General features: G+C 54.9%; 112 protein-coding genes (1 of these 112 cut by a window edge). 68 read left to right on the top strand and 44 right to left on the bottom strand.

Annotated features, from left to right (window positions below; translation table 11 throughout):
• Positions 1-382: 382 nt before the first annotated feature.
• Positions 383-832, bottom strand: a complete 450-nt coding sequence (locus tag H8K03_20495) for an Hsp20/alpha crystallin family protein (GenBank protein UVT20122.1) — start codon at positions 830-832, stop codon at positions 383-385.
• A 311-nt stretch (positions 833-1,143) separates the two neighbouring features.
• On the opposite strand from H8K03_20495, the gene H8K03_20500 reads away from it, so the two are divergent.
• The 5 genes from H8K03_20500 to H8K03_20520 all read left to right on the top strand — a co-directional run bounded on the left by H8K03_20500 (position 1,144) and on the right by H8K03_20520 (position 6,202).
• Positions 1,144-1,311 carry a hypothetical protein gene (locus H8K03_20500; GenBank protein UVT20123.1) on the top strand — a complete coding sequence of 56 codons (168 nt, stop codon included), beginning with the start codon at positions 1,144-1,146 and terminating at the stop codon, positions 1,309-1,311.
• Between the two features lie 497 nt (positions 1,312-1,808).
• Positions 1,809-2,267: a thermonuclease family protein gene (locus H8K03_20505; protein ID UVT20124.1), complete on the top strand. Its 459-nt coding sequence runs from the start codon at positions 1,809-1,811 to the stop codon at positions 2,265-2,267.
• 229 nt (positions 2,268-2,496) lie between these two features.
• A complete protein-coding gene (locus tag H8K03_20510; protein UVT20125.1) occupies positions 2,497-2,997 on the top strand; it encodes a DoxX family protein in 501 nt (166 codons plus the stop codon).
• 605 nt (positions 2,998-3,602) lie between these two features.
• The gene (locus H8K03_20515) at positions 3,603-4,061 is read left to right on the top strand and encodes a hypothetical protein (GenBank protein ID UVT20126.1); all 459 of its coding nucleotides are present in this window, start codon (positions 3,603-3,605) and stop codon (positions 4,059-4,061) included.
• A gap of 1,688 nt (positions 4,062-5,749) precedes the next feature.
• Positions 5,750-6,202: a response regulator transcription factor gene (locus tag H8K03_20520; protein UVT20127.1), complete on the top strand. Its 453-nt coding sequence runs from the start codon at positions 5,750-5,752 to the stop codon at positions 6,200-6,202.
• A gap of 1,827 nt (positions 6,203-8,029) precedes the next feature.
• Here H8K03_20520 and H8K03_20525 read toward each other — a convergent pair.
• The 5 genes from H8K03_20525 to serS form a co-directional block, all read right to left on the bottom strand.
• Entirely contained in the window at positions 8,030-10,555 is a 2,526-nt protein-coding gene (locus tag H8K03_20525) for a DEAD/DEAH box helicase (protein UVT20128.1), read from the bottom strand.
• A 908-nt stretch (positions 10,556-11,463) separates the two neighbouring features.
• Positions 11,464-12,507 (bottom strand): hypothetical protein, encoded by a 1,044-nt coding sequence (locus H8K03_20530; GenBank protein UVT20129.1) that lies wholly within the window; start codon positions 12,505-12,507, stop codon positions 11,464-11,466.
• A gap of 380 nt (positions 12,508-12,887) precedes the next feature.
• A complete protein-coding gene (locus H8K03_20535; GenBank protein UVT20130.1) occupies positions 12,888-13,214 on the bottom strand; it encodes a YceK/YidQ family lipoprotein in 327 nt (108 codons plus the stop codon).
• 759 nt (positions 13,215-13,973) lie between these two features.
• Complete coding sequence (locus tag H8K03_20540; GenBank protein UVT20131.1) at positions 13,974-14,474, bottom strand: hypothetical protein; 501 nt, start codon at positions 14,472-14,474, stop codon at positions 13,974-13,976.
• Between the two features lie 298 nt (positions 14,475-14,772).
• The gene (gene serS / locus H8K03_20545) at positions 14,773-16,065 is read right to left on the bottom strand and encodes a serine--tRNA ligase (protein UVT20132.1); all 1,293 of its coding nucleotides are present in this window, start codon (positions 16,063-16,065) and stop codon (positions 14,773-14,775) included.
• Between the two features lie 74 nt (positions 16,066-16,139).
• On the opposite strand from serS, the gene H8K03_20550 reads away from it, so the two are divergent.
• Positions 16,140-17,219: a PA0069 family radical SAM protein gene (locus H8K03_20550; protein UVT22557.1), complete on the top strand. Its 1,080-nt coding sequence runs from the start codon at positions 16,140-16,142 to the stop codon at positions 17,217-17,219.
• A gap of 10 nt (positions 17,220-17,229) precedes the next feature.
• Positions 17,230-17,595 (top strand): sulfurtransferase, encoded by a 366-nt coding sequence (locus tag H8K03_20555; GenBank protein UVT20133.1) that lies wholly within the window; start codon positions 17,230-17,232, stop codon positions 17,593-17,595.
• 21 nt (positions 17,596-17,616) lie between these two features.
• On the opposite strand, the gene H8K03_20560 is transcribed toward H8K03_20555, so the two are convergent.
• The 4 genes from H8K03_20560 to H8K03_20575 form a co-directional block, all read right to left on the bottom strand.
• Positions 17,617-18,165: an OmpH family outer membrane protein gene (locus H8K03_20560; GenBank protein ID UVT20134.1), complete on the bottom strand. Its 549-nt coding sequence runs from the start codon at positions 18,163-18,165 to the stop codon at positions 17,617-17,619.
• An 82-nt stretch (positions 18,166-18,247) separates the two neighbouring features.
• On the bottom strand, positions 18,248-18,658 hold the full coding sequence (locus tag H8K03_20565) for a hypothetical protein (protein UVT20135.1): 411 nt from the start codon (positions 18,656-18,658) through the stop codon (positions 18,248-18,250).
• A gap of 153 nt (positions 18,659-18,811) precedes the next feature.
• On the bottom strand, positions 18,812-19,549 hold the full coding sequence (locus H8K03_20570) for a hypothetical protein (GenBank protein ID UVT20136.1): 738 nt from the start codon (positions 19,547-19,549) through the stop codon (positions 18,812-18,814).
• Positions 19,550-19,741: 192 nt separating this feature from the next.
• Positions 19,742-21,244: a cadherin-like beta sandwich domain-containing protein gene (locus tag H8K03_20575; protein UVT20137.1), complete on the bottom strand. Its 1,503-nt coding sequence runs from the start codon at positions 21,242-21,244 to the stop codon at positions 19,742-19,744.
• A 477-nt stretch (positions 21,245-21,721) separates the two neighbouring features.
• Here H8K03_20575 and moaC point away from each other — a divergent pair, with 477 nt between their 5' ends.
• From moaC to recN, 9 genes are all read left to right on the top strand, one after another.
• Positions 21,722-22,216 (top strand): cyclic pyranopterin monophosphate synthase MoaC, encoded by a 495-nt coding sequence (gene moaC / locus H8K03_20580; protein UVT20138.1) that lies wholly within the window; start codon positions 21,722-21,724, stop codon positions 22,214-22,216.
• Between the two features lie 12 nt (positions 22,217-22,228).
• On the top strand, positions 22,229-22,927 hold the full coding sequence (locus H8K03_20585) for a molybdenum cofactor biosynthesis protein MoaE (protein ID UVT20139.1): 699 nt from the start codon (positions 22,229-22,231) through the stop codon (positions 22,925-22,927).
• Positions 22,928-22,979: 52 nt separating this feature from the next.
• Positions 22,980-24,032, top strand: a complete 1,053-nt coding sequence (gene moaA, locus H8K03_20590) for a GTP 3',8-cyclase MoaA (GenBank protein ID UVT20140.1) — start codon at positions 22,980-22,982, stop codon at positions 24,030-24,032.
• Between the two features lie 112 nt (positions 24,033-24,144).
• Positions 24,145-24,849: a sulfite exporter TauE/SafE family protein gene (locus tag H8K03_20595; GenBank protein ID UVT20141.1), complete on the top strand. Its 705-nt coding sequence runs from the start codon at positions 24,145-24,147 to the stop codon at positions 24,847-24,849.
• 125 nt (positions 24,850-24,974) lie between these two features.
• Positions 24,975-25,811 (top strand): acetyl-CoA carboxylase carboxyltransferase subunit beta, encoded by an 837-nt coding sequence (locus tag H8K03_20600; GenBank protein ID UVT20142.1) that lies wholly within the window; start codon positions 24,975-24,977, stop codon positions 25,809-25,811.
• A 25-nt stretch (positions 25,812-25,836) separates the two neighbouring features.
• Complete coding sequence (locus H8K03_20605; GenBank protein ID UVT20143.1) at positions 25,837-27,135, top strand: bifunctional folylpolyglutamate synthase/dihydrofolate synthase; 1,299 nt, start codon at positions 25,837-25,839, stop codon at positions 27,133-27,135.
• Position 27,136: 1 nt separating this feature from the next.
• On the top strand, positions 27,137-29,605 hold the full coding sequence (locus H8K03_20610) for an LPS-assembly protein LptD (GenBank protein ID UVT20144.1): 2,469 nt from the start codon (positions 27,137-27,139) through the stop codon (positions 29,603-29,605).
• A gap of 55 nt (positions 29,606-29,660) precedes the next feature.
• On the top strand, positions 29,661-30,038 hold the full coding sequence (trxA, locus tag H8K03_20615; GenBank protein UVT20145.1) for a thioredoxin: 378 nt from the start codon (positions 29,661-29,663) through the stop codon (positions 30,036-30,038).
• Positions 30,039-30,203: 165 nt separating this feature from the next.
• A complete protein-coding gene (gene recN / locus H8K03_20620) occupies positions 30,204-31,874 on the top strand; it encodes a DNA repair protein RecN (protein UVT20146.1) in 1,671 nt (556 codons plus the stop codon).
• Here recN and H8K03_20625 read toward each other — a convergent pair whose 3' ends face one another.
• From H8K03_20625 to H8K03_20650, 6 genes are all read right to left on the bottom strand, one after another.
• Complete coding sequence (locus tag H8K03_20625) at positions 31,875-33,005, bottom strand: response regulator (GenBank protein UVT20147.1); 1,131 nt, start codon at positions 33,003-33,005, stop codon at positions 31,875-31,877.
• 193 nt (positions 33,006-33,198) lie between these two features.
• The gene (locus H8K03_20630; protein ID UVT20148.1) at positions 33,199-34,725 is read right to left on the bottom strand and encodes a sigma-54-dependent Fis family transcriptional regulator; all 1,527 of its coding nucleotides are present in this window, start codon (positions 34,723-34,725) and stop codon (positions 33,199-33,201) included.
• Entirely contained in the window at positions 34,646-35,923 is a 1,278-nt protein-coding gene (locus tag H8K03_20635; protein UVT20149.1) for a GAF domain-containing protein, read from the bottom strand. Before H8K03_20635 ends, H8K03_20630 begins: the two co-directional genes overlap by 80 nt.
• A gap of 293 nt (positions 35,924-36,216) precedes the next feature.
• Positions 36,217-37,224, bottom strand: a complete 1,008-nt coding sequence (locus tag H8K03_20640; protein ID UVT20150.1) for a hypothetical protein — start codon at positions 37,222-37,224, stop codon at positions 36,217-36,219.
• An 80-nt stretch (positions 37,225-37,304) separates the two neighbouring features.
• The gene (locus H8K03_20645; GenBank protein ID UVT20151.1) at positions 37,305-38,180 is read right to left on the bottom strand and encodes a nuclear transport factor 2 family protein; all 876 of its coding nucleotides are present in this window, start codon (positions 38,178-38,180) and stop codon (positions 37,305-37,307) included.
• Positions 38,181-38,268: 88 nt separating this feature from the next.
• Positions 38,269-39,018: a Stp1/IreP family PP2C-type Ser/Thr phosphatase gene (locus H8K03_20650; protein UVT20152.1), complete on the bottom strand. Its 750-nt coding sequence runs from the start codon at positions 39,016-39,018 to the stop codon at positions 38,269-38,271.
• A 213-nt stretch (positions 39,019-39,231) separates the two neighbouring features.
• Between H8K03_20650 and H8K03_20655 the strand changes: the two genes are divergently transcribed.
• From H8K03_20655 to H8K03_20680, 6 genes are all read left to right on the top strand, one after another.
• Positions 39,232-39,615, top strand: coding sequence for a hypothetical protein (locus tag H8K03_20655; protein UVT20153.1), 384 nt, complete (start codon positions 39,232-39,234; stop codon positions 39,613-39,615).
• Between the two features lie 5 nt (positions 39,616-39,620).
• Positions 39,621-39,902 (top strand): DUF507 family protein, encoded by a 282-nt coding sequence (locus tag H8K03_20660; protein UVT20154.1) that lies wholly within the window; start codon positions 39,621-39,623, stop codon positions 39,900-39,902.
• A 74-nt stretch (positions 39,903-39,976) separates the two neighbouring features.
• The gene (locus tag H8K03_20665) at positions 39,977-40,252 is read left to right on the top strand and encodes a DUF507 family protein (GenBank protein UVT20155.1); all 276 of its coding nucleotides are present in this window, start codon (positions 39,977-39,979) and stop codon (positions 40,250-40,252) included.
• A 30-nt stretch (positions 40,253-40,282) separates the two neighbouring features.
• A complete protein-coding gene (locus tag H8K03_20670; protein UVT20156.1) occupies positions 40,283-40,717 on the top strand; it encodes a tetratricopeptide repeat protein in 435 nt (144 codons plus the stop codon).
• 14 nt (positions 40,718-40,731) lie between these two features.
• Entirely contained in the window at positions 40,732-41,199 is a 468-nt protein-coding gene (bcp, locus tag H8K03_20675) for a thioredoxin-dependent thiol peroxidase (protein ID UVT20157.1), read from the top strand.
• Between the two features lie 17 nt (positions 41,200-41,216).
• Entirely contained in the window at positions 41,217-42,089 is an 873-nt protein-coding gene (locus tag H8K03_20680; GenBank protein ID UVT20158.1) for a hypothetical protein, read from the top strand.
• On the opposite strand, the gene H8K03_20685 is transcribed toward H8K03_20680, so the two are convergent.
• The 6 genes from H8K03_20685 to queG all read right to left on the bottom strand — a co-directional run bounded on the left by H8K03_20685 (position 42,086) and on the right by queG (position 47,656).
• Positions 42,086-42,493 (bottom strand): tetratricopeptide repeat protein, encoded by a 408-nt coding sequence (locus H8K03_20685; protein ID UVT20159.1) that lies wholly within the window; start codon positions 42,491-42,493, stop codon positions 42,086-42,088. The genes H8K03_20680 and H8K03_20685 overlap by 4 nt on opposite strands.
• 132 nt (positions 42,494-42,625) lie before the next feature.
• The gene (locus H8K03_20690) at positions 42,626-43,963 is read right to left on the bottom strand and encodes a sigma-54-dependent Fis family transcriptional regulator (GenBank protein UVT20160.1); all 1,338 of its coding nucleotides are present in this window, start codon (positions 43,961-43,963) and stop codon (positions 42,626-42,628) included.
• A gap of 272 nt (positions 43,964-44,235) precedes the next feature.
• The gene (locus tag H8K03_20695; GenBank protein UVT20161.1) at positions 44,236-44,694 is read right to left on the bottom strand and encodes a cytochrome c; all 459 of its coding nucleotides are present in this window, start codon (positions 44,692-44,694) and stop codon (positions 44,236-44,238) included.
• A 268-nt stretch (positions 44,695-44,962) separates the two neighbouring features.
• Positions 44,963-45,406: a group 1 truncated hemoglobin gene (locus H8K03_20700; protein UVT20162.1), complete on the bottom strand. Its 444-nt coding sequence runs from the start codon at positions 45,404-45,406 to the stop codon at positions 44,963-44,965.
• Between the two features lie 61 nt (positions 45,407-45,467).
• Positions 45,468-46,370 carry a multicopper oxidase domain-containing protein gene (locus tag H8K03_20705; protein UVT22558.1) on the bottom strand — a complete coding sequence of 301 codons (903 nt, stop codon included), beginning with the start codon at positions 46,368-46,370 and terminating at the stop codon, positions 45,468-45,470.
• A gap of 251 nt (positions 46,371-46,621) precedes the next feature.
• Complete coding sequence (gene queG / locus H8K03_20710) at positions 46,622-47,656, bottom strand: tRNA epoxyqueuosine(34) reductase QueG (GenBank protein UVT20163.1); 1,035 nt, start codon at positions 47,654-47,656, stop codon at positions 46,622-46,624.
• 484 nt (positions 47,657-48,140) lie between these two features.
• Between queG and H8K03_20715 the strand changes: the two genes are divergently transcribed.
• Genes H8K03_20715 through thiE form a run of 3 tightly spaced genes read left to right on the top strand, consistent with a single transcriptional unit; the run spans position 48,141 to position 50,510 of the window.
• Complete coding sequence (locus H8K03_20715) at positions 48,141-49,253, top strand: DGQHR domain-containing protein (GenBank protein UVT20164.1); 1,113 nt, start codon at positions 48,141-48,143, stop codon at positions 49,251-49,253.
• Positions 49,246-49,839, top strand: a complete 594-nt coding sequence (locus H8K03_20720; protein ID UVT20165.1) for an SRPBCC family protein — start codon at positions 49,246-49,248, stop codon at positions 49,837-49,839. Before H8K03_20715 ends, H8K03_20720 begins: the two co-directional genes overlap by 8 nt.
• Positions 49,840-49,895: 56 nt before the next feature.
• Positions 49,896-50,510, top strand: coding sequence for a thiamine phosphate synthase (gene thiE, locus H8K03_20725; protein ID UVT22559.1), 615 nt, complete (start codon positions 49,896-49,898; stop codon positions 50,508-50,510).
• Here thiE and bioD read toward each other — a convergent pair.
• Positions 50,461-51,198 (bottom strand): dethiobiotin synthase, encoded by a 738-nt coding sequence (gene bioD / locus H8K03_20730; GenBank protein ID UVT20166.1) that lies wholly within the window; start codon positions 51,196-51,198, stop codon positions 50,461-50,463. The two genes, thiE and bioD, sit on opposite strands and share 50 nt — an antisense overlap.
• A 43-nt stretch (positions 51,199-51,241) precedes the next feature.
• Complete coding sequence (locus tag H8K03_20735) at positions 51,242-52,018, bottom strand: SDR family oxidoreductase (GenBank protein ID UVT20167.1); 777 nt, start codon at positions 52,016-52,018, stop codon at positions 51,242-51,244.
• 136 nt (positions 52,019-52,154) lie between these two features.
• Here H8K03_20735 and H8K03_20740 point away from each other — a divergent pair, with 136 nt between their 5' ends.
• Positions 52,155-53,051 carry a hypothetical protein gene (locus tag H8K03_20740; GenBank protein UVT20168.1) on the top strand — a complete coding sequence of 299 codons (897 nt, stop codon included), beginning with the start codon at positions 52,155-52,157 and terminating at the stop codon, positions 53,049-53,051.
• On the opposite strand, the gene H8K03_20745 is transcribed toward H8K03_20740, so the two are convergent.
• Entirely contained in the window at positions 52,944-55,892 is a 2,949-nt protein-coding gene (locus H8K03_20745) for a bifunctional proline dehydrogenase/L-glutamate gamma-semialdehyde dehydrogenase (GenBank protein ID UVT20169.1), read from the bottom strand. The two genes, H8K03_20740 and H8K03_20745, sit on opposite strands and share 108 nt — an antisense overlap.
• A 222-nt stretch (positions 55,893-56,114) precedes the next feature.
• On the opposite strand from H8K03_20745, the gene H8K03_20750 reads away from it, so the two are divergent.
• From H8K03_20750 to H8K03_20775, 6 genes are all read left to right on the top strand, one after another.
• Entirely contained in the window at positions 56,115-56,990 is an 876-nt protein-coding gene (locus tag H8K03_20750) for an Mrp/NBP35 family ATP-binding protein (protein UVT20170.1), read from the top strand.
• A gap of 24 nt (positions 56,991-57,014) precedes the next feature.
• Positions 57,015-57,320 carry a Rieske 2Fe-2S domain-containing protein gene (locus H8K03_20755; GenBank protein ID UVT20171.1) on the top strand — a complete coding sequence of 102 codons (306 nt, stop codon included), beginning with the start codon at positions 57,015-57,017 and terminating at the stop codon, positions 57,318-57,320.
• A 45-nt stretch (positions 57,321-57,365) separates the two neighbouring features.
• Entirely contained in the window at positions 57,366-57,731 is a 366-nt protein-coding gene (locus H8K03_20760; GenBank protein UVT20172.1) for a hypothetical protein, read from the top strand.
• Between the two features lie 3 nt (positions 57,732-57,734).
• The gene (locus H8K03_20765; GenBank protein ID UVT20173.1) at positions 57,735-58,100 is read left to right on the top strand and encodes a hypothetical protein; all 366 of its coding nucleotides are present in this window, start codon (positions 57,735-57,737) and stop codon (positions 58,098-58,100) included.
• 4 nt (positions 58,101-58,104) lie between these two features.
• Positions 58,105-59,022: a lipoyl synthase gene (gene lipA / locus H8K03_20770; GenBank protein UVT20174.1), complete on the top strand. Its 918-nt coding sequence runs from the start codon at positions 58,105-58,107 to the stop codon at positions 59,020-59,022.
• Positions 59,023-59,234: 212 nt separating this feature from the next.
• Positions 59,235-59,477, top strand: a complete 243-nt coding sequence (locus H8K03_20775) for a hypothetical protein (GenBank protein ID UVT20175.1) — start codon at positions 59,235-59,237, stop codon at positions 59,475-59,477.
• A gap of 83 nt (positions 59,478-59,560) precedes the next feature.
• On the opposite strand, the gene H8K03_20780 is transcribed toward H8K03_20775, so the two are convergent.
• Together H8K03_20780 and H8K03_20785 are read right to left on the bottom strand one after the other, a co-directional pair.
• On the bottom strand, positions 59,561-60,355 hold the full coding sequence (locus tag H8K03_20780; GenBank protein UVT20176.1) for a class I SAM-dependent methyltransferase: 795 nt from the start codon (positions 60,353-60,355) through the stop codon (positions 59,561-59,563).
• Positions 60,356-60,461: 106 nt separating this feature from the next.
• Positions 60,462-62,105, bottom strand: a complete 1,644-nt coding sequence (locus H8K03_20785; protein ID UVT20177.1) for an alpha-D-glucose phosphate-specific phosphoglucomutase — start codon at positions 62,103-62,105, stop codon at positions 60,462-60,464.
• 231 nt (positions 62,106-62,336) lie between these two features.
• Between H8K03_20785 and H8K03_20790 the strand changes: the two genes are divergently transcribed.
• The 5 genes from H8K03_20790 to H8K03_20810 all read left to right on the top strand — a co-directional run bounded on the left by H8K03_20790 (position 62,337) and on the right by H8K03_20810 (position 69,363).
• Positions 62,337-65,696, top strand: a complete 3,360-nt coding sequence (locus H8K03_20790; GenBank protein UVT20178.1) for an AsmA-like C-terminal domain-containing protein — start codon at positions 62,337-62,339, stop codon at positions 65,694-65,696.
• A gap of 122 nt (positions 65,697-65,818) precedes the next feature.
• A complete protein-coding gene (locus tag H8K03_20795; protein UVT20179.1) occupies positions 65,819-66,952 on the top strand; it encodes an aminopeptidase P family protein in 1,134 nt (377 codons plus the stop codon).
• A gap of 68 nt (positions 66,953-67,020) precedes the next feature.
• Positions 67,021-67,458, top strand: coding sequence for an archease (locus tag H8K03_20800; GenBank protein UVT20180.1), 438 nt, complete (start codon positions 67,021-67,023; stop codon positions 67,456-67,458).
• A gap of 94 nt (positions 67,459-67,552) precedes the next feature.
• Positions 67,553-68,986: an RtcB family protein gene (locus tag H8K03_20805; protein UVT22560.1), complete on the top strand. Its 1,434-nt coding sequence runs from the start codon at positions 67,553-67,555 to the stop codon at positions 68,984-68,986.
• 26 nt (positions 68,987-69,012) lie between these two features.
• A complete protein-coding gene (locus H8K03_20810) occupies positions 69,013-69,363 on the top strand; it encodes a PilZ domain-containing protein (GenBank protein UVT20181.1) in 351 nt (116 codons plus the stop codon).
• A gap of 92 nt (positions 69,364-69,455) precedes the next feature.
• Here the strand turns inward: H8K03_20810 and sthA are convergent, their stop codons facing one another.
• Both sthA and H8K03_20820 read right to left on the bottom strand, forming a co-directional pair.
• The gene (sthA, locus tag H8K03_20815) at positions 69,456-70,871 is read right to left on the bottom strand and encodes a Si-specific NAD(P)(+) transhydrogenase (GenBank protein UVT20182.1); all 1,416 of its coding nucleotides are present in this window, start codon (positions 70,869-70,871) and stop codon (positions 69,456-69,458) included.
• On the bottom strand, positions 70,868-71,731 hold the full coding sequence (locus H8K03_20820) for an HDOD domain-containing protein (protein UVT20183.1): 864 nt from the start codon (positions 71,729-71,731) through the stop codon (positions 70,868-70,870). The genes sthA and H8K03_20820 overlap by 4 nt, the downstream gene beginning before the upstream one ends.
• Positions 71,732-71,859: 128 nt before the next feature.
• Here H8K03_20820 and H8K03_20825 point away from each other — a divergent pair, with 128 nt between their 5' ends.
• Positions 71,860-72,294, top strand: a complete 435-nt coding sequence (locus H8K03_20825) for a hypothetical protein (GenBank protein ID UVT20184.1) — start codon at positions 71,860-71,862, stop codon at positions 72,292-72,294.
• A 39-nt stretch (positions 72,295-72,333) separates the two neighbouring features.
• Positions 72,334-72,654, top strand: coding sequence for a cupin domain-containing protein (locus tag H8K03_20830; protein ID UVT20185.1), 321 nt, complete (start codon positions 72,334-72,336; stop codon positions 72,652-72,654).
• A 166-nt stretch (positions 72,655-72,820) separates the two neighbouring features.
• Here the strand turns inward: H8K03_20830 and H8K03_20835 are convergent, their stop codons facing one another.
• The 5 genes from H8K03_20835 to H8K03_20855 form a co-directional block, all read right to left on the bottom strand.
• Positions 72,821-73,282 carry a cytochrome c gene (locus tag H8K03_20835; protein UVT20186.1) on the bottom strand — a complete coding sequence of 154 codons (462 nt, stop codon included), beginning with the start codon at positions 73,280-73,282 and terminating at the stop codon, positions 72,821-72,823.
• Positions 73,283-73,461: 179 nt separating this feature from the next.
• A complete protein-coding gene (locus H8K03_20840) occupies positions 73,462-75,327 on the bottom strand; it encodes a transketolase (GenBank protein ID UVT20187.1) in 1,866 nt (621 codons plus the stop codon).
• Between the two features lie 177 nt (positions 75,328-75,504).
• A complete protein-coding gene (locus tag H8K03_20845; GenBank protein ID UVT20188.1) occupies positions 75,505-76,110 on the bottom strand; it encodes a fibronectin type III domain-containing protein in 606 nt (201 codons plus the stop codon).
• A gap of 278 nt (positions 76,111-76,388) precedes the next feature.
• Positions 76,389-77,237 (bottom strand): sulfite exporter TauE/SafE family protein, encoded by an 849-nt coding sequence (locus H8K03_20850; protein UVT20189.1) that lies wholly within the window; start codon positions 77,235-77,237, stop codon positions 76,389-76,391.
• A gap of 6 nt (positions 77,238-77,243) precedes the next feature.
• Positions 77,244-77,678: an Rrf2 family transcriptional regulator gene (locus H8K03_20855; GenBank protein UVT20190.1), complete on the bottom strand. Its 435-nt coding sequence runs from the start codon at positions 77,676-77,678 to the stop codon at positions 77,244-77,246.
• A 320-nt stretch (positions 77,679-77,998) separates the two neighbouring features.
• Here H8K03_20855 and radA point away from each other — a divergent pair, with 320 nt between their 5' ends.
• From radA to H8K03_20900, 9 genes are all read left to right on the top strand, one after another.
• Positions 77,999-79,360 carry a DNA repair protein RadA gene (gene radA, locus H8K03_20860; GenBank protein ID UVT20191.1) on the top strand — a complete coding sequence of 454 codons (1,362 nt, stop codon included), beginning with the start codon at positions 77,999-78,001 and terminating at the stop codon, positions 79,358-79,360.
• 106 nt (positions 79,361-79,466) lie between these two features.
• Positions 79,467-80,231, top strand: coding sequence for a hypothetical protein (locus H8K03_20865; GenBank protein ID UVT20192.1), 765 nt, complete (start codon positions 79,467-79,469; stop codon positions 80,229-80,231).
• 6 nt (positions 80,232-80,237) lie between these two features.
• On the top strand, positions 80,238-81,011 hold the full coding sequence (gene tsaB, locus H8K03_20870; GenBank protein UVT20193.1) for a tRNA (adenosine(37)-N6)-threonylcarbamoyltransferase complex dimerization subunit type 1 TsaB: 774 nt from the start codon (positions 80,238-80,240) through the stop codon (positions 81,009-81,011).
• Between the two features lie 14 nt (positions 81,012-81,025).
• Positions 81,026-81,571 carry a ribosomal protein S18-alanine N-acetyltransferase gene (gene rimI / locus H8K03_20875; protein ID UVT20194.1) on the top strand — a complete coding sequence of 182 codons (546 nt, stop codon included), beginning with the start codon at positions 81,026-81,028 and terminating at the stop codon, positions 81,569-81,571.
• 29 nt (positions 81,572-81,600) lie between these two features.
• Positions 81,601-81,840 (top strand): YdcH family protein, encoded by a 240-nt coding sequence (locus H8K03_20880; GenBank protein UVT20195.1) that lies wholly within the window; start codon positions 81,601-81,603, stop codon positions 81,838-81,840.
• Positions 81,841-81,885: 45 nt separating this feature from the next.
• Positions 81,886-82,662 carry a twin-arginine translocase subunit TatC gene (gene tatC / locus H8K03_20885; GenBank protein ID UVT20196.1) on the top strand — a complete coding sequence of 259 codons (777 nt, stop codon included), beginning with the start codon at positions 81,886-81,888 and terminating at the stop codon, positions 82,660-82,662.
• Complete coding sequence (locus tag H8K03_20890; GenBank protein ID UVT20197.1) at positions 82,659-83,756, top strand: hypothetical protein; 1,098 nt, start codon at positions 82,659-82,661, stop codon at positions 83,754-83,756. Before tatC ends, H8K03_20890 begins: the two co-directional genes overlap by 4 nt.
• Before the next feature lie 80 nt (positions 83,757-83,836).
• Positions 83,837-84,289, top strand: a complete 453-nt coding sequence (locus H8K03_20895; GenBank protein ID UVT22561.1) for a peptidylprolyl isomerase — start codon at positions 83,837-83,839, stop codon at positions 84,287-84,289.
• A gap of 6 nt (positions 84,290-84,295) precedes the next feature.
• Positions 84,296-85,021, top strand: a complete 726-nt coding sequence (locus tag H8K03_20900) for a hypothetical protein (GenBank protein ID UVT20198.1) — start codon at positions 84,296-84,298, stop codon at positions 85,019-85,021.
• Between the two features lie 91 nt (positions 85,022-85,112).
• On the opposite strand, the gene H8K03_20905 is transcribed toward H8K03_20900, so the two are convergent.
• Positions 85,113-85,802, bottom strand: a complete 690-nt coding sequence (locus H8K03_20905; GenBank protein ID UVT22562.1) for a polyprenol monophosphomannose synthase — start codon at positions 85,800-85,802, stop codon at positions 85,113-85,115.
• A gap of 515 nt (positions 85,803-86,317) precedes the next feature.
• Here H8K03_20905 and H8K03_20910 point away from each other — a divergent pair.
• Positions 86,318-87,679: an FAD-dependent oxidoreductase gene (locus tag H8K03_20910; GenBank protein UVT20199.1), complete on the top strand. Its 1,362-nt coding sequence runs from the start codon at positions 86,318-86,320 to the stop codon at positions 87,677-87,679.
• Positions 87,680-87,691: 12 nt separating this feature from the next.
• Here H8K03_20910 and H8K03_20915 read toward each other — a convergent pair whose 3' ends face one another.
• Positions 87,692-88,552: an NAD(+)/NADH kinase gene (locus H8K03_20915; protein ID UVT20200.1), complete on the bottom strand. Its 861-nt coding sequence runs from the start codon at positions 88,550-88,552 to the stop codon at positions 87,692-87,694.
• A 274-nt stretch (positions 88,553-88,826) separates the two neighbouring features.
• Between H8K03_20915 and H8K03_20920 the strand changes: the two genes are divergently transcribed.
• The 16 genes from H8K03_20920 to H8K03_20995 all read left to right on the top strand — a co-directional run bounded on the left by H8K03_20920 (position 88,827) and on the right by H8K03_20995 (position 105,504).
• Positions 88,827-91,253, top strand: a complete 2,427-nt coding sequence (locus H8K03_20920) for an ATP-dependent Clp protease ATP-binding subunit (protein UVT20201.1) — start codon at positions 88,827-88,829, stop codon at positions 91,251-91,253.
• 109 nt (positions 91,254-91,362) lie between these two features.
• Positions 91,363-92,478, top strand: coding sequence for a tRNA (adenosine(37)-N6)-threonylcarbamoyltransferase complex transferase subunit TsaD (gene tsaD / locus H8K03_20925; protein UVT22563.1), 1,116 nt, complete (start codon positions 91,363-91,365; stop codon positions 92,476-92,478).
• Positions 92,426-94,165 carry a GTPase HflX gene (gene hflX / locus H8K03_20930; GenBank protein ID UVT20202.1) on the top strand — a complete coding sequence of 580 codons (1,740 nt, stop codon included), beginning with the start codon at positions 92,426-92,428 and terminating at the stop codon, positions 94,163-94,165. The genes tsaD and hflX overlap by 53 nt, the downstream gene beginning before the upstream one ends.
• A gap of 99 nt (positions 94,166-94,264) precedes the next feature.
• A complete protein-coding gene (nth, locus tag H8K03_20935) occupies positions 94,265-94,852 on the top strand; it encodes an endonuclease III (protein ID UVT22564.1) in 588 nt (195 codons plus the stop codon).
• Between the two features lie 8 nt (positions 94,853-94,860).
• Positions 94,861-95,727, top strand: coding sequence for a YicC family protein (locus tag H8K03_20940; protein UVT20203.1), 867 nt, complete (start codon positions 94,861-94,863; stop codon positions 95,725-95,727).
• Positions 95,728-95,735: 8 nt separating this feature from the next.
• The gene (gmk, locus tag H8K03_20945) at positions 95,736-96,440 is read left to right on the top strand and encodes a guanylate kinase (GenBank protein ID UVT20204.1); all 705 of its coding nucleotides are present in this window, start codon (positions 95,736-95,738) and stop codon (positions 96,438-96,440) included.
• Between the two features lie 19 nt (positions 96,441-96,459).
• On the top strand, positions 96,460-96,819 hold the full coding sequence (locus H8K03_20950; GenBank protein UVT20205.1) for a DNA-directed RNA polymerase subunit omega: 360 nt from the start codon (positions 96,460-96,462) through the stop codon (positions 96,817-96,819).
• Positions 96,820-96,849: 30 nt separating this feature from the next.
• Complete coding sequence (coaBC, locus tag H8K03_20955; GenBank protein ID UVT22565.1) at positions 96,850-98,067, top strand: bifunctional phosphopantothenoylcysteine decarboxylase/phosphopantothenate--cysteine ligase CoaBC; 1,218 nt, start codon at positions 96,850-96,852, stop codon at positions 98,065-98,067.
• 7 nt (positions 98,068-98,074) lie between these two features.
• Positions 98,075-98,827, top strand: a complete 753-nt coding sequence (locus H8K03_20960; GenBank protein UVT20206.1) for a tetratricopeptide repeat protein — start codon at positions 98,075-98,077, stop codon at positions 98,825-98,827.
• A 100-nt stretch (positions 98,828-98,927) separates the two neighbouring features.
• Entirely contained in the window at positions 98,928-99,389 is a 462-nt protein-coding gene (gene aroQ / locus H8K03_20965) for a type II 3-dehydroquinate dehydratase (GenBank protein UVT20207.1), read from the top strand.
• Positions 99,390-99,474: 85 nt separating this feature from the next.
• The gene (gene efp / locus H8K03_20970; protein ID UVT20208.1) at positions 99,475-100,035 is read left to right on the top strand and encodes an elongation factor P; all 561 of its coding nucleotides are present in this window, start codon (positions 99,475-99,477) and stop codon (positions 100,033-100,035) included.
• A gap of 101 nt (positions 100,036-100,136) precedes the next feature.
• Positions 100,137-100,586, top strand: a complete 450-nt coding sequence (gene accB, locus H8K03_20975) for an acetyl-CoA carboxylase biotin carboxyl carrier protein (protein ID UVT22566.1) — start codon at positions 100,137-100,139, stop codon at positions 100,584-100,586.
• A gap of 43 nt (positions 100,587-100,629) precedes the next feature.
• Positions 100,630-101,967 (top strand): acetyl-CoA carboxylase biotin carboxylase subunit, encoded by a 1,338-nt coding sequence (accC, locus tag H8K03_20980; GenBank protein ID UVT20209.1) that lies wholly within the window; start codon positions 100,630-100,632, stop codon positions 101,965-101,967.
• Positions 101,968-102,174: 207 nt separating this feature from the next.
• On the top strand, positions 102,175-103,440 hold the full coding sequence (locus H8K03_20985) for an efflux RND transporter periplasmic adaptor subunit (protein UVT20210.1): 1,266 nt from the start codon (positions 102,175-102,177) through the stop codon (positions 103,438-103,440).
• A 117-nt stretch (positions 103,441-103,557) separates the two neighbouring features.
• Positions 103,558-104,268: an ABC transporter ATP-binding protein gene (locus H8K03_20990; protein UVT20211.1), complete on the top strand. Its 711-nt coding sequence runs from the start codon at positions 103,558-103,560 to the stop codon at positions 104,266-104,268.
• Complete coding sequence (locus H8K03_20995; protein ID UVT20212.1) at positions 104,269-105,504, top strand: ABC transporter permease; 1,236 nt, start codon at positions 104,269-104,271, stop codon at positions 105,502-105,504.
• Between the two features lie 31 nt (positions 105,505-105,535).
• Here H8K03_20995 and H8K03_21000 read toward each other — a convergent pair whose 3' ends face one another.
• The 5 genes from H8K03_21000 to H8K03_21020 form a co-directional block, all read right to left on the bottom strand.
• The gene (locus tag H8K03_21000; protein UVT20213.1) at positions 105,536-106,735 is read right to left on the bottom strand and encodes a DUF3391 domain-containing protein; all 1,200 of its coding nucleotides are present in this window, start codon (positions 106,733-106,735) and stop codon (positions 105,536-105,538) included.
• A gap of 87 nt (positions 106,736-106,822) precedes the next feature.
• The gene (locus tag H8K03_21005) at positions 106,823-107,218 is read right to left on the bottom strand and encodes a RusA family crossover junction endodeoxyribonuclease (protein ID UVT20214.1); all 396 of its coding nucleotides are present in this window, start codon (positions 107,216-107,218) and stop codon (positions 106,823-106,825) included.
• A gap of 216 nt (positions 107,219-107,434) precedes the next feature.
• Positions 107,435-107,875 (bottom strand): hypothetical protein, encoded by a 441-nt coding sequence (locus H8K03_21010; GenBank protein UVT20215.1) that lies wholly within the window; start codon positions 107,873-107,875, stop codon positions 107,435-107,437.
• Positions 107,876-107,889: 14 nt separating this feature from the next.
• Positions 107,890-108,087, bottom strand: coding sequence for a helix-turn-helix domain-containing protein (locus H8K03_21015; protein UVT20216.1), 198 nt, complete (start codon positions 108,085-108,087; stop codon positions 107,890-107,892).
• Between the two features lie 191 nt (positions 108,088-108,278).
• Positions 108,279-108,929, bottom strand: a complete 651-nt coding sequence (locus H8K03_21020) for a ComF family protein (protein UVT20217.1) — start codon at positions 108,927-108,929, stop codon at positions 108,279-108,281.
• 291 nt (positions 108,930-109,220) lie between these two features.
• On the opposite strand from H8K03_21020, the gene H8K03_21025 reads away from it, so the two are divergent.
• Both H8K03_21025 and H8K03_21030 read left to right on the top strand, forming a co-directional pair.
• Positions 109,221-109,919 carry an ABC transporter ATP-binding protein gene (locus tag H8K03_21025; protein UVT20218.1) on the top strand — a complete coding sequence of 233 codons (699 nt, stop codon included), beginning with the start codon at positions 109,221-109,223 and terminating at the stop codon, positions 109,917-109,919.
• Positions 109,919-110,845, top strand: a complete 927-nt coding sequence (locus tag H8K03_21030) for a dihydroorotate oxidase (protein UVT20219.1) — start codon at positions 109,919-109,921, stop codon at positions 110,843-110,845. The genes H8K03_21025 and H8K03_21030 overlap by 1 nt, the downstream gene beginning before the upstream one ends.
• A 2-nt stretch (positions 110,846-110,847) precedes the next feature.
• Here the strand turns inward: H8K03_21030 and H8K03_21035 are convergent, their stop codons facing one another.
• Positions 110,848-111,126 carry a response regulator transcription factor gene (locus tag H8K03_21035; GenBank protein ID UVT20220.1) on the bottom strand — a complete coding sequence of 93 codons (279 nt, stop codon included), beginning with the start codon at positions 111,124-111,126 and terminating at the stop codon, positions 110,848-110,850.
• A 154-nt stretch (positions 111,127-111,280) separates the two neighbouring features.
• On the opposite strand from H8K03_21035, the gene H8K03_21040 reads away from it, so the two are divergent.
• Positions 111,281-113,896 carry an ABC transporter permease gene (locus H8K03_21040; protein ID UVT20221.1) on the top strand — a complete coding sequence of 872 codons (2,616 nt, stop codon included), beginning with the start codon at positions 111,281-111,283 and terminating at the stop codon, positions 113,894-113,896.
• A 76-nt stretch (positions 113,897-113,972) separates the two neighbouring features.
• Here the strand turns inward: H8K03_21040 and H8K03_21045 are convergent, their stop codons facing one another.
• Together H8K03_21045 and H8K03_21050 are read right to left on the bottom strand one after the other, a co-directional pair.
• Positions 113,973-114,332, bottom strand: coding sequence for a DUF3703 domain-containing protein (locus H8K03_21045; GenBank protein ID UVT20222.1), 360 nt, complete (start codon positions 114,330-114,332; stop codon positions 113,973-113,975).
• 301 nt (positions 114,333-114,633) lie between these two features.
• Positions 114,634-114,836 carry the 3' portion of a hypothetical protein gene (locus tag H8K03_21050; protein ID UVT20223.1) on the bottom strand. 205 nt of this gene lie beyond the right edge of the window, so 203 of the gene's 408 nt are visible here — the last part of the coding sequence; its start codon lies off the right edge, out of view; the stop codon is at positions 114,634-114,636.

Raw genomic sequence — 114,836 nt, forward strand, 5'->3', positions numbered from 1 at the left:
AGAGCGGTTTTGAATGGTGACAATTCTCTAACGCAATAGCATCACAACTAGTAAAGCAACAATGACCCAGATGGGTATGCGCAGCCATTTGAGTGTCGATTGAAGCTCCTGTATGAGTGGAAGTAACGCTACATTGACATCGGCTGGTGAAGCTGGCGGCACGGAGTCGTCTTTTGCTGCATCATCTTTTTGAACAGGGGAGGCGCATAACGGGGTGCGCCGGGTAAAGTGCAGGGTAAATTTTGCTACTTCGCCTAATCGAGGCGGTTCGTTGACCGCCTCCTTGTCGATATCGCGACTCCACTGAATGCGAGCACCCCTCCTCTTGACAAGAAGGACACCTTCCCACAAGCCTTCAGCCCTACATGCATTCCTCAGCGAGTTACGCTACCTTGACCTCGATCGCCTTCGGCTTCGCCTTCTCTGACTTCGGTAGATGGAGATTCAACACGCCATCCTTGAACTCGGCTTTTACCTGGTCCACTTCAATCACATCGGGTAAGGCGAAGGTCCGGGCAAAGCTGCCGTACGATCGTTCAATGCGATGGAACTTCTTCCCCTTCTCTTCCTGTTCGTGCTTGCGCTGGCCCTGAATGGTGAGCACACCATCTTCGAGCGTGATTTTCACGTCCTCCTTCTTCACATCTGGAATCTCCACCTTGATCTGATATTCCCCTTCGGTCTCACTGATATCAACAGGCGGCGTCCAATCGGCTACGATCATGTTCTCCTTGCCATTCATGGTTCGCGCCGCCGGACGTGCGAACATCCGATTCAACCGGTCTGACACTTCTTCCAATTCCCGAAATGGATCCCATCGTACGAGTGCCATAGTAACCTCCTCTTTAGGTCATGCTGGACGAACGGTCAGGTTATCTGCGTTGGCGCTGCGCCGATTCAGCAATGGTTGATAGATAAAGCGACCGAGGAGGGAGTCAAGGACCTCTTCAGCCTGCAAATAGGAGGATTATCCATGCTCACTAGGACGGGAGCCGGTTATGTTCGACGGAGAAAAACCGTATCTATGACCGCTTTTCGCTATAGGTATAAAACTGTGGGCGAATAGAGGTCTTGACTAGATAGGTTGAGAGATTATCTGCGCCATCCATAGGACCACTTTTCACGTTTCATGAGTCTGCTGGTATGGAGACGTACACCAACGGTTTCAGGAAAGAGATCAGAGACTTTATTTCGGTGAGCGAACGGATACAAAGTATTGTGGCACAGGGCGAAGCCTTGACCACAGACGAAGCGGGAGTGGTGCGGCTCTGCGCGGCTGAGTTACTCGCAAAGGTGCCTGAACCGATCTAAGCTGAGTTTCTTTTCTCCCGGTGCTTCAAAATAATGATGGATCCCAAACAGATGCCGGATGAGGGGTGCCGATTCCTTGACTACAAACAGTTCTTTGCAGGAGAACCGAGGATAAGTTGATAGCTAGGTGTCTGGGCCGTTCTTGGGCATGGTAGAAAACCATGGTATGTGGCTGGTGACTGGCAGGTTCTTGAGTTTGGGGTTTGCATAGAAAATGCTAATACTTAGCTTCTTTTGACTCTTAGTTTTGGGAATCACCTTGGAGTTGGACTTGGAGTGATTGTAAGTAGGCATCGTCCCCTCTATCACGCAGCCGTAGCTAAGCTCTTCCTAAAACAGCACGCAATGATCTCCTCGTAAAGCCCAGCAATTCCGCTTGAAAAGGCAAATTGCACGCCTTAGATGGAAACTTAGTATAGCTGCGGAGTTCTAATCCTGTGCGGACGAAGTACTGAACCAGAAATGATTCGAAGTGTATCGAATTGATTCATGTACTGATGAGGTTTACGCGCTGTTTAGACACCGTCGAGTCTCATACAACAAGCAAGCCGAACGTATCCCGCCTCACTTGTATCGATTGCCCTGAGAAGAAGCAGGCTCTTGGTCAGCGGGCGAAACAAGCCACTTCCACATTGAGCTTTGGCCAGAACGTCACGATTCAGACAAACGGCAAGGATCGGTATGGGCGAACTCTTGGTATTGTGGTTCTCCAGAATAGTCGCAACTTAAACCACGAATTAGTCAAAGAGGGCTGGTGTTGGTGGTACAGAAAGTACGCCCCAGGGGATACGGTCCTTGAAGGGTTGGAGAGCGAGGCACGACAAGCGAAGAAAGGGCTATGGATTGATCCTCACCCTATCGCACCATGGGAGTGGAGAGCCTCAAAAAAGATGAAGATGAAGCCCCAGTTAGATTTTCAAATATCGTCGCCTGAGCGCCCAACGACAGCCCATTAGCATACTTCGGGAGTGGCACTTTTGAGTCTCTGGACAGAGATCTCGTACCGCTATTTCTGTGAACGGCTGGCTTCCCCTGTGGCCCGACCTCCCAATATGCCCTTATCAGGTCAGGAAGGCCGAGGTCTTTATAAATACGCTGTAAGAAACGGATGACATGATCGACCATACTGAGAAGACATCGATGTTCGTCAGGCGAAAGAAGGAGCACATCTAGGTGTTGCTCAACATGGCCAAACTGAATCATGCATTCCAAAAGAGGTTGCGCCCTTGGACACCGCTTCTCCTGCGCGTAATTGTGGGCTATGGCTTCATGGCTCACGGATACGCCAAGTTGAGCAGAGGACCGGAGCAGTTCATCAGTATAGTGACTGCTATCGGTATTCCCATGCCTCATCTCATGGGGTGGGCCACGATCATTGTCCAATTATTAGGCGGTCTGTGCGTGCTACTAGGGGCGTGGGTAATCCTCTGGAGCATACCAATGGCGGCTATTCTGATCGTGGCGGCGGTCACGGTGCATTGGCCTAATGGATTCAGCTCTATCAAACTTCAATCCGTTATCGACGGCAGAGCGCAGTTCGGGCAACCAGGTTATGAGACCGATTTGTTGTATCTCATATGTATCGCCGTACTTGTGGCTGGGGGCGCTGGCCCTTACGCGGTAGATAATATGATAGCTCGCAAAATGGATCATCGGGGCTCGGCAGACCTTCTTAAAACCTCTTGATCTCCTTGCGGTTCCGTATGAGTTGCAGCCTATCGGCGAATGACACATCCGTAGGAAAGTTCTGTCTATGCAGAGATGATCTCTATTCCGAGGAGCCTTCACTTTCGCATTCTATCCAGCCCACCTTTTGTCCTGGTGCTGCAAAAATCCAATATAGGACCCCAAACACATGCCAGGTGGGGGCTGCGCCCGTGAAGATATAGGGACATTTTGAATTAATCCACACAAAGAAACTTCTCTTTTTCCGAAGCACTCGCTTGACCTAAGCTTCTGCAAGGAGGAAACTATATGTAGGAGTGGGTCTAGCCCATGCCTCTTCTTGTCCTACCGTGGTTCGTCACTAAGCGAAGCGTTGCGTTGGCGATCGGTTTTCTCATCATCCCAGATTCCAACGCCATTCTGGTGCGTGTCGCTATTCTGCTCTTGTGCAGAGTCTTCAAGGCAGTATGCAGGAATATCGTGATTTCCAGCCGGAGCATGTATCCAGGCCAAAGCGACATGATCATGTGTGTTCCTTGAGCAAAGGAGGTTGTTCGTCCGACTGAATAATGCGCATTTCAATAGGCTGGACGTATCGTGGGCTGTCTAACCGAAGGAGGCACGTTATGAGGGTTGGAAGATGTGTCACAAAATCTCAGGTGATGTGCGTGGCACTGGCGGTCGGCACATTCCTTGGCGTGGGGATCAGCGCTGTGGAGGTTCGAGGAGCGCAGGTTCAGAAAGTTGAGATCGTGATCCAATCCGGAGAAGCGAAGTTGGTTCGCGGCACGATGTACACCGGCTTTCCGACCGAGATCAGCATCCGCAATGAGGACTCCGTTACACACGGGTTCAATTCCTCGGCATTCGGGAGGGCCGACAAAGTCGAGATGGTTGGAGGTGCTGTTGCAGAAGGAAAAGGGGCGAATGTCTATCGGGTCGAGCCAGGCCGGACGATGGTGATTAAATTTACTCCAACGAGTGATGGCAAGGACGAAAACCGGACGCACGCATTCTGGTGTGATATGCACAAAACTGTAAAAGGTGAAATGCTGCTCATCGACCAAGTTCGGGAGGGCGGATGAGACCGAGATGGCGATCATCTCGAAGTTGGGCTTGTCTGCGGGGTGCAGAGTCCACGTAAGAATGTGTGGCTTCGGATGCGTGACGGCCGGTCGGCGCTTTTCACCGGCATGCGCCGACCGGTTGCTGTTTGCCCTGTCAAGGGAGCGGGAAACTGATCACCAGTCCTCCCATGACATCACCGACGTTGAAATCTGATCGAGGACTATTGGAGTGGGTGTTGTGGCAATCGTGCTCCCTTTCCTCCTGTATTGCAAAACAAATATGGGTCCCAGACCTAAGCCGGGTGCGGGGTCTGCCGATCATGGTGGGGTATGGCAGGTGTTTAGCCGGTGTTACTGGGACCGGCAATCGGGCTAAAGTGAAATGAATTGGTATGAAGTCAAACTACTATGAAATGCGGTTTGTGATTGGATGAAGGCGGGATTGCCTAGATCTCAGGACATGAGCAATCCCCGGCTTTCCAGGGCGGAGGTCTGCATAGATCCAGCACGCCTACTCAATCATGCTTTCGCATGCGCCATCTGATGGCAAGATTCGGCACACCGGCGGCACATCTCTGCACATCTCTTCATCATGCTGTCCTCCTTTCCCACTTGCTCACACGCCTCGGCACACGCCGTACATATTTCGGCACAGATGCCACAGGTGCGTGTATGCAGCGGAGAACCGCGCAGCATGAAATCTGAACTGGTTTGGCATATCTGCGCACAGTCGAGCAGGAGGCGAATGTGATCCGCTTCCCCATGTTTATCGCCCCTCTGTAAACAATGCTGAGCCGTCTCTGTACAGATGGCATGACATTGTTGGCAATTCTGTAAACATCCTTGCATCTGTGGATGAATCATAATGCCTCCATCGGTTATTTCTCACTCCTGTTCAGGGTTCCCTCTCTCCCGCGAGCTTTACCCCAATGTTATTGAACCCGAGATAGTTAAAGCATAATAGAGATCATGGATGGATGACTTAACTGGACATTCCCCTTGACGGTGTATTGGACTGCTTTTCTCTACCCCAATTGCCACAGCCTGAACCATGACCTAGGCAAAGGTGGCTGGTGTTGGTAGTACAGAAAGTACGCCACGTGATACGGGTCTTGAAAGGGTGGAGTTGACAAGAGCTCAATGGAGCCTGGTACGAGGAAAAACCATAGGGCCACCAAGGGCCATCCCACTCCGATTGGCCTCAGTTCACAAATGGGTCTGGATTCGGGGTGACTTTAGGCATGACGTTCGGCATCAGTTATGTCGCAGCTAGCCTCTGGACGAAAATTTTGCCTCAAACATCGACTATAGGGACACTCCCTTTTCTCCTGGTGGTGCAAACGCAATATGAAATTCCAGATAGTGCCACGCCTTGTGTGTGCGAAGGACTTCCCACCTGTCTAGGCGCAGATGACACCCGTGATTCCGGTTCCCTCCGCTCGTCAGCTCGTGACACGGGCAGTAGCTTTAGACTCGGCGTCGTCTTAATCTAGGTCTTTCCCTAGTCCCCATACAAATTAAGTTTGTTCTAGATTTTAGCTGTGTGTCCTTGCAAGGGGGGAAACTATGGCACTGGTACGCGTTGCAAATCTTTTGGCGTACCATCTCCATGAAGCGTATCTGCACTCCACGCCAGCCAGGACTCTGTTCACGCGTCGGCCTAAACTCAACTCATGGTGGGCTCCCTGGTCGTTGAGGTCACGTCGATGAATATGGAGCGTATACCCGTAGCCGTCTGCAGACAGACACAGCGATCAGAGATTATTCACGTCTTAGTCGTCGATGACCATCCGCTGATGCGTCAAGGGCTGCGGAGTCTTATCAGTTGCTTTAGTGAATTTGAAATCCTCGGCGAAGCGGCAGACGGAGAGGAGGCCTGCGACTGTGCTCAGCGCTTACAGCCGGATGTCATCCTGATGGATATCCATATGCCAAAGATGAACGGAATTACCGCCACGCGCTGGATCAAAGAGGCCTTCCCTCATGTCGTCATTATTGGGCTCTCGGTCGATCAAAATAGTGCGGTCGCGACGCAATTCAAAGCGGCGGGTGCCTCCGCCTATCTCACCAAAGAAACGCAGCCTGATGAGCTCTATCGGGCCATCCATGCCGCGCTCACCAGTGGGAGAGCTAGCTCGGGGAAAGCATTTCCAGCATAGTAAGTATGACCAGGTCAGCGGCTAGTCGCTCGCAATGAGGCACTCCTCGTCTGATGCAACGCCAGAGATCCCGGAGTCATTGTCAGCTTTCCTAGTCGCTGCACGGCATAAGCAGCTTAGAGAAGGGATGTCGCTGAATCACGGTAGGGAGGACGAGCACATAGAACCAGATTCACGTAGCATTGCCTATGCGAACAACTAACTTTGGTGCTCAATTCTGCTACGACGCTGTTACAGGACAGGACGAACCCGGCTCATGCGATCTCAAACAATATCGCGTTGCATTTTGTCCTAGGGGTGCATTCCTTAAAAGCGTCTCAGTCCCAAGAATAGATGGCAAGGTGCGCCGGTTATGTAGGTATTTGCTCGAGGGAAGGAGGGTGGTATCGTGCTAAGGAGACAGAATCGTGACTCAAGCACAAGTGCCCTGCTGATTGTTTCATCGTGCCCACCCGCGCCTTCGGCCTGCTTGATTCCGCCGTTCAGCACCCGCAAGCTGCGCGTCCCAAGCCCCTCCAACAACTGTGGCGGTTGTATCGGCGGGCTTTAAAAACGTCTCTCAGAACCGGTGTAACTACCGGGTGGTGCAAACCCACCCCCATCCATGCCACTCAATTCCTTGACGCTCGGATCGCCCGACGATCTACGGTCCCACCAAGGACCGGACGAAGAAGTATCACCCTTAGCGCCAGGATGAATATCGAATGATGGCCCCAGAGAATCGCTATAGGATCTCATGCCCGTGCCACTGGACTTGTCCCCAGAAGATCCTTTGAATGCCTCACCGTCGTAACTGGAAACATGGCTTTTAGCTGAGAAATCCTCAATTTTCTGCACTTTGTGAATGAAGGAATTGTGTGCCCCCGAGCTTTCTCTAGAATATGGCAGTCCCTTGGCTGACACTAAGACCGGCGCGGCTAACCAGACACTTGTCAAAAGCAGACATATAGTTAGATTCTTGTTTTTCATCGCATCACTCCTCAGAATTTGTCGAACCACAGCACCTGGACTTGAAGGCCCGAGTTTTCTTCAGATTTCCAGGGCAATCACTTGCCCATTGACATTGTGCTCTGAACAGACAAGCTTGAGTACTCAGAATTTCCCTGGCCGGACTGGGTCATGAGGCCCTTCCCCCCCGAAGGGCCCCTGACGGTACATAGCCTTCATTTTGTTTTGGTGTTGCAAAGCCAATAGGGTACCTAAACCCATGGCAGGGCAGGGTGCGCCGATTCGGGGGAGTGGATGACTATATGTAGATCTTGATGCCTGAAAGTACGTCGTTGGATAGATCGTAATTGGGGGCGCGTTTGGGGCGCGGAAATACAAGCAGGATGGGTCGTAGTTGACCCATCCTGTCCAATCAAAGGCCTCTAATTATGGAGTTTTCGAAGGTTGCTGAGGGTCTGAATCCGTTTTCAAGACCGGCACGTTCGGCCGCTCCGTCACCCCTCCAAACCAACCTTCGGTTAACCCGGCGACTATGCATCGTTTTTTCGCTACGGAGTCGACGGATGAACCCCTTTTGCGTCTTCGGCGCGCGCAGCCATTCTTCGCATAACAGACTTGGTCGGTCAAGAGATCGTGTCGTAGCTCAACCGACGGCAGGGGTGGCAGGCATTTCCTAACTGCGCTCCGCTCGCAACTTTCGCCTGGTGCTGTCGACATACTCCTGGCGGGATCCATTAATCGCCGTCGGACTAATCCGCACCAAACAGCCATATCCAGAGTCTGGGCCAATGTACACACTTCCAAGCAGCGGTGTCCGGAGGAAAATGAAGTTGGCAATCTCCAGTTCAAAATGCTTCGTTCGTAACAGCATACTGAAGCTTAACTTTCTAGCCTGACAAGATCCAGCAACTCTTCCCGCGTGACTTCTTTCCGCAAATACTCGTCCGGTCTAATCGTCAGATCAAAAAGATCCTTTTTCTTGAGAAGCTCGGCTTCGATCTTGTCTTCCAATGTTCCACGAGTAAGAATGTGGAACGCAACGACGGTCCGCCTCTGGCCAATCCGATGGACTCGATCAACAGCTTCAGAATGAACTGCTGGGTTCCACCACTGATCGTATGATGCGACATAGTTGGCACTTTGTAAGTCCAAGCCCACCCCGCCTGAGAAAAGAGTGGACACAAGTCCGAACTGAGATGGCTGAGAATTGAACCACCTGCAGCGGGCAGGTCTTTCCGCGGGAGGAACAGCTTCATCAATTCTTTCACAGGAACGACCCTTGGAAATAATAAAGTTCTGTAGGAACGTCGTCATGTGGACAAATTGACTGAAGACAACCAACTTATTTGGCTCCACCTCAGTCGCTCGACTGTCCAAGATCCCCTCAAGTATTTCCATAAAGGCATCGAACTTTCCCGATACCCCTGGCCTGAATTCCTCGAAGTCTCCTGTTACTAAGCCTGGATGGCAACAAATCTGCTTGAGTTTCAAGAGCACACTGAAGATGTGGGGGTTGCCAAGGGTCAATTTCTCACCGCCTGTGGCTGTGATCGCCTCTTCAAGATCCCTTGTGACAACAGCCGTATACAGTGCACGCTGTTTCTCCGTGAGTTCACACCGTATTGTCTTCTCGATCTTATCCGGCAGTTCCTTTGCCACCTCTGTTTTTAGCCGCCGAAGGACAAATGGGCGTGTCTTCCTTCGAAGAAGATCCCGCGCATTCTTATCACCACGAGTCTCAATGGGATCCTTGATCCTTTTTTCAAACTCACTCTTAGAGAACAGGAGTCCTGGTGCAAGAAAGTCGAAGACCGACCACAAATCTTGTAATTTGTTCTCAACCGGTAGGCCGGTAATCGCGAAGCGTGCCTCTGCCGGAATTGTGCGAACTACTTTGGCTCCTGGTGTGTCAGGAGTTTTGATTCTTTGTGCCTCATCGAGAATAAGGAATCGCCATGGGATGCGTCGGAGATCTTGAGCATCGCGGACCATGGTTTCATAGGATGTCACCACGAGATCCACATGCGGCCCTTGAACCCTGAGTGCTTCATTGCGATTGTCCCCGGAGTGGGTGAGTACCAAAAACTCTGAGAGAAATTTATCGGCCTCGTCGGCCCACTTCTCTACGAGACCTGCCGGGCAAACAACGAGGGAGGGACAGCGGCCATGCTGCTGGCGAACATGTGCAATTGTTAGGAGCGTTTGCAGTGTCTTCCCAAGACCCATTTCATCCGCCAAAATACCTGGAAGCCCATATCGCTTGAGAAATGCCAACCACTCATATCCATGATGCTGATAATCCCGTACCGATATGCCTGGTCGGAGATCGTCTGGAAGCTTCAGGGAGCCAGTCGACGAAAAATCGAGAAGCCGCTGCCTAAATCTTGCGAAGGCCGCGCTTTCGGAAAGTATGCCAAGCTTCGAAAAGATATCGATGATTTCGTCGTAGCTAAAGCTTGGCCCACGGTATGACCCGTCCGGTTGTTCCTCAAAGCCGCTGTCTTTAAGCGCGGTCTTCACCCGATGGACCTGAGTCCAATCAACTCTGTAGTAGGCGTTCTGTTTTCTATAATACTTTCTGGACTCATCGGCCCGTTGTAGCTCGGCATGATCAAGGGATTCACTCTCATATTTATACAGCGGACGTGCGACAACTTTTGATGTGCCTTCGTCAAAATCGATTGAAGTGTGTATTTTGGGAATGGTAGCAACGACACGAAGCTCGCCGGCTTCTTTGCCGATGAGGACTCGGCTAGACTTCTTGATCGCAGACAGTTCCTTCTCAAGGAATTCAGGAATCTCATCCATCGCAAGCCGGTATGTGCCCGATGACACTTCAGTGCCCTGGGTCGGCAATTGCGCCCATTCTTTCGGCAACTTGAAAAATTGGTCGGAGACCCGTATCCAACTGGGATGTTCCTCACGACCAGATGTGGGAAGCGGGATCAACGACTCGTCGGCAGTCGTGAGTGTTTGTCTGACAGTTAACGTTTCAGGGTCGTCTAGGTCGAGGTAAGTACGATGTTCGAGCGGGGTCGGATGAATCTTGACAGCGCTGGCAGCAGCTGTTTGCTCAACTCTGAACCATTTTCGCAAAGAGGCCAAGCAGTCCGGGACAGTGTCTCCCTTGCAGCACAGCGTCAAATCATCGGTCCATTCACAGGAGGCACCGATGTGCTGGATGACGTCAAGGCCATAATTGTTGACGATGAAACGCCGTCCTTTGAATGTACCGCTCCCTTGCGCCAGAGAACGCCGGCTCAGACTAATGGGTTTTCCGTTGAGGTCGCCATGGAGGGCAATCTTTAAATTGCCCGATCGAGGATCAAAATCTATGAATGGTTGGAGTACTGCCTGGTCCGGCTTGAGAAACGTTTCGATGCTGTTCCAGATGAACGTCAGCATACCACCCTCTAGTGAATGGCCATGGCTGATTCGCTAAGCGGGGGCGTATTCTATGCCAGTTGCATGAAGAAATTCGAGTGACTTTCTTACTTTTTCTCCTATGTGGCCAATCGATTTTGGGTCCCAAGTTTAGGCCGGGTAGGGGCCTGCCGGATAGGGGATGAGGCGGAAGTTCACTGAGCTAAGACTTAGTGTTATGGTCTTCTGCGACCGAGGTCGGGCTCGATTTTCCGTACTGCTACAACATCTATGCGGATATTCTGTGTAAGTGTGGGTATACGTTCGATCAAAACCCGCGGTTTAGGAAAGCATTCTTAGCACCCTCTTCCAGCCTACTCCAACTCATTCAGACCAATCATATCCAACGGTTAGACAAGAACTCGATCTTGGCTGGAATAGGCCTGGGTGGGGTGGAGTGAGGTGGGCTTGAGCACAAAATGAGCACAACCGAGTCCTTGATATGACTCGGCTCGACCTGCGGTTCACAAACTCTGTCTGATCCCCCTTCGGACAATCTAACTCGGCAAGATTCAACAAACCCCGACGTCTCCGACATGGGGCGAGATGGGGTCAGCTTGTCCCTGTTCTGGTGGCAGCGTGGCAGCAAAGTCGGACGATATTGAGGAGTGAAGCCACTATTCCGATTGGCAATGGCTGATTGATTATAGCACGGGGACTCTCACCGGCTGCTACTTTCCAATGGTCCTCGCTCAATCAGACGTTGCGCGTGACCAGCCGTTGTGGAGCGTAGTGAGAAATGGAGCCGACGATCTAGCTGTTGCCGCTCTGATTGATGCGCTGGTTAGTACGCATGTTGTGACGGCTCGAGGCTACCATTTTAGTGACATCATCTTGATTTTTTAACCGCAACTAAGATCTGCTCTCGCGTCTTCGAGTCGAGCCGCGACCTATTCGAGGATCAACGAATTGATTGCCTGATTTGCTGTCAGTCCTGACAACGGCGTCAGCACTTCGACCTCGAGGTTGGGGCAGAACACGGCACTTCCGCGCTCCGAGAAGTCCACATCGATATTGTTCTCGAGGTCGAGGCCGTCCTCCGGGTCATAGGAGAGTTCGAGGGATACCTGGAACACCACGGAGGCACGGTTGGGAACGACCAGCTGGCGGTGACTGAGGGCGAACTGCTCGAACGAAAACGACTGCGACTTGAAGCTGGCTCCTTGGAAGATATGTCCACCTTCCGCGCGCAAGGAGGCGATGGTCTGCCGCTGCGTCGGTTGGAAGTCCGGGTGCGTGGTCTGATCGTTTGAAGTGCCGGTGACTGGATCCGTTCCCCACCCGAACCAACGGATGATCGCAAGAGACCCATTGACATTCAATGTCTCGACAGCGCCGGAGAAAATCCCAGACTTGGCCTGGACCGAACAGCCGCCGTTGACGATGAGCGATGACCGGACGTTCACCACCGCAAACGAATCCGTCTCGTTGGACCAGAGAAAGAAGAAGACGAAGCGCGTGGAATTGGACTCTGTCGGGTCACCAACGCGCACCCTGACGAAACTGTTCATCGATTCCACGTGGGAGTCGATAAAGATGTTGAGCTGCGGGTTCGGGAGTTGCCAGATGAGAAACGGCTTGTCCAGTGAGACGATCGCCGGAATGAAAGGAGCGCCAAGCAGCTTGGCCGCTTGGCGGCGCGCCGTCATGGCACTCCGAAACGTGGCAGTCGACGCTCGCATATTCTTCGCCGCGACAGCCCGCTCCTTCGCGAAATCCGCACGGAGCGCGCTCTGATCCTCGGCGACCAGCTTGCGAAACTTCGACCCGTTGAGCCCGGCTTTCTCGAGCACCGAATCGACCATGGCCGCGGCGGCGCGGCGCTTGGGGGAGGTTCCCTGGCGGCGAGAGTTGGCACTGCCCTGGTCGGTCGGAATCTTGCCGCTCTTCATGACCGCGATGATACGTTTCAGCTCTGATTTGACGTCGGCCATAGGAACCCTCGGTATGGATAGGATTTTTAAACGGCTTTTTCTATGACCGGAGCTATAGCGGAGAACCGACAGAATTGTCAAACCCTTTTTCTAGTTGATGAAAAACTCCACTCTTCTACCGTCTGCTCAGCCGGAGAGCGGTCGGTAAGCGCGCGAAAGGTTCTGAATCGCGCCGCTCGCTCGGACTCCGAGCGAGCGGCTGCGTCGGCTTGCGTTTGGCAGGCGATTCTTGACTGTCAGAATGTCCGGAATAGATCGACTCGACGAGCCGGGCCGCGCGGCGGAGCACTGGTCGGCAGACCCAGATGTGTGAGGATCTTGTCAATCACCGGCGACATCAGCAAAAGTGGGGTGCTTGTAATGGGCAAACCCCATCATGATCACGGTGTGTAAGAGAGTTGTTTCACTGGCTTGGCACCATGATCGGAGTCACGTAGGCACATCTCTTCGTTCCAGAAGGATGCTGATCGATGATGATAGTTCCAGATTGAGCGGGGGATGGTATAGGGGAGCACTAGAGTGTCGGCCACAAGGGAAAACGGGGTGTCCAAGATCTTCTGCAAACTCATAGGCCCGACGCGTGTCCCAGAATAGAACATATCCTCGTGGCACTCATATTTGGCATCCTTATGTAATGTTTTTATGGTTCCACAACCGGAAAGTAGCAAGCAAAAAGCTACGGCACCCAGAAATCTCAGAGCTCTCATGGCACATGAAGATTGATGATGACACAGACCATTGTAGATCATGGTCGGCGGAAAGGGGATTTCAAATCTGTCAGTGCGATGTCACTCAGTCGACGTAAGTCCGCCTTGGTGATTCGCTTTATGGATCGTTCTATGAAACGCATAAGTACTATTATAGCTGAGGTGCTGCCCAAACTTGTCTGGCACTTGGCCGAAATGCGACAGAAGACCGGTATACCGAAATAGAGAGATGGTGAATTGATCTGTATCTATGTACCGTCCCAAAAATCTTGATCGGTCAAATCAGAACGTAAGCCATCCGGTGACGATACAAAACCATCGGCAAACATAGAACCACTGCCTAGAAAGAAATGGCGATAACATTGGATTGCTATACGAATGCGACCATCTGGGAAGGTCTCTTTCATTATCGTAAATCTGTAGGAGGACAATTCTGATGGGACTTCAATAGGGAAGGCTGGTATTGCGGGTCAATTCGGCCATGGTCCGAGCTCGGTTCTAGGCAAGGCAGCGATTTATTCTTAATGTCTTCCAAGACAGATATAGCATTATGGTGATCCATCTTATTAGGCTATGACAAACAAAGGGTCGCAGAAGGATAACCTGCGATTTGTTAGACCGCAGGTATAGGCATAAGGGGTTCAAAATCCTTGTTCGGTCCCATGTTTCTAGTTGGTCGAGTATTCAAAGACTTAACCGCATCCTAGTGAAGAATCAGAAAGAACTGCTTTTGAACTGTTCTTGCGAGAAAAGCGAATTTCAATCAGAACACTTCTCATTGCTACTATCACCCTGCGCACCTCCGCGAGATTCAGCTCGAGTTTCCAGCCAGCGAAGCAAAGGCACAAGGTTTTGAGGACTAGCGACATTTTGCGTGTTGATGGCCACAGTGTGCTTCTTTTTTGCCACCACGACGGTGATTCTAAAATCAGGAAGGCCACGATCGCAGCATCCATCGACCTCGGGCGAGGAAATCACGCCGGGTAAGCTGAAGAATTGTGCTGTCTGAAGGAGCGCATCAAGGTCCAACGCCTCCTGGTTGGATAGCGTTTGGGGACCAAGCTTTACGATTTTTCTGACGCTTACATAGCCTTGGTAAACGATTTCGGAGCAGATCTGGAGGGGCTTCGAACTGGTCTCTGCTTGCACCCATCTTCCCGAAACAATCGCGTCCGCGAGTACAAATACTCCTAGTAGGAAGACAATACCTATAGTGTGCAACCGCTTCTTTCTTGCCATAGTGATGGCATCCGAAATCATTGCTTTGTGAATCCGAAAGAAGATGGTCGATAACTGCTGAAAAATCAAGCCGCACGGTTTGGAATAAATGGTGGGATTGTGAAAACATCGTTGTCCAGCTAACCATCAAATAACGAAGCGTGCCTTAGGCGAGAAACAGCGAGAGATATTCGGGGGGAGATCGTCAGGTAAACGGCCGTAAATCACGGTAACGACAGATGCGACGTGACCGCCAGTGTTTATGCTGGGCTTCGCGGTTTGTTGCGAAGTGGGCAGTTTTGCCTATCGGGACTTCAAGATAAGTAGAGGCCGTCATTATCTACGGCGTTTCCTTCGTGATCTTCTCCAGTCCACCCATATACGACCGTAACACCACGGGGATCTCAACCGAGCCGTCCGGCTGTTGGAAGTTTTCCAAGATGGCGACTAATGTTCGTCCTACAGCCAACCCGGAGCCATTCAGCGTGTGGACAAAGTCGCTCTTGGCGTCCTTCTTTCCCCCGGTCGGCCGATATTTGATGTTCGCTCGTCGGGCCTGAAACGCTTCGAAGTTGCTGCAGGACGAGATCTCCCGATACTGTTGCTGAGAGGGCAGCCAGACTTCGAGGTCATAGGTTTTGGCGGCGGAAAAACCCATATCGCCCGTGCACAGTGTGATGACGCGGTACGGGAGGTTCAGACCCTGTAGGATCGACTCCGCATTTCCCGTCAACCGCTCAAGTTCTTCATAGGAGCGATCGGGTGTGGTCAATGAGACCAACTCCACTTTGTTGAATTGGTGAAGCCGAATCAGGCCTCTCGTATCTTTTCCATACGATCCCGCCTCTCTCCGAAAGCATGGGGTATAGGCGGTATACCGGACGGGTAAACTGTCGCCGTTCAGAATTTCCTCTCTATGCAGGTTGGTCACCGGCACTTCCGCAGTCGGTATCAGGAAGTAGTCTTCGTCCCGCAAGCGAAAGAGATCCTCTTCAAACTTAGGAAGCTGGCCGGTCCCGGTCATGGCGAGACGATTCACCATGAGCGGTGGCAACACTTCTCGATATCCATGCTGGGTTGTATGCAGATCAAGCATATAGTTGATCAGGGCTCGTTCGAGCCTGGCGCCGGCGCCGGTCACGACAGAAAACCTGGCTCCCGCGATCTTCGCGGCTCGATCGAAATCCAAGATGCCGAGGTTCTCTCCGACTTCCCAATGGGGTTTGGGGGGACGGGTAAAAGACGGGATGGCACCCCATCGACGAACCTCGACATTCTCTGAGGCGTCAGACCCCACAGGGACCGAGGCGTGTGGAAGGTTGGGGATTCGAAGCGCCACATCGGTCAGCGCCTCCTCGACCTTTTGTTGATTTCCCTCGAGATCCTTAATGCGGCCCCCTAGCTGTTTCATGGCCGCCATCGCTGCTTCAGCCGGTTCTTTGGCTCGACGGAGACGAGCGACCTCTTCGGAGCCTTTGTTGAGTTCGTACCGGAGCTGCTCGACCTGCGTCGTCACGGCGCGGCGTTCTTCGCTCAACTTTTGGAGATCATCCCACGGAACGTCGTTCCCGCGTCGCCCGAGCGAGGTACGGATGTGGTCGAGGTTTTCGCGGAGTTGCTTAAGATCGTACACAGGTCGCTCGTCAAAAAAAAGCGGTTGGAATCTAGCATCTGAGTTCGGGAGAGTCAATGAAACGACGGGCCTGCATGTTATGGCTGGCCGACTTGGGGAGGGAATTGACATCGATTGGGTGCAAGGGACAGGATGGGCGCATGCGGTCAATCTCCAATCCCCCGAACCCGTTTGAATCGCAGCATCGGGAACTCCTCGAACCCGCCGGTGCGGCAAAACTGACAGTGTATTCAGACGACAGTCGAGAGATTTTGAGTCGCAACGACAGCCCGGACTTGCCGTTTCGATGGAGCGTCAATCCCTATCGAGGGTGTTTTCATGCCTGTGCCTACTGCTACGCTCGTCCGTCCCATGAATTTTGGGGATTCGGGGCAGGAACCGACTTCGAAAGCAAGATTATCGTGAAAGAGGAGGCGCCGCAATTGCTCCGGCGCGCCTTGGACAAACCCTCCTGGCGCGGAGAGCTGATCGTCTTTTCCGGCAACACGGATTGTTATCAGCCGCTCGAGGCCGAGTACGGATTGACTCGCGCCTGCTTGGAGGTCTGCGCGGAGTATCGGAATCCCGTGGGGATCATCACGAAGGGATCGTTGATTCTTCGTGATCTCGATGTGCTGACCCGACTGAGCCGGGAAGCTTGGGTATGTGTGTATTTCAGCATCCCATTTTCCTCAGACGATATCGCCCGGAAAGTGGAGCCTCATGTACCGTCGATCACCAAACGCTTCTCCGCCATGAAGACACTCTCTGAAGCCGGTATTCCAACGGGCATCTCCGTTGCGCCTGTCATCCCTGGTCTGAATGAAGATGACATCCCTGAATTGCTGGAGCGGGCGCGTCAAGCCGGCGCGCACATGGCGACCTACAGCTTGTTGAGACTATCCGGAAGTTTGGAGGCGGTGTTTCTGGAACGGATGCGGGAGTCATTCCCTGAGCGGATCGGAAAGATCACGAATCGACTGCGTGAGGTACGGGGCGGAGCTCTTACGGAAAGCCGATTTTTCAGGCGTCAAGCCGGGCAGGGGACTTATTGGGAGTTGATCGAGCAGTTGTTCGCCGTGGCCAAGCGCCGGACGGGATTCCATGATGACCATATCGGCAGTATTCCTGAGACGTTTCGTCGTCCAGGCGTCGAACAGACGTCATTATTCTAAAGGAGCAGACATGCAACATCATCCGGGCTTTTTGGAATTGGTCAACCGCGCCAAGCAACGAGTGAAAGAATGCAGTGCCGGCGACGTGAAGGCGCGCCTCGACCGGGGTGAGCAGTTTCATTTCATCGATGTTCGGGAAGACCACGAATTTGCCAAGGACCATGCGCGAGGGGCTCGACATCTCGGCAAGGGAATTATTGAGCGGGATATTGAGGCGATAGTCCCTGATAAGCAGGACCCGATTGTCCTGTATTGCGGAGGTGGGTTTCGGTCCGCGCTCTCCGCCGATGCGCTGCAACAGATGGGATACACTAATGTGATTTCGATGGATGGCGGGATACGAGCGTGGCGAGAGGCCGGCTACCCGTTGGAATAGGTTGGAACGCGGTTCAGCCGGCTACTTGTTCGTTCGGTCGAATTCCTTTATGACTTGGTCAGTCAGATCGATCGTATCCTTGCTGTAGATTACGATCTTGACGGTTTGCTCGCTGCCTTTGTCGACGACGAGCGCAATGCCTCCCTTTTCAGCGACGGATTGTGTCGCCAGGGAGATTTTCTTCATGTATTCGTCGACCAATTCTTTCTGTTTCTTCTGGAGTTCCTGATTGAATTCCTGGGCGCGCTTTTGAAAGTCCTGGACCTTCGTCCGGAACTGGCCCTCTTTTTCTTTCCGTTCGGTCTCATTCCACTTGGGAGCCTGCTCTTTCAGCTGCTTTTCGTAATTCCGAAGATCTTCTTCATCTCTCTGGAGGAGTTTCTGTCTGGTTGAGACATATTCTTTCAGCCCATCGAGCGCTCGCTTGCCGGCTTTTGACTTTTCCAATACGGACTGCGGATCTACCACAGCCATCTTGAATTCAGCGGCGTGGGCGGCGGATGGAATGAGCGGAAGAATTGAGAAGAGCAGCACTGCAAGGAACAGGGGTCGCGCAGCAGAAATCAGCATATCGTCTCTTATGCCTCCTGACCAAATGAGAGAACCGCGGAAGAATAACCGTGCCGCATAGGCCTGTCAAGCGAACAGATTGTTACCACGAATCAAAACTGATCGACTCCTCCGCGATCCAGACCTCGACGCCATAATGCCATTTGAGCCGTCGCGCGACCGCTCTCATGGCGTATTCGTCCGCGTGGGTTGGGTCAAAGGGATTCTGGATCTTCTGTAACTTTTCTTTTTTGAACGGAGGCGGATAGCCAAGGTCTTTCATCGCAAGGGCGACCATGATCAACTGAAAGATGCGCGGGGTTTGATTGAGTTCCATCAGCAGGACTTCCGTCGGCCCATCCGGAGCCCTGTGTGTTCGGAACAGTTCAACGACCCGGCCCTTCAACTGTGAACGTTGTGATTCTGTGAGCTCGGGCAGGGCTAACTCAACCAACAGCGCGTTGGTGGCGCCGTTGAATGACGGCATATTGAACAGTCTGCTCAGAAATCCCATGGCGTTCCCGACGATTGACGGTTGTCGTTGGATCGATCCGCTCTTCGCTTGGCAAGACGACGTTGTTCCGGAGAGTGTACTGAAACGCGAGGCGTTTTTCCACCGGTGGGTGAGAGGAAATGTGAAAAAATCGGACAGACGTGTGAGATCGAACTACTTGAAAAGTCGCTTAATTGTGTCGGTCGCCGTGTCCATCCCCTTCTGGATGACCTTGCCTGCGGTCCCGACGCCAAGCGAAGCCACGGACGTGCCGGTCTGTTGAACGATTGGGCCGAGAATTTGTTTCATGGCCTCTCCGGTGGTTGTGCCGTTCGATTTCTTGCCGATGTTCTGAAGATGCAGATCGGGTAACGTCATTGATACCGATTGACGGCCAAGAATTTCGGTCCTGACGCGAACTGTTCCGTTCATAATATAAAGATGCTCGATGACCAGCTTTTTGCCTGATTCTGAATCCCCGGAAGTGTTCCCCTCGCCGTGTTGACGAGAAATATAACGCTCAATGTTGCGTTGAAGCCTGTCGAGGTTGCTGCCGGCAGCGGTGTACTCATACGTGATCTCCGGTTCGACGAGTGTGATCTCTTTGATTCGGATCACATCTGTCGTGAGCGAGCCGATGTCGAGTGTCATACTGATTTCGCCAAGCGACAGCGCGTGTTCGGTCCTGAAGCCGTCAGGATTGCCGACTATGAGGCCTCGCAATCCGGCTCTACCGTCTACCAAGCTGATATTGGCGCCTGATAGGCTGATCGGTACGCCGGTAATTTCTGGTCCATAGCGACGGATGGCGGAGGCGATCTGAGCATCCAGGGAGTTGTATGCCCACCACCAGAGACTTCCGGTGATCGCGATCAGTGCAAGTGCTGCGATTCCAATCAGCCGTTTCTTCATGACGCTTGTCCCACTGCAGAGCAGTATAGCAAGGTCATTTTATGCGTCTATTGACAGGAGATTTTATTACGAGAGCCAGGGGGATGGTCTTGACGGAATCGGCGGTGCGCTGAGCAAGCGACGCCGGAGCATTGGCTCCCACGCATACCACCCGTTACACCGTGGAAGGAGGCGTGTTGCAATAACCTCAATCTAGGGGGCTGCTCGTTCGACGGTGATGCGATAGGTTCTGGAGCTGCCGTTCGGGGCGACCACGACAAGTTCTATGTCGGTGCGTGACCCCGGAGCTCCAAGGGTAATGTCCCGCGCCTGACCCGAGCTGATGCCCTGGCCATTCACCTCCATGTTAGCACTCGGCTCCTGAAGAGTCGCCGTCACCGTGACGCTGCTGACGGTGGTCGCCAGGTCCACCGTATACTTGGTGGTGTTCGGGTTGAACGCGGGGTCCAAGATGCCGGGTGTCACCGTCAAGGCCGAGAGTCTGTTGTTGCTCGCTGGGGCTGCGCGTTCGAGGGTGATGCGATAGGTTTTGGACCTGCCGTTCGGGGCGACCACGACAAGGTCGATGTTGGTGTGCGAGCCCGGAGCGCCAAGGGTGATGTCCCGCGCCTGACCCGAGCTGGTGCCCTGGCCATTCACCTCCATGCTGGCACTCGGGTCCTGAAGAGTCGCCGTCACCGTGACGCTGCTGACGGTGGTCGCCAGGTCCACCGTATATCTGGTGGTATCCGCGTTGAACGCGGGGTCCAAGATGCCGGGTGCCACCGTCAAGGCCGACAGTTTGTTGTTCCCGCTAAGTGCAGGACGAAATACGTCTACGGAATATGTTTTCCTGGTGCCATTTTGCGCGGTCACCACAATATTGAGAAAGGTGCTTAAACCCGGTCCGCGCAACGTAATGATACGGGCTTGCCCGGAGTTGATGGGCTGCCCATTCACCGTCAGGCTCGCCGTCGTATCTTGCAACGTCGGCGTTACTGTTACGCTGGTCACATTGCTCGCGACATCCATCGTGTAACCGACTGTGCCAGCGCTGAAAGGCGGATCTAAGGTTCCTGGTGAAATGGTTAGACTCTGCAAGAAGTTGTTGCCCGATATCCCACGATTCACCGTAATCAGGTAGGTTTTCTGAGTTCCGCTCTGAGCTGTCACGATAACCGTGATGGTAGTGCTTTGGCCGGAGTCATTGAGGGTAATTGAGTGTGCCTGACCTGAGGTAGCGGCTTGCCCGTCCACCGTCATTGTCGCAGCGGGGTCGTCCAGGGTGGGGCTTACCGCAATGCTTCCGACGTTATTGGCGACATTCACCGTATAGCTGAGCGTGTTGGCATTGAATGTGGGGGCCAGAGTTCCGGGCGAAACGGTCAAGTTTTGTAACGAATTGTTTCCAGCTAAGGTTGCTTTGTTGAGAAGCACTATGTAGGTTCTTGAATTGCTCGTTGATTCTGACACCACGATACTCACGGGAGTAACTGATCCCACCGGACCCAATGAAATATCTCTCCTCGTCGTGGTCTGGCCATTGATACTCACAGTGTCGCCGGCCACTCGCGGTTGCGCCGTGATGATCACGGTCTCAATGTCGCTGGTGAGGTCGACATTGTATTGGGTGGTGGCACTGTCAAAGGACGGTTGAAGTTCTCCAGGGGTAATGATCAGACTGGCAAGTTCGACCCCTTGGTTAACCGACGCCACGTCCTTACAACCATAGGAGCCAAAGCAGATTGCAACGAGCAGCGCGACGGATACTAGATACGAACCAGCGAGGAGGGGGCGTCTTATGTGGTACCGACCAATTTTCTCTTGGTGCATGAGCTGTGGGATCTACCTGCTCTTCAACCCGAACGGTCGAGCCGCATATTACGAGCGGGGTCAAAATCGATCTATCCTACCTATGTATGGGTAAGCAAGCAGGCAAGACCTCATGTTGGTCACCAGCGCTATCGGCGGAGGCCCTTCCAACAGGCACCCGGATCGACGATGGCGAGGGGAGCAAGATCTGCGGCTATCAAGAGGCCTTGATCTCCTGTGACCAGCAGGTGGGTTGGTCTAACCATAAAATTGCTGTCTCTTACAATAGGTGACCGTTCCCTTCCGGCTTGACCTTCATTTCAGGCGGCACCTATAATCCCGCTACTGGTTTCATCACAACATACTGATTCAACGGGTAAAATGGCCGAATTCACCCACTTTAATGAGTCTGGGCGCGCTCGTATGGTCGACGTCGGCGCCAAGGATTCAACCGAACGGCTTGCCACGGCTCAAGCCAGAGTATTCCTGCTTCCCGAAACCCTTGAAAAGATCCAGCGCGGCAAGATTCAGAAGGGTGATGTCTTGTCGGTAGCTCAGGTCGCCGGCGTGATGGGCGCGAAACAGACGCCGGACCTCATTCCCATGTGTCATCCGATTCTCCTCACCAGTGTCGATATTGCCTTCAAAGAAGAACTTCAGCCCGATCCACAAGGCCGCTGTTCCATCACGATTACGGCCACGGCCAAGACGACAGGGCCGACGGGCGTCGAAATGGAAGCGATGACGGCGGTCACGGTTGCGGCGTTGACCATTTACGATATGTGCAAGTCGGTGGACCGCGGCATGAGTTTCAGCGAGGTCTGTCTTCTTTCCAAATCCGGGGGGAAGTCCGGTGCCTATATCCGAGGGGAGTGAGGATCAGAGCCGATGGTGACGGTCAAGTTATTCGGTATGACGAAGATGATGGCCGGCAATCGGGGATCGTTGTCATTGGAATTGGCGAATGGTCGGCGGGTCAAGGATCTGGTCGGGGCCATCAATAGCGGCTATCCTGCAATCGGGGAACTACTTCACAAAAAGAAGGTGCTGGTATCGGTGAATCAGGAAATCGCGCACGAGGAGACAGAAATCAAAGATGGGGATGAGATCGCTCTGTTGCCGCCTTTCGCGGGCGGGACTGAAATGAACGATGAGACGGATAATGGCCAATTCGTTCGTATCCAGCGGGAAGATTTCTCCGTCGATGCGGAAATCAACCGCGTGCGTGGCCGGTCCAAACGAATCGGCGGCGTCTCGATCTTTTTAGGGACGGCGCGTGACCGGTCGAAAGGGCGGGAGGTGGATAGCCTCACCTTCGAGCACTATGAGGGAATGGCGCAAACAACGTTGCGCGAGATTCGAGAGCGGGCGCTGAAAGATTTCGATATCCTCGAACTGCTCATTATCCACCGGTATGGAGAGATTACGATCGGTGAGAACATTGTGCTGATCATTGCCGGCGCCGAACATCGTGCGGATGCGTTCCGTGCCTGCAAGTGGGCCATTGATGAATTAAAGCAGATCACGCCGATTTGGAAACTGGAACACACGCCTGAAGGAGAGGTGTGGGTCGAGGAGCACCCATAATCGACTGAGTGTCCCTCAGGGTGAGTCCAGAGAAGAGACAATGGATCAATCCATGCAGCAGCGTTCTATCCCCTCTACACGCGATGCATTCGGTCGCCCGCTCGGCAGTCTTCGCCTGTCTGTTACGGACCGATGCAATCTCCGCTGCAAGTATTGCATGCCGGAACCGGAGTATGTCTGGCTTCCACGCGAGGATCTTCTGAGCTTCGAGGAAATGGCGACGCTTGCGGGATATTTCGCCGATCTCGGAGTGGAGAAGGTCAGACTGACTGGGGGAGAACCGCTCTTGCGACGGGACCTTGCACGGTTTGTGCGGTTGCTGCGACAGGATCGGCGGATTCAGGAAGTGGCCTTGACGACGAACGGTATTCTGTTGGCCGAGTATGCGCAAGGGCTCTATGAAGCGGGTCTTGACCGGGTGACGGTCAGTTTGGATACGCTCCGACCGGAGCGGTTCCGTCAATTGGCCGGGCGTGATGAATTTTCACGAGTGTTAGAGGGCATCGAATCGGTCGGTAAGACGGGTTTTACGAATTTGAAACTGGACACGGTTGCGATCCGGGGATTCAACGAAGATGAACTGAGTGCGTTGATCGAATTTGCCAAACACTATCACGCTGAGGTTCGTTTCATTGAGTACATGGATGTTGGGGGGGCGAACGAGTGGAGCATGGACAAAGTTCTGTCGCAAGACATGATCCTGGCATCCTTGAGCCGACGGTATGGCCGGGTCACGCCGCTTCCGGAACGGGGGAGTGCTCCAGCCCAGCGATTCTTGTTGCCGGACGGCACAATCTTTGGGATTATTCCGTCAACGACGATGCCTTTTTGCGCCCAGTGCGACCGCAGTCGTGTCACGGCCGACGGATTTTGGTATCTGTGCCTGTACGCTACGTCCGGTATTGATTTGCGCAAGCCGCTCCGTATGGGAAGCAGTCCTGTGCAAATGCGGGAGATGATCGGGTCCGGATGGACGACCCGCCGTGATCGTGGAGCGGAAGAGCGTAAGGCCTTGGAGCGGGTTGGGCTTCGAGCCGGAGGGTTGATCGACATTGATCAGCTTCGGCAAGATCCGCATCTGGAGATGCATGCCCGTGGCGGATAAGTGCGTATAGTCCGGCGTGTCCTCCGATATAAAACGTGGTTCTGTGCACGGAATGCGGTATCGTTCTAGATTTGCCGAGTAGACTCGGTCTAGGTCCGCTGCCCGATTGATCATGCCGGACATGCAGGTTGCGACATTGCTAGGAGTCGGCTTTCTGCTTGGGCTGCGGCACGCCCTGGATACCGATCATCTTGCAGCGGTTTCCACGGTGCTTGCTGAGCGACCGTCGCTCTTGGCGTCCGGCGCCGTTGGGTTATGGTGGGGCATCGGGCATACCCTGACCTTATTGCTTGTAGGGGCGGTCGTTCTTGCTTGGGGAGTTCATATCCCCGCACAATTCGAAGTCATCGCTGAATCGTGTGTGGCCGTCTTGCTGATCCTGCTCGGCGTCACGTTGGCCCTTAGGCTCTACCGGGAGCGATGGCACGTGCATAGCCATCACCACGACGGCCGCCCGCACGTTCATTTTCACAGTCACCAACGACAGAAAGATCATCGTCATCGGCATTGGATGACCGAGTTGATTCGTCCACTCTGTATCGGTATGGCGCATGGGCTGGCTGGATCCGCCGCGCTGATGTTGATGATTCTTGCCACAACGACAGACGTGGTCGCCGGCCTCTTGTCGATTCTCGTCTTCGGGGTAGGGTCTATTATCGGTATGATGGTGATCGGCCTGACGATCAGTGTTCCGATCATCTATTCACGTTCGGTCAGCCGGCAACTTTTTGTCGGGGTACAGGGTTTTGCCAGTCTTGTCAGTGTCTCGGTCGGGGTGTGGATGCTGGTCGAGTTGACGTCGTCCGCGATCGGGTAGTGAGACGAATGGTTCCTCAGATGTCGGCACGGCAGAAAAGTGCATCGGAAATCAGGGTATGGTATTCTTTCCCGGCCGCATCGAGGTGAGGGTTGCCCACTTAGGTCTGGATAGGCGCAACGATCATGGCGTGGTTCAAGAAAGACAAGCCGGCAGAATCAGTCCCGCCGCCTCGTTCTAAAGGCAGTGAGGGGATGTGGCTCAAGTGCAATCACTGCCGGGAAATCGTCTATCGAAAAGAAGTCGACCGGAACAACAAGGTCTGCCCGAAGTGCGAGTATCATTTCCCTATTTCGGTCACGGAACGTATCGGCTTGCTCATCGATCTCGGGACGTTCAAGGAATGGGATGTCGGATTGGAGGCTCAAGATCCCTTAACCTTTCAGGACACCAAATCTTATCGAGAGCGAGTGAAGGCACACCAAGAAAAGACAGGTCGTAAAGATGCTCTCGTGATCGGTGAAGGCATGGTGAATGGCCGCCGCGTGGTGCTGTGTGTGTTCGATTTCAGCTTCATGGGCGGCAGTATGGGCTCGGTGGTCGGTGAAAAACTCTGCCGCGCGATCGATCGAGCCTTGGAGCTGAAATTGCCCGTCATTCTGGTCACCGCGTCCGGGGGAGCTCGTATGCAGGAAGGTATCTTCTCGCTGATGCAGATGGCCAAGACGTCGACGGCGGTGGCGAAGCTGGGGGAAGCCAAACTGCCCTTCATCTCAATCCTCTCCGATCCTACGTTCGGGGGTGTCACGGCCAGTGTGGCGATGTTGGGAGATGTGATCATTGCCGAACCGAAAGCCCTGATCGGTTTTGCCGGACCTCGAGTGATCGAACAGACGATCAAACAGCAATTGCCGGATCAGTTCCAGCGGTCTGAATTCCTTCTCGAGCACGGGATGATCGATATGATCGTCGAGCGCAAGCGTCTTAAGGAGACGGTCGGCACTCTCGTGAATCATTTTTAGCCTTCTGCGTCCCTCCGGCTTGTTGATGAGCTACTCCTCCGTTATCGAATTCCTCTACAGCCTTCAAAAACACGGCATCAAGCTGGGCTTGGAGACCATGCGGCTTCTCTTGGAGAGGGTTGGCAATCCTCACCGTGCGCTTCGTGTGCTTCATATCGGAGGTACCAACGGCAAAGGGTCGACCGCGGCGATGGCCGCGGCGGTGCTTCAACATTCAGGCCGGCGCGTCGGGCTCTATACATCTCCTCATCTGATCGAATTCCGTGAACGGATTCGTGTCAATGGTTGCGTGATCACGGAAGATCGCGTAGGAGAGTTGATCACGCGATTGAGGGCCGCTCAGAAACACGATCTGCAGCCGACTTTTTTTGAGATGACGACGGCCCTCGCGTTCCTGTACTTCGCAGAATCTGAAGTTGACGTCGCCGTACTAGAAGTCGGGTTGGGCGGACGGTTTGACGCGACCAACGTGATGGAGCGACCGCTCTGCAGCGCAATCACGACGATCGGTTTGGATCATCAGGAGTATTTGGGGCATACGGAGGGTGCGATCGCCTTCGAAAAAGGGGGCATCATCAAGCCGTCCGTACCGGTCGTGGTGGGACGTATTGGGTCGGAGGCTGAAACCGTGCTGCGCCGGATCGCTGACGATCGGACGGCACCGTTGTGGCAGCTCGGCCGCGAGTTTCATGTTGAAGGGAACGACTCCGAAGAGTTTGCCTATCGTGGGGTGACGCGTGTGATTGAGGGGCTGGCTTGCGGCCTGGCAGGGCGCCACCAGTGGGACAACGCCGCTTGTGCGTTGGCACTGCTTGAAGCTGCCGGTCAATTGGGGCTTGCAACGAATGACACGGCCGTACGTGAGGGCCTGCGGACTGTGTCATGGGACGGTCGCCTAGAGTCCATCGATGAGTCTCCGAAGGTTTTGCTCGATGGCGCACATAACCCTGCCGCGGCGCATGCGCTCGCACGATATCTGAACGAATATTCCACAAATCATCCAACTTCTCGGATTATTCTGGTGTGGGGCATGATGCGCGATAAAGATCATCGGGGATTCATCGCGCCGTTGCTGCCGATGGTGTCGGAGATCGTGTTGACACAGGCGGCTCTTGCACGATCTGCCACGATCCAAGATCTTCGCGCAGCCCTGCAAGAATGGCATGGCTCGCTGTCGGAGTCCGTTCTTCCTATGGATGCGCTGGCAGTTGCCAGAAGCCGGGCAATGCCTCACGATCTTATCTGTATAGCCGGATCACTCATGCTCCTGGGGGATATCAAAGCGGCAGTAAGCGGCTGTGGTCTGTCACCGATCCGTGGCTAACATGGTAGATCCTTTCTTGTGGATCTGCCGGTGGCTCCTGCTCGTCGTCACCGTGCTCTTCCTCTCTCCATATCCTGGATCAGCTGCGGAAAACCGGGTTGGCGCCGGAGCGTCGCCCGCCTCGTCCGCCCCTCTCGATATCACTGCGGAACGCATTGACTATCGGCAAGACACGGAAGTGTATGACGCGGACGGATCGGTCGTGATCCAACAGGGCACAATGAGGCTGACCGCCGATCATGTCACCATTCAGGTTCTTCCGGGGATTCTGACGGCTATTGGCCACGTGCATCTAACGGATCCGCAGGCGGATGTCACGGCCGAACGGATGGACATCAATATCAACACCGAGGCCGGTGTCGCCGCGCACGGGCAACTCTACGTTCCGTCTACCAACACGCTGGTTTCGGGTCGGCTGTTGCAGCGATTTTCAGAATACCATTACCGGGCGAAAGACGGCAGCTTTACAAACTGTGATGCGCAAGGGGGCGAAGTGCCGGCGTGGCGGTTCCGGTTTAAGGATCTTGATATGGGCATGGGTGATACATTGGCGTTCAAAAGCGGGTGGTTCTGTCTATTCGATGTCCCGACCATTCCCTTGCCTACCTTTTCCTATCCGCTGACCAAACGACAGACCGGATTTCTTATTCCAACCGTCGGGTATGACAGTCGCTTCGGAACCCACGTACGGGGAAGTTTTTTCTGGGCCATCAATCCGAGTCAGGATCTCACCATTTCACCGTCCTACTACAGTAACTTGGGATATGGGTCGGATGTCGAGTATCGGTATGTCCTGGACCGGCGATCCCGTGGAAAGTGGTATCTGAGTTATTTGCAACAGACACAGCTTTCCGGTGTCGCAGGCGTGACCGACACCGGAGCGAATGCCGAAAAATCACGGGCAACACTGACCGGTAGTCATACGCAATTCATTACCGATACGCTTTTGCTCCGAGCGAACGCGAATTTGGTCACCGACCCAAACTTTCTTCAACAGTTGAGCAATTCGGGGGTGCTGCGAGCCTTACCGAGCGCCGAATCAAACCTTATGGCGACCCAGCGGCTGCCCTACGGCAATCTCTATCTCTTGGGTCTCTATCTGCAGCCGTTACAAGCCGGTGGAAAGGACACGTTTCAACGTCTGCCGGAGGCCGGCTACAACCTTCCCTACGTTTCACTGTTCAATTCGCCTCTCTTGTTGGGCATGGAAGGCAATTACGTCAACTTCTACCGGGATCAAGGGTTTACGCTCAACAGGATCAATATGGTTCCTGGGATTGCGACTGAGGTGATTCAGCTTGGGCATATGATTGGGATCCGCCCGCAAGCAAAGTTCCGCGAGGTGTATTACACGCGGGGAGCGCAGTCAGAGGAAGGACAGCATCGGGAGACTTTTTGGTTGGGGGTGGACGCCACCTCCAAACTGGCGCGCCGGTTTTCGCTCGCTGATGGGGGTAGCCTGTTGCACACCGTCGAACCCTCTGTGACGTACGAGTATGTGCCGTCCACGAGGCAATCCGAACTGACTCAAATCGACCAGGTCGACGACCTGCCGAAAAAGAATCTGCTGACCTATATGATGCGTAGCCGTGTGCTTGAATCAGGTAAACAAACGGCATTCAACTGGTTGGACCTGACCGTGGCTCAGAGTTATCGTGTGGGCGATGTGCAGATGATGGCTCGGGATTTCACGCCGGGCGTCCTTCCCTTCTTGGGGTCCGTTACACAACCGCTCCAGCCGGCTACGGTATCCATTCAAGGGAAGAAATTTTCTGATATCTGGATGCGGGCCGTCATCGGCAACAACCTCCCGCCGTTTGCGGGGATCTCACAACTGGATGCCCCAATATTCGGGCGCGCCGCCCAGGCATGGGCGATGCGGCCCCCCATCAATCGATACCTGACGATTGACGCGTTCTTCGATCCCTATCAGCCAGGCGTAAGCCAGTTCAACACGGATCTTCGGTTTCAAGAAGGAACCAATTGGTATTTCGAAGTAGGCCAACGGTACACGAGAGAAGGCAATCGAGTGCGACGAGGCGATCTTTGGAATCCTATCTCGTTCAACGAGGTGTATGCCCCGACGCAGGAGATCCAGTTTGTCACGATGGGCGGCGCGGTGCGCACCCCTTGGGGATGGGCTTTCGGGGCGAAGGCGTACTATGACGTCAAGAATGGAAGAAGTCCTGAATTGGACGCGGTGGCGCTGTATCAGAACCCATGCAAGTGTTGGTCGGTCGGGTTTTATTATCTGAAATTCCCCGATCGTGAGCAGTACAGCTTCATGTTGAGTCTCACGGGGGTCGGTTGGACCGAGAGCACCGGAACCGTCGTGATGCGGACGCTACTGAGCCCGCTCCTGTGGGGCGAGCGTGGCCTTCCGTGGGCGGCTCCAGGCGGGCCCTATGGGCTCCCTCCTCAAGCCCCCGGGGCAGCCGATGGATCGACGGGAGCTCAAACAGGGCGATGATCCGTTTGACACTAAAATCAATGGTGGGGTACGATGCCGTGGTAGGTGTGTGTGCATGATTTTAACCCTGAAGGAGGGCGAAGACGTGGCTGGTGACGCCTTGAAAGTTGAAGATTCGACTTGGGATGCCGAAGTCATGAAGGCCTCGGAACTTGTCATGGTGGATTTTTGGGCCGTGTGGTGCGGCCCCTGTCAAATGGTGGCTCCCATCGTTGATGAATTGGCCAAAGAATACGACGGGAAGCTCAAAGTCCGAAAGCTGAACACCGACGAGAATCCGGAAGTGGCCGGTCGTTACCAGGTGATGAGCATTCCCACCATTCTCTTTTTTAAGAATGGTCAGCCGGTTGAAAAGCTGGTAGGAGCCAGGCCAAAACGCCAATTCAAGGAAGTCATCGATTCGCTCCTCGCGCAACATGCGGGGACTGCCTAGAGAGGTGCCGAACACAGCGGCCGGTGTTGTTGTCGCATCGTTCAGGCGCTCAACGTATCCAAGCATACGCTTCACGTTTGTGCTCGGTGTGATCTCGCGAGACCGTCGTTTTGAGTGTGCACATGTGTCTCCCGCATCCGGCTAAAATTCCTTGCCGCCGCAGCCATGCTCACTGAGCTGCGTATCACCAATTTTGCCGTCATTGAACAGCTGAGTCTGAACATCGACTCAGGGTTTACCGTGTTAACCGGCGAAACAGGGACCGGTAAGTCCCTGTTAATCGATGCGGTGGCCCTTCTGGTCGGTGGGCGCGCCTCAAACGACCAGATTCGGTTCGGCGCAGACGAAGCGCACCTTGAGGCATCATTCGAAATTCCTCCCGCGCATCCCATCCTCCAAGTCCTGCGAGCCCAAGAGATTCTTGGCCCACAGGACTCTGAGCTTATCATTCGGCGCATCATTGCCCGATCAGGAAGGAACAGAGTGTACCTGAACGGAGTATTGAGCCCGGTCCATCTGCTTGAAGAGTTTGCCGGTACGTTGATCGATATCCACGGTCAGCATGATCAGCAATCGTTATTGTCCAATCCCGCTCAGCTTGAAGTTCTCGATGCGTTCGGTCGTTTGCAGGAATTGCGGCTCACGTATCGAACGACGCATCAGGATTGGGTACGTTCCCGTCAAGAGCGCGCTGAGCTGGCTGTTGCCATGCAGCAGCGGGCACAACGGGAAGATCTTTTGAAGTTTCAACGGCAGGAATTGGATGAAGCCGTCTGCCGTATCGGAGAGGAAGAGATTTTGCAGGCCGAACGCCAACGCTTGGGTTCGTCACACCGTCTGGCTGAACTGGTGTCGGAGGCTCAGGAACGGATTCAAGGTGATGGTCATGGCATCTTGGCTGACTTGGCGTTGACGGAACGCGTGTTGGGTGAACTGACCCACATCGACCCTGAGATGGAAGGGACGAGTCGGCTCGCATCTGAGGCCAAAGTGCTGCTGAAGGAAGTCGCAGATAGTCTTCGTAGTTATACCGAACGTTTGGACGCAGACCCGATGCGGTTGATGGCGATCGAGGATCGTTTGGCTCTCATTCAGAACATGAAGAAGAAGTATGGTGGGACCATCGAGGCCGTTCTGGCGACGCACGAGCGGGTGAAGGACGAGCTGGAGCAGCTTTGGCGATCGGACAGTGAGATCGAGCGATATGATCGACTCATTCATGAACAACAGGTGAAGGTTTCGGACTTGGCACGGCAGCTTTCGGACAAACGAAAGGAAGCAGCCAAACGGTTGACGAAACTGGTGGGCAAGGAGCTCGATGCGTTGAGAATGGGATCCGTACGCTTCCTGGTCCAGGTCATGCTGAACGAGGCGTATGGCTCGGATGGAGTCGATCGTGTCGAGTTTCTGTTGTCCGCCAATGTCGGAGAACCTTTGAAGCCCATGTCTCGCGTGGCATCCGGGGGGGAACTCTCCCGAGTGATGCTGGCCCTGAAATCCGTCCTTGCCGACGTCGATCATGTGCCGGTTTTGATCTTCGACGAAATAGATACGGGAGTCGGAGGGGCGGTTGCGGCGACGATCGGGAAACGGTTACGGGCGCTGGGTCAGTATCATCAAGTGTTATGTATCACCCATCTGCCGCAGGTGGCTTCCCAAGCCCGACATCATTTCTGTGTAGAAAAATCGGAGGTGAAGGGACGGACAGTGGCTTCGGTGCGTGTGCTGGCCGGAATGAGCCGTGAGGGTGAAATTGCGCGTATGCTCGGCGGGGAACGGGTGACTCAAAAGACTCGGGCGACGGCGGCCGAATTGATCGCCGGAGCGCACGAATAATTATGCAGCAGGGGCGATGGTCGTGGCGGGAATAGAGGCAGTGGATTCTTTTACAACATCAATGAAGAGCTCCAGGAGGAGCGGGTCGAAATGCGTATGGGATTGAAGCGAGATCTGGTGGATCGCGGCATCGATGGAGAGGGAAGATCGGCCTGGCGTGTCCGCAGTCAGGTGATCAAACGCTTGGGCAATACAGACAATACGGGCCAGCAGCGGAATCTCCGCGCCTTGAAGTCCGCGAGGATAGCCTTGCCCATCCCATCGTTCGTGGTGGGATGCGATGATTTGCCCTACCTCGATTGGCAAGCCCAGCGGCTTAATCAGCCGCGCACCTCTGTCGCAATGCTCCTTACACACGGCCGGCTCACCTGACGGTAAGATCTGGTCTTCTGCAAATCTATAAGATGGAAGGCCAGCTTTCCCTATGTCATGCAGGAAGGCTCCCATGGCCAACGTCTTTTGTTCGGAGAGCGTAAGGCTCAGCCTGGCAGCCATCAACGTGGCATTGAAACTCACACGGCTCGAATGATTAAGCAATTGACGGTCCGTGGCTTCCAGGATATCCGAGAGGAGCGGCAGGAGGTTCATTCCCCCTTCTTGTTCCGAGACAAAATCACCCTCTGATTTCGTGCAGAGAGCAAAGTATCCTGCCTTAAGCCTATCCCAGGCCCCTACGCTTTCTCCCTCCGACCCCCAGAGCTCTGTTGATGTCTTCAGGCAATGACGAAGAAAGTCGAGTCGGCGTTTCTTTTCCATCGTCTGCTGGATGAGGGTAATAAGCTCGTTGATGTTGAACGGCTTAAGCAAGTAACCCGCGGCTCCGTGCCGAGTGCCTTCCATGGCAGCCCTCAGACTCCCATAGCCTGTGATAATCACGACCTCCACATTGGGATGATCGCGCTTGATCTCCTGAAGGAGGTCCAGCCCATGGCGGTCTGGAAGCTTCTGATCCAGTGTAATGAGATCGATAGGCTCGCTTCTTAGAACTTCCAACGCTGTCTTGGCATTTTCTGCAGCGTGGATGTCGAAGAAGGGACGAAGAATGACTTTAAGGGAATCTCGAGGGCCCGCCTCATCATCAACAACCAGTACAGTGGGCCTTGTTTCAAGCTGCTCAGAAGTTATGCTCATAACATCGAAAAGTCCGACATTTTACAAGCAATTCCTGTTCCTTTTCAGTCAGTTATAAGGCATTTCAATATACAGTAGTAGTGACAGAGAAATCAACCATAGGTAGGTTGCAATACTGCTAGGGTACCTATCTATTAAGATGGCGAATGTAGTGGTTTGTGCATAAATGTGACATTCTTGTGGATAATGTGTGTCATTCCTGCACTGATTGTTCATGATCTTGACCGGCAGGCTGGTCTGGGCGGCCGATGCCGAGGGTATCCATGCGGTATTTGAGCATGCGGCGGCTGATCCCGAGTAGATTGGCAGCGTGGGTTTGTACGTAGTTTGTTCGTTTTAATGCATCGAGAATGATTTCCCGCTCAAACTCCATCACCGCTTTTTCGAGAGACATGCGACCTGCGAGGGTATCGTCTCGAAGAGATGTTGAGCGAGAGTCGCTCTTGATCGATGCCGGTAGATGTTCCGGGGTGATTTCTGAAGCATGTTGAGACCAGATGAAAGCCTGTTCGACGAAGTTTTCCAGCTCGCGAACGTTGCCCGGCCAGGGATAACGAGTCAGGAGTTCTAACGCGTCTTTTCCAAATTCCGTGTGTGGCCGGCCCTCTTCTTCCAGCCGCTTTGCAAGGAAATGCTTGGCAAGGAGGGGGATATCCTCGCCCCGTTCGCGAAGCGGAGGGAGATAGAGCAAGATCACATTGATGCGATAGTAGAGATCTTCTCGGAATTGTCCTTTTCGAACCAGCTCGTCAAGATTCTTATTTGTCGCTGCCACAATGCGGACGTCGACTTTGATCGACTGAATGCCGCCGATTCGTGTAAATTCTCGCTCCTGAATGACACGGAGGAGTTTCGCCTGTGTGACGGGACTCAAATCGCCGATCTCGTCGAGGAACAAGGTTCCGGTGTTCGCCAACTCGAACTGCCCGACGCGTCGCGCCGTGGCATCGGTAAAGGACCCCTTTTCATGCCCGAAAAGTTCGCTTTCAATCAGCGTTTCCGGGAGAGCCGCGCAGTTCAGTGCGACGAAAGGACGCTCTCTCCGTGAACTGTTATAATGCAATGCTTTCGCGACCAATTCTTTGCCCGTCCCACTCTCTCCGGTGATGAGAACAGTGGTGCGACTGTCGGCCACCTGCTCGATCTTTGAGTAGATCTCCTGCATGCCCTGGCTCTTCCCGATCAGATTGTGAAAGGCATATCGCTGGACGACTTGAGCGCGCAGCTGCTTGACCTCACGCTCCAATTCGGAAGAGTTGAGGGCGCGATCGACGACAATGCGAAGTTCATCGACGTCGAACGGTTTCGAGAGATAGTCGGCTGCCCCGAGCTTCATGGCATCGACGGCCGTTTTCACGGATTTCGTGCCCGTGAGCATGATGACCGGGGTTATTTTCTTTTCCATGCGAAGCGTTTGGAGCACCGCCAGGCCGTCGGTTCCGGGAAGAATGACGTCGAGCAGGACAAGGTCGGGCTCTTCCTTCCGAAACATATCGAGTCCCTCATGCCCGTCGACTGCCTGGAGAATGTCGTAAATCGGCTCCAATACCATTTTGAGAGAGGCACGGACTCGCGCCTCGTCGTCGATCAACAGCACTCGTTTTTTCGTGACCGCGCTCTCCACATCGACTCCTTGCGTTCTATCCGTGATCGGAGGGAAGATTGATCCGGAACGTCGTTCCGATTCCTTCGGTGCTCTGAACCCGAATCTCTCCTCCATGTTCCAAAACGATCTGGTGCGCGATGGTCAGGCCCAATCCTGTCCCTTCGTTCACTGGGCTCGCATGCTTGGTGGTAAAGAATGGGTCGAAGATGTGATCGAGGTTCTCAATCGAGATGCCGTGTCCCGTATCCTCGATTTCGATTTGCGCCCACACTTCACCGTCTGGTTTCTGGAGTCGATGAGTTCGAACTCGGAGAGTGCCGGTGTTTTCGCCAATGGCATCCATTGCGTTCAGGAGCAAGTTCAAAAGGACCTGTTTGATTTGCTGCCGATCTAACATGCCACGAGGAAGCTCGGACGCCAACTCTTTTTCAATCTTGATCCCGCGTCTGTCCGCTTTCACTTGGATGAAGTACAGGCATGACAAGACGATCTCATTCAGGTCCTCATCGGTCAATTTAGGTTCCATGTAGCGAGCGTAGTCGAGGATTTCTTGAATAAGACGTTCAATTCGATGAACGTCATCGAGCACCATTCGGCTGAATTCTCCGATGAATTGTCGGTCATCTTTCCGTTCGGGTGCCAGCTGAATGAACGTCTTGATCGAGGTCAGGGGGTTTCGGACCTCATGCGCGAAACCACCGGCGATAATTTCCAATGAACGTAAGCGATCGGTTCGTCGCATCAGGGCCTGGGATTGGCGAAGATCTTCATGGATCAAGAGGGAATCCAGCGCATTGGCCGCACTCTGGGCCATGGCGGTCAGCAGTTCCGTAGCCCGAGGGGCGAGCGTAGAGTTTTCAGTCTGAGATTGGAGTAGCACGAACGCGATCAGCCTGCCTTGAGTCAATAGCGGGATTGCCAGATTCGCGGGGAGAGCACTGAGTACGGCGGCCATCCCGTTGTCGGAAGCGGTCGTATGGACAGAAGCGGACAAAATAGACGAGTCGAGGATGTGCTGGCGCCGAACGAGGTCTTGGACAAGAGGGTCGCTGAGGGCCACAACCGGAGGCATGGCTGCCGTATCTATCCGCCCATAGGAGAGCGCGTGACGAAAACGCTCGCGCTCACGTTCGAACAGATAAAGGGACCCGTTCGAGTACTGAGAGGTTTCTGATAGACCAAACAAGATTCGCTCGGCAAGAACGGAAAGATTCGTCGGGTGCCCCATGTCCCGCATGAATCGTGTGAGTTGCTGCAGCGACTCTGTCCCTGATAGTGGGGTATGCGTTTGGGGGGAGGTGCGAACGGTCATGGGCGTGGTGAGCGATACTTCATGCCACCCTACGGTGACGTGTGGTGAAAAGACTATTACGTATCATCACTAGGTGTGAAGTATACACGCCAGGTGCCGTTTCAGCCAGCGGATTTGGGTTTTTGACATGACCGGGAACGATCGGATGTCGACTGTCCGTGTAGAGCGAGGAGGAGGAACCAATCGCCGGGATCAGCGGAAAAACTCCAGAAGAGCGGGCAGACGAAGGAAACTGTAGGGGAGGTAGGAACACCTACCGGCCAATGCTCGGCCGGTAGGTGATGACATTGAGTTTAGGGAGTGACGGAGGCGCTCCGTGTCGGTACTGGACACGTACCCGGCGTCATATACAGCAAGTAATTGCCCATGCCGTGCTGGAGTTCAGTTTTATGCAGAGAATGGTGGTAGACCATCACCATCTCATAGTCATCCTCCTTCGAGATAGGGAATCCTTGGCCGTCTTTATACACTTGATGGGGTAAGAATTCGCGGAGAGTTCCGTCCGATTCAACGTCCGGGACAGTCCGGAGGAGGGTCTGTTTTTTGGTTTTATTCTCCAACGCGATCAGGAGCAACTCATCATGACCGTGCGGATAGGCGTATTTGACGCAACCGTCCATGCTGAATTTCAATGGTGCCGTACGGACTTGGACACCTGGTCCGATTTCGATCCCTTCATCGGTCTGATCCGCGGGCCGATCGCCGAATTTGGTGAAGCAGACGATGTTGACGCCGACCTGATAGATGTCCATCGCTTTGACCGGTTTGGCCTTCGGCGCAAAATACATGGTGAACGTTGCGATGACGTCCTTAGTGGGGGGGGCGCCATGATAGAACGCGACAACCGTCATGAGTTTGTCGGTTGCCGAAAGCTTCACGCCGTATCCGTCTGGGAATTGCGTCTCGGACATTTCGAGCCCTGCTCCACCGAAGAAGAGCGGCTCACCCGGGCACGACACGCTGGGCTTGGTGTTGTTGATCATCAGAATATGGTGCAGGTAATTCCTCGGCAATTCCTTCCCGTCGACTGTGGAAAGGGCCGACTTGAAGCCGATCAAATATTTGTCCTCAGGCAACTGGAAGTTGAACCGAGGCATGGAGTCACCCATATCGCCTTCGCCATGGCCGGTCGGAAGGTCGATGGGACCAAAGGTCAGGGTCGCCGTATTTTCTCCATACGTAATCTTTGAGCCCACCTGTTTTTTCAGGGTGGGGATGGCATGATGTTCATGCCCACCATCGGCGTAGGCTGATGAGATCATGAAGAAGGTAGAAATAAACAAAACGAGGGATCTGCGCATAAGACCTCCCAGAGGAAGTGAAGCAGTGATGTTAAACCGGACTCCGATTTCGTGGTATGGCTGAAAACAAACGAGCCAGCTCATTGAACGCTGGCAGGTAATGGTGTCACTTTCTTCCAGTGATAGGTGCCGCCGTGTTCCTTGGGCGGAATATTTTTTCTCGTATCGACTCGCGTGTACCACCAGATTCCCTTTGCTTGCGTGCCGTCTTCCGAGAGGAGAACCTCAAAGCCGCCTTCGCGGTCGTTGCCGGGCTGGTGCCAGGTCCCTTGCCACAGTCGGTTCTCAATTTTTGTTGTGACAAACCGTCCGCCGTGTTGCGTGTAAGGGCCGTTTCCATTCTTGTCCAGCGTCGCCTTGTAGCGTTTTTCGTCCTCGACTTCGAGAATATCCCATTCCCCACTCACATCCGGCATTGCGGCAGCCGCACCACTGACAAGCTTTTGCGATCCTGCCGCCATCGACGGTGAGGCCAGCGGACCTCCCAGTTGAGCGGACCGAAACGATTCGTGCCACGACAATAGTTGCCAACGGCCGGCACGACGTTCGAGCACGCCTGTTTCTCTTAAGGGAAGTACCGTCCGCTTCACTGCGGATCCTTCGCCGACATAGCGAGTATAGTCGAGCTCCATCGTAAACCAAGCCAGGTCGCCTTTCGACCAGACTTTCAGCTCAGTAATCGGGATCTCAATCTTCTGCGTGTTGATAAATTCTTCACGCATTTCTTGTTCAAACTCAGGCCAGCCGACGTATTTGCGACCACCGACCGAGTAACTGACGATATCAGCGTCATGCGCCATCAGGCGAGAAAGCGTCGAAAGATCTTTTTCGGCGTTGGCTCGCACCATCTGGCGAATGGCGGTTTCCGGATCTGGAGGTTCCGAGGCCCTCACGGTTGGAGCGAGACCGATGAGAAGGAGCAGGCTTCCACAAACAAACGATCCCGCACGAGGCATAGAGAACTCCATAGGCTTGCCAAGTTTCAAATGACCCAGGAACGTACACGGCCTGATGGGCCATGTCAACAACGAAGTACGACCTGAACTATCGACGGGCCACGACCACGACTGTCACGTTGTCTTCGCCTCCTCGATCGAGCGCCGCTGTAACGAGGCGATTACAGATCTGAGCGGGGTCGAGGTCGCCATCGGCAAGAACGTGCTGAATGTCCTCATCCTCCAACATCTTGGTCAGACCATCCGAGCAGAGCAGTACAAGATCCTCATCGAGTATGGGAAATGCTGCGATGGTGGGGTTTGCCGCCGCCGACACGCCCAAGGCACGGGTCAGGACGTGCCGTTCAGGATGGGTTTTCGCCGATTGCGGGGTTAAGATGCCGCGTTCCAGATATTTTTCGATCACACTATGATCTTTGGTCAGCGGGGTAAGCGTGCCCGATCGAAACCGGTAGGCCCGGCTGTCACCGACATGCGCGAGGTACGCAACCGGTGTTTGAGTCGGCACAATCGCGAGCAACACAATAGTTGTGCCCATCCCTTTCAGCTTCGGTTTCAATCTGGCCCGATCGAGGATCGCCTCATGTGCTCGGCTGATCAGGTCAGTCAACACATCCGTCGGCGGGACCTGGCCATTTCGAAGCAGGTCACTCGCCGAGATCGTTTGAGCTTGGATGGTCGCGATGGCCACCTGGGCCGCGATTTCGCCGCCCGCATGCCCCCCCATCCCATCCGCCACAGCCCAAATTCCCAAATGATCGATGATAGCGAACGCATCCTGGTTCATGGTACGAACCAGGCCGATCTCGCTCCGACCGATGCCGATCCAAGCGCTCATCGGGGATATGCCGGCTGAAGGGCGCTGGATAATGAGGAGGGACCAGACCGGTCAAGCCGGCCTTCCCGCAAGTGGCGCTCTCCGGCAGGCTCTGTGCCCGGTAGAAGGATGAAGTTGGAAGTAAGCATAGGGAGGGATTGTAACCTTGATTTCGCCTAGGAGACAAGCTAGAGTTCGTACCGCCACGAAGGTTGCAGTTGGTAGATTGATGACATGATTGTGCCGGCGAAGCGAATCCGCATTACGATAGCTGGAGTTCAGTTGGAGGCGGAACTGAGAAACACCAAGACAGCGGACCAAGTGTACGCGGCACTTCCGGTCAAGGCTGCCGTTAATACATGGGGAGAGGAGTTTTACTTTCCAATTCCAGGAGTTCGCGACCATCGGGAAACGGCGACGACTCAGGTGAAGATCGGAGACATCGCCTTCTGGGGAGCTGGGCAGGTTCTGGCCATCTTTTTTGGGCGAACACCGATGAGTTTGGGCGCTGATCCAGTCCCGGCGGATCGAGTGAATATTATCGGGAAGATTATAGGGGATGCGACGCAACTCCGACGAGTGATGGATGCATCGACGATCCTGCTTGAGCCGGGGTGAATACGATGCGGCTCTCGAAAGAACGTGTGCGACATATGGCCGAGAGCCTCGCGGGGCATCTCCAAGAGGAGAAACATATTGAGCTGGTTGGAGAACGCAAGGCATTCATTGATGCCCTCGATCAGGCGATTACGCACGAGTTATCGGCAGAGGATCGTGTGAACGCAGAAGTGCGGCACATGCTGAAGGCGTATGAACAGCAAATCGAGCAGGGACAGGTTGACTATCAAAAGATGTTTCAGATGGTGAAGCAAAAGTTGGTTCGTGAACGGGGCATCATTCTATAAGGCGTGAAACGTGAAGCGTATTTCGTGAAGGGCTTGCAAACGACGAGATAAGAGTGACCCACGACGGGTGTCGCATGTTGAGCGAGGATAAGGTCAGTCACCTGTCCCATGTGGTTCTCACAGCTATCAAGAAAAATACCGGCACCAAGGTCAAGAGCGGGGACGAGCGGGTCTTGAAAGAGATCAAACGGGTATTGGCTGCCGAGTTGGCCCAGGAACAGGAGATTGATCGAATAGTGAGAGCGAAGCTGTCGTCCTATTCGCGGGGCATTGTTGAAGGGAGTGCCGAGTGGGACGTGCTCTATCGGAAGACGTTCGAAGAGGAAACCCGCAAACACACGAAAGCCTGAGAGCGAGGTAGCGCCGTTATGGGAAGGACCATGCAGCGACTAGCAGTTCTGGGTGTCGTACTGATACTTGTGAGCGCAACCGCATGCTCACAGAAGCGCAAGCCCCTCGTGCCGCTTGCGCTCGACGGGGAAGTGAAGTCTCAGGCTACGGTTTTGACGGAACAGGGAACACAGGCATACCAGGCGAAACAGTTCGAAGAAGCCAAGCGGTACTTTGAGCAAGCGGTCGCCGCGGCCCCAGAGTCCGGCCCCGCCCATTACAACTATGCCTTGGCATTGAATGCGCTGGGCGATTCGGAAGTCGCCCGGCAACATTTTTTGGAAGCTGCAGATTTGTCTCCCGGAGACAAAACCATCTGGGATTCGCCGGCGCTCTCGCCGTACGGAAGTCCTGAAACCAAGAATCGGACAAAATCGCGTCCCTATGGGACGACCCGGCCGAACTTTGGCGCCCCTCGGTATTAATGAAGGATGGACCAATGACGAAAGAACTTGCAGTCGGAGACAACGCGCCGGAACTCGCAATCCCGGACCAGCATGGGAAAACCGTGACCTTGAAAAACTTCAAGGGCAAACAAGTCGTGTTGTACTTCTATCCGAAAGACGATACGCCGGGGTGTACGAAGGAGTCTTGTGACTTTCGTGACGTGGAGTCGCAGATTCTTCGGGCGGGCGGCAGCATCGTGGGTGTGAGTCTGGACGGCAAAGAGTCTCACCAGAAATTCATCAAGAAATTCGGACTCCCGTTTCCGCTGCTCAGCGATGAAGATGCCGCAATCTCGAAGGCGTACGGGGTCTACAAAGAGAAGAATATGTATGGGAAAAAGTATTGGGGCATTGAACGCAGCACCTTCGTCATCGATTCCGACGGCAAACTCAAGGCGATTTTTCGGAAGGTCAAAGTCGACGGACATGCAGACGAAGTGCTTAAAGCACTGAAAGCATAGCGGAAAGTCCGTCGGCTGTGCAGTTTCCGGCCACCATCTCCTGCAGAATCTGGTTCCTGCTCATTTCTTGCTTCGGTATGTCCGTCAATGCCGCCCTCCTCGAAGCGGCGGAAAAAGTCGCTGCAACGATCATCGTGAAAGATGCGCTGACGTCTCCCAATCAGCCGACCACCATTGAAGCGAAATTGATCACGAAGGGGTTTTTCACGAGTGCGATGCTCGGTGGAGAACCGCTCGAATTGGTGATCGATGGAAAAACGGTTGCCACCGCCATGACCGGCGGGGATGGGAAGGCATTCTTGACCTATACCCCCAAGGCGCAAGGCCAGGTACAGGTTCACGTCCGCGTCGGCAACAGCCCACGAGTGGCGTCTACGGAGGGCCAGGCGAATCTGGTGATATGGGAAAAAAGAAATCCCATCATTATGATCGAGCTGTCTTCGCTGATCGAGGAATCGCAACCCAGTCGAGTGCCTACCGTCGGATTGACGTTGGAACCAGCGCGAAAACCGATGCCGGAGGCGGCGAATGAGCTCGGGAAGCTCACACAGTTTTATTACCGAGTCATCTATCTTGTGTTCTTGCCGGGGGGGATGGATGGGTTTCAGGCGACCGAAGAAGCCAGAGACTGGCTCAAGGCACACAAGTTTCCCACGGGCTATGTGATGGCGTTACCGCCGGATGCGAATGCCTTGGGAACAAAAGTTGACGAGTTCCATGCCGCAGGTTGGAAAACGATCAAGACCGGGATCGGGCGCTCACAAATCTTCGTCGAGGCCTTCCTGCAACGCCGCCTCGATGCGATCATCGTCCCTGAACCAACGAAAGGTGAAATTCCGCGTAAAGCGAAAGTAGCTAAGGATTGGAAAGAGGTCAGGAAGAAGCTCTAGTACCCTCCCATTCCCCCATAACCGCCTGGGCCGTAACTGGATGGCGAAGGAGGAGCGGTATGACTTCTATAGGCACTCGAGTGAACGATTGCGGGGTTGGCTGGGGCGAGCTCAGCGGCTCTCTTAAAATGGGCCGTCGCCTCCGCATGAAGGCCCAGTTTGTCGAGCGTCAAAGCCAAATTGAAGTGATATTCGGCAAGGTTCGGATCAGCTTCGATGGCTGAGGTGAAGTGAGCTCGGGCATCCGGCCAATGCCCCATCTCATAGTGGGTAATTCCCTCCGCGTTGTGACGGACCGCGATGGCACTGCTTTCGGGAGGCGCGGGCAGGGGTGTGGGTGTGGACGTACAACCATATTGCAGGAGAACGAGGGTGATCGCGGCGGTACATCGGACGAGATTCATAGTTCACCCCCTAGGTCCTTCAGCCAAGGTCCGCGCTCATTCAGACGTTCTGTGTCGGCTGACTGAGTGCATGCTGAAAGGGAGAAGCGTGCATTCAAAACCTCGCAGTGTTGCTCTCAACGAGCAACCTCCTTACTGAAGTTGGTACTTCGCCATGCGGTAGCGAAGTGTATTGCGCGTCATCTTGAGGAGACGGCTGGCTTCCGATACGTTGCCCGAGGTTTTTTTCAACGCCTCTTCCAGCATCTTCTTCTCCATTTCCTGAAACGACAACCCAAAGGCCAGCAGCGATGGTCTGGGTTCTATACTCAGGGTATCTGTTGACGGACGGGCTTTCACAGAAGCCGGTAAATGGTGGGGCTCGATCCTCTCTTCTTTGCACGTAATCGTCAGCCATTCGACGACGTTGTGCAGTTCCCGGACGTTGCCGGGCCACTCGTGCTTCTGAAGAACGGCAAGAGTAGATGGCGCAACGGTTTTGATGCGGCACCCGCGTTCCTTTCTGGCCCGATCCAAAAAAATCAGTAGAATCGGCTCAATGTCTTCAAGCCGCTCACGCAAGGGGGGAATGCGTAACTGATACACATTCAGCCGATAGTAGAGATCGAGTCGGAATCGGCCGGCTTTGATCCGGGCGAGCAGGTCTTCATTCGTAGCGGCGACGATTCGGATGTCCACTTTGTGGCTTCGAGTATCGCCCAATGGATCGATCGTGTGGTTTTCCAGCACCCGCAGGAGTTTGGCTTGAGCCATTGGGCTCATTTCTCCGATTTCGTCGAGAAAGAGCGTGCCCCCCTCAGCCATTTGAAAGCGGCCCGGCTTGGCCCGCTTGGCGTCGGTGAAGGCGCCGGATTCATACCCGAATAGTTCGGCTTCCAAGAGATTTTCAGGAATGCCGGCGCAATTCAGCGCAACCAGCGGGCCGGCTGCTCGTGGACTCTCACGGTGAATGGCCTCTGCAAATAGTTCCTTGCCCGTTCCGCTTTCTCCGGAAATGAGAACGGTCGCATCGGACGATGCCACTTCTTTGGCCAGTTGCTTCATCAGATTCATTTGTGGCGAGACGCTGATGATCGAGGCGAACGGATCGTGCGGGGAGAAGGATGGAACAGGGCAAGCTTGGTGAAGTGCTCGAGCAACGGCCGTCTGCAAATCTTCGAGAAGAATCGGCTTGGTCAAGCAATCCGCAGCGCCGGCGCGCATGATCTCAACTGCCTCTTTGACGGAATCGCGATCCCCGATCGCAATCACAGGCGGGAAGCCCGGACCCTGGCGGGCATATTCAAGCAGAGGGGCCAGCGTATGTGGACTCCCTTCGCCGATAACCAGAGAAGGGGAAATTTTGGACCAGAGAATCAGTCCCTCTGATACCGTGCCCGCCGAGTGAATGCTTGATTGGGGAAATGCGGTTTGAAGGAGGCGCCTGAGACCGGGGTCTTTCGAGATCAAGAGGAACACAGGAAGGTTCATCGGAGTGCTCCTGGTTTGGGACTCCTAAAGAACCAGTGGAACACGTACTAGCCTACACCCATTTGGGTGAGGAAGAAAGGGGTATAGATGAGAGGGGCAAGAATCCCAGGTGGTACTAGGTGGTTAGAGCTAACAGCAGTTTAAGCCTGGCTGGTCAATCTGGTCAGCTTCTTCTGGATCTGGAGGATTGATGGGAAGGAAAACAAGCTGTAGGTCAAACGGATCGACCTACAGCTCGGTGCAAAATACACGATACTGGATGTCTTCAGCGGTTATTCAGCGTCATTACAGAAGGTCCGTTCGTAAGCAATGATTGTCCAGGCTTCCTCTTCGGTGAGCACGCCGCCCTTCACAAGGGCCGGCATGCCGGTGCCGGGACTCCCGTTCTTGACGACCCAGAAGAGTTCCCCGTCGTTCCGCTTCTTATGAAACTTGCAGTTCGTGAAGTTTCGGGGACCTGGCGACAACAACATTCCACCGGCGCCTTCTCCGTTTCCGTTCTGGTTGTGACAATTCGCACAGGTGCCCTTGCCTTCATAGAGTTCCTTACCTTTGGCGAGCACCTCTGGTGTGACGGTTATTGGGCTCTTCATTTTTCGTGCATCAGGACGTTCAGCCTCCGGAACACGCGGCTTTAGGGGATCGGCCTCGGGAGCGGCCCATCCGGCCGTACTCCACGAAGCAACGGCGACTATACTGCACACGGTCATGATCAAACGCTTCCCTCTCATGATTCCTCCTTGATGATTAAACCACTCATGTTAACGTCAGATGGTTACCGGCGCCGCGTGTTCAGAGGCGCAGATTTTGACAGTATGATAACACGGTATTGTCCTAAGTGGCAGCACCCCTGCCGAGTCGAAAGTGATCGGGGACGATGGAGAGTAGGAGGCTGGTTTAGGTGTGTGTCTAGGTGAAGACGTTGCGGACCAGAGTCTCAAGAGATTCTGGCCCGCAAGCGACTCACGTGAGACCTGCAGTGTTCACCACTGCGAGTCGTCAGGGAACTTCGACGATATCGCTCTTCATCGGTCCGAGGACGGAGAGCAACTCACCCTTTTCCTTCTCCGGCACGTTAAAGGTATCCAGTGCGCTGACCAGATCCTCCACGAGCGCATTGAAGGCTGCGGTGGTGACTTTCATGCCCTTGTGCGTCGTCTTCATATCTCGACCTGAATAGGTGCAGGGGCCGCCGCTCGCCGCACACACCTGCTCGACCAAAAGCTTATTGAGCTTCTTGAGATCGGTGGTCGCGAAGTAGCTATTAATCCGCTTGTCTCCGCCCACGTTGTTGATGAATTTGGTGACGACGGCCTGAATGGCGCCTTGCCCGCCCAGCCGCTCATAGAGCGATCGGTCCGCCGCAAAAGATGTTGCGCTGCTCAATGTCCACGTTGCCGCTACCGCAACGGCGACCGTTGCTATCTGCTTCGAGAATCTCATGTCGTCTGCTCCTTTTTGTAAGATGAAATGACTGTATGACCTCCGTACTCTGGCCTTGTGATTACGGGTTCCAGGGCGTGAGTGGCATCAAGCTGTCATACTTCTTGGGGTGCTGATTGGCGATCACCACCGCGATCGCACCGCGTAAGGCTCCCGTTAAGGAGTGAGTCACGATAGGATACGCGCCCGGTTCATCAACGATCATATCGAATGTGGCGGCGCTGCCAGGGCCGACCACATAGGTCTGGACCCCCGTGAATTTGTTGGCAGGATTGCCGCTCTCGTAGACATTGTCCCAGATTTCGGCGATTGTATGGAGAGAAGAGAACTCGTTCGGGCCGGCATTCACAAAATAGATTCGTACCCGCTCGCCCACCTTGACTTCCAACGGCTCCGATCCCGGGAAGAAGGGATGGTACTTGAAGATGCCGCCGTTGAAGATCGTATGGTCAAACTTCCGATCGAACATCGCCTGCACATTGTCCGGGTTCTTCCAAAGTTCTGATTGCACCAGGACAAATTCCCGATCGGCCTTGGGCCAGGCGTTCGCATCCTTAGGATCTACGATGATCGCACCGAACATGCCGCGGCCCACGTGTTGGATCATCGGCGGTGCACCGCAGTGATAGAAGAATACGCCGGGCTTCTTCGCGACGAAGGTATACTTGATCGTCTCGCCGGGCTTGATTTCTCGGTAGTTCTTCAGGAAGTCGATCTCCGCCGCGTGAAAGTCCATCGAATGGCCTTGAGCGTTCGTCGAGGGGTTGACGAGGGTGAAGTTGACGGTATCACCCTCGGTCACTCGCACAACCGGGCCGGGCATCTGACCATTAAAGGTCCAGGCTTTGTACTTCTCGCCGGTGCCGCCGATGACGATTTCCGACTCAGTCGCCGTGAACGTGACATCATGGACCTTCCCACCTGAAACCTTCTTAGGACTAGTTGCGTCTGTGGGCGTGGGCATGGTGTTACACCCGCTGGCCCCCAATAGGACGGCAAGTCCTAGGGTAGATGTGAGCACACGAAACCTCTGCATGGTCGCCTCCCTTTTAATATTAGTGGAAATAGAAACGCTGCATTGAGGAGCGCAGCGTATTGGCTCCCCTTACCCCCCCGTCCCCTTAACTCAAATGCGCCGGATATTAGCGTACGAAGGTCGATTAGTCAATTTTGGAGAAGAAGAATTATCTGGATCGGAATCAGCCGGAAGAAATCTTATTTCGGTGAGACGATCCGGGATGTTTGGGAAGATGTCAGATTGTGTTGCGCGATCGCGACATTCCTGCGAAGCCCCTGGTGTTTCGCACGACGGATCGGGCTGTGCTGAAACACCGTGGCAAAGGTCGATTCATCCATGCTCGAGAGCTCGTTCAACGTGGGTGCCAGCGTCACGCTCGAAGGTTGAAAGGCACTCTCCTGGGTCGGTTCTGCTCTAAGGTTGAACGGACAGACGTCGAGACAGTCATCGCAACCGAAGATCTTGTTCCCCATGCCCGCCTGGAGGTCATCGGAGATCGCGTCGGCATCGCCGCGTAGTTCGATCGTGAGGTAGGAAATGCAACGAGTGGCGTCCACGACATAGGGTTCGACGATGGCTTTGGTGGGACAAGCTTGAATGCAAAGTGTGCAGCTGCCGCAGAGGTCGGTTGCCGGTTCGTCAGGCTCTAGTTCCAAGGTAGTGAGAATTTCCCCCAGCAGCAACCAGGAGCCATGCTCCGCTGAGACAAGATTCGAATGTTTCCCGATCCAGCCAAGGCCCGCCTGTTCCGCCCAGGCTTTTTCCATAACCGGGCCGGTATCGACATAGGACCGGGTTTGGGCGTCTGGTGTCACAGTGTGAATGAACTGCTCAAGTTGCTTGAGTTTGCCGACCAGGACCTTATGGTAGTCCTTCCCCCAGGCATACCGTGCAACACGACCATAGCCGGGCTGTTCATTGGCCCGATGCTCAGTGAGATAGTTGATCCCCAATGAAATGATCGATCGGCATCCAGGCAGTACTAAGAGAGGATCGGCCCGTTTTTCAGGAGCACGTCCCATCCATGCCATGGTGCCATGATAGTCTCGGCGGAGCCATTCGGTGAGACGACTGAATAGGCGCTGGGGGAGCGATGTCGCTTGATCGTCGGAGGACGTGCCTGACTGATCATTGGTCGACGAGGATGGATCGCCTGGGCTGACGCGCACAATCCCGACCGCATCAAATCCCAGGGAGCGAGCTTCTCGTTTGAGGGCTGTGGAAAGAGACATGGACACACGGACGATTAGTGGTTAGCGGAACAATCAAAACGTACGCTGAACTGAACTGAACAATAGACCGATTGGCATCTGCCACACGTGCCGGTGATCCGCGTCTTCCAATCGGTTTCCTTCTCGTCGAAGCGGCACTGTAGTGTCCCTCCTTTTGAGATCGTCGTCCAGGGTTGCTGAGTGCCGGGAATATACGCAACAAGGCATCCTTGTGGAAATGGAACGCGGCATGGGCGTCCAATTTGGCCTTTCTCCATTGCAAAGCTGCATGAAAGTTCCGTAGTCGCTCCAGCATCGTCGACCCTCTGTGCCTCAGCATCGAAGGAGAACGCCAAAGGCAGTAGAGAAATCGACACAAGAAAACTGAGCGTGACCTGTCGCTTGAACATCGGTCCGGATGGTAGCACAGCCGATTGTCTTGCGGCCATGTGAGTGTGCGCGTAGAATCTTTCCGTCAGGTTCTCTTTCAACCACTGGAGGCCCTATGCTCGCCACGCGGATCAAGCAGAAAGAGGGCACGTTCTATTTTATCGCCTATAAAGCCGATGCGCTGTTGGAAAAAGTTCGGTTCACGAGCCGTTACTATTTCGAGGGTGAAGAGATCGCACAAAGTAAGATCTCCGAACACGACGAGGTGGCGCAGTTCATCGCAGGAATCGAACGAAGCGAAAAAGGCTTTCAACGCGTTTTGAATCGGCAGAAGATCAAGCAGATCGTCAATTTTTTTGAGACCGTTGTGGCCCAGCCGATGATTCCCGGCACGGTGTTGCTGTTTACCGATGAAACACTTCGATTCCAAAAAATGGACGACTCGGAGTCAATCGGTCACTTGAGCGAACCCAAGGGAAAGTATCTGGTGATCGACGGACAACACCGCCTCGCCGGGCTTCACTTTTTCCATGAAAAACATCCCGATCAAAGCGCACAGGTCGAGGTGCCCTGCCTGTTGTTCGACGGCCGGAGCGCGGATTTCGCCACGGAAATGTTCGTCATCATCAACTCCACTCACACGCGAATCAACCGATCGCATTTGGTCGATCTCTATGAAAAGGTGTCATGGGAAAGTCCGGAGAAGAAATTCGCCGCCAAAGTCGCCGATCTCATGTACGGCGAGCCGGACTCGCCGTTGCAGTATAAGATCAATCGGCTCGGAGGACGGAGCAAACAGGAAAAGTGGATTCTGCAGTCCGAAGTCTTCAATGAGCTGTTGAAGGTCGTGACGGCCCATAAGCGCTGGATGGAGTCGCACCTTGGAATGAAGCCCGATCGGTGTTATGCCCTGGTGCGCGATTACCTCAAAGGGGTGAAGGACGTCATGGGCGAGGTCTGGGGGCAGAACGAGCGGTATATGTTCACTCGCGATGTGACACTCAAGGCGTTGATTCGTGTGCTGGATGATCTGATCGTGGATCGCAAGCTCATCAATGATTGGGACGAGCAACGCTCCCACAAGCCGTTTGCCGAGATCGTCAAGCCTTGGGCGCCTCTGACCAAGGACTTTCGTGCCGACGGCTTCTATGAGCGTTTCCCAGCCAAGGGGCAACTTGAACGAGTTCGGAAGATTCACCAGCGGTTGCTGGATGCGATTGTTGGATAAACGAAGAGGACTATCACCGGTTCTTCTCTTGCTGCTGGTCTTTGCAGATCTTCAGTCCGCTGCGGTGTGGGGGGCTGTCACTTCGGTGGCAGCTGAAACCGACAGGTTAGAGGTCGCGGCAGAGTCCGGCGGAGGAGTGCGTGCGACGGCGCATGTGCTCTTCCCGGCGAGTCCGGCCGTGGTTCAGGCGCTGTTGACTGATTATCGACATTGGCCCGATCTCTTCGAAGTTCGAATGCGGGTGGCCGAGTTGAATGTCCGAGATGGAGTGGCCACGGTCGACCTTCGTATCGATCATGCGTTGATGCCCGGCGAGCACCGGCTGGTCACGGAGTCAAAGGCTTTGCCGGATGGCGGCCTCGTGACCGAGCTGAAGGGCGGAGACTTCAAGCGCTATCATCGAGTATGGAGACTCCAGCCTGCCGGAGAGGGAAGCCAGACACGCGCCGATTTTGAACTGGTCGTTGAGATCGAGTCCATGGTGCCGGATTGGCTCGTGGCGGTCGCCATGCGTCAGGAGTTGGAAGCGCATTTCCGCATCGTCAAACAGAAGGCGTTGGATCATTCCAAGCGGCCGGGAACTTGATGCAGACCTCAGTCAGGAAGAGTTCTGGTGCACGGTCACTGTCCGGACTCTATGTCATTCTCGATCCTTCGATCAGTCCCCATCGCCCTCTGGTGGATGTCTTGAAGGTGTCCGCCGCAGCCGGTGCCAAGCTCTTTCAGTACCGAAACAAGACTGACTCGATGAAGGCGGCCTACGCTGAAGCGTCGGTGCTCAGGAATGTCGCGCGGGAACTCGGTGTGCTGTTCATCGTCAATGACCGCTGCGACCTGGCGCTGTCTGTGGATGCGGACGGAGTTCATCTCGGGCAGGGAGATCTTCCGCTCAGTCTTGCGCGAGCCGTGATGGGACCTGATAAGCTGATCGGTATCTCAACGCACAATCCGGAGCAGGTGTCGGCGGCGATTGCCGGTGGACCGGACTATCTCGGATTTGGTCCGATCTTCAAGCCTAGCTCCAAGGCCGATCATGATCCCGTCGTCGGCATTAAGGGACTGAAGGGGATTCGTCTGCTGACCGCGCTGCCGATCTTCGCCATAGGTGGGATTACGCTGCAGGATGTTGAAGAAGTGATCCGCGCAGGAGCCGACGGGGTAGCGGTCATATCCGCGATTTTGAAAGCACCGAACATTCAGCACGCCGTCAACGACTTCGTCTTGCGAATCCCAGCACCAACTTCGCCAGCTTCTTGATTGCAGCGGATCGGGCAAGATGCTTAGCTGAGGGACAGAAACGGCCCGGCATGCCGGGTTCATATGGGAGCGGGCCGACCAGTGGTACACCGGCCTGTTTGCGGAGAATCTCAAGGGTTGATCGCTCTTGAACTCGGGAGAGGGCTGATCGGACAGAGTCGGTCCGATTCAAGACGAGGGCGATGATGTGGATCTGCTTTCGTCGAAGGGCCTCGATGGTCAGTAATGCATGATTGATCCCGCCCAATCCGGATCGGCCAACGATCACGACCGGAAGCCGCAAGAGCTTGATCAAGCTCATGACGTCGTCACGGCCCGTGATGGGTACATGTACCCCGCCGACTCCCTCCACCACCATGTAGTCATATCGGCTGGAGAGGAGCCGATAGACTTTTCTGATCGTGCCTGGATTAATATCCTGTCCCTCCATCCGGGCCGCGGCGAGTGGAGCGACCGGCAGTTCGAACGAGTAGGGGCGGATCGCTCCTAGCGCCTCCTCGCTTTCAATGACGGCTCGCAGCCGCGCGGCATCCGATCGGGCTTCTCCTCCTGCGGTGACCCCAGTCTCAATGGGTTTCATCACGCCCACCGAAACCCCGCGTTTTTTGAGATGAAGGGCGAGCGTAGCCGCAACGAGTGTCTTTCCAACTCCGGTATCGGTGCCGGTGATGAAGATCCCGCCTTTCATGATCCCGCTCCAACGGTGTCCGGCATGTGAGGCCTCATCTCAATCAAAGATGTCTGCTGTCGCAGTTCCACACTTGTCCCGATACATCCTTGAGTTGGGCCAAGTGAACGATGGTACCGACGACTTCTTCGATGGCCGGCGGACGGCGTAACGCATGGTCGGGCCAGCCGTGTTCTTCCGGAAACAGGCCTTCGGTCAAGTCGGTCTTCTGCCATCCCGGTAGTACGAGATTCACTCGAATATTCTGTGTGCCCCATTCCAGCGCGGCCGTTCTGACGAGTCCGATCAATCCGGCCTTCGAGGTTGCATATGCGCTCTGGCCGGTCGCGCCATGGAACCCTGTGTGGGAACCGATGACAATGATGGAGCCTCCACCGCGAACGAACAACTGCGGCGCAATCGCCCGCAGACAGTGGAACGTTCCCGTGAGATTGGTGGCGATGACGTTATCCCAGATTTCTTCTGAATGGCGCACAAGCAAGTCGCTTTGTCCGATTCCTGCGTTGCAGATGAAGGCCAGGGGACCAGACGAGCGATTGGCGAAAGTGTCGATCATGCGGCGTATGGATTCGGCTTCTCGAATATCCGCACAGTAGATGTCACCGGTTCCACCGGCTTTGACGACGCCGTCCAAGGTCGCTTCCGCCGCTGGTTTATTCCGATAGTAATGAACACCGACGTACCATCCGATCCTTCCAAACGCCTGACTGATGGCCCGACCGATGCCTCCGGAGGCTCCAGTGATCAGTGCAGCCGAATGGACAACGGCGTTGGTCGGCCGGTCCGCGACAGGAAATATTGACGATGTCGGAGATTCCATGCGGAGCGAATTATGCGGGGAGTAACCGCCGAAGGCAAGCGGAGGTCGAGCCCTGGAACAGTCTCTAGAAATGCCGGCGGCTTGCCGCTATCGGGATTCCTGTGGTACCGTCAAACTCAGTATTTGGAGCATCATTATGGTGAGACGTAGACTGGCTGTGCGAGTGGCTCTGACAGTGGGAATCTGCTTGCTCCTGGGGCTTTACCCCTGGCCCAACTCGGTTGGTGCAGAGGAGGCGCTGACGATCCAAAAGTCTGAGGAGTATTTCCCTGACACGCTCGGAAGTCGCTGGACCTATCGTGGTCAGATCAGCGAGGGCCCGCTTCAGACCATCGAACTGAAATTTTTCACAAATGTGTCGACGGTTTCAGGAACCAAGACGATCAATGGTGTTGCCGTGACGGTGTTCCATGACACCAATCCGGGAGATCATGGACCATCGGATAGTTTCTATCGGAGAGACGCAGTCGGCATTGTGTACTATGGGTCGGACCCCGGAACACCACTGGAGAAACAGATTACGCCGTATCAGATTTTCCGATTTCCCCTTAAAGTACCGTCTTCGTTTCAACAGTTTGACCGTATGGGGGTGGATTTCGGCAGCGACATGGATCGGGACGGAACTGATGAAAAAGTCGATGTCCAGGGATGGAGTAAGGTGGTCGCTCGCGAAACCATCACGGTCCCGGCCGGTACGTTTCAGGACGCGATTAAAGTGGAAGCACGGATGAACATGAAGATTCGTTTGTCGGGCAGCCGCCGGACCGTTTCAGGAATAGATGTGATGACGGCCTGGTTCGCGAAGGGCGTCGGGTTGGTGAAATATTCGGAGCGACAGGAACTATCCGCCGTCAAAGAGGACCGCGGCGTCGTGACGGAAATCACGGAAGAGCTTGAGGAACACGATATCAAACCTCTGAAGGCTTCATTGAGCGGATTCGAATCCTCGGCGGAGGGTATTCTCGCTGATCACTCTGGTAATCATGAACTGAGTCAGGTAATCCTCCCCGCCGGCTTTCGCCCCCATCCCTGAGAAGCGATGCCCTCCGAAGGGCTGACGAGAGACCAAGGCGCCTGTGATCGGCCGATTCAAGTAGAGGTTTCCGACGTCGAATTCCTCCCGCGCTTTGGCAAGACTAGCCGGACTCCTGGCATACACCCCTCCGGTTAACGCATAATCGGTTCCGTTGGCCAACCGAATCGCATTGGCGAAGCTCTCCGCCTTCATGACTGCCAACACCGGTCCAAAGATCTCCTCTTGCGCCAAACGGTGGTGCGGTTGGATATCGACAAACACCGTGGGTCCGATGAAATACCCATTCTGGTCCACGGTTCGTTGCACAAGCAGCCGGCCTTCCTCCTGACCACGCGAAATATATTGTTGGATGCTTGCTTGGGCTCGTGCATCGATCACCGGTCCCACCTTAGTGCCCGGCTTCCAAGGATCGCCGACTTCCACGCTCAGGACCGCTTCGCGCAGACGGGCCACGAAGGAGTCATAGATTGCACGATGCACGATCACCCGCGAGCAGGCCGAGCACTTTTGTCCCGCGTAGCCTGAGAATGATGTCATAACACCGGCGATCGCTTCGTCGAGATCCGCCGTCTCATCGACAATGATGGCATTTTTCCCGCCCATCTCTGCGATGACCCGCTTGACCATGCGCTCCCCTGAGCGGACATGCGACGCTTCGCTGAGAATGCGAAGCCCCGCGGCTTTTGATCCGGTAAACGCGATCGTGACGACATCGGGATGCGCCACGAGGGCTTGTCCTATTTCCGGTCCGCCCGGAAGGCACGTCAAACAACCGGCCGGTACGCCTGCCTCGATCAACATGTCGGTGAGCAGAATCCCCAGACCGGACGACCGTTCCGATGGTTTGAAGAGGACAGGATTACCGGTCACGAGCGCTGCCGAGACCATTCCCGTCGGGATGGCGAGTGGAAAGTTCCATGGCGCGATGACTGTGGTTAGGCCGCGTGGACTATAGGTGCGCTGGTTGAGTTCTCCCGGATGGGTGCCTAACCGCGACGGTGGTGCGAGACGGTCCATTTCGTCGGCGTAGTAGCGGAGAAAGTCGATGGCTTCAGCAACATCGGCATCAGCGTCACGCCAAGGCTTGCCGACTTCAAAGATTTCCCAGGCCGCAAGTTCATAGCGGCGGCGACTCATTGTGGAGGCAGCTTTGCGCAGAATTTCCGACCGATCTTTCGGATCTGTCTGCCGCCAGGCGTCCCCTTGTTTTAGCGCGCATTCGATAATATTGCCCAGATCGGACACCGACGCACTCGGCACTTGGGCCACGATTTCATCCGGTTGCGAAGGATTGCGGGATTCCAATAACGGACCGGTCAGTCCTCCCTCCGTGACCCTGACTTCCCGTCGGCGACCGAGCTGAGACCGAACCGATACAATCGCCGCTTGCATGGCTGTCCGAGTCGTGGCCTGAGAAAAGTCACTATGCGGCTCATTGTTGAACACCGGTGGAATGCTCACTGATGAACGGCGAGCGTCGGTCGGGACGGTCGGTGGGGCGAGCAACCGGGTGAGCGGTTGGGATTCCACATACTCCTTTTGCAGGAACGATTCATTGGACGTATTTTCCAACAGTCGCCGAACCAAATACGCCATGCCGGGGAGTAACCGTCCGGCGGGGGTATACAAGCGGACACGACGACCCAATTTCACCATGGCTTGTTGGAACGGCTCGGCCATACCGAAGATCATCTGGTATTCTCGGGCTTCAGGCGCCAGGCCGAGCGATTCAGCGTGGGCTTCTACAGCTGCCAAGGTGCGAAGGTTGTGCGTGCCGAAGGCGGGGCGGATCAGATCGGCATGTCGAAGCAGCACCGGAATCAATCGTTCGTAATTGAGGTCGGTTTCCGCTTTGTGTTCAAAAAGGGGAACCGGCCAACCGGCTTGTCGATATCGGACGGTGTCTGAATCCCAATAGGCTCCCTTGACCAGTCGGATCGTGATCGGCATGCCGCGCGTGCGGACCCAGGCCAGCAAGTCCTCGACGTCTTGTTCGGTTTCTTGATGATAGGCCTGCAGCGCAAGCCCGGCGTAGGGATAGGTCCGATAGGCGGGCTCGGCAAAGAGCCGTTTGAAAATGTCCAAGATCAGAGTCTTCGTTTCTGCTTGCTCCATATCGAAAATGAGGCCGGCGGAGAGCGATCGCGCCCGGTCCACCAGCGGACGGAGGCGCACGGCGATCGAGTCGTAACTTCCATCGGGATCGATCGGATCCAGTCGTGACGAGAGGGCGGAAATCTTGAGTGAAAGCTGTACACGCGGAATCGGCCCCAGATGGTCTCGCTCAAGCAGGGGAGCGGAGGGCCACGCTTCGGCTGCTTTCCCAAGCTCGTTCAAAGCGTTCAGGCATTGATCACGGTAGTGATCGGCCTCCAGCTCGCTGATCGTGGCTTCTCCCAACAGATCGACGGAGGAGGCCCGACCTTCCTTCCATAACTGGGACAAGACTGGAACCGCTTCTTCGATCGAAGCGCCGGCGATAAAGGTCCTCGCCATTTGTTCGACCTGTTTTCTGATCGATTTGCCTGCGAGACGTGCGCCGATGCCGGTAGAGGACGCTGCCTTCAATCCCCATTGAAGTCCAAACAGCTCGCTGCCTGATCGGCCGAAATACTCTTCGGCGAGCGAGACGACTCGTTCGTCATCTTGAATGACAGGAAGAACATCGATGAAGTGAAACAAGCGTGTCTTGAACGAGGCGTCCTTCATAGCTAAATTGATTGCCGAATGGGACCACCAGCGACCGTCGAAGAGGGAGGGCGAAAGGCCGGTGGAGAGCTGTGCGAGCCGCTCGCCGATACGAACGATGGCCGGCTCAAATGAAGGCGACGTGGTCATCGAGGCACCTGAAATATTGACTCCGTTTGACTTCAGTATACATGCCTAACGACCGATGTCCATGGCTTCGGCTTCCCCAGTCGGTTATAAAGCGATGGTCCAACCGACCCATTTCATTTCACGCATCGCATCGCTTAAGATGATGCAGTACACTTTATGTCGGCTTGACCAGGCGTCTCAGAATATGGCGACGGTCGAGCACAATCGCATGGGAGAATACGTATGGCTGACGAACATGCTCATGGGGCCGAGCAGCCCCAGGCAAAAGATACATTGATCCCCGGGGTCAAACACGTCATTGCGATCAGCAGCGGTAAAGGAGGCGTCGGCAAGTCGACCGTTGCATCGAATCTGGCCTGTGCAATGGCATTGGCCGGGGCGAAAGTTGGATTGTTAGATGCTGATCTCTACGGCCCCAATATTCCCATGATGATGGGCAGCACGACCGGACCGGAACAGAAGGACGGTAAAATTGTGCCTGTCGAGAGTTACGGGGTGAAGCTGATCTCCATGGCATTTCTGGTGCCTGAAGAAGCCCCACTCGTGTGGCGCGGGCCGATGGTGCACCAGTATCTGCAAGCGTTTTTCCGGGATGTGCTGTGGGGAGAGTTAGACTATCTGCTCATCGACCTGCCGCCGGGTACCGGTGATGTGCAACTCTCGTTGTCGCAAATGGTGCCGTTGGCCGGGGCGATTACGGTCACAACGCCGCAAGAGGTGGCTCTCTATGACGTCCGCAAGGGGATGGGCATGTTCCAGAAGGTGAACGTTCCGCTTCTAGGAATCGTGGAAAACATGAGCTACTTCGTGTGCGGTCATTGCGGTGAGCGGACGGAGATTTTCTCGTATGGTGGAGGTGAGCGGGCGGCGGCGAAGGTCGGTGTGCCGTTTCTTGGACGGATCCCGATTGATCCGGCCATTCGGGATGGCGGAGATACCGGCCATCCGATCGTGATGGCCAATCCGGCATCTCCCCAAGCCGCGGCCTTCCGCGATATTGCGAAGAAGATCATGGAAGAGCTGAGATCGGATGGGAAAAGTGGCTCTTCTATTGATAGTTTGCTCAAGAAGATCAAGCAACCGTTTAAGACTAATTGATCGGTAACATTTCGGAGGGAAGGAATGGCCGAGTTCATACGCATAGCAGCGGTAGCCGATGTGAAGCCGGGACACGGTGTTGTGGCGGAAGTAAACGGGAAGAGTCTGGCAGTATTTAATGTAGAAGGAGATATCCGTGCCATCGACAATACCTGCTGTCATCGCGAGGGTCCATTGGGAGAAGGAGAGTTGGAAGGGAATGTCGTGACCTGTCCTTGGCATGGATGGCAATTCAACGTGACAACCGGCGCCTGCCTGAATAATCCATCCGCAAAGGTGCTGGCCTATGAGGTACAAATCGAAGGCGATGATGTGAAAGTATTACTTTAGGTATGAACGAGTCTGAAAGGACGAGCAGGGCAAGGAACTGAGGCCATGGCCATTTCTCCTGAAGATCAGACCGAGATCGCGGCGGCGCTCGTGCGTCTCTACGTCTTTCTCACGCAGTACCTGGATCGTTGCTTCGATGACGCCGCTCGGAACAACTATCCGGATTCCGAACTGCAGACGCACCTCAATGAGACACGCCGACAGCTCATGGAAATCCTGTCGGTCAATCCTGTCGTGAAGAGGAAGCTCGCCGAAGAGTGTGACCGAATTCTGACGCTGGGTGCCGCGTGTTTAAAAGCCGGTTCGGCCGATACGAAGACTCGCGAGGCGATCCAAGCTGAACGGGCCGTGCTCAAGAACAAGACCATCGCGCTCAGCGACGTCGTGGCCGTCTTCAGAGCGCTAGCATAAATAATGGGGCAGGTGGGGTTCGACAGACATCAGCTTGCCGGGTTGGATGACCGCGAACGGGGATTCAGCCGGCCGGTCGAGTTCGAGCGAGCGGGGGAAGGTTATCGGGCCGTCTTGCGGTATGAAACCGTCCGTGTCACGACGGAGATACAGCAGACCTCAGACGAAGCACTCACCGTTTTGATCCAGATCTTACATGCTCAGGGATACAGACAACTCAAGACTCAAATGAGTTTTCGCAACGGTGTCTATCTCGGTTCCCAGGAACTCTGGGTGGAGTATCCGGATCCGCCGCAAGCCGAGCCGGCGCAACGTGGTTTTTTTGATAAAATCAAGGACTGGCTTAGGCCTCGCTCGGTGAATGGATAACCTCATGAGCTTTGTTCCGTTGGGCCATCTCCGGTCTTCACAGGCGCGGCGAGACGAGCCATCCTCCGATGGCCGGCCTCGTCTTCCGTCATGGTTCAAGGTGCAGGCCAAAACCGGCCCGGATTATCTCGATATTAAGCAGACTATGGAGCGGCTGAAGCTCCACACGATTTGCGAAGAGGCGGGCTGTCCTAACAGGTGGGAATGTTGGAATGCCCGCACCGCGACGTTCCTGATCCTCGGCGACATCTGTACTAGGCGCTGCCACTATTGCTCAGTGCAGACCGGGAAGCCGTTTCCGGTTGATAACGGAGAGCCACATCGTGTCGCTGAGGCGATTCACGCCCTCGGCCTTCGCCATGCCGTCATCACGTCCGTCAATCGTGATGAACTACAGGACGGCGGCGCATGGGTCTTTGCCGAAACAATTCGGCAGACTAGACGTCTCAATCCGACCTGTACGATTGAAGTATTGATTCCGGACTTTGAGGGAAACGAGGAAGCGCTCAAGATGATATGCGTGGAGAAACCGGAGATTCTGAATCACAACATTGAGACTGTGAGACGGCTCTTCCCATCGATACGCCCGCAAGGAAAATATCAGCGATCGATCGATCTTCTTGCGCGCGCGAAGCGACAAGGAATGAGGACAAAGTCCGGCTTGATCTTGGGTATGGGGGAAACGATCGACGAAGCGCGCGAAGTCATGCGCGATCTCCGGAAGGTTGATTGCGACATCATCACCATCGGTCAGTATCTCCAGCCGACAAGAGACCATCTTCCAGTTGCCCGATTCTACGATCCGTCTGAATTCATCGCACTCAAAGAGGAAGGGTTTGCAATTGGTTTCAGTCATGTTGAATCGGGTCCGCTGGTCAGAAGTTCCTATCATGCGGAGCAACAGAGCGATCGCGCATCGTAAAGAAAGATCGACCTGAGGCATGTCACAGTGATCATGGGGCGTTGTATTCCGATCCTTCCTCGTTTGTTCGCATAGGCTTCCTTACTGTAACCGGCTCTCGATTAAAGAAAGCTAATGAAGAAGTCTTCATGATTTATTCATGTGGCGTTCATGTGACGGAATTATAAAAAAGCATGAGCATACAGAGTTCACTTCACAAGAGGAGGGATGTCATGAGTGTGAAGAGTATGATGTTGACCGTTGGATTCTTGTCGATGGCTGCAACTGCTATGGCGGACACCTCAAACAGCCTTACTACCGACACACGTCGGGTCGATGTTATTGATACCCACAAGGAGCTGGTCACGCAGTTGGACAGCAACAAAGGCGGAGGTCATGAGGCGCGCGTGGATGTCATCGGAAGTATCGAGTCTAAAGGGCCGGTATACCCTTACATTGCACCGATGAACCGCTAAGACCTGCTGAAACTACTGAGGAGGATATGGCCATGTCCTCCTCAGATTTCTTCCAAATCGTATATCCTAGTCTCTCCGGTTTCTTACGAAGTGCGTTTCCACCCCGAAAGCACACAGCGTTGCGCAATCAGCGGTGTGAATCGAGCAATGTCTTGTGAGATGTTGATCATAAACCGGTCGGCGAGGGACTGATCCTCAAAACACTCGTAGACGTCGTCAAGAAAACCACCGCGGAGCAGCGGGTGATAGAGAAATTCATGATTGGGACCCGTTGTGATTTCCAGCGGATACTCCATTGCCCCGTCGCGCTCCAGATCGAGTCCCTTGAGCCATCCTTGCCCATCTTTTGCGGAAGGCCGTTCGTTTAGGTAAGCCTGAAAACGCTCTCGCTCGTCTGTCAGGCCGTGCTGGATCATCACCTGGTCCACCCGCTGCCACAGTGAATCGAACGTCCCATGCGATGGAAAGGTCAGCACCAGCTGACCTCCCGGTTTGAGATGTTGCACCAGTCCCTGAACCGCTCTGAATCGGTTCGGGCGAAAGAACATGACCGAAAGATTCCCCGTGATGCGATCAAATGTCGGCAGATCGGCAGGCAGGAATCGCATGTCCATACACTCGAATCGAAGCCATGGCAATTGTGAACCTTGAATGGCTCGCGCGCGTGCGACTTGATCGGCACTCGCATCGATGGCCATCACTTCTCCTGTTGGGCCAACCTGCTCAGCCAGATAAAAGGCCGGAATGCCGTGACCGCAAGCAATATCGAGGATGTGTACTCCCCGACGAAGATCCAAATGGCGGAGGAGCGATTCCGCGAAAGGCGTGGACCAATAATCATGCTTCGGAAGAGCCCATCGAAGAGTCGGGGTGTTCATTTTAGAAAGAAGACGGAGATGGGCTCATCTTGGCGGACGTCGTCCTAGGTCTATTGGGAGAGAACATCTCCTACATCGAAGAACCGTGTATTCGGAACGCTACGCATTAACGGATTTTCAGCGCTTTCCCAATTAATACCCGTGCCTCTTCCTGAATCCGTTTCAAATGTTCTGTTCCCTTGAAGCTCTCTGCGTAAAGCTTGTACACATCCTCCGTGCCTGAGGGCCGGGCGGCGAACCAGCCGTTCGCCGTGACGACTTTCAGACCACCGATCGCGGCGTTATTGCCTGGAGCTTTGGTAAGCATGGTCACAATGCGGTCCCCTGCGAGTTCGGTTGCGTTCACTTGATCGGGTGAGAGTTTGGAGAGAATGGTCTTCTGCTCCGGTGTGGCCGGGGCGTCGATTCGTTCATAGACTGGCTCGCCCAGTTCTCCGGTAAGGTCTCGGTATAACTCGGACGGATCGCGACCCGACTTGGCCATCATCTCAGCAGCCAATAGATCCATGATAATGCCGTCCTTATCGGTGGACCAGGCTGTGCCGTCGCGCCGGAGGAACGACGCGCCGGCACTTTCCTCACCGCCGAAACCGAGTGAGCCATCGAGCAAACCATTCACAAACCACTTGAAGCCCACCGGTACCTCAACCAGTTTCCGCTGAAGTTTGGTCGCGACCCGATCGATCAAGCTGCTGCTGACCAATGTCTTGCCGATACCGGCATCAGGGTTCCAGTTGGGACGATTGGCAAAGAGATAGGCAATCGAAACGGCAAGGTAATGGTTGGGATTCATCAAGCCGGAACGAGTGACGATGCCGTGGCGATCGTTGTCCGCGTCATTTCCGAATGCCACATCGAAGCGATCTTTCAGGGCGATGAGATTGGCCATCGCATATGGAGATGAACAGTCCATGCGGATCTTGCCATCCCAGTCCAACGGCATGAACCGAAACGTCGGATCAACCACTGGATTGACGATCTCGATATTCAGTCCGTAGCGCTCTGCCAGCGGCTGCCAATAGGCCACACCGGAGCCACCTAGGGGATCGATGGCAAGCTTCAACCTGGCGGACTTGATGATATCAACATCAATCACGTTGATGAGATCCCCAAGATACGCGCCGAGGTAATCGTGTCGATGGGTTGTGGGTGCTTGCCGGGCCAGTCCGATCGACATGCGCTTCGTGCCCTGGAGTTTTTCGCTCAGCAAGGCATTCGCTCGGTCCTCGATCCACGTGGTGACTTGTGTGTCGGCGGGTCCTCCATGTGGGGGGTTGTACTTAATTCCGCCGTCTTCCGGTGGATTATGCGACGGAGTGATGACGATGCCGTCGGCTAACCCGGAAGTTCGGCCTCGGTTATAAGTGAGGATCGCATGTGAGATAACGGGCGTCGGTGTGAATCCGTCATTCTGATCGATCATGACCTCGACGCCATTTGCCGCGAGAACTTCGATCGCCGTGACCCAGGCAGGTTCCGACAGTGCGTGCGTATCTTTTCCCAAATAGAGCGGGCCGGTCGTGTGTTGTGCCATCCGATACTCGCAGACTGCTTGAGTGATCGTCGCGACATGGTCCTCATTAAAGCTGTGCTTGAAGGAGGAGCCCCGATGGCCTGACGTGCCGAATGAAACACGTTGCTCACGGGCAGATGTATCCGGCTTACCTGTCGAATACGCCGACAAGAGCCTACTCACGTCCACGAGCATTGACGCCGGTGCCCGCTGTCCTGCGAGAGGATGAGTTTCCATAGACAACGTGTAGTTCCAATACCCGTTCTCTGTCAACTCCGGAAAGTCAGATGAAGATGAGAAGGTGTGACTGCTTGTGCAATATCTTTGCGCCTTATCTATGCCGAAGGGATGTCGAGAACTCGAGAAAGAGCGGTGAGAAATCCCTTGTAGAACGCTGAGTTGATAGATTTAAACTGATCGATCCGGTAAGATGCCAAGAACGACGCTTACGTGCTCTGAGGGGGTGGTGTGTCCCGTCTTCGGCTTGCGCTTGTGATCATCCTTTCCCTCGTGGTGGTGGTCGGAGTCTTTCTTGCGTTCTCCAGAGAATTGACCGGCGAAGACTATCTCAAGGACTTTGTCCTCAAGCAACTCGAGGAGAGCCTGGGAAGGAAAATCGACGTTCATCGCGTTAAATTTGTCGTCTTTCCCCGCATTCGTGTGGAACTCTCCGATGTCACCGTTCATGACCCCCAATCGGATCAGGCGGTATTGACGGCTAAGCGGGTCAATCTTGTTCTCCGTCTCTGGCCGCTTCTCAAGAAGCAAGTTGTTGGGAAACGATTATTGATCGAAGAACCGACGCTTACGCTTCGGCGGAACGAACGTGGCCGCTGGAATGTTCTGGATGGATTGAACGGCCAGGCTGATACCGATGAACGAACGATGGAGCAGATGGCCAGGACATTCATGATTAGGGAAGCCAAGCTCGTGAATGGCACGATTACCGTCATCGATTCGGCCAGACCCGATGGAATTCGGTCCATCAAATTGGAACACGTCGAGTTCGGCCTGCTTGTCCGGGCCGACCGTGGGCTTGCGGAATTGCATGCCTCGGCGGCTCACCAAGGGGCGCAGGGATTATCGGCTGTTTCGCTCGATGGAGTCATCAAACAAGCAGAGCAACCAGTGTCCTTATCCGGGGAAGAAACGGGAGAATCGGGTTCAGGATTTCAGTTCGAAGGACATATCGATGCCGCTGATCTCAAGGTGCGTGACGCCGCCGACTTTCTTGGCCCTCGGCCGGTTCCTGAGCATCTTCAAGGTGCCTTGAATCTCCGGAGCACCGTTCGCGTGATGCCGGGAGTGGCCGGATATGACATGGTGTTATCGGAGATGACCGCTCATTTGAACGATATCACGATGACAGGAAATGCCAATCTCGCCGGCCTTCTGACTCCTCAACCCACGTTTTCGGTGACGTTCACCAGCACGCTCGTCGCTCTCCCTCAGCTGCTGAAAACGATTCCCCCGGCTTGGATCCACCCGCAACTTCCGGCCTTACTGGCCGATCGCCAGATTGACGGCAAGGTGCAGGTCATCAATGCGACATTGACCGGATCTGCGACGACGGGCCCTCAACTTTCGACGACCGGGGAGTTCCATGTTCGAGAAGGTCAAGGACTGATCGGCCGCGATCGTGTGGCGGTGAAAGATTTGGCGGCGGTCGTCATGGTAGAGGCTGGACGTGTTCGCATCGCGAAGGTGACCGGAATGTATGGAGCGATGCAAATCACTGATGGAAAAGCGGAGGTGTCGTTTCTTGACGCAGGTCCGTGGCTCGAACTGGAGATCACAGGAGAGACGGGGGCGTCGCATTTGCTGGAGTTTTTGGCCAAGACCGTATCGGCCGGGCGAGTCACGCAAATGCTTGCCGGCATTCGGGATGCGGAGGGTATGGCACAGTCGACCTTTCGTCTTGTGGGTCCTTTGAATCAGCCCGGTGGGATTACATTTGCCGGCGGGGAGATTATCGCTCGTCAGGTCAGTCTCTCTCATGTCGCGTTGCCTGAGCGTTTGACCGGGCTGCAGGGGCGATTCGTTCTAGCTGATGGGGCTACTCAGTTTGAGCAAGTCACCGGACATCTTGGAGGGACCGCCGTGCAGGTCCAAGGAATGATTGGCGGCGGAACGGCGAGTGTCTTTCAAGACTTTGCCATTCGCGCGCGCGGCGATGCCGCGCAGATGGTGCGCTTGTTCCGACCCGCTGTAACCGAACCGGGCGCTTTCGAAGGTATGCTCAGCTCAGCGGTTGTTCTATTAGGTTCGACGACGAGACCCCAGATTCGAGGAACAGTCGTGCTCGATGAGGCTAAAGTGACACTCGGCTCGATGGAGAAACCAATGGGAGCGCATGCCACGGTCGAGTTTGAAGGCATGATATCCCAAGGCACCGGTGTGACGTTGCATCGGGTAGAGCTGGTCTTGCCCACGGTGAGTATTCCGGCGAAGGGAACCCTGCATTTCGGCGATCGCTTCATGATTGATATGGCCGTGGCGACGAGCACGTTGTCGGTATCCAGTCTGCCGGAATGGGCATCCAAGAATTGGCTTGAGGCAGGCAATCTCGAGCTCTCGCTCGATATCAAAGGGAAAGACACAGATTGGAAGGCGTGGCGGATCACCGGATGGATGGGTTTGACGAATGGGTTGATGACGGCCAAGGGGATCGAAGGACATATTCAGGACCTCTATGCGCGCGTAAAGTTTGTGCGCAACGAGGTCGAACTCAAGCGGCTGTCGTTCAAAATTCAGGGTAGCGACATTGCCATAGAGGCCGCGATTCGAAACTGGCCGGCAAAGCCGTTCATCACCGGGAGGATCGAATCAAACCAGCTTGACTTGGGGTTGCTGATTCCGAAGGGTGAGCGGACTCCGATGCGTGAGTTCCTCGAAACTTTAGCGGCCACCAGTCATGTCACCATGTCGGCGGCTGTCGCGCGGGGGCACTACAGGCATATGAAGTTCGGCGCGATTTCGGCTCGCATCAATATTCAGGACGGCGTATTGGATATCGACCGGATTTCCGGCGAGTCGACCCACGGGCACGTGGCTGGACGGCTGGTGGTACAACTTCCACCCAAGGCGCCGGCGGATCTTGACCTCTCGTTCCGGGCCACCGGCGTGGAATTCGATGACCTCCTGAGACTGACGAAGACGCAGGCCCACAGTGTGTCAGGAGAAATCCGCTTCAGTGGTGTGCTTCGAGGCCACGGACGCAATCCACATGGGATCTACCCTTCGTTGAACGGAAAAGTCGAGCTATTGTTGGAAAACGGGCGCATCCTAAAATCAAATGAGCGGGCGGTATGGAAAATCATCAGTTTGCTGAACCTCCCCGCTGTGTTACAGGGGAAGGTCGATCTTGAAAAAGAGGGACTCCCGTATAACAGGATATCCGCGATCGTGACGATTCAAGACGGTATGTTTCAGACAGAAAATCTCATTATCGATAGCCCGATTCTGAAGATTACCGCCGCCGGAAATTACGACTTGCCGACGGATCAACTGGATCTCGCTGTGGCCGTGAGTCCGTTTGGGTCCTATTCACAATTTCTCAAGACGATTCCACTCTTTGGCCGAATCATTGCCGGGGACCGCAAGGGGTTAGCCACAGCAATGTTCACCGTGAAGGGCGCGTTAGAAGATCCTGAAGTGACCTATCTGCCGGTAAAGTCCTTTGCGACCGGCCTGTCGGGCTTAGCCCAACTGGCGGTCGATGTCTTAACAAATACGCTGACGCTTCCCATGGATCTAGTCACGCCCGATGAAGAAACTGGAGTGAGACCTAAGGATATGACCCTCTCACCAGCTCCTGTCGTGCCTTGACCGGCTCCAATTCTTGACCGACCCCTAAACGCATGCTAGCATCGATTGATTATGGATTCTGACATCTCAATGGTTTCACTCAACTCTACTATCCTCCTCGCTTATTCATGAAACGCACCACGATGTCTCAACTTGAAGCCGCCACACTATTCATTGCCGCCAGCGAACAGGACTCGAATTTGTTCTATGCGACGCGATTCATTGCTCCGGACCCGTTTATCTATTTGGAAGTCAAGGGTGAGCGATTGATGGTCATGAGTGACCTGGAAATGGATCGCGCCAGGGCGCAAGCGTCGGTCGATCGAGTGCTGTCCTACTCCGAGATCGAACAGAAGGCGAAGACCAAGGGTATCAAGGACCCGACGACGGTCGATATCGTGCACATCGTGTTAAAAGAGTTCAAAGTGCGCCGTCTGCTGGTGCCGGCCAATTTCCCATTCATCCATGCCACACGGTTGCAAGAGCTGGGATACAGCCTGAAACCGAAGCGCGATCCCTTCTACGAGCAACGAGTCGTGAAAAGTGCGGAAGAGGTTCGCCATATCGAACAGTCTCAACGAGCGACTGAAGATGCCGTGGCTTCAGCGCACGATATGTTGCGGCGGGCGACGATACGTGATGGAGCGCTTTGGGTTGATGAAGCCGTCTTGACTGCCGAACGGGTAAAGCAGTTGATCAACGTGAGACTCATGGAACAGAACTGCGTGGCCCAACATACGATCGTGGCGGGAGGGGAGCAAGCCTGTGATCCGCACAATGAAGGGAGCGGCCCCTTGCCGGCTCATCGCAGCATTATTTTTGACGTGTTCCCTCGATCTGCGACGAGCCGCTATTTTGCGGACATGTCGCGTACGGTCATACGCGGGATGGTGAGTCAGGATTTGAAGCGGTTGTATGGAATCGTGAAGGATGCCCAGGAAGAGGCCATCGACAAGATCAAGGACGGCGCCGACGGAATGAAAATCCATCACGGCATCTGCGCGCGTTTCGAGAAGGCCGGATACAAGACCGGCGTGGTGAACGGCCGCATGCAGGGGTACTTTCACGGGACCGGGCATGGGGTAGGGCTGGATATTCACGAAGCGCCTCGTATCAGCCGAACCGGGTCCCTCTTGCAAGAGGGCCATGTTGTCACCGTCGAACCAGGACTGTACTATCCGGGATTGGGAGCGGTCCGAATCGAGGACATGGTGCTAGTGACGAAGGACGGTTGTCGCAATCTCACCAACTTCCCCAAGATCTTTGAGCTTGAATAGCCTGCAATCAGGCATTCCGCTCTTCCCGCGGCGTATTCTGATCGGCTCAGCGCTTCGAGTACACTCGGATGTCCCACTCTTTTCATTTTCTAGACGATGTCGCCACAGCTGATCTGGCATTCGACGCCTCCGGCGATTCACTTCAGGAACTCTTCCAAGGAGCGACCTGCGCAATCATGGAGGCGCTAGCCGATCCTGACACGATTGGCTCCTCTTGGCGGCAAGCGATTGAGCGAACGGACGAAGATCCCGCCGCGCTGTTGTTTGATTGGCTCTCGGACCTGGTGTATTGGAAGGATGCGGCCGGGGTCGTATTCAGCAAGGCGGACCTCATCCTCACTCGCCAAGATGACGGCTGCTGGAAACTAAGGGGGCTGCTTTATGGAGAGTCGGTCAACGGCTCAACGCAAACGTTGAGGGCCGATGTGAAGGGAGTCACCAAGCATCTCTATCGACTTGCTCAGGAAAAAGGACAATGGACCGTCAGGATCGTGTTGGATGTATAAGATGCGTGAAGTGTATCTCGTTCTTCGTCGTTCGCGAACAACAGTGGGGCGAAAATGATGAACCGGGTCATCGATCATGAAACTGAATACTGACATGAGGGTTGTGCGGATCTCGGACGAAGTCTGGGAGATCCCTCCGACAGAAAAGGATGGGATGCTGGTTCCCGCGCGGATCTATGCCACGCCGGCCATCCTTCAGTCCATGGATTCCGGGGTGTTCGAGCAAGTGACGAATGTTGCCTGCCTTCCCGGCATCAGACGTTACGCGCTGTGCATGCCGGATGGCCATTGGGGCTATGGCTTTCCCATCGGTGGAGTCGCGGCATTTGATGTCGAGTCCGGAATCATCTCACCCGGCGGCGTCGGGTATGACGTCAATTGCGGAATGCGGCTCATTAGAACCGATCTCACCCGTGAGGAAGTACAGCCGCACCTCGAACGATTGATGACGGAATTGTTTCGGAGGGTACCGGCGGGCGTGGGCGCGAGTGGGTTCGTACGGTTAAACCGTTCCTCGTTCGAGGATGTCATAGCCAGGGGGGCCCGATGGTGTGTCGAGCAGGGGTTTGGCTGGCATCGGGATCTCGATGCGATTGAAGAGAGGGGATGTATAGCCGGCGCGAACCCATCGAAAATCAGCGATCGGGCGGTCAGTCGAGGAATCAATCAGCTGGGGACCTTGGGGTCGGGCAACCACTACCTTGAGGTACAGGTGGTTTCTAAGGATCGTGTGTTTGACGACGAGACCGCTGCGGCCTGGGGGATTACGGGACAGGATCAGATCGTCGTGATGGTTCATTGCGGCTCACGCGGGTTCGGTCACCAGGTGGCGAGTGACTATCTTAAAGGGTTCGAAAAAGCGATGCGGCGATACGGAATTTCCGTCAAGGACCAGCAACTAGCCTGCGCCCCCTTTTCATCAATCGAAGGGCAGGATTATTTCTCGGCCATGAATTGCGCGGCCAACATGGCGTTTGCCAACCGTCAGGTCATCACCCATCAGATCCGCGAAGCCTTCTCTGCGGTCTTCGGTCGAGCGGCTGAGGAGATGGGAATGGAGCTGGTCTATGACGTGGCACACAATATCGCCAAAGTCGAGCGGCACCAAGAAGGCGATGTGGTCGTGCATCGGAAAGGATCGACAAGGGCCTTGGGACCCGGCAGTCCCGATCTTCCTCCACGGTATCGCGCGACAGGACAACCGGTTATCTGCGGCGGTTCAATGGAGACCGGCTCATACCTGTTGGCGGGGACAGAAGGAGCGATGCGTGACACCTTTGCTTCGACCATGCACGGGTCGGGGCGTACGATGTCGCGCGCCCAAGCGAAGAAAGCTATTCGGGGGGAGGAAGTCCGAAGCCGAATGAAGCAGCGAGGCATCCTCGTGAAGGCCGTCTCCATGTCCGGCCTGGCCGAGGAGGCGGGCTTCGCCTATAAAAACATCTCCGAGGTGGTCCAAGCAGTCGATCGTGCGGGAATCACAAAACCAGTAGCGGAATTGCGTCCAATCGGCAATATAAAGGGCTAGCAACTCACGCGCCTATGGGTGCGCCCGTGGAACAACGAAAGGATGCCCGGTTTCCGGTTACGTTTCGGAGCTCATTCAGCTCAACGAACGTGGTGTCGGGTGAAGGCACTCTGAGCGATCTCTCTATTCGAGGTTGCCGTGTGTACACTCTTATCGAGGTGGAGCCTGGGACGGTTCTGCAGCTGCGGGTTCAAAGTTGTGAGGACGAACCTCCCATCCAGATTTCCAAAGCGGTGGTGCGATGGTTTCGAGCCGGCAGTTTCGGATGCGAGTTTGTGAAGTTGGACCCTGATGAATGGGCCAGGCTCCACCATGTAGTCCAAGACTTGGAAATGGAATCATTCAAGCGTAAGCCTCACGAAAGCGACCTCGAGTAATTTCTTCGAGCAACGCAGTGGCACCTCTGATTCCGGCCGATAGGGAGCTAGGCATTCGAGCATGAGAGTGATGGATTGGGACGCTAGAAGGCCTACGCGGCTTTAGCCGATCGACGTTTCGCCACCTGGCCTAGGATATCAAGCGCGGCGATCCGGTAGGCTTCGGCATAGGTCGGAAAGTTGAAGACGTTATCGATAAAGGATTCGATGGTTGCGGTGCTTTGAAGAGCCAATTGGCCCACGTGCACCAGTTCCGTGGCGGAATCCCCGACGATTTGAATGCCCAGGAGCCGCTCGCCGTCGGGATCAGCCACCATCTTGAGGAGACCATGGCCGGCACCGGATATCTGAGCGCGCGCGATTTCTTCGAACTTGGCCCGTCCGACCAGCGGATCCCTGTACCGTTCCCGTGCACTCTTCTCGTCAAGGCCGATACTGGCCATTTCCGGGATCGTATAGATGCCCAGTGGAATAGTGGAGGCGGCATCGCCGACCGGAAGGTTGAGGGCGTGGCGGACAGCCCGGCGGCCTTCCTCCATGGCTTTTGACGCCAGGGTGGGCGCGCCGACCATATCTCCGGCTGCGTAGATGTGAGGGACTTCCGTTTGGCAGAATTGGTTGACCGAAAGAGTACCCTTAGCTGTTGCCTGGAGGCCCGCCGCGCTCAGATTGAGATCCTCAACATTCGCCTGCCTCCCGAGTGCGACGAGCATCTTTTCGCTTTTCACCGTCATACCGCTGGCAAGCTTCGTGACGACGTGCGCTGCGCCATCCCAACGGACCTCGTGTACTTTCTGTCCTCCCAGGTAGTGCCCGCCCTGTCGCTCAAAAATTGTGATGAATTGCCGGACCAGTTCTTGGTCCATAAACTGGAGTGGCGCGGGCGCTTGATCAACCAACGTCACCTGCGTGCCCAGCAGAGAGAAAATCGAGGCGTACTCGCATCCGATGACGCCTCCACCGATGATTGTCAGCGAGCGCGGCAAGTAAATCATTGAAAGGAGTGAGTCGCTGTCGAGGATATGTTCGTGATCGACGGGAATCTCGGGTGGGTTTCTCGGGCGCGATCCGGTGGCAATCACGATGGTGTCGGCGGTAAACCGTTGACTGGCTCCATCAACAGTCTGCATTTCGATCACGCGGTCGTTGACGAAGCGCGCACGGCCGTGAAAAAGGAAGATGCCGTTGCGCCGCAGCTGTTGGCTCATGAACGTATCGTGCGCCTTCACAACGTCTTCCAGCCGGCTAAGAAGCGTGGCGATTTGCGTGTCGGGTCTGAGGTTGAATTCGAAGGCCGCGCTGGCTCGCTTGAGCACATCAAGATGAAGGGCGCTTTCTCTTAACGTCTTGCTGGGAATCGTCCCCCGGTAGACACAGCTGCCCCCAATGCCGCGTTCCCGTTCAATGAGCGCCACCCGCTTGTTGGCTTTGGCGCCCTGGATGGCTGCTTTCTGGCCGGCGGGGCCGGCTCCAATGACGATGATGTCGAAGACAGTCGGTGTATTCATAGGTTCATCGCATTCACGATGGCCAGCACCTTGTCCTTGCCCGCAATGAGCTGGTCAATGTCGTTAGGATATAGGTTCAACTCCGTGAACACCGGATGCTCGCGCAGGGTTTCATCGGGCATGTCATCGGGTGCGAGCAGATTGCTGGCCAGTCGATCGGCAACGCAGGTGAGCATGCAGTCCTGCTTAAAAGCCGTGGCGTGGTCGTAATCACTATAGTGTTGAATGGCCTCCATGACCGGTTTGGGGAGGTTCCATTTTTCGGCGATGAGGTGGCCGACACGCGTATGGTAACCATCGATCAGCATGTGAAGCCCTGAGCCGTCCAAGAGGATCTTCTGCTCACGGGCGAGCACCGTGACGGTGCGCAAGACGACGGGTTTTCCGATTCCATGCAAGAGACCGCACAGGTATGCGCTTTCTACATTCACCCGTCGTATTCGCGCGACTTCCTTCGCGAAGGCTCCGCTGGCCAACGAATGCCGCCACAAGCGCTTCACATCGTCTTCATGTCCCGGCACTTGGAATGCCCCCGTTTTTAGTGAAGCGGTAAAGGCGATTTCGGACAGCAAGTTGATGCCGAGCATGGCGACGGCATGCTGGAGGGAGACGACGGGGCTTCGCGGCATGTACGCGGGCGAATTGGCAATGCGGAGCACGTGCGCCGCGAGGGCCTGATCCTGATGGATGAGAGAAGACAATTTGGCCGCGTCTGCGGAAGGGTCCGACGTCAAGGCCATGACTTGGCTGGCGACTTGAGGCAGCAGCGGAAGCTCGACCTCTCCCTTTTCGACCTTTTGATTCAGAAGCTGTTCGAGCTTCTCAAAAGGAGCAGGTGCCGACTGGAGGTCAGGAGGCATGAAGGGACTCCTTAGTTGCAGACATGGCGCTCACGACTTTCTTTTTCGGTTGGTTACCGGTGAAAGTTTAGCGATCGTGACTTTGCGACGGTCGCAGCTTATACTTTTAGATGTCTTGAGGAGGGCTCATGAATTGTGGTCGAATCGCGGCGGGTGTCGTATTTGCAATGGTAGGGGTGGTTCCTGTGTCGAGTATGGCGGCTGAATCCCCGGCGAGTACCGAAAAGATCGCAAAAGAGGCCCAAGAAACGATCGAGGCCACCAAGCAATATACGGCTCAGCAAAAGGAGGCCTTCCAGCGGAAAGCACATGAGGAATTGGTGGTCATCCAGCGGGAAATCGTTGGGTTACGTGGCAAGATCACGCAGGCTTCGGAATCCACACGAGCTGAGCTTCAGAAAACGGTCAATGAGTTGGAGAAAAAGAAAGATGGAGTCAAGGAGAAGTTAGACGAATTAAGGAGCGCCACTGATACAAAATGGCATGAGGTACGGGAAGGAATGAACACCGCCCTGAACGAACTCAAACATGCATACCAAACACTGCAATCGCATATGCCATGACCACTGGTTCTAACTGGCCAGGACAAGGGAGCATCCATAATGGAGGTTGTCACACTTGCGGATTTCCAGCAATTCAACAGCCAAAAGATGAAGAAGAATAATGTCTTTCAAACGGACCGATTCTTCTGCGATATCTATTGCTTTGAGCCGGGCCAAGAGCAAAAGGGGCATGTGCATGGTCATCAAGACAAGGTGTACATTGTCCTAGAAGGGCAAGGAATATTTCAGGTCGGGGCCGATCAGCAAGTACTCGATGCGGGGCAGGGCACTATGGCACCGGCCGGACAAGAGCATGGTGTGAAAAATCATACAACCGGGCGGCTCAAGGTCTTGGTGTTCATGGCGCCTAATCCGGCCTGAAGATTCCGCCGAGCGTAGTGGACGCGAACAAGCAAAGAGGGGAAGAGAACCTGATGTTCTCTTCCCCCTTTGTTATAGTGCTCTCACCTAGTTGTAGAGACTCCTTCAAACGCTTCGAGATCTCCGGAGTCCCTGGACGATTCTTTAGACCTAAACAGCGCTCCAGTTAGGGTTTGTAACAGGAACGGTCGGCCGGCTTGCCCCCATGCGAGAACTGGTTTTCATATGCCATTACCTGCCAGATCTGCTCTTCCGATAGGAGGCCCTTATTGGCTTTCATCTTTGTCTTTGGGACTCCTTCGGCGACGCGCCAGAACCAGTACGCGTCTGAGAAGCGGCAGACGATTTTGGGATCACGAAGGTCCCGTGCACCCTTTTTCACCGGTGCGCCGTCCTTTCCGTGGCAACTGCTGCAGTTGACCTCGGTCTTGAACTCGCCCCTATAAATCTTTCCTCCCTCCTCGATGGCTTTTGCATCGGTCCATCCGCCAGCCGGCATTTTCTTGTCGGCATAATCGGGTGGAACCGGAGCCAATGGGGGGAGATCTTCGGCGGAGGCTATGCCTCCAGAAAGAATTAGGGCGAACCCCATAACCAGAACTGAGACGCTCACATTCCTTCTCGTCATTCGCACCTCCTACTCAATATTTGATGGATGATCTACCCGCTGGGTGTGCTTGAGTTCGTCGACGTTTCCAACGCATCATTGGAGGCGTACTATACCATATTTTTTCTGGGAAAAAATGAAAACATGACAATCAGGAAGGGGATTGACCGAATTGGTTGTCGCCCTCCACGCAAGACCAGTTATTTGATGATCTGCTTGACTGCCTCGACAATGGACCGCACTCCGATCCCATAATGATCCACGAGCTCTTCAGGCTTCCCACTATGCGGGATTTCACGGACGGCGAGTTTGTGGACCTTGATCCCCTCGGTTGCGACGGCACTGAGGACGGCATCGCCAAGGCCTCCGTGGGCGTAGTGATCTTCAACCGTGAGAATTCGGGACTGTGTAGCGCGGCCGCTATCCAATAAGGTGTGCCTATCGATGGGCGCGATACTGTAGAGATCGATGATACGAACCGCAATGCCGTTCGACTTCAGCTGGTCGTAGGCTTTCAACGCCTCAAACAACGTCACTCCTGCGGCCACAATGGTGAGGACATCCGATGCGCTCTGCCGGACGACTTTGCTGCCGCCGATATGGAAACGCTCTTCCGGGCCATAAATCACCGGGTTTTTCGGCCTTCCGGCACGCACGTAGACCATTCCTTTATGGTTGGCGGCGGCTTCGACCAAGTGATAGGTTGAGTTTCCGTCTGAGGGGTACAGCACCGTGACGTTTGGTTGCGCCGCCATCATCGCGATGTCTTCCAGTCCCATTTGTGACGGACCATCCTCTCCGATGCTCACACCGACATGCGTCCCGACGAGTTTGATGTTCGATCCGCTGATGGCGGCCATGCGGATAAAATCGTAGGCGCGGCTCAAGAAGCAGGCAAAGGTCGCAGCAAAAGGGATTTTACCGCAAGCTGCAAGACCGGCCGCAGCCCCGACCATGTTTTGTTCTGCGATAAAACTTTCGAAGAACCGATTGGAGAATTTCTTCCCGAATTTGTCGGTATACGTCGAATTCTTGACGTCGGCATCCAGGGCAACCACAGCTGGGTTGACAGACCCCAAGGCCTCGAGTGCTGCGCCGAAGGCTTCGCGCGTCGCGACGGAGTCGCCGAGTTTGTACGGCGGTGCCGGCATCGCACCGACCGGGGCCGGTGTGGCGGCGGGGGCGGATGGTTTTTGGATCTGAATAGAGGCGCCATTCGGGTGTAATTGCTTCGTCAGTTCGTCGAGAGCCCGCTGGGTCTCTTCCCCTTTTTTAAGCGGTTTGCCGTGCCAATCTGCTTTGTTCTCGATGAACGAAATGCCCTTGCCTTTGTACGTTCGTGCCAGTACCACAGTCGGCCGACCTTTCGTGCGGGCAGCCTCGTCGAAAGCCTGGAGGATTGCTGCGATATTATGGCCGTCGACGACGATCGCATGCCAGCCAAATCCCGCCCATCGGGAACGGTAGGCCTCCATGTCGTGTTGCAGCATGGTAGGATCGCTTTGCCCGAGCCGGTTCACGTCCACAATCGCGCACAAGTTATCCAAACTGTATTGGCGTGCGATCTCGGCTGCTTCCCATACCGATCCTTCGACCGATTCTCCATCACCCATCACCACGTAGGTTCGGTAATCGAGTTTGTCTACGAACTTCGCATTGAGGGCGATGCCGACGCCCACGGGAAGTCCCTGCCCCAGTGACCCGGTCGCCATATCCACAAACGGCAAACGCGGAGTGGGATGTCCTTCAAGATCGGACTTCAGGGTGCGCAGTTTAAGGAGATCGCTTGTCGGGAAAAGCCCGGCTTCCGCCCATGCCGCATAGAGCAGCGGAGCGGCATGTCCTTTCGACAAGACGAAGCGGTCGCTATTAGGCGCCTTAGGATTGCGTGGATCGTAACGCATGACGGAGAAAAACAATGTGGCAACGATGTCGGCGGCAGAGGCGCAACTTGACGGATGGCCGCTCCCTGCTTCGCTGGTAGCCCGCACACTGTCGATGCGAAGTTGGGTCGCTTTGTTGTGTAAGGCGGTCAGCAGTTCGGACGAGGCAAGTGAACCGGCCATGGGAGATCCTTTCGGAATAGTAGTCAAATAATGGCTTCTTGACTGTTTATTTTCGGAAGCCGCATGAAAGAACTTGAGGCTAACAAATCGTCGGGGGGGAGGTCAATGAAAGGATCAGCTCCCCTGAAGTGAACCAGGGGAGCTGCAAGAGAGTCATGACGCGGCGAACGTTCTCGCTCAGCTTTGAGCGGGGGGTGTGACTACGAGGACTTCAATTGAACAGGGGCTTTCCAAGTCGCCGGCTTCGCCGCTGTGCGCACTGATTGCAAAGAAATAGGGAGTATTTGGCTCCAATCCGCTAATGGTAGCTGGTGGAGCCGTGACCCCTTGGCTTCCCTCATAGGAACATGAGCCAGGCTCTCCAGATGATTCTCTTCCGTAATAGACATGATAACCGGCCACATTGGGATCAGTGGATGCGTCCCATGACAACCGTGCAGTGACCCCGGTTGGGGTCGGAGTCATTGAGATCGTCGGGTCTTCCTCTTCATCAGAAAGTTCAGGGTTTAATTCTGCGAGCTCATTTGGACGACTATCATGGTCTGACTCCGCCACCTTGTTCAGAGGATTCTTAGAGTCTGACCCTTCGACTCCACCAGGAGGTGTGTCTGTTCCAGAAGGAGCCTCTGTTGGTGTGGAGAGTGAAGAGATGGGTGGTGCTCCTCCGCCATCGTCACCACATCCGGCCAGTGGAAGGGCGATGACACTTAGCATCATGAGATGGGCCAACGGGATGGCAAACTTCCTATAGACCAGATTGATCGAAGTCACATGTGTCGTCATAAGAAACACTCCTTACAGGTGAATTGCGATGACTAGACCTTGTTTGTTCAAGTACGCAATGTAGAACGATCAGGGGGTTCAGCAAAACTTATACCCAAGTAATAAGAGAAGAGAATTACAATTATTCAACAAGTTAAGTATCTTGTCGAACCAGGGGTAGCTGCAGGTGTGAAGGATTCAACCTTCAAGTACCGCCAAGGGCAATAGCGGAAAAGCTGAAAGAGAATGGGTTTTGCGTTGGTTCCCACGGCCGTGCAAAGACCGAAGATGGGTAGCCATCAAGACGGAATTCGATGGGGGTCAGCGCGGTCTCTAAAAAACCTGAACAGCAAATAGCCGTTTATCAGAATCACGATCGACAGAATGCTGTAGGTAGTGACGGGTGAGGCAAGGTTTAATTCAGTCAAGACTCGAGAGAGGCCAAACCCAACGATCAATCCATCGAACGCCATGCAAATGCGACGGAATGTCTCGGGATCCATCAAGCGAATGAGATATGTTCCTAAAGGAATTCCGATCATGACACTGGGGATAATGTAAGGAATAATTTCCATACTGCCGGCGCTGTAGAAGCCGATAAATCCATAGGCGATGGCCGTGAGAGAGGATTCCGCGACGCGTATAACTCCCAATGCGGCCCGGAAGTCCTGCTTGGCGTAACCCTGATTATTGAAGAGAAGAGCAAGCGGGGGGCCGGAAATGGTCGTGACGGAATAGAGTGTGCCAATTCCCACCCCAAAGGGGACGGCAATGGCACGTTCAGCCTGAATGGGTTTCCGGATGCCGGCGGCCTGAAGCAGAATCAAGGGTAACAGAAAGAAATAGGTGACGAACTTGATCCATGCCGGCTGAACCAGAAAGAGAATGTAGCTGCCGATGCCGATTCCGATGACTAAGCCGATGAGAATGGGAGTCACCCGTCGCCAGATGTTCGGAACGCTTTTTCGATTCATGAACAGCACATAGCTATTGAGGACAAGTTCAATGAGCACAAGGGCCGGATTCAAAATGCGATTGGTGTAAAACAATAAGGCGACAGGAACGGTGATGGAAGAAAAGCCGTACCCCAGCGCGCCATTTACGGTGGCGGCCACAAACGTAATCAGGACAAGAACAACTGTATCCATCAAGGGTCAGTCCTTGTAGCGGCCGGATGCAAAGTCGGCAAGTGTATAGTGATCCAAAATTCCGGCGATCGCGTCACGGACTGTACCCATCACCTGCTGTACCGGGCAGCGCGCCATATTGGCATAAGGACAATCACCGCATTTTTGATACGCCGTCTTACTGACACAGCCGATTGGAGCGAGGGGACCATCGAGTATGCGGATCACTTGGCCCAGCGTGACATCCTTCGGCGGCTTGATAAGGGTGTATCCTCCCTTTACCCCACGTCGACTGGAGACAAGCCCGGCTCGTTTGAGCATCAGGAGAATCTGCTCCAAAAATTCGATGGGGATATGCTGTCGAGCCGCAATGTCATGCCGCTGCAGCGTGGCGTGACCATGTGCCAGCGTCAGTTCAAGTAAGGCTCGAAGACCGTACTCGCTTTTTTTCGAGAGTTTCATAAAATATGACTTTGTTAATCAACAAGTGGGAAAATAGGGTACATCTTGGTAGTCCGTCAAGATGAAAATTCTGAGGGGCGATGTCGCTGAAGCGCTACTGTGGTGATAGTGTGGCGTTCGTCGAAGGGTGCGTATGCTTCTGCGCACGGAAGATGGCCGAGATGAGATCTGGATTGTGAAAAGCTATATAATTCTTCTTCAAAACTTCACAGCGCTCCAGTCGGTTCTCCTGCTTCGGGGCTCGGACATTCCCGGCTTTTCTTCCCTCCTTGCATCCATTAAGATAGCCATATGAGACTGTTTCTCCGTGAGGGTAATTTTTGAAACCCAAGATCGTTTTTTCGTGCCAGTCCTGTGGACACCAAGCGCCACGGTGGCTTGGCCGTTGTCCAGACTGCGGCGGCTGGAACACGATGAAGGAGGAGCGGCAGGCGGCGACCGGCAAGGGCCGTCCCGCTGCGATGAAAACAGTTCAGGCTGAAGCGACGCCCATTTCCGACATCGAGGTAGTAGGAGAGGATCGTCGGCTCACGCACATCGGGGAATTTGACAGGGTTCTGGGGGGTGGCGTGATTCCCGGCTCGGTGATCTTGATCGGAGGAGATCCCGGGATCGGCAAGACGACGCTTTTGTTGCAAGTCCTGCCGAAGTTGGCGGCGAAGGACACACCTGTTCTGTATGTCTCCGGCGAAGAATCTCCTCGACAAATCAAGATGCGCGGGCAGCGTCTGGGTATCGAACACCCGCATTTGCTCATTTTGGCCGAAACTTCCCTTGAACAGATCCTGAGAGCGGTGCAGGACGTTGAGCCGGCTGCCGTGGTGGTCGATTCGATTCAAACTGTCTACACGGAACAGCTGACCTCCGCTCCCGGCAGCATTAGCCAGGTGCAGGAGGTGGCCGGTCAGCTCATGTGGTTTGCCAAGCGGGCCGGAGTTCCTGTCTTCATCATTGGGCATGTCACCAAGGAAGGGGCAATCGCCGGGCCTCGGTTGCTGGAACATATCGTCGATACGGTCTTGTATTTTGAAGGCGACAAGGGACATAGCTACCGAATCCTCCGAGCCGTAAAAAATCGTTTTGGATCGACGAACGAGATCGGTGTCTTTGAAATGAAGGATGCGGGGCTCGAAGAAGTGAACAACCCTTCAGAACTGTTCTTGGCGGAGCGCCCTCACAGGAGTACTGGGTCGGTAGTCGTGTCCAGTCTCGAAGGTACCAGACCAATCCTGGTGGAACTCCAAGCGTTGGTCTCTTCGACCAGCTATGCGATGCCCAAACGGATGGCGAACGGGGTGGAATTGAATCGAGTTTCGCTCTTGCTCGCCGTGATGGAGAAGCGGTTGGGCGTACACCTCTCCGGACAAGATGTCTATGTGAACGTCGTCGGAGGGATGCATATTGACGAGCCGGCGATCGACCTAGGAATTGTGGCGGCCGTCACATCAAGCTTGCGGGAGGTGTCTGTCGAGCCTGGGATGTTGGTGTTAGGGGAAGTTGGGTTAGGCGGAGAGGTGCGTGCCGTCAGCCAAGCCGAAGCGCGCATCCGCGAAGCGGCCAAGATGGGATTTAAACGCTGTATTTTGCCTCAGCGGAATCTGACCAAGCTGGAGCCTATCGAGGGGATGGATTTGATCGGCATTCAAGAAGTGCGAGAGGCGCTCGATGCGGTATTGGCGTAAGAACCAGGGCTGTGCTGATCATTCAACAAGCACCATCGCTATGCGCCAAGCCTTTCTGTCGGTTGTTGTGCCGTTCGCGGTTATATTGTTGACTGGCTGTGCTCTCATGGCTCCAAAGGAGGAGCTGCCGCTTAAACAGGTGACGGCGGAAGAATTAACGGCTTTGTTGCGTCAGCGAAATGCGGCGGTTCATTCTCTGAAAGGACTGTTCAGTGCCAAAGTGCGAGGGGGACTCATTCCCATCGTGTCGCGGGTCGAGGGTGCGGTCTATTATCGTCGGCCGAACGCCCTCCGGCTCAGAGGCTTTACGCCAATCGGGAACGAACTGTTTGAGTTTGTTCAAGCCGATGAATGGTATAAGCTCCGTCTGCCCATTGAAGGGAAAGTCTATACCGGTCGCCAATCCGACATGAGAGATCTCGGGAAGCTGGCTCGCTTTTCTCAGTTGAGTGCCTGGGCCGTCGGCGGCGTGTTGGGAACGAGTTCGATCGCCAAGGATGAGACGGTTAAGTTAGCGGAAGATAAAAACCGATATCGTCTTGACGTCTATGCGCCGGTAAGCGGGGGAGCTGGCGCATCGCGTCCACCGATCCGCCGCCTGTGGTTCGACCGTCGATTGTTGGTGGTACAGGAAGATCGGCTGGGTTCCAATGGAGAGGTGGAAGCGACGATTCAGTACGACGATTTTAGGTCGCTGAACGAGGTGGGGCCTGTTTCAGCAGAAGCAGCCGGCGATCAGGATGCCCGGACGCTCCGTCCGTTCAAAATTTCTCTTGAGGACGGCCGGGGGCAAGGCACCGTACAGGTCATTTTCCATGAGATGCATCAGAATCAAGCGATCAAAGCGGAAGACCTGGGACAGATTTCATAATCAGCGATGAACATTCTCGCGGTTGAAACGGCCACGGCCTGGCAGAGTGTGGCGATCGTCAAAGACGACTTCGTCCTGGCACAGCATGAGCAAGAAGCCGGCGGCGCCCATGGATCTCTGCTTTTGCCCGCGATCCATCGACTCCTCGCTCAATCCGAATTACAACTCCGTGACATCGGCGGCCTCGCGTGTTCGATCGGGCCTGGCTCGTTTACGGGTATCCGTGTAGGTCTTGCGACGTGCCTAGGACTGCGGGCTGCAAGTGGATGTCCATTGGCATTGGTCCCAACCTTGGAAGCAATGGCGTGGAATGCAGGAACGGCTATGACTCCGGTGTGTCCGGTGTTGATCAGTCGTCGAGGAGAGGTGTACTGGGCGATTTTTCGCTGGACGCAGGATGGGCGATTGAATCGCGTGTTGGGTGAACAAGTCGGGAGTCCAAGGGCCTTGGCACAGAGCCTCACCGAGCGCACACTGCTATTCGGAGCCGGATGGTCCTCGATGGAGCCCGAGATTCGAGCGGCATTGCCCGCGTCTGTGACCGTGACGGTAGGATCTGTAGACGTCTTTAAACCTTCGGCCGTGCCAGTGGCGTTGCTCGGAATAGAACGGCTTCGACGAGGCGAGATCGCGGATGACGTGGTTGCACCGCTCTATGTTCAGCGAGTCGAAGCGGAAATACAGTATGAGCGGTCGGGGGGAGTGTCACCGGTCGTACGACGGCAGAAGCGCATCGAGAAGAAAGTTGCTGAACGATTGGCCAGAGGCCCTCGGCGGTAGAACACATTTGAAGTATGAATAACGGGGCTCTTACTGAGTTTGAGATCCTCCCGGCGACGCCGGATATGTTGCCGGACATCCTCTCGTTGGAAGAGGCTTGCTTCTCGTCCCCCTGGACGCGCAAAATGCTGGAAGCAGAATTGATCGGAAACCAGTTCGCACATTTTTTCGTTGCGGTGCATGGCGGAGGAGCGGAGGCGCTGGCCAGAGTCAGCATCATCGGGTACCATTGTTTCTGGATCGTGTTTGAAGAGCTTCGACTGATGAATTTAGCCGTTAGAGCAACCATGCGGAGGCAAGGGGTCGGGCGTGCTCTTGCGGCTGAAGCTATCCGTCTGGGTCTGGAGCAAGGGGCCACTCGGGCAGTTCTCGAAGTCAGAGCTTCGAATGAACCGGCGCGCGCGCTCTATGCTCGTATGGGGTTCGCGCAGATCAGCACACGCCCTCAGTACTATACCAATCCCATTGAAGACGCAGTACTCATGGAAATGAGCCCGCTTGTGATGCACGGTGGCCAACGCCGAAACCGTGTGTCAGCCGGTGGAGGTGAATCAGTCTAAACAGACTCAACCTAACCAGGAGGTGTCGCATGTTGACGGAAGACGCGATTGTCGAACAGCTTCGCCACTCCAACACCGAATTCCGGGAACTGGAAGAGTCCCACCATCGCCTGGATCTTGAACTGAATGAGCTGCAGAGACGCCATGTCCTGACGCCGACCGAAGAGGTCGAGAAAAAACGGATGCAAAAAGAAAAACTGGCGAAGAAAGACAAACTCGCCGAGCTTATTCGCCACTATCGCGAACAAGGGCTGCAGCCCACCCAATGAGAGGCCGGCCGCCTGCCGGCCATCCGCGTAGCTGAATCTGTCGTTATGGAACAGGTTGTCAATCCGCTTGTCGTCCATATCGCAACCGTCAAGCGACGATTGGTCATCATCGGCGCAACCCTTTTGGGTTCGTTGATTGTGACGTTCTCTTTTTCAGCCGAGATGATCGCTTGGCTGAATAAACCGTTCCCGAACCAGCTCGCGTTTTATGGACCCACGGAGGCGCTGTTCGCCTCGATCAAGGTCTCGTTGCTCGCGGCCGTCATTCTCAGCCTCCCCGTCATCTTCTATCAGTGCTGGAAGTTCGTCGAGCCGGCGTTGTTGCCGAAAGAACAACGTTGGGCGATTCCCCTGTTTTGTGTGGCCGGAGGTCTTTTCGCACTGGGTCTGGTATTTTGCAATTTAGTCATTCTGCCGCTGGTGATCGATCTGTTCGTGAATTTCGGCCTCGACCGAGATATCACGCCCCAGCTGAGTGTCGGGACGTATATTGATTTCAATGTGAAATTCCTGCTCATCTTCGGCTGCGCGTTCGAATTGCCATTGGTAATGACTCTGGCGGCAATGATCGGAATGGCATCGGCGCATACGTTTGTGCGGTATCGGAAACATGCCATCTTGTTGTGTCTCATCGTCTCCGCCATCGTCACCCCTGACGCGACGCTCTTTACCATGCTCCTGATGGCGGTTCCGTTGATGGTGCTGTATGAGATTGGAATACTCGGCGCCCGCTTGTTCGGCCGGAGCCAGGACCAAAGTGGAGTCGATTTGCCGCTTGATCCGGATTTGCCCATCAATACTGCCGGAACGAGGGTTCGATGACACCTCAGACCGTGAAGGCCAAGCGGATACGAGTCGTCATGTCTGCGATACTGATGTGGGGTAGTGTTCTCGGCTTGGCCTCGGCGGAGAGCGTCGGGTCTTCCGATCTCTCGCCGATATCGTCGTCGCCGATGACCTCGGAACCGTTGGTGACGTCGGGGCCGTTCGAACAATCCGCGGCCAGCGTGCAGGCCCTCGTGATGGCCGGAAACGGGACGATCTATGCCGGATCATTCGGACATGGGATTTTTCGTACCATGGACCGAGGTGCCACCTGGATGCCGGTCGGAGGGGGTGTCAGTGATCCGTTTATTTTAAGTGTGGCCACAGCGAAAGACGGTGCAGTCTATGCCGGCACATTTCGTGGCGGGGTGTTCCGCTCGCGTGATGAAGGGAACACGTGGCAGCCGATCAACGGAGGCCTCAAGCGGCTTGAAGTCAAAGCCCTGATGGCGGTCGATCATGAACTGTATGCAGGCACAGGCGATGGTGTGTATCGGCTGAATGACGCTGAAAATTCCTGGGCGCCCGTTACGGCGGGGCTGGATGATATTTTGGTTCATGCACTGGCTCGCTCGACCGACGGAACGTTGTTTGCCGGGACTTCCGGGAAAGGCGTCTTTCGGTTCAGCCCTCGTTCATCTGGGTGGGTGCGGTTGCGACATGGGTTGAAGGATCATGAAGGGATGATCGAAAACTTCATTCGCGTATTGGTCATCGATCAAGACCAGAGTATTTTTGCAGGCACCTTCGATGGCGGAGTTTTTCGTAGCGCCGACGGTGGGCTAACCTGGCGACCGATCAGCCGGGCGCTGCCCAACGACTCTATCCGGGGTATCGTCTTCAGCGACCAGGGATTGGTCGTGGCGACCGGAAACGGGATTTTTAGAACGGTGGACAAGGGCAAGCAATGGATTCCTGTGAATAAAGGGCTGACTAACCTCGCCGTTCAGGTGTTGATCGGGACCGGAGATAAAGGCCTCTATGCGGGGACGAGCGCGGGAGTGTTTCGAAGCGATGACGGTCACACCTGGGTGGCTGTCAATCAAGGATTGGAAGCAGGGATGGCGCCGCCGCCCTTTCTCTTTCGATGATCACTGAAAGGATGCACGCAATGTCGGATATCAACGAGAAGACACGAGCAACAATAGCCGTGACGAGTAAGGGGCAACCGATGGGAGAAATCATTCTCAGATTTTTCCCGGACGTGGCGCCCGGTCATGTCAGCAACTTTATCAAGCTCTCCAAAGAGGGGTTCTACAATGGGACGACGTTTCACCGCGTCATTCCCGGTTTCATGATCCAAGGAGGAGATCCGAATAGCAAAGGGTCCGACCGGTCGTCACATGGAATGGGTGGACCAGGGTATAAGGTGAAGGCTGAATTCAATAGTAAGCCTCATAAGCGGGGCATTGTCTCAATGGCTCGGGCGAATGATCCGGATAGTGCCGGTTCTCAGTTCTTTATCTGCGTCGCGGACGCCAATTTCCTTGATTGGCAATATACAGTGTTCGGGGAAGTTGTCAGCGGCATGGATGTGGTCGACAAGATCGTCACTATGAAACGCGATGGGCGAGACAATCCGTTGGAGCGCGCAGAGATGACCGTGATCGTGAGCGAAGGGTAGTGTGTCATGCAGGTTGAATCGGCATGGCGGTCCACCGCAGTAATTATGACCTTAGTTCTCGTCCTCCTCGGTTGCGCCACTCCTCATGTGCCGGCACGGATCGTCTATGAAGATCCGGTCAATTACGTCCGATTGGAGGAAGATGCGGATGTGCTCGCTGAATGGCCGCCGGGTCACCATACCCATCCATTCGTGATGGAGCCGGAAAAAATACGCACGATTTTGTCGGGCATGAAGGTGCGGGAACATCGGGTTGCGCTGCAACGCTGGATACAAGGTGAATCCCCGTTAGTTCCGGCCTTCACCGATGAGGAACTGGCGCTCCTGTCTATGCGGATATCGGAGGCACTGGCGGAAGCGAAATACAACGAACGCGTCACCTTCTACTTGAGCCAACCACAAACCTTCGCGAGGAGAATTATTACGACAGGCGGGCTGTATGTTCACGGAACTGAGATGCATATTCTGCTGGGAAACTGGCGGATCATTTACGGTATTCCGGCCTATGGGATGATCTACGATCGGCGTTATCCGATGCGACCAACCGCAGCAAAAGGCTTCGACCTGATCTTTCAGCCTGCTGAAGCCGTTATTCCTGTGAGGAGCAGTCTGCTCGACGGGGTTTTGGCCAACGCCAAAGACGAACTTATCATCGATTTAACTAAACTTGAGCATGCTGAGCCGGCGGTTTCTTTCAAACTGTCTTGCGTGCATGGTGAGGCCGTCTGCTAACAGCAGCGTGGCTGACTACCGGCTCATCCCATCAGCCGAAGCCGCAGGGTCAGGAAGGATGGAGAGCGTGGACGGACGGCTCTTGCCTGGGTCAGTTCCGAAAATACATTTTCGGGACTGCCGTCAGTCCCTCGATGAGCGAGGCCCAGCCGAGTTTGGACTGGCCTTGGATACGATCACTGAAGCGGATGGGTAATTCATGTACGCTGGCGCCCAGTCGCACGGCTCGCCAGGCCAGCTCGACTTGGAAGATGTACCCTTTGGCCCTCACGGTTTCGAGATCCATCTTCTCCAAGAGCTCATGACGATAGCAGCGGAATCCTCCTGTCCAGTCATGGATATGTGAGCCGAGGAAGAGACTGACATACGTGTTGCCGCAACGAGAGACCAATCGCCGGCGTGCATTCCAGTTTTCCGTCCCACCGCCCGGCACATAGCGGCTTCCGATTACCAGATCGGCGGTGCCGCTGCGGTGTACCAGGCGAGGCAGATCCCACGGAGCGTGGCTGAAGTCACAATCCATCTCAATGATACGATCATACTTTCGGTGCAACGCCCATTCGAATCCCGCGAGGTAGGCCGGTCCGAGTCCTTCCTTCCTGGCCCGATGCAGCACGTGTACATGTCCGTGTCGGCAACTGAGTTCATCAGCTAGTTGTCCGGTGCCGTCCGGTGAATTGTCATCAACGATCAAAATATCAGCCACCAGGTATTGGCCGATCGCGGTGACAAGTGCCTCAAGATTGGATCGTTCGTTGTAGGTTGGAAGGACAATGAGAATCGATTGGTCGAATTCGAACGGTGAGGCAGGTACAAGCTGGTTACCTCCCGCCGCTTGAGAATACCCCGGGTCCTGCGATTCACCGCTGATAGCAACGCGCGAGCTGTCGACCCCACGGGCGATGAGTTCCTCAGCCAGATCGAAATCAGGTACGATGAACGCCTCCTCAAGACCCAAGCTTTTCAAAGGAAGCGCGCTGTCGCCCCTGCAGACGGGGTAGTAGCGTACAAGAGGTGCCTGAGCCGCGGCTAACGACGGAGAGAGTGATTGACTAGTGGGCATCATGAGATCCGGGTGCAGCCTGTGATTGAAGAGGTTGACGTGTCAGTGGGTAGCCTCCTTTGTGGAAGCGAGCGGCATTGTAATCGACGGAGGATACCCGCGCAAGTAGCGATCCGATCGGCTATCGTGGCCATCCGGTCACAGTTTTTGACAGTGCGGGAACGGCTATGCTACATTCCGCGAACCATTGATATTCCACGCTTTTCTATCACTTACTTCTTAAGGAATGCTGTATGAGCGGATCTCAGGCGCATGTGGTTATTGTGGCGGGAGCGGGACCTGCCGGTATGGCTGTCGCGAGCTCGCTCTCGAAGACGGGCCATGAAGTCGTCATCCTCAATCGCGACATCAAATTCGGCGGCTTGGCCGAGTACGGGATATTCCCCTCCAAGTTAAAACTCCGCGGCGGGCTCAAAAAACAGTATTGGGAGCTTCTTCAACAGAAGAACGTCCATTATTTTGGGAATGTCTCGATCGGAAATGGCAAGGATCTCACGGTTGATGATGTGCGGGGACTGGGTGCGAGCGCGGTCGTGTTTACGATCGGCGCCCAAGGAACCAAAGCCATTGGGGTTGAGGGAGATTCGGCTCAAGGCGTGTTTCACGCGAAGGACGTGGTCTATCACTTCAATCGGCTCCCGGGCTTTGGTGACCGCCCGTTTGACGTGGGAAAACATGTGGCGGTCATCGGCGCGGGCGATGTGATGGTGGACATTGCCCACTGGTTGATTCGCTACAAGAAGGTGGAGCGGGTCACGGCAATCGTGCGGCGGGGTCCGGTTGAACGTAAATACAATCCAAAAGAGATCCGTACCATCTGCGCCAATATGGATCTTGACGGGATTAAAGGCGAGTTTGAACGCATCAAAGACCGCATGGCCAAGGTCGGGCAGAATCCCGACGAAGTCTTGAAAGGGTTCACCGACGAGTTCACGAAATGCGAGCCGAAAGTATCCGAAACGAAGATGGGCTTCCGGTTCCTCGCGTCGCCGAAGCGTATTCTGGTTGATGCCCACAATCGAGTCCGTGGGCTTGAGATGGAAGACAATAGGCTTGACCCCAAGGGGGAGGATACCGTCGCCGTAGGCTTGAAGCAGTTGTATGAGTTTCCATGCGATGCGGTTGTGTTCGCCGTTGGAGATAAGGTCGATGAAACGGTCGGCCTCCCGTACAAGAACGGCATGTTTGTGACAAACCCCAACAAGACAGGGAATGATCCCGATGATGCGCTCTTTCAGGCATACGACGAAAGTGTCGGCAAGGTTATGGATGGAGTGTTTCTGGCCGGTTGGGCCAGAAAAGCCAGTGAAGGACTTGTTGGTGTCGCGAAACGTGACGGGGATTGGTGCGCAGAGGTCGTTGAACGCTACCTCGCGACCAAGCACGGTGGTGGAGATATCAAAACAGTGCTCGATCATTTACATGTGTTGTTGAAGAAGCGGCAGAGTCGGCCAGTCGACGTGAACGGGTTACGGGCACTCGATGTGGCAGAGCGTTCATTCCCTGGGAAAGCCGACTGCATAGGGGAATTCAAGTTTGTGGCCAATCAGGATATGCTCAAACACATTGAACAGGGGAGCGTGTCGGGCAATTAATTATGGGGTTCCTCATCCGTGTCCCCATTTCAGTTTTTCCCTGAGCACTTCGTAGTAGTGGCTTTCAGGAAATCTGATCAATCTGGTCCGATGGTCTGAAACCTCAATCACCGCCGTATCGCCCTGTGTAATGGCGACGCCGACTTGCCCGTCGAGTGTGGCCATTGATCCGTCATCCCTACTCGTCAAAGTCACTTCGATCATGACATTTCCAGGGACGATTAAAGGGCGATGGGTCAGGGTGTGGGGACAGATCGGCGTCAAGATCAGAGCCTGCACAGCAGGGTTCATGATGGGGCCTCCGGCAGAAAGAGAGTAGGCGGTAGAGCCGGTCGGTGTCCCGATAATCAGACCGTCACCGCGTAGATTGGTGACGAATTGTCCCTGGATAGCGATCTGGAGTTCGATCATGCGGGCCAGCGTCCCTTTGCTGATCACGATGTCGTTGAGCACAACTCCGCGAGCAACTGTTTCCCCGTGCCGATGAACGTGCGTTGCCAGCATGAGTCGCTCGTCAAGGGTAAAGTCGTTGGCGAATACTCGCTCTAGGGAGGGATAGAGATTGTCTAACCGGACCTCGGTTAGGAAGCCCAGACCCCCCATGTTGACGCCGAGGATAGGAATGCTCCGTTCCGAGGCGAGGCGAGCGGCATTCAGGATGGTTCCGTCTCCCCCAAGCACCAACAGAACGTCGGCTTTGTCCGCCAGCTGGGTCTTGGGAATTCCGCCCCGTTCGTTCAGTAACGTTGCGGAGGTTGTGTCGAGAAGGACATCGATGTTGCGGGCACGGAGCCACGCCACGACTCCGAGCAGCGTGGATTTGACTTCGGGAAACTTCGGTTTGGTCAAAATCCCGATACTTTTACTTTTCACGAATAATAAACCCATGGATGGCGTAGAGCGGAGCGAGATTGTATCGAGATGCTCCTTTTTATGTCAACGGAGAGCCAAGCGCGGAGTGAGTCGCCTCGGTTCAGAGAAAAAGAAAAAATGAGCGGAGAGGTTGTGGTGGATGGCGTCGTGTCACACTGTCTTGTTCTCCGCTCAACCTTGACTCTCACGCATACTGTGGTTAGAATTAGGTCAAGATTTTTCAACGGTTTTGCTCGAACGCGCCCATGATTCGCACTCACTAGAAGGAGGCAGGATGTTCGAACGATTCACGGACAAAGGTCGAAAGATCATCATCCTCGCGCGGGAAGAGGCCGAACGGCACCAAAACGACTATCTCGGGACCGAACATCTCGTTTTGGCCATACTTCGTGAGTCCGATGGCATCGCCCTTATGATCCTGAAAAAGATGGGTCTCTCCACCGAACAGATCCGGCTTGAAATCGAGCGAAACCTGCCTGGTGGCGGGACCACCATGACGTTTGGTGAAATCCCCTTCAGCCCACGAGTGAAGAAAGTTATCGAATACGGAGTTGAGGAGGCCCGACTCCTTGGCCATAATCACATCGGGAGTGAGCATCTTCTCCTTGGTCTTCTCCGGGAAGAAGAGGGGATCGGGGGGAAAATTCTTCGGAGCTTGGGCGCGAACCTGTTGACGGCCAGGCAGTTGACGGTCACGTTTTTGCGAAAGTCTGCTCCACGTGAGCGTGACCGGAAGAGTAATACTCCCGCTCTCGACGAATTCGGCCGGGATCTGACCCAGTTGGCCCAAGAAGGTCAACTGGATCCGGTGATCGGCCGGGCCGATGAGATAGAGCGTGTTCTACAGATTCTGAGTCGAAGAAGCAAAAACAATCCCGTGCTGATCGGCGAATCCGGTGTCGGAAAGACTGCTATTGTCGAAGGACTGGCCCAGCGGATCGTTCAGTCAGAAGTCCCCGACAATTTGCTCTCTCGCCGTGTCATTGCGCTCGATCTGGGCTCTCTCGTGGCCGGTACCAAGTATCGTGGGCAATTCGAGGAACGTCTCAAGGTTGTCATGAAGGAGATCGTCCAGGCTGGTAATATTATCATCTTCATCGACGAACTCCATACGCTGGTCGGGGCGGGAGCTGCCGAGGGGTCTATCGATGCCTCGAATATGCTCAAGCCGGCGCTTTCGCGGGGTGAGATTCAGTGCATTGGAGCCACGACTTTGGATGAGTACCGCAAGCACATTGAAAAAGACGGGGCATTGAAACGTCGATTCCAGCCGATCCATGTTCAACCGCCGAATCTCGACGAAACTGTGCGTATCATTCAAGGGCTTCGGGACCGATATGAAGAACATCATGGAGTAGAGATCACGGAAGATGCGATCGTCGAGGCCGTGAAGTTATCCGACCGGTATATCACCGACCGGTTCCTGCCCGACAAGGCGATCGATTTGATCGACGAAACCGGGTCGCGGGCCAAGCTCCAAACGTATGCACTGCCCTCCGAGTTGAAAGCGATGGAGCAAGAGCTCAAGAAAGTTGCTCGAGAGAAAGAACTCTCCATCTCTATGCAGAATTTCGAGGAGGCGGTGCGGCATCGTGAGGAAGAGGAGCGGTTGCGCAAGTTGCTGGACGAATCGAAGCGCGAGTGGAAGAAGAGCCAGGAAAAGAACAAGCCAGTGATTGGCAAGGAAGACGTCGCCTATGTTGTTTCAAAAATGACCGGTATTCCGCTCTTCAAATTGGAAGAAGAGGAGTCCAACAAACTGTTGCGAATGGAGGAGTTCCTCCACAAGCGAGTAGTGGGTCAAAATGAGGCGATTTCGGCGGTTGCCCGCGCCATTCGCCGTTCCCGCGCCGGCTTGAAGGAAGCCCGGAAACCGATCGGCTCATTCATTTTCCTGGGCCCGACAGGGGTCGGAAAGACAGAGCTGGCCAGGACACTGGCGGAGTTTCTGTTCAACAGCGAGGATGCGTTGATTCGTGTCGATATGTCCGAGTACCAGGAGAAGTTTACGAGTTCTCGTCTCTTCGGCGCACCCCCGGGTTATGTGGGGTACGAAGAAGGCGGACAGCTGACTGAAAAGGTGCGACGTCGACCGTACTCCGTCGTATTGTTCGATGAGATCGAGAAGGCCCATCCCGATGTGTTCAACGTCCTGCTTCAAGTCTTGGACGACGGAGTGTTGACCGACAGTCTTGGGCGAAAGGTCGATTTCAAGAATACAGTGGTCATCATGACGTCCAATATCGGGACCAAGATGATTCAAAAAGGCGTGTCTCTTGGTTTCCAGAGCACGGAAGGTGAAGCCGCCCGTCGGAAAAAGGAAGAAGTACTCGGAGAGCTCCGGAAATCGTTCAGTCCTGAGTTCTTGAACCGAATCGATGAGATCGTCATTTTCCATCAACTCGATAAAGAACAGCTCTACAGCATCTTGGATATTCTGCTCCGTGAGCTGAACCTCCGTTTATTGGATAAGGGGATTGAGATTGAGGTGGATGATGAAGTCAAGCAATGGCTTATTAAGGAAGGGTATGAGCCGCTGTATGGAGCGAGGCCGATGCGGCGGGCTATCCAACGTGCCATCGGCGACCCGCTCTCTGATGAGCTCATCAGAGGACGTTTCAAGGAGAGCCGCAAGGTGAAAGTGGTTCTGCGGGATGGGGCTCCGACCTTTATTGAGCAGGAGGCCATGGCTGGAGTGTAGTACCCTTCGTGATTGTGACGAGCTCGATGCAATCATTGAGTGGCCTCTGTGGCGGATCGCTGCAGAGGCCGTTTTGTTCCTTGCTCCTCCTCGGTTTCCTCGTACCATGATGCGTCTTCCTCTCAAACAGCCGAAGCTGACGTGCCAAGCCGAATGGAATCCCGGGCCGATTCTCGGCATTGAGTCCTCATGCGATGAGACGGCTGCAGCCGTACTCGATCGCGAGGGAACCGTGCTTTCCAACGTCGTTTCTTCACAAGTGGCCGTCCATGAAAGATTCGGGGGCGTCGTTCCCGAATTGGCGGCACGCGCGCATCTTGGGAGCATCGACGTGGTCGTCAAAGAGGCCTTGGCAACCGCCCAGGTCTTGAAAACTGATCTGGCTGCTGTGGCTGTCACTCAGGGCCCCGGACTCGCTGGCGCCCTCCTGGTGGGGGTCAACTACGCCAAGGCCTTAAGCTATGGATTGGGCATTCCTATCATTGGGGTCAATCATCTACAGGGCCATATTGCGTCGGCATGGCTTGCCGATCCGACGTTTCCTCTGCCCTGCATCGTCCTGGTCGTATCCGGCGGGCATACTCATCTCTATCGCCGTGATCCGGATGGTCGGTGCACTCTGCTCGGACGCACTCGCGACGATGCGGCCGGTGAAGCGTTCGATAAAGGAGCCCAGATGCTTGGTCTAGGCTACCCAGGTGGACCTGCTGTTGATCGCATCGCACGGTCCGGTGATCCACAGGCCATTCGATTTCCTCGATTCCACCAGGCAAAGAACAGTCTTGAGTTTAGTTTCAGCGGCCTCAAGACGTCTTTGCTCTATCGGTTGCGTGACATGGCTGTGCCTCTGCGGCCTGAGCAGGTTGCCGACTTGGCGGCAGGCTATCAAGAAGCGATCGTCCAGGTGTTAGTCATGAAAGCCTTCGCTGCTCTTAAGCAGTCGAACCTGTGTGCGCTCGCCGTGGTGGGAGGCGTCTCGGCGAACACACGATTGCGAGCCGTCTTACACGAACGTGCGGCGCGTGAACAGCTCCGTCTGTCGCTGCCGACGGCCGAATACTGTACCGACAATGCCGCCATGATCGCTTCAGCCGGGCGTCAGTTGCTCATGGGTGGAGCAGGACTATCCTTGAATTTGGACATCAGCCCGATGGAGGGTTCCACGGTTCTCGATGGGGAAAGCCGCATGGTCTTTCCCGGCAGAAGGGAGACAGCCTATTACTGATATTCGTGGTCATCTCACAGGTCTGCGTGCCGGTCAAGTGGCGTCGCTCGAACGACTCTACCGCCGACGGGTCTCCAACGACAAACTCATTTCACCGGAACTGGCCAAAGCTATGGCGCAACTCACTTTAGAGCTTCGCCGGCCGCTCGGTGTGCTTCTGACGCGACGGGGCCAAGTTCAAGAAGTGATCGTGGGTACGGAGCTGACTCTGTCTTCCACGACCTTGACTCTGTTCCGTGCGGGAACTCGATCTCTTCGTGGTCTGCGGTTCATTCGGACGCAACTCCATGACAACCCGCTAAACCAGGAGCTGCTCACCGATCTCGCATTCTTACGGCTTGACCTGGTCGCGGTCCTTTCCATTGAGGAGGACGGTAGGCTAGGCAATCTATACATGGCGCATTTGCTCCCGCCTAATTCGACTGGTCAATTGTTCAAGGTGCACAAGGCTGTCTCCTTTCACAACCTAACCATGAGGTTCGACGAGTTTATTGACGAACTCGAAGCTGAGCTCCAGCAGGTCCGGGCGCACCATGCGGTTGAAAAGGGCAAGGAATCAGCGATCTTGGTCAGCGCCTCAGTGAAGAGTCGAACGGAGCAAGAAGAACATTTGGCTGAACTGGCGGAGCTAGCTACGTCCGCCGACGTCACGGTGATCGACCGCATGACACAACGAACGGGGGATGGGCATCAGCGGTATCTTCTCGGCAGTGGCAAGATGAAGGACGTGCTGATTCAGACGCTGCATCGGGGTGCCGATATGGTGATTTTCGATCAAACGCTGTCGCCGGCTCAACTACGAGCGATTTTGGAAATGACCGATATTAAAGTGATCGACCGCACACAGCTGATTTTGGACATCTTTGCTCGGCGAGCGCACAGTCGTGAGGGCAAGGTACAAGTGGAGTTGGCACAATTGCGGTACCTACTCCCACGATTATCCGGAAAGGGTGCGCAACTATCTCGTCTGGGAGGTGGCATCGGCACTCGTGGGCCAGGGGAAACGAAATTGGAGACCGATCGGCGCCGGGTACGTGACCGGATTACGCATTTGGAGCGAGAACTGGAGCAGTTTACACGGCATCAAGACCGACGGCGGTCCCGCCGTGGCCGGTATGGCCTTCCCGTTGTTTCTCTCGTCGGGTATACGAACGCGGGTAAATCGACGCTGCTCAATGTGCTGACGAAAAGTCAGGTTTCGGCCCAAAACAGATTGTTTGAAACGCTCGACACGACCAGCCGACGCCTGCGATTCCCGGAGGATCGCGAAATCATTATTACGGACACCGTAGGGTTCATCCGTGATCTCCCACAGGAATTGGTCGGAGCCTTTCGGACCACCCTTGATGAACTCCGAGAGGCAGATCTCCTGCTTCATGTTGTCGATATCAGCGCCGCGGACATCGACGTTCAGATCACCGCCGTCGTTGCTATTCTCGAGGAGCTGCAGTTGATGACAATACCGCGATTACTCGTGTTCAATAAGTGCGATCAGGTAGCTTCGCAGCAGGTCGAATTGCTCTGTCGACGTTACGACGCCATTGGGATTTCGGCCCTCCAGCCTGCCACGCTTCACCCTCTTCTGGCGCGACTGGAGGCACACGTCAGAGCTCTACCGGTCGCGGAAGATCGGATGTCCGGCGTGGCATTGCAGGACGACCCGCTGGCACTTGCATCTCGTCGGTAACCGCTGCACAATCAGCCCGCCGTGAAGAAGGCTCAACACACGAATGCACCGTCTGCACCGGACCGTCCGGCTCAGATCGCCGTGAACCTGCGCCGTGCTATGCCGACGACAAAAGTCGAATTGGCATACCGATCTCCATGGCAGTTGTTGGTTGCGACAATTCTTTCTGCGCAATGCACCGATCTACGGGTCAATCAAGTGACGCCTGCGCTGTTCAAGCGGTATGCCACGCCTCGAGCAATGGCCAAGGCAATGCCGACGGAGCTTGAGGGACTGATCAGATCGACGGGTTTTTATAAGAACAAAGCGAAGAACCTAGTCGGCTGTGCGCAGGCCATCAGTACGCGTTTTGGCGGCCAGGTGCCGGACACGATGGAGGAACTCACTTCAATTCCCGGGGTCGGGAGAAAAACCGCCAACGTGCTCCTTGGAGCGGCTTTTGGAAAGCCAGCCATCGTGGTTGATACGCATGTGAAACGAGTGGCCAACCGCTTGGCCATGACTCATTCGAGCGATCCGGAACAGATTGAGCGGGACCTCCAATCCCTTTATCCGCAAGCCCAGTGGACGGAAGTGTCGCAACGGATATTGCTTCATGGGAGGTATGTCTGCCTCGCGCGGAAGCCTCGCTGCACGGTCTGCCCGATTTTCGATGTCTGTGGGTGGGAAGGAAAACTGTTGAAATGATTAAAAGCATGACTGGATTTGGCCGGCGACAGGGAGTGTGGTCCGATGGGACGGTCACCGTAGAAGTGAAATCGGTCAACCATCGTTTCCTCGAAATGTCCATTCGTCTCCCGAAATCGCTGAACCTTTTGGAGGAAGTATTTCGGAAGACCATTCAACAGCATTGTGCGCGTGGAAGAGTGGATATCACGGTATTGATGCAAGGGGGGCGTGGCAATGCTCGCGCCTTGCAGCTTGACGCTGAATTGGCGAAACAGTACCATCACGCTCTTCGCACGCTCCAGCGGACCTTGAAGCTGAAAGGTTCCATCGACATCGGGCTAATAGCGGGGTTTCGAGATATTCTTGCGTTTTCTGATCAGCCGACCGACGATCCCAAACTCACAAAATTGGTGGAGAAACTCGGACTGAAGGCCGTGCTCGATATGGCAAGCATGCGTAAAAAGGAGGGTGAACTCCTTGCGCAGGATATTCTGGCCAGGCTCAACCATTTGCGTGAATGCAAGGTATCGGTCTCAACTCGTGCGCCGCATGTGGCGCGGGAAACTTTCGATCGGATGAAATTGCGAATAGAGAAATTATTAGGAGATATTATCCCGGATCTTCCCCGTCTGAATCAGGAACTGGCCACGTATGCCGACCGGTGCGACATTACAGAAGAATTGGTCAGACTAGACGCGCATATGGTACAGTTTGACCGTACGACCAGAGGCACGGAGCCCGTCGGCAAGACGCTGGACTTCCTCCTTCAGGAGATGGGTCGAGAAGTTAATACGATCGGATCGAAAGCCAACGACGCTGCGATTACGGCGGATGTCGTGCGAATGAAGGCCGAGCTTGAGCGTTTGCGTGAGCAAGTACAGAACGTCGAATGAGCACGGCGATGACCACCAGTAATCCCCCTCCATCCTTGACCGGGAAGCGGCAAGCTCCCGAGCGCCGGGGAATTCTGTACATCATTTCGGCTCCTTCAGGCGCAGGGAAGACGACCTTGTGTAAACAGATCGTGACCTCAGTTTCCGGGGTGTGGCATTCGGTATCGTTTACAACGAGAAAGCCGCGCCCGGGAGAAGAACACGGGCGCGACTACTTCTTTATCGAAGAAAAAGTGTTTCATGATATGGTTGCGCGAAACGAATTCTTAGAATACGCCCATGTCTACAGCCATTGGTATGGAACCCCGCGGAAGCCTCTGATGGAGAGGATGGAGCAGGGTATCGACGTGTTGCTTGAGATCGATGTCCAAGGCGCCCTCCAGATCAAGAAGAAGTTCGAGGATGCCGTATATATCTTCATTCTTCCTCCGTCCATGGACACGCTGCGTACTCGACTCCAAAGTCGGGGGTCGGATTCTCCGGATGAAATTGCACGCCGATTGCGGAAGGTGAAAGAGGAGGTCTGGTGTTTCCGGGAGTATTATTACATTGTTCGTAACGACGATCTCGCGCAATCTCTTCGCGAGTTGCAAAGCATTTTTCTGGCGGAACGCTTGAAGACGAAACGCATGGACATGCATTGGCTGGAACAGAGCTTTATTCTGGAGAAAGAGACGAAACTCGACGATCGAGAATCATCAACCACTGTCTAGAAGAGGAGCGAGGCGGATTATGATCGACATGCTGAGTTTGTTGCCGCAATACACAACTAATGAATTTGACTCCCGCCACCGATTGGTGATCGTCGCCTCTCAGCGCGCGAAACACTTGACTCAAGGAGCCAAGCCTGCCGTGTCTTCTCGTTTTACGAAGGAAACAACCATTGCGCTTGATGAGGTCTTACGGGGGCATGTCAAGTATTTGACCGGCAAGGAGGCCCGCGATGCCATGAAGGAAGCCAAGCGCGGGAAGGAAGGGGAAACCGAGCGTATCGCGATGATGACCGGTGAGGACGCCCGGGAGATCAAGAAAGAGCTCAGTGTATACGTGGATGATACGGTCCAACCGACGGCGGCTCCGACCGAGGAGTAGGCAGTGGACGTCGCGCCATCACCGACCAGTCTGAGGGGCAAGCGTCTTGCCTTGGGGATAACGGGAAGCATCGCTGCGTATAAAGCAGTCGGATTGCTTCGAGCCTTCACACGCGAAGGTGCGACGGTATCGGTCGTCATGACGCAAGCCGCCACGAAATTTGTAACTCCCCTTACGTTTGAGGTTCTTTCAGGCAAACGGGTCACGACAGATCTCTTTGAGGCTCATGAAGAGATGGCCCACCTCGCGGTTCCGGAGCATGCCCATGCGATTGTTGTGGCGCCGGCGACGGCGAACTTTCTGGCAAAGGCCGCTCTTGGACTGGCAGATGATGTACTGACCACCATGCTGTTGAGTGCTCGATGTCCGGTCATCATCGCTCCAGCGATGGACGGCGACATGTGGACACATCCCACGGTCGTTCAACATGTGCACACGCTCCGATCTCGCGGTGTCGTCGTACTTGATCCTGAGGTAGGATCGCTTGCCTCCGGACAGGTTGCCCAAGGGAGGCTTTCCTCAGAGTCCAGCATCTTGGATGCAGTCCACACGGCGCTTATCCCTCAACAGGATTGGCGGGGTCAGCGAGTCTTGGTATCTGCCGGTCCAACTCAAGAACCGATCGACCCGGTGCGTTTTATTTCCAACCGTTCGTCGGGCAAAATGGGGTACGCAATTGCGGAAGCCGCGCGGGATCGGGGGGCTGAGGTCGTGTTGGTCACGGGGCCTTCGTTTCTGACTCCTCCGTCGGGAGTCACCACGGTTCGAGTAGGCACCGCCGGCGAAATGACCGATGCGTTGTGTCGGCATTTCTCTTCCTCCACGGTCTTGATCATGGCGGCGGCGGTCGCGGACTTTCGGCCCAAAACGCTTGCCGCAGAAAAACTTAAAAAGCAGGGGAAATCCGAGATCGTGCTGGAGCTTGAATCGACTCCGGACATTCTCACGATGTTATCCGCGCGACGGACATCGCAAATCGTGGTTGGATTCGCGGCGGAAACGGAGCACGTTGTGGCTCATGCCAAGGACAAGATGAGAGGAAAGGGACTCGACCTCATCGTGGCCAACGATGTGACGCAAGCGGGAGCTGGCTTCGGGAGTGATGACAACGCGGCGGTGATTCTCTCGGCTACGGGCGAAGAACGGGCGTTGCCCCTCATGTCCAAGCGTCGCCTGGCGGACGAGATACTGACTGCCGTGCACGACATGTGCGTCATGTCGCCTCGTCGCGCATCCTTAGTGGAGTAAACGATCTATGGCCCCGGGTTCCAAGAAGACAGGTAACGCCGCCGAGATCGATCGACTGGCCTTAGCCTTTGCCAAAGAGCCAGGGTCTAAAGTCTTCATCCCTCTGGCGGAGGAGTACGGCAAAGCCGGCATGTGGGAAGAGGCAGTGGCCGTCCTTGAAGACGGGCTGAAAACCTACCCAGGGTTCATTACGGCCATGGTGGCGTTAGGCCGGGCCTACGAGCAGATGAACCAGCCGATCAAGGCGAAAGCTATCCTTGAAGAAGCCATAAAAGTCAGTCCCGATAATCTTCGTGCGCATCGAACATTGGCCAAGCTGTATGTAGCTCAAGGGGCCAAGGAGGCAGCCATTCGGTCCTGCAACGTCATTCTCGCCGTTAACCCACAGGACCAAGAGGCGTTATCCCTTCGTGCCGGTCTCGACGCATCAGCAGTTGATGGTGCAAGTGAAGCGCAAGGACAGTCGCCCGAGAAATCGGCCGACACGGCAAGTCTTGAATCAGACCCTATTCGCGGAGAACCTGTGACATCCACCTTAAGTGATGCCACGTTGCCCCTCAACAACGAAGCCGACACGTCGTCCGGCCCGGGGACCTGTCCGGAAGCCGGTCCTGTCTCCGCGACCGCCGTTACGACACCAAGTGCACAAGTGACCGGAAATCCGACCGTCACACAACTTGAGCAGTGGCTCACCTCAATCCAGGCACGTCGGCGAGACTCTCCAGCGCTTTCTCGCTCAAGCCCAAAAACTTCCTCGTGACTTCAACGGTTTGACCCCCTGAAACGGGACTGCTAGAATGCCACCCTTGGTGTGCGGGTGGTGTGAATCGGGTGTAGGTATAGGAGGTGTCATACGCGATATGCCGCGCATCTTGGTTCTGCATGGTCCCAATCTGAACCTATTGGGTGATCGGGAAGAATCCATTTATGGGACTGCAACGCTGGCAGAGATCGATGCGTCTCTCATGAAATTGGGAGGAGAGCTCGGAGCAGAGCTGGTGATTCGGCAGTCGAATCTCGAAGGTGAATTGGTGACGTGGATTCAAGAAGCGCGACGCGGCTATCATGGTGTCATCATCAATCCGGCGGCCTATACCCATACCAGCATCGCGATACGCGATGCTCTGGCCGCCGTTGATCTGCCCACCGTCGAAGTCCATTTGTCGAACATTTATCGGCGTGAAGAGTTCCGGCGACATTCCTATGTATCCGGAGTTGCTTTGGCGCAGGTGTCGGGGTTCGGTCCTGCCGGCTATCTCCTGGCTCTGCGCGGATTATGTGAACACATATCTGTATCCAGGGCCAAAAGTTCTTCAGGATGAGGCCCCTCTGCCGGCAGACGTACTGCAAGGCGGAGAGTGAGGGTGACTTCGGGCCGTTCAGGCTCATTGTCGAAGGGAGTGACGAGTGATTTCCACGGTTGATTTTCGTAGCGGTGTACGGTTGATGGTTGAAGGCGAACCTTTCTATATCGTTGAATTTCAGCATGTAAAGCCCGGCAAGGGCGGCGCGTTCGTGCGCACCAAATTGAAGAGCTATCTTTCCGGAAATGTTTTGGACCGTACGTTTCGATCAGGCGAACGGTTTGAAGAGCCTGATTTGGAGGAACGCGACATGCAGTTCCTCTACGCCACCGGAGATTCCTATACGCTCATGGATACGGAGACTTATGAGCAACTGACGTTTGAGAGAAGTCAGTTAGGAGAGAATGCCGATCTCTTGAAAGAAAACATGGTCGCCAAGATCCTCATCTATCAGCATCGGCCGATTGCGGTTGAGTTGCCGAACTTTATCGAGCTCAAGGTGGTCGATGCGGATCCTGGTGTGCGGGGGGATACTGCATCGGGGGGGACCAAGCCGGCGGTCGTCGAAACAGGAGCGACGATCAAAGTGCCGCTGTACTTGGAGGTCGGTACCGTCATCCGGATCGATACTCGCACTCGGTCCTATGTGGAGCGTGTTCGGTGAGTCGTCGTCGATCGAAGGCAAAGACTCGTCGGATTGTGTTGCCAGATACCGTGAACGAGCCGATCTCCGAGGCATCGCTCACAGGCGGTTCTGCGAAGCAAATCCAAGAACTCATCGATCTGCTTCGTCGTAATAATTTGACCGAGCTCGAGTTTGAGCGTCAGGGATTCCGGATTCGGGTTCGCCACGAATTAGCCACGAAGCCTTTCACGACCGCCGTGCAGGAGTCGGTTCCAGCTCCTTCTCAACAGCCGGCGCATCATGCCATAGCCATGACACCGGTCGTGGAAGGAGCCACGGGATTTGTGACCGTGACGTCACCCATCGTCGGCACGTTTTACCGGTCTCCCTCGCCTGATGCCGATCCTTATGTGGAAGAGGGAGATTCCGTGAAGAAGGGACAAGTGCTGTGCATCGTTGAAGCGATGAAGCTCATGAATGAGATTGAGTCCGAGGTGGACGGTCGTATCGTCAAGATATTGGTGGAAAGCACCAAGTCAGTGGAATATGGTCAGGCTCTATTTCTCATCGATCCCAAAACTGCTTCATAGGTCGTTCTGACGGCAGTCCTCTCCATCGTACCGGAGCCGAGACGTGTTTAAGAAAGTTCTGATCGCCAATCGCGGAGAGATCGCGCTGCGAGTGATCCGAGCCTGTAAGGAACTCGGAATCAAGACCGTGGCCATTCACTCCGAGGCCGACGCGCTTGCTCTGCACGTTCGAGTGGCCGACGAAAAGGTGTGTGTCGGGCCGGCCGAATCCGCATTGAGTTACCGTAACATTCCGAATGTTCTGAGTGCCGCAGAGATCACAGGAGTCGATGCAATCCATCCCGGGTACGGATTTCTGTCCGAGAACGCCCATTTCGCTGAAGTCTGTGAGTCCATCGGCATCAAATTCATCGGACCGAGCTCTGAAAATATCGCCATGATGGGGGATAAAGCGAAGGCGCGCGAGATTGTCGCAAAGCGTGGACTTCCGGTCACACCCGGGAGCCCAGGAGAATTGCGGAGCGAGGAGGATGCCTTGCTGGCCGCACAGAAGATCGGTTTCCCCGTCATCATCAAAGCATCAGCCGGAGGGGGAGGGCGAGGCATGCGGGTCGTCAATAAGGCGGAAGACTTGGGCCGGGCCTTTCAAGCCGCTCAAGCTGAAGCCAAATCGACCTTCGGCAACGACGGGGTGTACCTTGAACGCTATTTCCTGGAACCTCGCCATATCGAAGTGCAGATCTTGGCCGATAACCAGGGCCGAGTGATTCATCTCGGGGAGCGGGATTGCTCGATTCAACGGCGGCATCAAAAACTGGTCGAGGAAACGCCGTCTCCCGTCGTCGATGACAAACTGCGTCGGGAAATTGGTCGGGTCGCTGTGGAAGCCGTGAAGGCAGCGCATTATCGAAACGTCGGAACCGTCGAATTTCTGCTCGACAAGGATCGGAATTTCTATTTCATGGAAGTCAATACCCGTATCCAGGTCGAGCATCCCATTACCGAAATGGTGACCGGTATCGATTTGATCAAGGAGCAGATCCGTCTTGCCGCCGGTCATGCGCTTTCGATCCGGCAACAGGACGTCGTGCTCACCGGCCATAGTATGGAGTGCCGTATTAACGCCGAAGATCCAGAGAAGTTTACTCCTTCTCCGGGGGTCATCACCAAGTACAGCCCACCGGGGGGGTTCGGAGTGCGGGTCGATTCCGCGATGGAGACCGGTTCGATCGTCGTTCCGTACTACGACTCGCTGATTGCAAAGCTGATCACCCATGGCCGTGATCGACAGGAGTGCATGGCTCGCATGAGACGAGCACTGAGTGAGTGCGTCATTGAAGGCATCAAAACGACGCTCCCGCTTCACCGTCGGATTCTCGATGATCCCGACTTTCAGAAGGGCCATGTGTCGACGACATTCTTAGAACGATTCTTGGGATAAGAATCCCATAGGCTCTCTCCGCTAAATACCCGTCTTTACAGCGTTTCCTCGACCAAGGCTTCTCATTTCTTGGTATGCGACCGCCCACGTGTTAAGCTAAGCGAGCTGTTCCGCAAGGACGGTACATCGCTTATCCCCAATGGAGATGATTATCAGCGGTCTTCTTGATAGGATAAACGCGCGTTTCAAGGTTGGAGTTCCTCATTCATGCGCCGAATTGGATTGATTGTCAGCGTGTTAGCCATCGGGTTGGCCATAGGTGGCTACGTGTTTTTCAACGGGGAGCGCAAAGCGCCCGTCCGGTACCGCACGGCTGCGGTCGAGCGTGGACAGGTCGTTTCTGTGGTCAGCGCAACAGGGACGATCAATCCGGTTGTGTTGGTCCAGGTCGGCACGCAGGTGTCGGGGATGATCAAGAGCCTCCACGCGGATTTCAATTCGAGCGTCAAGGCTGGAGATACCGTAGCGACTATCGATCCCGAACCGTTCAAGGCTCGTCGAGAACAGGCCTTCAGCAATCTGGAGATGGCGCGTTCGAACGGAGCACACTCCAAGGCCGACCTGGCTCAGCGCAAACGCGAATTAGACCGAGCCCAATCATTATTGCCCCAGCAGTTTGTTTCGCAAAACGAAGTCGATGTCGCGCTCACAAATTTCCAAAGCGCGGAAGCGCAGGTGCGGGTTGCCGAGGCGCAGGTCAAGCAGGCAGAGGCGGCATTGAATGCGACTGAGTTGGAATTGAAATATACCGTCATTCGATCGCCCGTCGACGGCATTGTTGTTGCGCGCAACATCGAAGTCGGACAGACGGTTGCATCCAGCTTCTCCACGCCGAATCTGTTTCTGATTGCCCTTGATCTCACCAAAATGCAGGTCGATACCAATGTGAGTGAATCGGATATCGGCGGAATGACAGAGGGCAAGGAAGTCATTTTTACAGTGGATGCCTATCCTGGCATGTCATTTTTCGGCACCATCAGGCAGGTGCGGCTCGCACCCATCAATGTGCAGAATGTCGTGACCTACAACGTGGTGGTCGGAGTGGATAACAGGGAGCTACGGCTAAAACCAGGCATGACCGCCAACGTATCGATCATCGTGGCCCAGAAGGACCAAGTACTCAAGGTTCCCAACGCAGCCCTCCGGTTCATGCCTCCAAAGGGTGAGGGAAGCCGTCAGGGATCCGACGGGAGAACGGCCAAAGGGGACGGAGGAAGTCCGGTCAAGTTCGACGTTCGAACGATGGCGGCGAGAACTATCTGGAAGCCGGGAGAGAACGGGGATCTGGCTGCTCTCTCGGTGGAGACCGGTATCTCGGACGGTGTGGCAACAGAGATCCTTTCCGGTGGCCTGGTGGAAGGAGATATGGTCGTGGTCGGCATCGAACAGCCGTTCGGCGAAAAAAGGGGTAGCGAATTGCCGCCGGGGTTTGGGAACCAGCCGCAGCGTCCTCGTCCACGCGGGGGCACCTGATTTGTCTAAGGGGTGTTTCTTCAGATGTCGTCGTCCGGTGAAGAGCAATAGCTTTGACACCGAGAGGTCAGTCCCCATCCCAGCCGTCCCCAAGTTCCTGAGCCATGGTGTTCGTTCGTGACTCCCTTGATTGTGTGCGAAGACATTTGGAAGGTCTATCGCCTCGGTGATGTCGAGGTGCAGGCGTTGCGTGCGTTGAATCTCACGATTCAGCAGGGCGAGTTTGTCGCGATCATGGGTTCAAGTGGATCGGGGAAGTCGACACTGATGAACATCCTCGGCTGTCTGGATCAACCTACGAAGGGACAATACCGGTTAAGCGGCCAGGAAGTCGGACATTTGAGACCCGATCAGTTGGCGGAGATTCGGAATCGACAGATCGGTTTTGTCTTTCAGAGTTTCAACCTCATTCCCCGTACCAGTGCGTTGGAAAATGCTCAGTTGCCGCTGTTCTACCGAGGACTTTCACTGAAGGAGCAGCGTGCGTTGGCATCTGCCGCGCTTCAACGCGTCGGATTAAGCGGGCGCGAACATCATGCTCCCACGCAACTTTCAGGAGGCCAGCAACAACGGGTGGCGATCGCTCGGGCGCTGGTGACCGCCCCCTCGTTGTTGTTGGCCGACGAGCCGACCGGAAACCTGGATACGCAGTCCAGCCGAGAAATCATGGGGATTCTCGGAGGGTTGAATCGGGAGGGTATTACGGTAATCTTGGTGACGCACGAGGTCGACGTTGCCGCCTACGCTTCGCGCGAAATTGTGATCAAGGATGGGCAAATCTTGAGCGATCGAGTGACCGAGGGCCGATCACACGTCGTGGAGGCGTAAATGTGGGCGTTCGTGTGGCTGACCATTGTTACTGCGCTGCGCATCCTCGGGCGAAACCGGCTGCGCGCCGGCTTGACGATGCTCGGGATCATTATTGGTGTCGGGGCGGTCATCGCCATGGTCAGCATTGGGGAGGGAGCCAAGCGGGCCGTACAGCGTCAAATAGCCACAATGGGCACCAACGTCATCTTTATCTGGCCTGGCTCCACGACTGCGAGTGGGGTACGTGGTGCAATGGGCAGTGCGGTGACATTGACCGTCGGCGATGCGCTGGACCTGAAGAAGAAACTCCCACTTCTGTCCGATACGGGCTGGTACAAACGTGACCAGGCGCAGATCGTGTACGGCAACCGCAATTGGAATTGCGCGATTCAGGGCGCGTCGCCCAGTCTCCTCAGTATTCGAGAGTGGTCCTTCAGCAGTGGGGGCTCCTTTACTCAGGAAGATTTAGATGGCGCAGCTCGGGTGGCGCTGCTTGGGCAGACGGTGGTCGAGAACCTTTTTGATCCTGGGGAGGAACCAGTCGGGGCGGTGATTCGTATAAGAAACGTGCCGTTTCATGTCATTGGGATCCTATCGCCGAAAGGGCAGTCCCCTCAGGGATGGGATCAGGACGATGTCGTGATCATTCCGTTCAGTACGGCCGAGCGGAAAGTATTTGGAACGCTCTTTCTTGGATCGGTGACAGCCATAGTCGCATCCACGGATCGAACCGAGGATTTGCCGGACGCGACAGAACAAATTCGAGACCTCATGAGGTCTCGTCATCGGTTACAGAGTGGGCAGCCCGCAGATTTTACGATCCGCACGTTGGTCGATATCGGGCAGGTACAGGAGGGGACCAGTCAGACCTTGACGGTCATGTTGATGGCGATTGCCTCTATCTCACTGTTCGTCGGCGGAATTGGCATCATGAACATTCTGCTTGTTTCTGTGACCGAACGAACGAGAGAGATCGGCGTGCGTCTGGCAGTAGGGGCCAAGCGACGGCATATCATGATGCAGTTTCTGATCGAAGCGATGACCCTCAGCGTGGTGGGCGGCTGCATCGGCATTCTCTTTGGAATTCTGAGCGCCCGCTTGACGACGGTGATTGCCGGCTGGCCGACTATTATTTCGGGCGACACAGTTATGGTCGCATTTGCCTTTTCCGTCGTGGTGGGCCTCTTCTTCGGTCTCTATCCGGCCAATAAAGCCGCTCGGCTCAATCCCATCGAAGCGTTGCGCTACGAATAGGGTGGCGGCATCCGCAGCGAGCGTTCTTTCCTCACGTATCCATGGTGATGATTGTTTCAATGACACGCGGCTGGGACTCGCCCGGTTGGCATGAGAGATCGACGACAAACGGCGCTGGGTATTTGATTCCTTCTGACTGATGGGTAATGGTGATGATAGGTTGATGGAGTTTCTGTTGGTTGAGTTCCGTGACCACCGCCAACTCCCGGGTATTCAGCTGCACATAGCTATGGACCGGATAAATACCGACTCTCGCGATAAATGACGATAAAAATCGTTGATCGAGCCGGCCCTCCTGAGCTGCTTGGTACAAGCGTTGAAACGCCTGATGGGGGCTGAGGGGCGAAGCCCCGCCGAATCCGGTGATCAGTTCATCGTATTGATCCGCGATCATCAGGATACGCGTGCGGTCCGGTGAAAGCTGTCGTGGCGCCTTGCTCGGGTCGCGACTGTCGGTGAAATCAGTATGATGGTTGGCGATGAGATCCAAGACGGCGGGTTCAACTCCGCCTTGTCGCTGTAATGTGAGAACTGCAAGACGGGGATGTGTCTCAAACTCCTCTCGGTCGGCTTGGCACAGATTGGAAGTACTGTGAACACGGCGGACAATGGCCGGTCGAACCTGTAGGAGTCCAATGTCATGGAGCAGAGCGGCGATAGCAAGCTCCTGCAATTCCAGTGGGTTGAATTGAAATGCCTGACCGATGACCAGCGACAAGGTACAGGTCGCCAGTGCATGTCGACTGAGCGTGGAGTCACCGCTCCGGTTTTGACTCAATGCCATGAAAATGGCGGAGTCGGTGAGCGTTCTCATGACGATCGTGATTTCTTGGACCGCTTCGGCTGCTTGCTGAGGGTTGACCGTCCCTGTCTTGGCGATGGTCGCAAAAACGGATTGTACGGCTTGATCCAACTGTTGTTTGGCCTGCTTCGCCTGGGCATATTCCTCGTTCAACTGGGCGAGGGCCTTGGTTCGTTTGAGAATCGTGGAATCGGTTATCGCGGATACAGATGGGGGTGTATTCGATGATGAAAGCGGCGGGGAAGCCACTCCTCGGTCGGGATCGACATCGACCGTCTTCACCCCTGCTCGCATCAGTTTTGTGATCTGCGAAGCATCCTCAACCAGAAATGAATGGCGGAGGAAGGGTGAGCGAAACCACGGGAGGTCCAGCCCTGCGACGTACATGCCGATTTGAAGCTCGAAAATGGAAACTCGTATCTTTGCCATCGGGATGCGGGCAGTGCGTGAAACGGATTCGAAAGGAACGCCCTTCAGTATCGGTAGGAAGCGGAGATAACTGTAGCCGAGGGATTTTTACGGCAGACGGTCAGGCTGGGTGGCCAGATCAATGAAAGAGAGAGAGACTTCGATCCGAGGATCGGCTTTATCGACATGTTTGTAGAGATGGGTTTCGACGATGCGATTGTCGTTTACGCCGAGGCCTTCGCAGACGGCATCTTGGGCGATCTTGAGACCGCTATCGAGGTCTCGTCGTAATGAAGATGCAAAAAAGAACCGGATGGAAAGCGCCAGCGGTTCGGATTGAAGCCGAGTCTGGAAGGAAAGTCTGGAAGGAAACTGGGTGAACGCGATCCACACTTGTTGGCGCACCTGCGTTTTGTATGCGCGTCCGGCAGAGGATAACAAACGGCGTCCGTTCACCGTCGCATATTGATGGTTAATGCTGGGCGGGACAGGCAGCGTGATCATAAGTCTGTCCGATGTGGCGATACGCGGATGCGATGACTCCCGGACAGTGTGCATGGTCGACGGGTTAGATTTCGTCGACGCGGCCGTCTCTTTGAGAAGCGGTAGAGTTTGCGATGAGGACGGAAACCTTCGCTCCGTACGATGGGAAACTGTGCGAAGGGGTAACCTGGGTGAATAGAAATTGCGACGATGTCGGTTGGGAGGCATGGAGCTGAACTAGAGCAGGTTCAGGATCTTTGCCACGTTCTGATCATAACGGTCTTCAGTGCGAGCAATATACCGGCGCCACTCGCTTGGATTCCAAATTTCCATTTTGTGATACAAGCCGACGAGTATAATCTCTTGGTCTTCATCGACCGGTACAAGCTTTCGTAAGCGACCCGGAATCAAGATCCGCCCTGTCTTGTCGATGTCCGATGAGCCGGCTTCGGAAACGACAAAGTGCATAAATAAACGACTTTGGTCTTCATCCAGAGAAGTTCTTGTGCGTTCGAGGACTTTCTCCCATTCTTTCGTTGAGTAGATCAACAATGACTGCTCCGGCCCTCTGAGAAACATCACGGCCTGGCCTTCGGCTTCAATTTGTTCACGGATCGGTGAGGGGACGATGAAACGTCCTTTCTCATCAACCTTACACAGGTACTCGCCAGCGAACATGTCGATATCCTAATTTAGGAGTTCACGGCGGTTCGGGTTCGGTCGCGGATCCATTGCTCCAAATCCGAACGCACAAATCGCCATTCTTTTCCGAGCTTGAAGGCGGGAATCTGCCGACTCCGTAGATAGCGATAGAGCGTGCGTTGGGTGATCTTGAGGTAACGGCATGTTTCTGTCGCCGTCATCAGTTCGCTCTTTGGAGTCGTGCTCATCACTCCACCTGCCACCAGGGCTGAGAATGTGCATACTGCCTCCAGTATGTGGGTATTCTAGATATCGGGGTGGGAATGTCAAGTGAAAATGTATGACATTACATGTCAAAGGCCGTCGGTATGGTCAATTGCTCCTAGCCAGGTCCGGCATGAGTACTCGTAAATGGGCATGAGTTGGATCCCCGAATCGCTCAGAAGGGATAGGGGTGGCGAGAGAGGATGCGATCAGGGACGAGATTCGAATCCACGGTTCGCCCCAAGGTGAGAACGAATACGTCGGCAGATCCTGCTCTGCGTAACGTCTTCGCACATTCGTTCACCGTCGTACCAGTCGTGAAAACGTCGTCGATGAGCAGAACGCATCGATTGACGATTGCATCGGGGTGTTGTACCGAAAAAGCCCGGCGAAGGTTTTTCAGTCGGCTCTTCCGAGACAATGTGGTCTGGGCCGGAGCCTGAACGCTTCGGATCAGATTAGTGTACGAGACAGGAATGTTCAGATAGCGCCCTATCTGATCGGCGAGCAGCAGGGACTGATTGAATTCCCGCTGCCGGAGTCGGTCACGATGTAAGGGTACGGGCATGATCACATCCACGAAATCAAGCTGGGGAAGCCGGTCGGTCATGAGTGCGGAAAGTGGAGACGCCAGTGAGACCTTGCCCTGGTACTTAAAGAGGCAGAGGGCATCCTGGAGCGGAGATCTGTAGGGATACAGAGTCCAGGCCCTCGTATAGGAAGGCGGACGCTCGGCACAGGATTGACACACATGGTTCGGACTGTAGGTCGTGGCAATCGCAGAAGGAAAGGGACGGTCGCAACGAGAGCATCGGGCGGCAGGCATGAGCGAGATCGTGTTCCAGCAGTTCCCACAAAAGTGAGGGACCGGATCATCTCCCAACAGGCGACCACAGCTCGAGCAATGAATCGGTAGGAAAAGCCGTATTGCACGGCGCATGAGACATATGACCAACTCTGACATTCGTCTGGCCATCGACTGACCGCGATCATTACCAAACATCTATTTAGGGTGAAATACCTCCCTGTGTCAAGGTTGTGGCCCTCTGATTCGTTGTGTTATAGGAATAAGAATTGCTGGGGAGAACGGTCTGTCTTTGGAGAAGACGGCATCGATATGGTGACACTGAGGCAACTTTCGAAAACTTATTTGCGCGGCGAGGCTGTAGTGACGGCCTTGCAGAACGTGAATTTGAAGATTCAGTACGGTGAGTTCTGCGCATTCGTAGGGCCCAGCGGATGCGGGAAAAGCACCCTCCTAAACCTTGTTGCGGGCCTGGACATGCCGACTTCTGGGGAGATCGTGCTCGATGGACGATCCACCACAAACCTGACCAGCTACGAATGGACCAAGATCAGGCGTGAAACCATCGGGATCGTCTTTCAAGCCTTCCATTTGGTTCACGGCTTGACGGCTGAAGAGAATGTCGCGCTGCCCTTGATGCTGCGAGGTGAACAGGGAGGGGACATCGAAAAACGGGTGGACGAAATGTTGAACAAGGTTGGAATGAGTCACCGTCGCCGGCATCGACCAGCCGAGCTATCCGGTGGAGAACAACAACGAATTGCGATCGCGCGCGCGCTGGCGCATCGACCGCGTCTCTTGCTGGCTGACGAGCCGACGGGAAATATCGATTCTCATCAGGGAGCGGACATTATGACACTTATTCGGGAATTGGCGGAATCCGGCGGACAGACCGTTCTGCTGGTGACCCACAGCTCGCAGGCGGCGCAATCCGCCGACTATACGTGGACCATGCGGGATGGACGGCTGGTCTCGCGTACCGAACGCACCACTGAACTGGTCGCTCCGTGATGAATCTGTCTACGACCATAGCCGGTGTCACCTTTCCCAGCTGTTTCATGAACGCAGCCGGCGCGTTGTGTGTGACGCGCGACGAACTTGTGGCGTTAGCCAAGTCCGGTTCAGGAGCTATCGTCACCAAGTCCATGACGATTGACGCGCGCCAAGGGAACCCTGAGCCCCGGTATTATGGGTTTCCAGGAGGATCGATCAATTCGATGGGGCTCCCCAATCTTGGCTACAAAGCCTATGCCGAACTAATTCCCCACCTCAAAAGTTTCGGAAAACCCGTCATAGCCAGCGTGGCCGGACTTGGCGAAGACGATTTCCCCACGATCGCAGAGGTCATCGATGCAGCCAAGCCGGATCTCATCGAGGTCAATCTCTCTTGTCCGAATATTCCCGGCAAACCGCAAATCGGCTACGACCCGGAAGCGTCTGAGCGGCTCCTGAAGAAAGTCCGCCGAAAGATTACGGTGCCGATGGGAGTCAAGCTGCCCCCCTACTTTGATCCGGCGCATCATGAGGTCATGGGTGCGGTGCTTGGGCGGTGTGGAGTGGATTTTCTCAACATGATCAATTCGGTCGGCAACGGTGTGGTGATCGATCCGGAACGTGAAACCGTCGTGATTAAGCCGAAAGGTGGATTCGGAGGGTTAGGAGGGCGACTGATCAAACCGGTCGCGCTGGCCAACGTCCGGGCCTTCTATAAATTGTTTGAGGGGAAGATGCCGATCATCGGCACCGGCGGGATCGTCGAGGGTGTTGATGCCTTCGAACACTTCCTGTGCGGCGCGTCAGCCGTTCAAATCGGCACGGTGCTGGTGGAAGAAGGGCTGGATGTCTTTGCCCGACTCGAAGCGGAACTGGCCGCTGTGTTGACGAAAAAGGGATATCAATCGATCCAGGAGTGCCGAGGGCGGCTCAAAGAATTGTAGGCTTACTTGGCGCCGAAATTGCGCGGTAATAGGTTCTGCTGCAGTGCCTGACGCAGGAGCTGGGCGACGTTCCGAACATTGAGTCGGCGCATCAGGTTGAAGCGATGAACTTCGACCGTCCGGACACTGATGTCCAGCGAAGTGGCAATCTCCCGGTTGGTATGGCCGAGCGCGACCAATCGTAGGATCTCACGCTGGCGGGGAGTGATGTGGAGCGCGGATTTGAAGCGGCGATCGGCCTGGTGGAATTGCAGTGTCGCGGTATCCTGCTTTTTTGCCATCGGTACTCCTTATCGACGTTAGTCGGCAGTCTAGCAAACGAGAGAAATCGTGTAAATGAAACTGCCGATATATGCAAATGCCATCGTGACCTACAATCCTTCGCAAGGCACCAAATGAAGCCATTTCTGCGTACCGCGTTTCTCCTCGAAATCAATGCCCACGTTCGCTAAGGTTGTTGCGCTTCTACTGCTTTCCCATCTGAGGCAGTGGCCGTTACGTACGCTGCTGACGATCGTCGGAGTGGCGCTTGGGGTGTCGGCTTCCGTGGCGGTGCGGACCGCCAATGTCGATGTGCTGCGTTCATTCGAACAGGCGGTGCTGACAGTGGCGGGTCCGACCACTTTGGAAGTGTCGGGAGACGAGACCGGACTGGATGAACAGTTCATAACTCGTATACGAACAGTCACAGGTGTGACCTCGGCATCTCCGGTCATTCTGCAAACGGCGGTTCGAGTGAATGAAGACCAACCAGACCACGCGACACAAGTGTTAGGGCTCGATCTTCTGGCCGAATTCAATTCACGTGGATTTCGAGTAAACCAGCCGACGACGGAAAGCCGGCTGATGGACATGATCCATCCGCAGTCCGTGTTTTTGGGAGCGAAGCTGGCGACTGAGTGGAATCTGTCGGTCGATGACCACGTTGATTTTCTCATCGGGCCAGGTCGTCTCACTTGTCGGATTGCCGGAATTCTTCGAAGCGAATCAGACCGGAACTCGTCGTGGGAGCGCATGGCCGTCATGGATATCGCCGCGGCGCAAATTACGTTCGGCATGGTCGGAAAGGTGGATCGAATCGATCTCGTGACCGACACGAATATGTCCGTCGAGGAAGTGGCCGAAAGGATTCGAACCGTTCTCCCTCCGCACCTCACCGTCGAACGGCCCGCGAACCGGACGAAGCAAGTGGAGCAAATGGTGCGTGCGTTCCGCCTCAATTTGACGGTCCTGAGCTGGGTCGGGCTCTTGGTCGGGATGTTCCTGATTTACAACACGATGGCGTTTGCCGTTGCACAGAGGAGACGCGAGATCGGAATCTATCGGGCCATCGGGATGACTCAGTCGCGGGTGGCGGCTCTGTTCTTGATGGAAGCCGGCTTGTTCGGATTCTTGGGAGGAACCGTCGGAAGTGTGGCGGGGATGGTATTGGCTCAAGAGCTCATTGCGCTGCTCAGCCGAACCATCTCGGATCTTTACGTACCCGTGGGCGCCGGCGAGAGTGGCCTGCTCTGGACAGCGCAATTTTGGAACATCGTGCTCGAGGGGATCATCATCGGCTGTGTGGTCTCTATGATCGGTGCCATCGGTCCTAGTTTGGATGCCAGCCGCACTGCAACGGTGCGCGCCTTAGCTCCCGGTGATTACGAAGCCAGCCAACAGTTGCGGGTGGGAACCCTTGGCATCATTGGACTGAGCTTGCTCGCTCTCGCAGGACTGTTGAGTTGGCCCGGACCCATTCGCGGGGTTCCTCTGTTGGGATATACGGCAACATTGTGTTTGCTGGCAGGGCTGGCCTGTTTGGCGCCGATCTGTGTGACCGGGTGGCGCCGTCGCCGCCGATACGTGGGGCGTGAATTCAGCCCGCGAGGAGTCATGAGAGGGATTGCGGTGGAGCATGCATCTCGCAATCCTGGCCGCAACGGAGTCACGGTTTCCGCCCTAATGGTGGGACTCGCCATTATGATTGGGGTGCTGGTCATGGTGCGAAGTTTTCGACATACAGTGGAGGTATGGGTCACCGATACAGTCCTGGCTGATCTGGTCGTGGCGCCGTCGATGTGGTTGCGCGGCACGGAGATCGGCAGCGTGGGGCGGAGTCTCCCACCCTCGTGGTTGGACGTGTTGTCCGCGACTCCCGGCGTGGCGGCGGTGGATAGTTACCGTGATGTGCGGGTGGAGGTCAACGGCCACCGCGTGGCCATCGTATCACGGGATTTGCGGTTGCATGCTCAGTGGAGCCGGTATCTTGTACGGAATGGAGATTCCTCCGAGCAACTCAATCGGGCTGCCGATATCGGAGGTCTCCTTGTTTCCGAGGTATTGGCCGACCGGCTGGGCGTGCAGGAAGGATCGACACTTGGAATCATGACGCCGAGCGGCGCCAGACGATTTCCTATCGTGGCGGTGTTTTATGATTATTCGACCGACGGGGGCAAGCTCCTCATGGATCGAGCGCTCTATCAGTCCTTATGGCACGATGAATTGATCACGGTATTCCCGGTCTACTTGAGCGCCGGATCGAGCATCGATTCTGTGAGAGAAAAAATTACGGAACAATTGAGCGGCAAAGCCGCCGGAAGGCTCCCTCCGCTGGTGATCAGCAATGCCGAGCTCCGCAAAGAAATTCTCGAAATCTTCGACCGCACATTCTTGCTGACCTATGTGTTGGAAGCTATCGCCGTCGTGATCGCGATGTTGGGGATCGTCAATACGCTGATCACGTCCATCCTCGAACGGCGCCGGGAGTTTGCGACCTTACGGGCCATCGGCGGCAGCTCAGAGCAAATTCGGCAGCTTGTGCTCTGGGAGGCGGCCTACCTCGGTGCCGTAGGAATTGCCTTAGGTCTCGTTGGAGGCGGGCTACTTTCTCTGTTACTCATTAAGGTCATCAACAAGCAATCCTTCGGGTGGACGATTCAAATGATCGTCCCCATCGGCGCTCTGGTTCAGGCGGTGGCTCTCGCAGCAATTGCCACGTTGGTGGCAGGCTATTTCCCGGCCCGGTGGGCGGCGCGGCAACCGGTCATAGAAGGGTTGAGGGAGGAGTAGTGTGTGCAGTGCGAGCCGATAACGGACAGCGTCAGCTGAATTTCCAGATGGCCGTTGCGCGGTTCCCCAGAGCATGTCATGTCTCAGAGTCCCGGCCATACTGCTTCAATATGGATTGAAGGTCTTCAGGAACGGGCATGGACTGAAACGGAGGCACTCGGGCTCCGCCAGGATTGCCTATCGGTACCCAAATTCGTGAGAAAAGCAGTGCTCCCAGGATTCGTGGGATCTGACCGGTGATCTCAACGAAATCCCGGCGTCTCCATCCCACCTTGAGCATCCACCAGTGGGCTCTCGCGTGTTCTACAGGAAAGGATTGTCCCAAGATATGTGCGCGCTCAAGTTGGAAAAATGCAAGCTGGAGGTCTCCAGTGTGGTACTGAGTGACCGCTTCCGTCATTTCTTTCTCATAGGCTTGTTGGAGCACGGGATGCATGCTGATTTCCCGGCAAATGGAGTCTCTCACTGTACGCTACAAACGAATCAGAAGCCAGGGTGTCACGGAGAGAAAGAAGAATGGCTGAGCCAACGACGCAGCTCGGTTGCGCCCCGGCCACTCGCAATAGGATGATCAACAAACAGTCCAAGCGAGCACCTCGAATCCTGCCGTAGAAAAAACACTGGAAGGGGTTAGCAACGGGGGAGGACTGAAACCTATTCGAAGGGAAAGCCTCCGAACACGATTGAGGGATTATAAGGCCATAGCGCGGGAAGAGGTCTACATCGGTTGGAATCGGCTAGACCTCACATTCTGAAAAGTCGCCACGGAGCGCCTTCAAGGTATATTTTTCGCGATCGATTTCCTTTCGGCTGCGGACTCCAAGGCGACGCAGAAGGGGAAGCGGCGGACACCACCCCTCCACAGCGTGCTGAAACAGAAACGGCAACACGAGGCCGGGAAGGATGAGCCACTTTCGACTACGGGTGATGCCTAAACAGA

It is taken from the genome of Nitrospira sp. (assembly GCA_024760545.1).
Lineage (GTDB): Bacteria > Nitrospirota > Nitrospiria > Nitrospirales > Nitrospiraceae > Nitrospira_D.

Excerpts from the sequence above, each read along its gene's own strand:
- H8K03_20775 (UVT20175.1), top strand. The coding sequence starts at position 59,235 with ATGAGTGTGAAGAGTATGATGTTGACCGTTGGATTCTTGTCGATGGCT.
- nth (UVT22564.1), top strand. The coding sequence starts at position 94,265 with ATGCCGACGACAAAAGTCGAATTGGCATACCGATCTCCATGGCAGTTG.
- H8K03_20900 (UVT20198.1), top strand. The coding sequence starts at position 84,296 with ATGCAGGTTGAATCGGCATGGCGGTCCACCGCAGTAATTATGACCTTA.
- H8K03_21025 (UVT20218.1), top strand. The coding sequence starts at position 109,221 with ATGGTGACACTGAGGCAACTTTCGAAAACTTATTTGCGCGGCGAGGCT.
- H8K03_20695 (UVT20161.1), bottom strand. The coding sequence starts at position 44,694 with ATGAGAGGGAAGCGTTTGATCATGACCGTGTGCAGTATAGTCGCCGTT.
- H8K03_20785 (UVT20177.1), bottom strand. The coding sequence starts at position 62,105 with ATGGAAACTCATCCTCTCGCAGGACAGCGGGCACCGGCGTCAATGCTC.
- bioD (UVT20166.1), bottom strand. The coding sequence starts at position 51,198 with ATGAAAGGCGGGATCTTCATCACCGGCACCGATACCGGAGTTGGAAAG.
- gmk (UVT20204.1), top strand. The coding sequence starts at position 95,736 with ATGACCACCAGTAATCCCCCTCCATCCTTGACCGGGAAGCGGCAAGCT.
- H8K03_20995 (UVT20212.1), top strand. The coding sequence starts at position 104,269 with ATGTGGGCGTTCGTGTGGCTGACCATTGTTACTGCGCTGCGCATCCTC.
- H8K03_21010 (UVT20215.1), bottom strand. The coding sequence starts at position 107,875 with ATGTTCGCTGGCGAGTACCTGTGTAAGGTTGATGAGAAAGGACGTTTC.
- H8K03_20890 (UVT20197.1), top strand. The coding sequence starts at position 82,659 with ATGACACCTCAGACCGTGAAGGCCAAGCGGATACGAGTCGTCATGTCT.
- H8K03_20715 (UVT20164.1), top strand. The coding sequence starts at position 48,141 with ATGCTCGCCACGCGGATCAAGCAGAAAGAGGGCACGTTCTATTTTATC.
- H8K03_20655 (UVT20153.1), top strand. The coding sequence starts at position 39,232 with ATGATTGTGCCGGCGAAGCGAATCCGCATTACGATAGCTGGAGTTCAG.
- H8K03_20665 (UVT20155.1), top strand. The coding sequence starts at position 39,977 with ATGTTGAGCGAGGATAAGGTCAGTCACCTGTCCCATGTGGTTCTCACA.
- H8K03_20595 (UVT20141.1), top strand. The coding sequence starts at position 24,145 with ATGCCGGACATGCAGGTTGCGACATTGCTAGGAGTCGGCTTTCTGCTT.
- H8K03_20805 (UVT22560.1), top strand. The coding sequence starts at position 67,553 with ATGAGGGTTGTGCGGATCTCGGACGAAGTCTGGGAGATCCCTCCGACA.
- H8K03_20745 (UVT20169.1), bottom strand. The coding sequence starts at position 55,892 with ATGACCACGTCGCCTTCATTTGAGCCGGCCATCGTTCGTATCGGCGAG.
- H8K03_20800 (UVT20180.1), top strand. The coding sequence starts at position 67,021 with ATGTCCCACTCTTTTCATTTTCTAGACGATGTCGCCACAGCTGATCTG.
- H8K03_20735 (UVT20167.1), bottom strand. The coding sequence starts at position 52,018 with ATGGAATCTCCGACATCGTCAATATTTCCTGTCGCGGACCGGCCGACC.
- H8K03_20670 (UVT20156.1), top strand. The coding sequence starts at position 40,283 with ATGCAGCGACTAGCAGTTCTGGGTGTCGTACTGATACTTGTGAGCGCA.
- H8K03_20795 (UVT20179.1), top strand. The coding sequence starts at position 65,819 with ATGTCTCAACTTGAAGCCGCCACACTATTCATTGCCGCCAGCGAACAG.
- H8K03_20855 (UVT20190.1), bottom strand. The coding sequence starts at position 77,678 with ATGAAACTCTCGAAAAAAAGCGAGTACGGTCTTCGAGCCTTACTTGAA.
- H8K03_20950 (UVT20205.1), top strand. The coding sequence starts at position 96,460 with ATGATCGACATGCTGAGTTTGTTGCCGCAATACACAACTAATGAATTT.
- hflX (UVT20202.1), top strand. The coding sequence starts at position 92,426 with ATGGGGAAAGCCGCATGGTCTTTCCCGGCAGAAGGGAGACAGCCTATT.
- H8K03_20895 (UVT22561.1), top strand. The coding sequence starts at position 83,837 with ATGGGAGAAATCATTCTCAGATTTTTCCCGGACGTGGCGCCCGGTCAT.
- H8K03_20760 (UVT20172.1), top strand. The coding sequence starts at position 57,366 with ATGGCCATTTCTCCTGAAGATCAGACCGAGATCGCGGCGGCGCTCGTG.
- H8K03_20765 (UVT20173.1), top strand. The coding sequence starts at position 57,735 with ATGGGGCAGGTGGGGTTCGACAGACATCAGCTTGCCGGGTTGGATGAC.
- H8K03_20540 (UVT20131.1), bottom strand. The coding sequence starts at position 14,474 with ATGATTTCGGATGCCATCACTATGGCAAGAAAGAAGCGGTTGCACACT.
- H8K03_21020 (UVT20217.1), bottom strand. The coding sequence starts at position 108,929 with ATGCCTGCCGCCCGATGCTCTCGTTGCGACCGTCCCTTTCCTTCTGCG.
- H8K03_21000 (UVT20213.1), bottom strand. The coding sequence starts at position 106,735 with ATGGCAAAGATACGAGTTTCCATTTTCGAGCTTCAAATCGGCATGTAC.
- H8K03_20920 (UVT20201.1), top strand. The coding sequence starts at position 88,827 with ATGTTCGAACGATTCACGGACAAAGGTCGAAAGATCATCATCCTCGCG.
- H8K03_20500 (UVT20123.1), top strand. The coding sequence starts at position 1,144 with ATGGAGACGTACACCAACGGTTTCAGGAAAGAGATCAGAGACTTTATT.
- H8K03_20570 (UVT20136.1), bottom strand. The coding sequence starts at position 19,549 with ATGAAGAAACGGCTGATTGGAATCGCAGCACTTGCACTGATCGCGATC.
- tsaB (UVT20193.1), top strand. The coding sequence starts at position 80,238 with ATGAACATTCTCGCGGTTGAAACGGCCACGGCCTGGCAGAGTGTGGCG.
- H8K03_20700 (UVT20162.1), bottom strand. The coding sequence starts at position 45,406 with ATGAGATTCTCGAAGCAGATAGCAACGGTCGCCGTTGCGGTAGCGGCA.
- H8K03_20960 (UVT20206.1), top strand. The coding sequence starts at position 98,075 with ATGGCCCCGGGTTCCAAGAAGACAGGTAACGCCGCCGAGATCGATCGA.
- H8K03_20830 (UVT20185.1), top strand. The coding sequence starts at position 72,334 with ATGGAGGTTGTCACACTTGCGGATTTCCAGCAATTCAACAGCCAAAAG.
- tatC (UVT20196.1), top strand. The coding sequence starts at position 81,886 with ATGGAACAGGTTGTCAATCCGCTTGTCGTCCATATCGCAACCGTCAAG.
- moaA (UVT20140.1), top strand. The coding sequence starts at position 22,980 with ATGCAGCAGCGTTCTATCCCCTCTACACGCGATGCATTCGGTCGCCCG.
- H8K03_20865 (UVT20192.1), top strand. The coding sequence starts at position 79,467 with ATGGCTCCAAAGGAGGAGCTGCCGCTTAAACAGGTGACGGCGGAAGAA.
- moaC (UVT20138.1), top strand. The coding sequence starts at position 21,722 with ATGGCCGAATTCACCCACTTTAATGAGTCTGGGCGCGCTCGTATGGTC.
- H8K03_20530 (UVT20129.1), bottom strand. The coding sequence starts at position 12,507 with ATGGCCGACGTCAAATCAGAGCTGAAACGTATCATCGCGGTCATGAAG.
- queG (UVT20163.1), bottom strand. The coding sequence starts at position 47,656 with ATGTCTCTTTCCACAGCCCTCAAACGAGAAGCTCGCTCCCTGGGATTT.
- H8K03_20740 (UVT20168.1), top strand. The coding sequence starts at position 52,155 with ATGGTGAGACGTAGACTGGCTGTGCGAGTGGCTCTGACAGTGGGAATC.
- H8K03_20565 (UVT20135.1), bottom strand. The coding sequence starts at position 18,658 with ATGGGATTTCTGAGCAGACTGTTCAATATGCCGTCATTCAACGGCGCC.
- H8K03_20525 (UVT20128.1), bottom strand. The coding sequence starts at position 10,555 with ATGCTGACGTTCATCTGGAACAGCATCGAAACGTTTCTCAAGCCGGAC.
- H8K03_20820 (UVT20183.1), bottom strand. The coding sequence starts at position 71,731 with ATGCCTCCTGACCTCCAGTCGGCACCTGCTCCTTTTGAGAAGCTCGAA.
- H8K03_20640 (UVT20150.1), bottom strand. The coding sequence starts at position 37,224 with ATGCGCAGATCCCTCGTTTTGTTTATTTCTACCTTCTTCATGATCTCA.
- H8K03_20650 (UVT20152.1), bottom strand. The coding sequence starts at position 39,018 with ATGAGCGCTTGGATCGGCATCGGTCGGAGCGAGATCGGCCTGGTTCGT.
- H8K03_20750 (UVT20170.1), top strand. The coding sequence starts at position 56,115 with ATGGCTGACGAACATGCTCATGGGGCCGAGCAGCCCCAGGCAAAAGAT.
- H8K03_20610 (UVT20144.1), top strand. The coding sequence starts at position 27,137 with ATGGTAGATCCTTTCTTGTGGATCTGCCGGTGGCTCCTGCTCGTCGTC.
- H8K03_20755 (UVT20171.1), top strand. The coding sequence starts at position 57,015 with ATGGCCGAGTTCATACGCATAGCAGCGGTAGCCGATGTGAAGCCGGGA.
- H8K03_20645 (UVT20151.1), bottom strand. The coding sequence starts at position 38,180 with ATGCCTCGTGCGGGATCGTTTGTTTGTGGAAGCCTGCTCCTTCTCATC.
- H8K03_20635 (UVT20149.1), bottom strand. The coding sequence starts at position 35,923 with ATGACCGTTCGCACCTCCCCCCAAACGCATACCCCACTATCAGGGACA.
- H8K03_20940 (UVT20203.1), top strand. The coding sequence starts at position 94,861 with ATGACTGGATTTGGCCGGCGACAGGGAGTGTGGTCCGATGGGACGGTC.
- H8K03_21035 (UVT20220.1), bottom strand. The coding sequence starts at position 111,126 with ATGGCAAAAAAGCAGGATACCGCGACACTGCAATTCCACCAGGCCGAT.
- tsaD (UVT22563.1), top strand. The coding sequence starts at position 91,363 with ATGCGTCTTCCTCTCAAACAGCCGAAGCTGACGTGCCAAGCCGAATGG.
- H8K03_21005 (UVT20214.1), bottom strand. The coding sequence starts at position 107,218 with ATGATCACGCTGCCTGTCCCGCCCAGCATTAACCATCAATATGCGACG.
- H8K03_21030 (UVT20219.1), top strand. The coding sequence starts at position 109,919 with ATGAATCTGTCTACGACCATAGCCGGTGTCACCTTTCCCAGCTGTTTC.
- H8K03_20625 (UVT20147.1), bottom strand. The coding sequence starts at position 33,005 with ATGAGCATAACTTCTGAGCAGCTTGAAACAAGGCCCACTGTACTGGTT.
- H8K03_20845 (UVT20188.1), bottom strand. The coding sequence starts at position 76,110 with ATGACGACACATGTGACTTCGATCAATCTGGTCTATAGGAAGTTTGCC.
- H8K03_20605 (UVT20143.1), top strand. The coding sequence starts at position 25,837 with ATGAGCTACTCCTCCGTTATCGAATTCCTCTACAGCCTTCAAAAACAC.
- H8K03_21040 (UVT20221.1), top strand. The coding sequence starts at position 111,281 with ATGCCCACGTTCGCTAAGGTTGTTGCGCTTCTACTGCTTTCCCATCTG.
- H8K03_20690 (UVT20160.1), bottom strand. The coding sequence starts at position 43,963 with ATGAACCTTCCTGTGTTCCTCTTGATCTCGAAAGACCCCGGTCTCAGG.
- bcp (UVT20157.1), top strand. The coding sequence starts at position 40,732 with ATGACGAAAGAACTTGCAGTCGGAGACAACGCGCCGGAACTCGCAATC.
- H8K03_20910 (UVT20199.1), top strand. The coding sequence starts at position 86,318 with ATGAGCGGATCTCAGGCGCATGTGGTTATTGTGGCGGGAGCGGGACCT.
- recN (UVT20146.1), top strand. The coding sequence starts at position 30,204 with ATGCTCACTGAGCTGCGTATCACCAATTTTGCCGTCATTGAACAGCTG.
- rimI (UVT20194.1), top strand. The coding sequence starts at position 81,026 with ATGAATAACGGGGCTCTTACTGAGTTTGAGATCCTCCCGGCGACGCCG.
- H8K03_20515 (UVT20126.1), top strand. The coding sequence starts at position 3,603 with ATGAGGGTTGGAAGATGTGTCACAAAATCTCAGGTGATGTGCGTGGCA.
- H8K03_20505 (UVT20124.1), top strand. The coding sequence starts at position 1,809 with ATGAGGTTTACGCGCTGTTTAGACACCGTCGAGTCTCATACAACAAGC.
- H8K03_20630 (UVT20148.1), bottom strand. The coding sequence starts at position 34,725 with ATGGAGGAGAGATTCGGGTTCAGAGCACCGAAGGAATCGGAACGACGT.
- H8K03_20585 (UVT20139.1), top strand. The coding sequence starts at position 22,229 with ATGGTGACGGTCAAGTTATTCGGTATGACGAAGATGATGGCCGGCAAT.
- H8K03_20600 (UVT20142.1), top strand. The coding sequence starts at position 24,975 with ATGGCGTGGTTCAAGAAAGACAAGCCGGCAGAATCAGTCCCGCCGCCT.
- H8K03_20495 (UVT20122.1), bottom strand. The coding sequence starts at position 832 with ATGGCACTCGTACGATGGGATCCATTTCGGGAATTGGAAGAAGTGTCA.
- H8K03_20550 (UVT22557.1), top strand. The coding sequence starts at position 16,140 with ATGTTATGGCTGGCCGACTTGGGGAGGGAATTGACATCGATTGGGTGC.
- H8K03_20510 (UVT20125.1), top strand. The coding sequence starts at position 2,497 with ATGGCCAAACTGAATCATGCATTCCAAAAGAGGTTGCGCCCTTGGACA.
- H8K03_20685 (UVT20159.1), bottom strand. The coding sequence starts at position 42,493 with ATGAATCTCGTCCGATGTACCGCCGCGATCACCCTCGTTCTCCTGCAA.
- H8K03_20840 (UVT20187.1), bottom strand. The coding sequence starts at position 75,327 with ATGGCCGGTTCACTTGCCTCGTCCGAACTGCTGACCGCCTTACACAAC.
- H8K03_20520 (UVT20127.1), top strand. The coding sequence starts at position 5,750 with ATGAATATGGAGCGTATACCCGTAGCCGTCTGCAGACAGACACAGCGA.
- H8K03_20825 (UVT20184.1), top strand. The coding sequence starts at position 71,860 with ATGAATTGTGGTCGAATCGCGGCGGGTGTCGTATTTGCAATGGTAGGG.
- H8K03_21045 (UVT20222.1), bottom strand. The coding sequence starts at position 114,332 with ATGCATCCCGTGCTCCAACAAGCCTATGAGAAAGAAATGACGGAAGCG.
- H8K03_21015 (UVT20216.1), bottom strand. The coding sequence starts at position 108,087 with ATGAGCACGACTCCAAAGAGCGAACTGATGACGGCGACAGAAACATGC.
- H8K03_20705 (UVT22558.1), bottom strand. The coding sequence starts at position 46,370 with ATGCCCACGCCCACAGACGCAACTAGTCCTAAGAAGGTTTCAGGTGGG.
- H8K03_20985 (UVT20210.1), top strand. The coding sequence starts at position 102,175 with ATGCGCCGAATTGGATTGATTGTCAGCGTGTTAGCCATCGGGTTGGCC.
- sthA (UVT20182.1), bottom strand. The coding sequence starts at position 70,871 with ATGAATACACCGACTGTCTTCGACATCATCGTCATTGGAGCCGGCCCC.
- H8K03_20560 (UVT20134.1), bottom strand. The coding sequence starts at position 18,165 with ATGCTGATTTCTGCTGCGCGACCCCTGTTCCTTGCAGTGCTGCTCTTC.
- H8K03_20880 (UVT20195.1), top strand. The coding sequence starts at position 81,601 with ATGTTGACGGAAGACGCGATTGTCGAACAGCTTCGCCACTCCAACACC.
- H8K03_20850 (UVT20189.1), bottom strand. The coding sequence starts at position 77,237 with ATGGATACAGTTGTTCTTGTCCTGATTACGTTTGTGGCCGCCACCGTA.
- H8K03_20660 (UVT20154.1), top strand. The coding sequence starts at position 39,621 with ATGCGGCTCTCGAAAGAACGTGTGCGACATATGGCCGAGAGCCTCGCG.
- H8K03_20555 (UVT20133.1), top strand. The coding sequence starts at position 17,230 with ATGCAACATCATCCGGGCTTTTTGGAATTGGTCAACCGCGCCAAGCAA.
- H8K03_20535 (UVT20130.1), bottom strand. The coding sequence starts at position 13,214 with ATGAGAGCTCTGAGATTTCTGGGTGCCGTAGCTTTTTGCTTGCTACTT.
- trxA (UVT20145.1), top strand. The coding sequence starts at position 29,661 with ATGATTTTAACCCTGAAGGAGGGCGAAGACGTGGCTGGTGACGCCTTG.
- H8K03_20835 (UVT20186.1), bottom strand. The coding sequence starts at position 73,282 with ATGACGAGAAGGAATGTGAGCGTCTCAGTTCTGGTTATGGGGTTCGCC.
- aroQ (UVT20207.1), top strand. The coding sequence starts at position 98,928 with ATGCCGCGCATCTTGGTTCTGCATGGTCCCAATCTGAACCTATTGGGT.
- H8K03_20780 (UVT20176.1), bottom strand. The coding sequence starts at position 60,355 with ATGAACACCCCGACTCTTCGATGGGCTCTTCCGAAGCATGATTATTGG.
- lipA (UVT20174.1), top strand. The coding sequence starts at position 58,105 with ATGAGCTTTGTTCCGTTGGGCCATCTCCGGTCTTCACAGGCGCGGCGA.